The organism is Pseudarthrobacter sp. CCNWLW207 (genome assembly GCF_037203945.1).
In the GTDB taxonomy this organism is placed as follows: Bacteria; Actinomycetota; Actinomycetes; order Actinomycetales; family Micrococcaceae; genus Arthrobacter.
Window position 1 is genome coordinate 1 of record NZ_JBBCBS010000008.1, and the last position, 113304, is coordinate 113304.

103 protein-coding genes, 1 tRNA gene, 1 rRNA gene, 1 pseudogene and 2 riboswitches (1 of these 108 only partly in view) are annotated in these 113304 nt (G+C 65.8%); of the genes and pseudogenes, 54 read left to right on the forward strand and 52 right to left on the reverse strand.

Translation table 11 applies throughout. The annotated features are described in order from the left end of the window. From rrf to V9L17_RS14715, 5 genes are all read left to right on the forward strand, one after another. A 5S ribosomal RNA gene (gene rrf / locus V9L17_RS21325) occupies window positions 1-69 on the forward strand; the annotation flags it as partial. A gap of 444 nt (window positions 70-513) precedes the next feature. Continuing rightward, entirely contained in the window at window positions 514-801 is a 288-nt protein-coding gene (locus tag V9L17_RS14700) for an HU family DNA-binding protein (protein WP_056341443.1), read from the forward strand. A gap of 141 nt (window positions 802-942) precedes the next feature. Then, window positions 943-3039: a cytochrome c oxidase assembly protein gene (locus tag V9L17_RS14705; protein WP_337352106.1), complete on the forward strand. Its 2097-nt coding sequence runs from the start codon at window positions 943-945 to the stop codon at window positions 3037-3039. Then, on the forward strand, window positions 3039-5078 hold the full coding sequence (locus tag V9L17_RS14710; RefSeq protein WP_337351973.1) for an NHL domain-containing thioredoxin family protein: 2040 nt from the start codon (window positions 3039-3041) through the stop codon (window positions 5076-5078). Before V9L17_RS14705 ends, V9L17_RS14710 begins: the two co-directional genes overlap by 1 nt. A 187-nt stretch (window positions 5079-5265) precedes the next feature. Further along, window positions 5266-6147 (forward strand): DUF559 domain-containing protein, encoded by an 882-nt coding sequence (locus V9L17_RS14715; RefSeq protein WP_337351974.1) that lies wholly within the window; start codon window positions 5266-5268, stop codon window positions 6145-6147. A gap of 58 nt (window positions 6148-6205) precedes the next feature. On the opposite strand, the gene V9L17_RS14720 is transcribed toward V9L17_RS14715, so the two are convergent. From V9L17_RS14720 to V9L17_RS14735, 4 genes are all read right to left on the reverse strand, one after another. Further along, window positions 6206-7198, reverse strand: a complete 993-nt coding sequence (locus V9L17_RS14720; RefSeq protein WP_337351975.1) for a hypothetical protein — start codon at window positions 7196-7198, stop codon at window positions 6206-6208. A 131-nt stretch (window positions 7199-7329) separates the two neighbouring features. Next, complete coding sequence (locus V9L17_RS14725; protein ID WP_337351976.1) at window positions 7330-9093, reverse strand: helicase HerA-like domain-containing protein; 1764 nt, start codon at window positions 9091-9093, stop codon at window positions 7330-7332. Between the two features lie 4 nt (window positions 9094-9097). After that, window positions 9098-9622 carry a GNAT family N-acetyltransferase gene (locus V9L17_RS14730; RefSeq protein WP_337351977.1) on the reverse strand — a complete coding sequence of 175 codons (525 nt, stop codon included), beginning with the start codon at window positions 9620-9622 and terminating at the stop codon, window positions 9098-9100. Between the two features lie 2 nt (window positions 9623-9624). Next, entirely contained in the window at window positions 9625-11634 is a 2010-nt protein-coding gene (locus tag V9L17_RS14735) for an FAD/NAD(P)-binding protein (RefSeq protein WP_337351978.1), read from the reverse strand. A 296-nt stretch (window positions 11635-11930) separates the two neighbouring features. Here V9L17_RS14735 and V9L17_RS14740 point away from each other — a divergent pair, with 296 nt between their 5' ends. The 7 genes from V9L17_RS14740 to V9L17_RS14770 are packed head-to-tail and all read left to right on the forward strand — an operon-like array spanning window position 11931 to window position 19425. Continuing rightward, window positions 11931-12893 carry an amino acid ABC transporter permease gene (locus V9L17_RS14740; RefSeq protein WP_337351979.1) on the forward strand — a complete coding sequence of 321 codons (963 nt, stop codon included), beginning with the start codon at window positions 11931-11933 and terminating at the stop codon, window positions 12891-12893. Next, the gene (locus V9L17_RS14745) at window positions 12890-13735 is read left to right on the forward strand and encodes an amino acid ABC transporter ATP-binding protein (protein WP_337351980.1); all 846 of its coding nucleotides are present in this window, start codon (window positions 12890-12892) and stop codon (window positions 13733-13735) included. Before V9L17_RS14740 ends, V9L17_RS14745 begins: the two co-directional genes overlap by 4 nt. 13 nt (window positions 13736-13748) lie before the next feature. Continuing rightward, window positions 13749-14795 carry a transporter substrate-binding domain-containing protein gene (locus tag V9L17_RS14750; protein ID WP_337351981.1) on the forward strand — a complete coding sequence of 349 codons (1047 nt, stop codon included), beginning with the start codon at window positions 13749-13751 and terminating at the stop codon, window positions 14793-14795. Then, on the forward strand, window positions 14792-15913 hold the full coding sequence (locus V9L17_RS14755) for an LLM class flavin-dependent oxidoreductase (protein WP_337351982.1): 1122 nt from the start codon (window positions 14792-14794) through the stop codon (window positions 15911-15913). Before V9L17_RS14750 ends, V9L17_RS14755 begins: the two co-directional genes overlap by 4 nt. Beyond that, a complete protein-coding gene (locus V9L17_RS14760) occupies window positions 15897-16760 on the forward strand; it encodes a DUF1684 domain-containing protein (RefSeq protein ID WP_337351983.1) in 864 nt (287 codons plus the stop codon). The genes V9L17_RS14755 and V9L17_RS14760 overlap by 17 nt, the downstream gene beginning before the upstream one ends. After that, the gene (locus V9L17_RS14765) at window positions 16757-17992 is read left to right on the forward strand and encodes an LLM class flavin-dependent oxidoreductase (RefSeq protein WP_337351984.1); all 1236 of its coding nucleotides are present in this window, start codon (window positions 16757-16759) and stop codon (window positions 17990-17992) included. The genes V9L17_RS14760 and V9L17_RS14765 overlap by 4 nt, the downstream gene beginning before the upstream one ends. A gap of 11 nt (window positions 17993-18003) precedes the next feature. Further along, on the forward strand, window positions 18004-19425 hold the full coding sequence (locus V9L17_RS14770; protein WP_337351985.1) for an NtaA/DmoA family FMN-dependent monooxygenase: 1422 nt from the start codon (window positions 18004-18006) through the stop codon (window positions 19423-19425). Window positions 19426-19590: 165 nt separating this feature from the next. Here the strand turns inward: V9L17_RS14770 and V9L17_RS14775 are convergent, their stop codons facing one another. After that, window positions 19591-20574, reverse strand: coding sequence for an ABC transporter substrate-binding protein (locus V9L17_RS14775; protein WP_337351986.1), 984 nt, complete (start codon window positions 20572-20574; stop codon window positions 19591-19593). A gap of 353 nt (window positions 20575-20927) precedes the next feature. Here V9L17_RS14775 and V9L17_RS14780 point away from each other — a divergent pair, with 353 nt between their 5' ends. The 3 genes from V9L17_RS14780 (at window position 20928) to V9L17_RS14790 (ending at window position 27128) form a co-directional block, all read left to right on the forward strand. Then, a complete protein-coding gene (locus tag V9L17_RS14780) occupies window positions 20928-22967 on the forward strand; it encodes a PxKF domain-containing protein (RefSeq protein ID WP_337351987.1) in 2040 nt (679 codons plus the stop codon). 209 nt (window positions 22968-23176) lie between these two features. Then, window positions 23177-24166 (forward strand): LLM class flavin-dependent oxidoreductase, encoded by a 990-nt coding sequence (locus tag V9L17_RS14785; RefSeq protein ID WP_337351988.1) that lies wholly within the window; start codon window positions 23177-23179, stop codon window positions 24164-24166. Between the two features lie 322 nt (window positions 24167-24488). Then, a complete protein-coding gene (locus V9L17_RS14790) occupies window positions 24489-27128 on the forward strand; it encodes a trehalase-like domain-containing protein (protein WP_337351989.1) in 2640 nt (879 codons plus the stop codon). Between the two features lie 45 nt (window positions 27129-27173). On the opposite strand, the gene V9L17_RS14795 is transcribed toward V9L17_RS14790, so the two are convergent. The 4 genes from V9L17_RS14795 to V9L17_RS14810 form a co-directional block, all read right to left on the reverse strand. After that, window positions 27174-28319, reverse strand: coding sequence for an FAD-dependent oxidoreductase (locus V9L17_RS14795; RefSeq protein WP_337351990.1), 1146 nt, complete (start codon window positions 28317-28319; stop codon window positions 27174-27176). 37 nt (window positions 28320-28356) lie between these two features. Continuing rightward, complete coding sequence (locus V9L17_RS14800; protein ID WP_337351991.1) at window positions 28357-29283, reverse strand: AEC family transporter; 927 nt, start codon at window positions 29281-29283, stop codon at window positions 28357-28359. A 52-nt stretch (window positions 29284-29335) separates the two neighbouring features. Next, the gene (panD, locus tag V9L17_RS14805) at window positions 29336-29761 is read right to left on the reverse strand and encodes an aspartate 1-decarboxylase (RefSeq protein ID WP_337351992.1); all 426 of its coding nucleotides are present in this window, start codon (window positions 29759-29761) and stop codon (window positions 29336-29338) included. A 109-nt stretch (window positions 29762-29870) separates the two neighbouring features. Beyond that, window positions 29871-30785 carry a LysR substrate-binding domain-containing protein gene (locus V9L17_RS14810; RefSeq protein WP_337351993.1) on the reverse strand — a complete coding sequence of 305 codons (915 nt, stop codon included), beginning with the start codon at window positions 30783-30785 and terminating at the stop codon, window positions 29871-29873. Window positions 30786-30940: 155 nt separating this feature from the next. Between V9L17_RS14810 and V9L17_RS14815 the strand changes: the two genes are divergently transcribed. Further along, the gene (locus V9L17_RS14815) at window positions 30941-32404 is read left to right on the forward strand and encodes an amino acid permease (RefSeq protein ID WP_337351994.1); all 1464 of its coding nucleotides are present in this window, start codon (window positions 30941-30943) and stop codon (window positions 32402-32404) included. 219 nt (window positions 32405-32623) lie between these two features. Beyond that, window positions 32624-36118, forward strand: a complete 3495-nt coding sequence (locus V9L17_RS14820) for a bifunctional proline dehydrogenase/L-glutamate gamma-semialdehyde dehydrogenase (protein WP_337351995.1) — start codon at window positions 32624-32626, stop codon at window positions 36116-36118. 114 nt (window positions 36119-36232) lie between these two features. Here V9L17_RS14820 and V9L17_RS14825 read toward each other — a convergent pair whose 3' ends face one another. Continuing rightward, window positions 36233-36547 carry a hypothetical protein gene (locus tag V9L17_RS14825; protein ID WP_337347468.1) on the reverse strand — a complete coding sequence of 105 codons (315 nt, stop codon included), beginning with the start codon at window positions 36545-36547 and terminating at the stop codon, window positions 36233-36235. 175 nt (window positions 36548-36722) lie between these two features. Then, window positions 36723-37577, reverse strand: a complete 855-nt coding sequence (locus V9L17_RS14830; RefSeq protein WP_337351996.1) for a LysR substrate-binding domain-containing protein — start codon at window positions 37575-37577, stop codon at window positions 36723-36725. Between the two features lie 166 nt (window positions 37578-37743). Between V9L17_RS14830 and V9L17_RS14835 the strand changes: the two genes are divergently transcribed. Next, complete coding sequence (locus tag V9L17_RS14835; protein ID WP_337351997.1) at window positions 37744-39111, forward strand: MFS transporter; 1368 nt, start codon at window positions 37744-37746, stop codon at window positions 39109-39111. A 54-nt stretch (window positions 39112-39165) separates the two neighbouring features. Here V9L17_RS14835 and V9L17_RS14840 read toward each other — a convergent pair whose 3' ends face one another. Continuing rightward, window positions 39166-40320: a N(5)-(carboxyethyl)ornithine synthase gene (locus tag V9L17_RS14840; RefSeq protein ID WP_337351998.1), complete on the reverse strand. Its 1155-nt coding sequence runs from the start codon at window positions 40318-40320 to the stop codon at window positions 39166-39168. After that, window positions 40317-40457 (reverse strand): hypothetical protein, encoded by a 141-nt coding sequence (locus tag V9L17_RS14845; RefSeq protein ID WP_165478350.1) that lies wholly within the window; start codon window positions 40455-40457, stop codon window positions 40317-40319. The genes V9L17_RS14840 and V9L17_RS14845 overlap by 4 nt, the downstream gene beginning before the upstream one ends. A gap of 262 nt (window positions 40458-40719) precedes the next feature. On the opposite strand from V9L17_RS14845, the gene V9L17_RS14850 reads away from it, so the two are divergent. After that, window positions 40720-41097 carry a hypothetical protein gene (locus tag V9L17_RS14850; RefSeq protein ID WP_337351999.1) on the forward strand — a complete coding sequence of 126 codons (378 nt, stop codon included), beginning with the start codon at window positions 40720-40722 and terminating at the stop codon, window positions 41095-41097. 41 nt (window positions 41098-41138) lie between these two features. Here V9L17_RS14850 and V9L17_RS14855 read toward each other — a convergent pair. Next, window positions 41139-41212 (reverse strand) — tRNA-Gly (locus V9L17_RS14855). A gap of 241 nt (window positions 41213-41453) precedes the next feature. Here V9L17_RS14855 and V9L17_RS14860 point away from each other — a divergent pair. Then, window positions 41454-41897 carry an SRPBCC family protein gene (locus V9L17_RS14860; RefSeq protein WP_337352000.1) on the forward strand — a complete coding sequence of 148 codons (444 nt, stop codon included), beginning with the start codon at window positions 41454-41456 and terminating at the stop codon, window positions 41895-41897. Window positions 41898-42011: 114 nt separating this feature from the next. Beyond that, window positions 42012-42587, forward strand: coding sequence for a dCTP deaminase (gene dcd, locus V9L17_RS14865; protein WP_337352001.1), 576 nt, complete (start codon window positions 42012-42014; stop codon window positions 42585-42587). 82 nt (window positions 42588-42669) lie between these two features. On the opposite strand, the gene V9L17_RS14870 is transcribed toward dcd, so the two are convergent. The 3 genes from V9L17_RS14870 to V9L17_RS14880 form a co-directional block, all read right to left on the reverse strand. Further along, window positions 42670-43851 carry a cation:proton antiporter gene (locus V9L17_RS14870; protein ID WP_337352002.1) on the reverse strand — a complete coding sequence of 394 codons (1182 nt, stop codon included), beginning with the start codon at window positions 43849-43851 and terminating at the stop codon, window positions 42670-42672. A 5-nt stretch (window positions 43852-43856) separates the two neighbouring features. Continuing rightward, window positions 43857-44339, reverse strand: coding sequence for a cation:proton antiporter regulatory subunit (locus V9L17_RS14875; protein ID WP_337352003.1), 483 nt, complete (start codon window positions 44337-44339; stop codon window positions 43857-43859). A gap of 102 nt (window positions 44340-44441) precedes the next feature. Further along, window positions 44442-45845, reverse strand: coding sequence for an MFS transporter (locus V9L17_RS14880; protein WP_337352004.1), 1404 nt, complete (start codon window positions 45843-45845; stop codon window positions 44442-44444). Window positions 45846-46039: 194 nt separating this feature from the next. Here V9L17_RS14880 and V9L17_RS14885 point away from each other — a divergent pair, with 194 nt between their 5' ends. Genes V9L17_RS14885 through mnhG form a run of 6 tightly spaced genes read left to right on the forward strand, consistent with a single transcriptional unit; the run spans window position 46040 to window position 52453 of the window. Continuing rightward, window positions 46040-49045: a Na+/H+ antiporter subunit A gene (locus V9L17_RS14885; RefSeq protein WP_337352005.1), complete on the forward strand. Its 3006-nt coding sequence runs from the start codon at window positions 46040-46042 to the stop codon at window positions 49043-49045. Further along, entirely contained in the window at window positions 49042-49635 is a 594-nt protein-coding gene (locus tag V9L17_RS14890) for a Na(+)/H(+) antiporter subunit C (protein WP_337352006.1), read from the forward strand. The genes V9L17_RS14885 and V9L17_RS14890 overlap by 4 nt, the downstream gene beginning before the upstream one ends. Beyond that, window positions 49632-51236, forward strand: a complete 1605-nt coding sequence (locus V9L17_RS14895) for a Na+/H+ antiporter subunit D (protein ID WP_337352007.1) — start codon at window positions 49632-49634, stop codon at window positions 51234-51236. The genes V9L17_RS14890 and V9L17_RS14895 overlap by 4 nt, the downstream gene beginning before the upstream one ends. Continuing rightward, window positions 51233-51778 (forward strand): Na+/H+ antiporter subunit E, encoded by a 546-nt coding sequence (locus V9L17_RS14900; protein WP_337352008.1) that lies wholly within the window; start codon window positions 51233-51235, stop codon window positions 51776-51778. The genes V9L17_RS14895 and V9L17_RS14900 overlap by 4 nt, the downstream gene beginning before the upstream one ends. After that, the gene (locus V9L17_RS14905; RefSeq protein WP_337347454.1) at window positions 51775-52053 is read left to right on the forward strand and encodes a monovalent cation/H+ antiporter complex subunit F; all 279 of its coding nucleotides are present in this window, start codon (window positions 51775-51777) and stop codon (window positions 52051-52053) included. Before V9L17_RS14900 ends, V9L17_RS14905 begins: the two co-directional genes overlap by 4 nt. Then, window positions 52043-52453, forward strand: a complete 411-nt coding sequence (gene mnhG / locus V9L17_RS14910) for a monovalent cation/H(+) antiporter subunit G (protein WP_337352009.1) — start codon at window positions 52043-52045, stop codon at window positions 52451-52453. The genes V9L17_RS14905 and mnhG overlap by 11 nt, the downstream gene beginning before the upstream one ends. A gap of 23 nt (window positions 52454-52476) precedes the next feature. Here mnhG and V9L17_RS14915 read toward each other — a convergent pair whose 3' ends face one another. From V9L17_RS14915 to V9L17_RS14925, 3 genes are all read right to left on the reverse strand, one after another. Then, the gene (locus tag V9L17_RS14915) at window positions 52477-52740 is read right to left on the reverse strand and encodes a DUF4235 domain-containing protein (protein WP_337352010.1); all 264 of its coding nucleotides are present in this window, start codon (window positions 52738-52740) and stop codon (window positions 52477-52479) included. Between the two features lie 106 nt (window positions 52741-52846). Beyond that, window positions 52847-54988: a hypothetical protein gene (locus V9L17_RS14920; protein ID WP_337352011.1), complete on the reverse strand. Its 2142-nt coding sequence runs from the start codon at window positions 54986-54988 to the stop codon at window positions 52847-52849. A gap of 150 nt (window positions 54989-55138) precedes the next feature. Continuing rightward, a complete protein-coding gene (locus tag V9L17_RS14925; RefSeq protein ID WP_337347450.1) occupies window positions 55139-55681 on the reverse strand; it encodes a heme-degrading domain-containing protein in 543 nt (180 codons plus the stop codon). A gap of 73 nt (window positions 55682-55754) precedes the next feature. Next, window positions 55755-55897, forward strand: a riboswitch (TPP riboswitch). A gap of 64 nt (window positions 55898-55961) precedes the next feature. Between V9L17_RS14925 and V9L17_RS14930 the strand changes: the two genes are divergently transcribed. Genes V9L17_RS14930 through V9L17_RS14940 form a run of 3 tightly spaced genes read left to right on the forward strand, consistent with a single transcriptional unit; the run spans window position 55962 to window position 58917 of the window. After that, the gene (locus tag V9L17_RS14930) at window positions 55962-56582 is read left to right on the forward strand and encodes an ECF transporter S component (protein WP_337352012.1); all 621 of its coding nucleotides are present in this window, start codon (window positions 55962-55964) and stop codon (window positions 56580-56582) included. Beyond that, window positions 56582-58126: an ABC transporter ATP-binding protein gene (locus V9L17_RS14935; RefSeq protein ID WP_337352013.1), complete on the forward strand. Its 1545-nt coding sequence runs from the start codon at window positions 56582-56584 to the stop codon at window positions 58124-58126. Before V9L17_RS14930 ends, V9L17_RS14935 begins: the two co-directional genes overlap by 1 nt. Further along, the gene (locus V9L17_RS14940; protein ID WP_337352014.1) at window positions 58123-58917 is read left to right on the forward strand and encodes an energy-coupling factor transporter transmembrane component T family protein; all 795 of its coding nucleotides are present in this window, start codon (window positions 58123-58125) and stop codon (window positions 58915-58917) included. Before V9L17_RS14935 ends, V9L17_RS14940 begins: the two co-directional genes overlap by 4 nt. Window positions 58918-58971: 54 nt before the next feature. Here the strand turns inward: V9L17_RS14940 and V9L17_RS14945 are convergent, their stop codons facing one another. Then, complete coding sequence (locus V9L17_RS14945) at window positions 58972-59859, reverse strand: hypothetical protein (protein ID WP_337352015.1); 888 nt, start codon at window positions 59857-59859, stop codon at window positions 58972-58974. Window positions 59860-60036: 177 nt separating this feature from the next. Between V9L17_RS14945 and V9L17_RS14950 the strand changes: the two genes are divergently transcribed. After that, window positions 60037-61560, forward strand: coding sequence for a UDP-N-acetylglucosamine 1-carboxyvinyltransferase (locus V9L17_RS14950; RefSeq protein ID WP_337352016.1), 1524 nt, complete (start codon window positions 60037-60039; stop codon window positions 61558-61560). 100 nt (window positions 61561-61660) lie between these two features. Here V9L17_RS14950 and V9L17_RS14955 read toward each other — a convergent pair whose 3' ends face one another. Next, entirely contained in the window at window positions 61661-62476 is an 816-nt protein-coding gene (locus V9L17_RS14955) for an endonuclease domain-containing protein (protein ID WP_337352017.1), read from the reverse strand. Window positions 62477-62738: 262 nt separating this feature from the next. On the opposite strand from V9L17_RS14955, the gene V9L17_RS14960 reads away from it, so the two are divergent. Next, the gene (locus tag V9L17_RS14960; RefSeq protein WP_337352018.1) at window positions 62739-63968 is read left to right on the forward strand and encodes a glutamate--cysteine ligase 2; all 1230 of its coding nucleotides are present in this window, start codon (window positions 62739-62741) and stop codon (window positions 63966-63968) included. Here the strand turns inward: V9L17_RS14960 and V9L17_RS14965 are convergent. Continuing rightward, entirely contained in the window at window positions 63948-64610 is a 663-nt protein-coding gene (locus tag V9L17_RS14965) for a hypothetical protein (RefSeq protein WP_337352019.1), read from the reverse strand. The genes V9L17_RS14960 and V9L17_RS14965 overlap by 21 nt on opposite strands. Before the next feature lie 111 nt (window positions 64611-64721). Beyond that, complete coding sequence (locus tag V9L17_RS14970) at window positions 64722-65345, reverse strand: LysE/ArgO family amino acid transporter (RefSeq protein WP_337347442.1); 624 nt, start codon at window positions 65343-65345, stop codon at window positions 64722-64724. 69 nt (window positions 65346-65414) lie between these two features. Here V9L17_RS14970 and V9L17_RS14975 point away from each other — a divergent pair, with 69 nt between their 5' ends. The 5 genes and pseudogenes from V9L17_RS14975 (at window position 65415) to V9L17_RS14995 (ending at window position 68360) form a co-directional block, all read left to right on the forward strand. After that, window positions 65415-66317 (forward strand): LysR family transcriptional regulator ArgP, encoded by a 903-nt coding sequence (locus V9L17_RS14975; RefSeq protein WP_337352020.1) that lies wholly within the window; start codon window positions 65415-65417, stop codon window positions 66315-66317. A 66-nt stretch (window positions 66318-66383) separates the two neighbouring features. Beyond that, window positions 66384-66686 (forward strand): DUF1905 domain-containing protein, encoded by a 303-nt coding sequence (locus V9L17_RS14980; protein WP_337352021.1) that lies wholly within the window; start codon window positions 66384-66386, stop codon window positions 66684-66686. Window positions 66687-66734: 48 nt separating this feature from the next. Then, a pseudogene (locus V9L17_RS14985) lies at window positions 66735-66872 on the forward strand (RNA polymerase subunit sigma-70); the annotation flags it as partial. Window positions 66873-66964: 92 nt separating this feature from the next. Continuing rightward, window positions 66965-67330, forward strand: coding sequence for an RNA polymerase sigma factor (locus V9L17_RS14990; RefSeq protein WP_337352022.1), 366 nt, complete (start codon window positions 66965-66967; stop codon window positions 67328-67330). Further along, entirely contained in the window at window positions 67296-68360 is a 1065-nt protein-coding gene (locus V9L17_RS14995) for a CU044_5270 family protein (protein ID WP_337352023.1), read from the forward strand. Before V9L17_RS14990 ends, V9L17_RS14995 begins: the two co-directional genes overlap by 35 nt. A gap of 11 nt (window positions 68361-68371) precedes the next feature. Here the strand turns inward: V9L17_RS14995 and V9L17_RS15000 are convergent, their stop codons facing one another. From V9L17_RS15000 to V9L17_RS15010, 3 genes are read right to left on the reverse strand one after another with little or no spacing between them, the layout of a single operon-like run. Continuing rightward, window positions 68372-69580 carry an O-succinylhomoserine sulfhydrylase gene (locus tag V9L17_RS15000; protein WP_337347438.1) on the reverse strand — a complete coding sequence of 403 codons (1209 nt, stop codon included), beginning with the start codon at window positions 69578-69580 and terminating at the stop codon, window positions 68372-68374. Next, a complete protein-coding gene (locus V9L17_RS15005; RefSeq protein ID WP_337352024.1) occupies window positions 69581-69991 on the reverse strand; it encodes a rhodanese-like domain-containing protein in 411 nt (136 codons plus the stop codon). Further along, window positions 69988-70245: a DUF1737 domain-containing protein gene (locus tag V9L17_RS15010; protein ID WP_337347436.1), complete on the reverse strand. Its 258-nt coding sequence runs from the start codon at window positions 70243-70245 to the stop codon at window positions 69988-69990. The genes V9L17_RS15005 and V9L17_RS15010 overlap by 4 nt, the downstream gene beginning before the upstream one ends. A 13-nt stretch (window positions 70246-70258) precedes the next feature. Continuing rightward, window positions 70259-70372, reverse strand: a riboswitch (SAM riboswitch). 106 nt (window positions 70373-70478) lie between these two features. Here V9L17_RS15010 and V9L17_RS15015 point away from each other — a divergent pair. Beyond that, window positions 70479-70982 carry a hypothetical protein gene (locus tag V9L17_RS15015; RefSeq protein WP_337352025.1) on the forward strand — a complete coding sequence of 168 codons (504 nt, stop codon included), beginning with the start codon at window positions 70479-70481 and terminating at the stop codon, window positions 70980-70982. A 28-nt stretch (window positions 70983-71010) separates the two neighbouring features. Here the strand turns inward: V9L17_RS15015 and V9L17_RS15020 are convergent, their stop codons facing one another. From V9L17_RS15020 to V9L17_RS15030, 3 genes are all read right to left on the reverse strand, one after another. Beyond that, the gene (locus tag V9L17_RS15020; RefSeq protein ID WP_337352026.1) at window positions 71011-72237 is read right to left on the reverse strand and encodes an acetyl-CoA C-acyltransferase; all 1227 of its coding nucleotides are present in this window, start codon (window positions 72235-72237) and stop codon (window positions 71011-71013) included. 236 nt (window positions 72238-72473) lie between these two features. After that, window positions 72474-72722 carry a hypothetical protein gene (locus V9L17_RS15025; protein ID WP_337352027.1) on the reverse strand — a complete coding sequence of 83 codons (249 nt, stop codon included), beginning with the start codon at window positions 72720-72722 and terminating at the stop codon, window positions 72474-72476. A gap of 5 nt (window positions 72723-72727) precedes the next feature. Next, the gene (locus V9L17_RS15030) at window positions 72728-72982 is read right to left on the reverse strand and encodes a hypothetical protein (RefSeq protein WP_337347432.1); all 255 of its coding nucleotides are present in this window, start codon (window positions 72980-72982) and stop codon (window positions 72728-72730) included. A 290-nt stretch (window positions 72983-73272) separates the two neighbouring features. Here V9L17_RS15030 and V9L17_RS15035 point away from each other — a divergent pair, with 290 nt between their 5' ends. Continuing rightward, the gene (locus tag V9L17_RS15035; protein ID WP_337347431.1) at window positions 73273-73980 is read left to right on the forward strand and encodes a TetR/AcrR family transcriptional regulator C-terminal domain-containing protein; all 708 of its coding nucleotides are present in this window, start codon (window positions 73273-73275) and stop codon (window positions 73978-73980) included. A 38-nt stretch (window positions 73981-74018) separates the two neighbouring features. Here V9L17_RS15035 and V9L17_RS15040 read toward each other — a convergent pair whose 3' ends face one another. The 3 genes from V9L17_RS15040 to V9L17_RS15050 all read right to left on the reverse strand — a co-directional run bounded on the left by V9L17_RS15040 (window position 74019) and on the right by V9L17_RS15050 (window position 76827). Continuing rightward, complete coding sequence (locus V9L17_RS15040; RefSeq protein ID WP_337347430.1) at window positions 74019-74483, reverse strand: pyridoxamine 5'-phosphate oxidase family protein; 465 nt, start codon at window positions 74481-74483, stop codon at window positions 74019-74021. A 149-nt stretch (window positions 74484-74632) separates the two neighbouring features. Then, window positions 74633-75673: an NAD(P)-dependent alcohol dehydrogenase gene (locus tag V9L17_RS15045; protein WP_337352028.1), complete on the reverse strand. Its 1041-nt coding sequence runs from the start codon at window positions 75671-75673 to the stop codon at window positions 74633-74635. Between the two features lie 209 nt (window positions 75674-75882). Further along, the gene (locus V9L17_RS15050) at window positions 75883-76827 is read right to left on the reverse strand and encodes an aminodeoxychorismate lyase (protein WP_337352029.1); all 945 of its coding nucleotides are present in this window, start codon (window positions 76825-76827) and stop codon (window positions 75883-75885) included. A 94-nt stretch (window positions 76828-76921) separates the two neighbouring features. Here V9L17_RS15050 and cls point away from each other — a divergent pair, with 94 nt between their 5' ends. Then, window positions 76922-78397 (forward strand): cardiolipin synthase, encoded by a 1476-nt coding sequence (cls, locus tag V9L17_RS15055; protein ID WP_376046801.1) that lies wholly within the window; start codon window positions 76922-76924, stop codon window positions 78395-78397. A gap of 8 nt (window positions 78398-78405) precedes the next feature. On the opposite strand, the gene V9L17_RS15060 is transcribed toward cls, so the two are convergent. The 5 genes from V9L17_RS15060 to V9L17_RS15080 form a co-directional block, all read right to left on the reverse strand. Beyond that, entirely contained in the window at window positions 78406-80511 is a 2106-nt protein-coding gene (locus V9L17_RS15060; RefSeq protein ID WP_337352030.1) for a chorismate-binding protein, read from the reverse strand. Beyond that, entirely contained in the window at window positions 80508-81065 is a 558-nt protein-coding gene (locus V9L17_RS15065) for a low molecular weight protein-tyrosine-phosphatase (protein ID WP_337347426.1), read from the reverse strand. Before V9L17_RS15065 ends, V9L17_RS15060 begins: the two co-directional genes overlap by 4 nt. Before the next feature lie 136 nt (window positions 81066-81201). Continuing rightward, a complete protein-coding gene (locus V9L17_RS15070) occupies window positions 81202-81825 on the reverse strand; it encodes a LysE family transporter (RefSeq protein ID WP_337347425.1) in 624 nt (207 codons plus the stop codon). 109 nt (window positions 81826-81934) lie between these two features. Further along, window positions 81935-82753, reverse strand: a complete 819-nt coding sequence (locus V9L17_RS15075) for a methyltransferase domain-containing protein (RefSeq protein WP_337352031.1) — start codon at window positions 82751-82753, stop codon at window positions 81935-81937. Window positions 82754-82862: 109 nt separating this feature from the next. Further along, window positions 82863-83387 (reverse strand): MarR family winged helix-turn-helix transcriptional regulator, encoded by a 525-nt coding sequence (locus V9L17_RS15080; RefSeq protein WP_337352032.1) that lies wholly within the window; start codon window positions 83385-83387, stop codon window positions 82863-82865. A 211-nt stretch (window positions 83388-83598) separates the two neighbouring features. Here V9L17_RS15080 and V9L17_RS15085 point away from each other — a divergent pair, with 211 nt between their 5' ends. After that, the gene (locus tag V9L17_RS15085) at window positions 83599-85809 is read left to right on the forward strand and encodes an MMPL family transporter (protein ID WP_337352033.1); all 2211 of its coding nucleotides are present in this window, start codon (window positions 83599-83601) and stop codon (window positions 85807-85809) included. A 39-nt stretch (window positions 85810-85848) separates the two neighbouring features. Here V9L17_RS15085 and V9L17_RS15090 read toward each other — a convergent pair whose 3' ends face one another. Beyond that, the gene (locus V9L17_RS15090; RefSeq protein ID WP_337352034.1) at window positions 85849-86778 is read right to left on the reverse strand and encodes an NAD-dependent epimerase/dehydratase family protein; all 930 of its coding nucleotides are present in this window, start codon (window positions 86776-86778) and stop codon (window positions 85849-85851) included. A gap of 129 nt (window positions 86779-86907) precedes the next feature. Between V9L17_RS15090 and V9L17_RS15095 the strand changes: the two genes are divergently transcribed. From V9L17_RS15095 to V9L17_RS15125, 7 genes are all read left to right on the forward strand, one after another. Beyond that, a complete protein-coding gene (locus tag V9L17_RS15095) occupies window positions 86908-87639 on the forward strand; it encodes a TetR/AcrR family transcriptional regulator (protein ID WP_337352035.1) in 732 nt (243 codons plus the stop codon). A 122-nt stretch (window positions 87640-87761) separates the two neighbouring features. Further along, window positions 87762-87992, forward strand: coding sequence for a hypothetical protein (locus V9L17_RS15100; RefSeq protein ID WP_337347419.1), 231 nt, complete (start codon window positions 87762-87764; stop codon window positions 87990-87992). Between the two features lie 221 nt (window positions 87993-88213). Next, window positions 88214-90091, forward strand: coding sequence for a molecular chaperone DnaK (dnaK, locus tag V9L17_RS15105; RefSeq protein WP_337347418.1), 1878 nt, complete (start codon window positions 88214-88216; stop codon window positions 90089-90091). Between the two features lie 2 nt (window positions 90092-90093). Next, complete coding sequence (locus V9L17_RS15110) at window positions 90094-90801, forward strand: nucleotide exchange factor GrpE (RefSeq protein ID WP_337347417.1); 708 nt, start codon at window positions 90094-90096, stop codon at window positions 90799-90801. A gap of 97 nt (window positions 90802-90898) precedes the next feature. Continuing rightward, entirely contained in the window at window positions 90899-91870 is a 972-nt protein-coding gene (locus tag V9L17_RS15115) for a DnaJ C-terminal domain-containing protein (protein ID WP_337347416.1), read from the forward strand. 15 nt (window positions 91871-91885) lie between these two features. Continuing rightward, on the forward strand, window positions 91886-92311 hold the full coding sequence (locus V9L17_RS15120; RefSeq protein WP_337347415.1) for a heat shock protein transcriptional repressor HspR: 426 nt from the start codon (window positions 91886-91888) through the stop codon (window positions 92309-92311). A gap of 273 nt (window positions 92312-92584) precedes the next feature. Continuing rightward, window positions 92585-92956, forward strand: coding sequence for a hypothetical protein (locus V9L17_RS15125; protein WP_337352107.1), 372 nt, complete (start codon window positions 92585-92587; stop codon window positions 92954-92956). Between the two features lie 54 nt (window positions 92957-93010). Here the strand turns inward: V9L17_RS15125 and V9L17_RS15130 are convergent, their stop codons facing one another. The 6 genes from V9L17_RS15130 to V9L17_RS15155 are packed head-to-tail and all read right to left on the reverse strand — an operon-like array spanning window position 93011 to window position 99457. After that, window positions 93011-93826 (reverse strand): HpcH/HpaI aldolase family protein, encoded by an 816-nt coding sequence (locus tag V9L17_RS15130; RefSeq protein WP_337352036.1) that lies wholly within the window; start codon window positions 93824-93826, stop codon window positions 93011-93013. Further along, window positions 93811-94596 carry a 2-oxo-hept-4-ene-1,7-dioate hydratase gene (gene hpaH, locus V9L17_RS15135; RefSeq protein WP_337352037.1) on the reverse strand — a complete coding sequence of 262 codons (786 nt, stop codon included), beginning with the start codon at window positions 94594-94596 and terminating at the stop codon, window positions 93811-93813. Before hpaH ends, V9L17_RS15130 begins: the two co-directional genes overlap by 16 nt. A gap of 3 nt (window positions 94597-94599) precedes the next feature. After that, window positions 94600-95682: a 3,4-dihydroxyphenylacetate 2,3-dioxygenase gene (gene hpaD, locus V9L17_RS15140; protein WP_337352038.1), complete on the reverse strand. Its 1083-nt coding sequence runs from the start codon at window positions 95680-95682 to the stop codon at window positions 94600-94602. A 29-nt stretch (window positions 95683-95711) separates the two neighbouring features. After that, window positions 95712-97226, reverse strand: a complete 1515-nt coding sequence (gene hpaE / locus V9L17_RS15145; RefSeq protein WP_337352039.1) for a 5-carboxymethyl-2-hydroxymuconate semialdehyde dehydrogenase — start codon at window positions 97224-97226, stop codon at window positions 95712-95714. Between the two features lie 43 nt (window positions 97227-97269). Next, entirely contained in the window at window positions 97270-97962 is a 693-nt protein-coding gene (locus tag V9L17_RS15150) for a GntR family transcriptional regulator (RefSeq protein WP_337352040.1), read from the reverse strand. Continuing rightward, window positions 97955-99457, reverse strand: a complete 1503-nt coding sequence (locus V9L17_RS15155) for a fumarylacetoacetate hydrolase family protein (RefSeq protein ID WP_337352041.1) — start codon at window positions 99455-99457, stop codon at window positions 97955-97957. Before V9L17_RS15155 ends, V9L17_RS15150 begins: the two co-directional genes overlap by 8 nt. Before the next feature lie 224 nt (window positions 99458-99681). Here V9L17_RS15155 and V9L17_RS15160 point away from each other — a divergent pair, with 224 nt between their 5' ends. Then, window positions 99682-101613 carry an FAD-binding monooxygenase gene (locus V9L17_RS15160; RefSeq protein ID WP_337347408.1) on the forward strand — a complete coding sequence of 644 codons (1932 nt, stop codon included), beginning with the start codon at window positions 99682-99684 and terminating at the stop codon, window positions 101611-101613. Here V9L17_RS15160 and V9L17_RS15165 read toward each other — a convergent pair. The 5 genes from V9L17_RS15165 to V9L17_RS15185 form a co-directional block, all read right to left on the reverse strand. Further along, the gene (locus tag V9L17_RS15165) at window positions 101595-102452 is read right to left on the reverse strand and encodes a prephenate dehydratase (RefSeq protein WP_337352042.1); all 858 of its coding nucleotides are present in this window, start codon (window positions 102450-102452) and stop codon (window positions 101595-101597) included. The genes V9L17_RS15160 and V9L17_RS15165 overlap by 19 nt on opposite strands. A gap of 105 nt (window positions 102453-102557) precedes the next feature. Then, window positions 102558-104471 (reverse strand): alpha-amylase family glycosyl hydrolase, encoded by a 1914-nt coding sequence (locus V9L17_RS15170; protein ID WP_337352043.1) that lies wholly within the window; start codon window positions 104469-104471, stop codon window positions 102558-102560. A 54-nt stretch (window positions 104472-104525) separates the two neighbouring features. Then, window positions 104526-105245, reverse strand: coding sequence for a GntR family transcriptional regulator (locus tag V9L17_RS15175; protein WP_337352044.1), 720 nt, complete (start codon window positions 105243-105245; stop codon window positions 104526-104528). A 5-nt stretch (window positions 105246-105250) separates the two neighbouring features. Further along, window positions 105251-105775 (reverse strand): PTS sugar transporter subunit IIA, encoded by a 525-nt coding sequence (locus tag V9L17_RS15180; protein WP_337352045.1) that lies wholly within the window; start codon window positions 105773-105775, stop codon window positions 105251-105253. Continuing rightward, the gene (locus V9L17_RS15185; protein WP_337347403.1) at window positions 105772-106002 is read right to left on the reverse strand and encodes a PTS glucose/sucrose transporter subunit IIB; all 231 of its coding nucleotides are present in this window, start codon (window positions 106000-106002) and stop codon (window positions 105772-105774) included. The genes V9L17_RS15180 and V9L17_RS15185 overlap by 4 nt, the downstream gene beginning before the upstream one ends. A 186-nt stretch (window positions 106003-106188) precedes the next feature. Between V9L17_RS15185 and V9L17_RS15190 the strand changes: the two genes are divergently transcribed. Genes V9L17_RS15190 through nagB form a run of 3 tightly spaced genes read left to right on the forward strand, consistent with a single transcriptional unit; the run spans window position 106189 to window position 109580 of the window. Further along, on the forward strand, window positions 106189-107442 hold the full coding sequence (locus V9L17_RS15190) for a PTS transporter subunit EIIC (protein WP_337347402.1): 1254 nt from the start codon (window positions 106189-106191) through the stop codon (window positions 107440-107442). Continuing rightward, complete coding sequence (locus V9L17_RS15195; RefSeq protein WP_337352046.1) at window positions 107432-108787, forward strand: N-acetylglucosamine-6-phosphate deacetylase; 1356 nt, start codon at window positions 107432-107434, stop codon at window positions 108785-108787. Before V9L17_RS15190 ends, V9L17_RS15195 begins: the two co-directional genes overlap by 11 nt. After that, on the forward strand, window positions 108768-109580 hold the full coding sequence (gene nagB, locus V9L17_RS15200; protein ID WP_337352047.1) for a glucosamine-6-phosphate deaminase: 813 nt from the start codon (window positions 108768-108770) through the stop codon (window positions 109578-109580). The genes V9L17_RS15195 and nagB overlap by 20 nt, the downstream gene beginning before the upstream one ends. Before the next feature lie 37 nt (window positions 109581-109617). Here the strand turns inward: nagB and V9L17_RS15205 are convergent, their stop codons facing one another. Together V9L17_RS15205 and V9L17_RS15210 are read right to left on the reverse strand one after the other, a co-directional pair. Further along, on the reverse strand, window positions 109618-111027 hold the full coding sequence (locus V9L17_RS15205; protein WP_337347399.1) for an aldehyde dehydrogenase family protein: 1410 nt from the start codon (window positions 111025-111027) through the stop codon (window positions 109618-109620). 144 nt (window positions 111028-111171) lie between these two features. Next, entirely contained in the window at window positions 111172-111759 is a 588-nt protein-coding gene (locus V9L17_RS15210) for a TetR/AcrR family transcriptional regulator (protein WP_337352048.1), read from the reverse strand. Between the two features lie 181 nt (window positions 111760-111940). On the opposite strand from V9L17_RS15210, the gene V9L17_RS15215 reads away from it, so the two are divergent. Both V9L17_RS15215 and V9L17_RS15220 read left to right on the forward strand, forming a co-directional pair. Next, window positions 111941-112285 (forward strand): cupin domain-containing protein, encoded by a 345-nt coding sequence (locus V9L17_RS15215; RefSeq protein ID WP_337352049.1) that lies wholly within the window; start codon window positions 111941-111943, stop codon window positions 112283-112285. 10 nt (window positions 112286-112295) lie between these two features. After that, window positions 112296-113304: the 5' portion of a flavin monoamine oxidase family protein gene (locus V9L17_RS15220; RefSeq protein WP_337352050.1), read on the forward strand. It continues 308 nt past the right edge of the window; 1009 of the gene's 1317 nt are visible here — the first part of the coding sequence; its start codon is at window positions 112296-112298; the stop codon falls past the right edge of the window.

Consider the following 113304-nt stretch of genomic DNA (forward strand, 5'->3'; position numbering starts at 1 on the left):
GAAGCTAAGACCCACAGCGCCGATGGTACTGCACCCGGGAGGGTGTGGGAGAGTAGGTCACCGCCGGACAACCATTAGGCTCAGGCCCCGACAAACACGTCGGGGCCTGACCCATTTAACACACACCCCACCCTCTCCCACATCCTGCAGACTTTTGACCGGCCCTCCCTCACTTCCTGCACCCTTCCCGGGCGACAACCTGCACCCGTTCGGGCGACCCTCACCCACCCCCGCCGGAACCCGCCCAGACGCACCCACCCCGGGCGCCGCCGTCGTACCCCACCCACACCACACCGGGAGCATCCGGCAGAACCGCGCAACAACTGCGAGAGCGTCCGCTGTGGGCGCAATTCCCGCAAAAATCCCGTCAAATCTGGTGATTTGAGTCAAAAAGTCGCGGAAACACGCGGAATTTGCGGTCCTCGGCGGCCCAAGCTGGTAAGTTTTCGAACAGTGGCTTGTACGCATGCCGCGTGCAGGCTCCAGAAATCATGACCGTCCAGGAGGACATCAATGGCTAAGAACCGTAGTGAACTTGTTTCAGAGGTAGCAGGCAAGGCTGGCACCAGCCAGGCAGCCGTCAACTCCGTCCTCGACGCACTGTTCGAGGTTTTCGAGACCTCTGTCGCCGCGGGCGAGAAGATCACCATCCCGGGCTGGCTCGCCGTCGAGCGCACCGACCGTGCAGCACGCACCGGCCGCAACCCGCAGACCGGCGAGACCATCCAGATCGCAGCCGGCCACAGCGTCAAGCTGACCGCTGGTTCCAAGCTGAAGGCTGCAGTAGCCAAGAAGAAGTAATTTTCTTCAACAGCATCAGTGGAGCGGCAACCCTTTGGTTGCCGCTCCACCGCTTTAAGCCGATTCGCCGCCTCGGCACGTGTAGCGGACAATGGATAGGTGCCTTCCGCAGCAAAATCCCGTTCCGCCGCACCCCAGCCCATGCCCGGCAAGGGAGCGCCTGGACTGGCCGGTGCCTTGGGAATCTCGCGGCCGTGGCAGCTGGCCGGCCTGGCGGCACTGCTCCTGGGATTAACGGCAGCACTCCTCTTCTCCGGTGCGGCCGCTGCCCGTGAGGTCTCTGACCCGGGTGCGCTGGCCCGCTGGGGGCTTCCCATCAGCAAAGCCATCCACAACGTCTCCCTGGCAACGGTAGTGGGCGGCCTGATTTTCGCCGTCGGCATCCTGCCCCGGAGCGCGTCCCGGCGTTCCAAGGACAACGACGGCCCGGAACACCCGGCCTTTTCAAGGGCCTTGGCCGTGGCGGCTGCAGCCGGTGCAGCCTGGACCCTGTCAGCCATCGCGGTCCTGGTGCTCACGTACTCGGACGTCGCGGGCCAGGGCATCTCCGGGGACGCTGAATTTACCCAGGCACTGGTCTACTTCATGACGGACATTGAGACCGGCCGCGCCTGGCTCGCCGTCACCATCATCGCGGCGGTCGTCACCACGGCTCTGTTCGGTGTGCGGTCGCTCGGAGGCCTCGCACTCACGCTGGTCCTGGCGCTCATTGGCCTGGTGCCAGCTGCCCTGATCGGCCACTCGTCCAGTTCCTCCGACCACGAAGGCGCCATCAACTCCCTGGGCCTCCACCTCGTAGGCGTCAGTGCCTGGGTGGGCGGCATCATTCTGCTGGCCCTGCTTTCGGGAATCCTGACCGCCTCGAAGCCCGGCACTGCAGCGGACATTACCGAACCCACCCTTCGCCGGTTCTCGTCCCTCGCCGGCTTCGCCTTCGTCCTGGTCTTTGCCTCCGGTGTCATCAATGCCAGCATCCGCATCACCAGCTGGGCTGACCTCTTTGGCTCCGCCTACGGGCAGCTGATCCTCGCGAAGACCGCCGCCACACTGGTCCTGGGCGGCATCGGATTTATGCACCGCCAGTGGGTCATCCCGCAGCTAAGCCGCAAGGGATCCGCGTTCTCGTCCCGACGCGTACTCTGGCAGCTGGTGGTGGTGGAACTCCTCATCATGGGTGCCACGTCCGGCGTCGCCGTAGCGCTGAGCCGGTCCGCCCCGCCGCAGCCCACCACGTTCGCCCCCGATGCGTCCCCTGCCTTCATCCTCTCCGGTTACGAGCTGCCCCCGGAGCTGACCCCCGAGCGCTGGCTGACGGAATGGCGCCTGGACTGGCTGTGGATCGCTGTCGCGGTGTTCGGGCTGGTCTCCTACGCCCTCGGTGTTGCAAAGGTCCTGCGGCGCGGCGACAAATGGCAGTGGTTCCGAACGGTGAACTGGGTGCTCGGCCTGCTGGTGCTGACGTACATTACGTCCGGGCCTCCGGCGGTGTACGGCCGGGTCCTGTTCTCAGCACACATGGTGGACCACATGGCCCTGACCATGGTGGCGCCCATCTTCCTGGTGCTTGGCGCACCCGTGACGTTGGCCCTCCGGGCGCTCCCTGCCCGGAGGGACGGCTCCCGGGGTCTGCGCGAATGGCTTCTGGTGTTTGTGCACTCGAAGTTCTCGCAGCTCGTGACGCACCCTATCTTCGCGGCCGGCAACTTCGCTGGATCGATCGTCCTGTTCTACTACTCGGACGCATTCGGGTTCGCGATGCGCGAGCATGTTGGCCACGAACTGATGAACCTGCACTTTGCGCTCACCGGCTACATCTTCATCCTGAGCATGATCGGCACGGATCCGCTGCCCCGACGTGCACCGTATCCCATGAGGCTGGTGCTCCTCCTGGCCACCATGGGTTTCCACGCTTTCTTCGGCGTGGCCATCATGGGCGGGACCAACCTCCTGGCGGCTGACTACTTCGGCAACCTCGGCCGGGCCTGGGGACCATCGGCCCTCCTGGACCAGCAGACCGGAGGTGCGGTGGCGTGGGGCATCGGTGAAGTACCCACCCTGCTGGTGGCGATTGGCGTGGCCGTAATGTGGTCCCGGTCGGACGCGCGTGAAACCAAACGCGTGGACCGGGCAGCGGACAGGAATAACGACGCCGATCTGAGTGCTTACAACGATATGTTTGCCAAATTGGCCGAACGCGATGCCAAGCTGGCTGAACGCAACAAGCTGGAAGGACGCTGATGAGCGAAACCGTACGCACTCATGCCCGGGTCCGGGCCTCCGAACTGGTGGGCCGCAACTGGTTGAACACCGGCGGCAAATCGCTGGACCTTGAAGCCCTGCGCGGGAAGATTGTGCTCCTCGACTTCTGGACCTTCTGCTGCATCAACTGCCTCCACGTCCTCGACGAACTGAGGCCGCTGGAGGAGCAGTACTCCGACGTGCTGGTCACGGTCGGTGTGCACTCGCCCAAGTTCGAGCACGAAGCAGACCCCGTGGCCCTGGCGGCCGCTGTGGAGCGCTACGAGATCCACCACCCGGTCCTTGACGACCCCGAACTGGAAACCTGGAAGGCCTACACCGCGCGTGCCTGGCCCACCCTGGTTGTCATCGACCCCGAGGGCTACATCGTTGCCCACTTGTCCGGTGAAGGCCACGCCGACGGCCTCGCCGTGCTCATCCCCGAACTGATCGCCGATCATGAGGCTAAGGGCACCCTGCACCGCGGTTCCGGGCCGTACGTGGCGCCGGAACCGACGTCGGGCACGCTGCGGTTCCCAGGCAAGGCCCTGTTCCTGCCTGCCGGACGCGGAACAGCACCCAGCCCGGGACAGGATGCAGGAGCTTCCGACGGCGGGGCTTCCATTGATGCCGCAGCAACCCACGGTTCGTGGCTGGTAACCGACACCGGCCACCACCGCATTCTGGAGCTGGACACCGACTTCCACACGGTCCTGGCGACCTATGGTACCGGCACTAAGGGCCACGTTGACGGCCCTGCCGCCGCTGACCCAGCCGATCCTGACGCGGCCACCGCCCAGTTCAACGAGCCGCAAGGCCTGGTGCTGCTCCCGGAAGACGTGGCAGCGAAGGTGGGCTACGACGTCGTCATTGCCGACTCCGTCAACCACCGCCTCCGCGGGCTGTCGTTGCAGGACGGAAAGGCCACCACCCTCGTGGGCAACGGCATTCAACGGCTGCTGGAAACAGGCCCCGCCCGCGTTGACGAGGACGCCGCTGGGTTTACGGGCCGCCTCAGCGAGCACCCGCTGGAAGTCTCCCTGAGCTCCCCGTGGGACGTCGTCTGGTCGCGCAAGCTCAAGGCAGTAGTGATAGCCATGGCCGGAACGCACCAGATTTTCAGTTTTGATCCGCTGACTGGTGCCGTAGCCATCGCCGCCGGCAACGGCCTCGAAGGCCTGCTGGATGGCCAGGGCCACGAGGCCTGGTTTGCCCAGCCCTCTGGCCTCGCCGAGGACGCTGACGGCAACCTATGGGTGGCTGACTCTGAGACGTCGGCCCTGCGCAAACTGGTGATTGATGACGGCGGCACGATCACCGTCGAATCCGCCGTCGGCAAGGGCTTGTTCGACTTCGGCTTCCGTGATGGTGCCGCGTCCGAGGCCCGCCTGCAGCACCCGCTGGGTGTCACCGTCCTGCCGGACGGTTCGGTGGCCATCGCTGACACGTACAACGGCGCGGTGCGAAGGTACGACCCCGCGTCCAAGACTGTTTCCACATTGGCGCGCGGGCTGGCCGAACCCTCCGACGTCATCGTGGACCACACCCACGCGGCAGGCTCCGAACCGCTGCTCGTAGTGGTGGAGGCCAACAAGCACCAGCTCGTGTACGTGCCGATCCCCAAGGAAGCCCAGCAGGTGGATGAGGGTGCAGTGCAGACCCACCGGCCCAAGAGCCCGGTTGCGCCCGGCCTGCTGGAGCTCAAGGTCCGCTTTACCGCGCCCACCGGCCAGAAGCTCGATGACCGTTGGGGCGATCCCACCCAGATGAAGATCTCATCCACGCCGCCCGAGCTGATCGTGGCCGGCGGAGGAACCTCGGTGGGGCTGCTCCGGACTGTGGAGCTCTCCGCCGACGTCCCCGAGGGCATCCTGCACATTACGGCCCGCGCTGCGGCTTGCGACGGGCCAGAAACCGAGGACGGTGAGATCCCGGACCACGCCGCGTGCCACCTGTACCAGCAGGACTGGGGCATTCCGGTCCTGTTGCAGGACGACGGCGACACCGAGCTGGTCCTGGACCTGCGCGGCATGGACTGAGCGCCGCCGTCGTGACCTAAGTGCCGAACTGGCCCGGTTTTCGACCCGCGAGGGTGGGGAACCGGGCCAGTTTTGTCCTTGCTGCCGCCAAAACTGGGCCAGTTCGGGCGCTGGTCCGAGGCGTGGCTTATCCACATAGCCAGTTCCGGGACTGTCTGCAGGCCGGGAGGGCCGACATTGTGGCTTTATGGACCCCACGGAGATCCTCAGGTCGGCGGGCGGAGTGCTGCCGACGCGGGAAGTGCTGACTGCCGGTGCCACAGAAACCGGACTTCGTCGGGCGCTGCGGAGCGGCGAAGTGGTTCGCGTGCAGCGGGGGCTCCTGGCCCTTGCGGGCGCTGATCCGCAGCTCGTAGCCGCCGGGCGCGCTCGTGGTCTCCTCACGTGCGCGTCTGCCGCTCCAGCATTCGGCCTCTGGCAGCTCCGTCCTCCGGTGCGGCCTCACTACTGGCAGAGTAATGGCCGGAACCCTGTGGGCTGTGTCAGCCACCGTCTTCCACTGACACAGCAGCCCAGCCATGGGACGCTTGCAGCCCTTCCGGATGTCTTGCTGCATGCGCTGCTATGCCTGCCGGAACTCGAATCCCTGGTCATGGTGGAGTGTGCGTACAACCGGGGAGACATCGACCCTGCATTCCTGCTCCGCCACCTGACGGGCAATCGTTGCGGCAAGGCGCGGACCGTGGTGTCCAAGGTGGACCGCGGCGCAGATTCCCTCCTCGAGACGTTGGCCAGGGTGCTGTTCAGGGATGCCGGTTTTTCCACAGAGACCCAAGTATGGATCGACGGCATCGGGCGGGTGGACTTCCTGCTGGAGGGTTTCCTCATTGTGGAGATCGACGGACTTGCGTTCCATCTTGAGGCGCGGCAGTTCAAGAAGGACCGCCGCAGGGACAACTCGGCCACATTGCAGGGACTGCCTGTGCTCAGGTTCTTCTATGATGACGTCGTTCACGCACCGGAATCTGTCCTGGCGCAGGTGCGGGAGGTGCTTGCCCGTGGTTCGCTGCGGTGGCCCCAACCGAACCGGCCCAGTTATCAACGCAACCGCCACGAAGGCAGTTGGTGATGCAACGTGCAGCCTCCCAAAACTGGGCCAATGCGGCAGGGGTACTGACCAGCAGGGCTTAGTAGCTCAGCAGCGGCGTGACCTTGATGGTGTCGCCGGCGACGTCCAGGCGGGTGGTGAAGCTGAAGTCCACCTCTTCGTTGAGCGGGAAATTGGCGCCCGTGAAGGAATTCTGCTGGACCGCTTCCACGCGGGCCTTGCCGTCGAGCGGCGCCACCACCCAACGACCGCCGAAGGGCTCGATGGAAATCTCCGGGTACTCGGTGATGCTCCACTTGATGGTGCCGTCGTACACAGTGTTGTTGCTGGCGTAGTAGAAGGGACAGTCCGGCTGCAGTTTCTGCTGCTTCTGGGCCTCGGCGGCGCACGTGTCCAGGAACTCCTTGACCTTGGCCCCGACGTCCTCCTTCAGGTCCTCCGTGGCCTGGGTCAGCAGGTTCAGTGGAGCAACAGGGACGTTGTTGGCCGTGATCGTGGCCCGCGTGGGCGGGGCAGCGAAATATTCGCCGTTCAGGGATGCCTCATACTCGCCGGGGTAGAAGACGGCGAACGTGTTGCGGCCGTTGGGCATGTTGACCGGCACGCCGTTGACGGTGGCCTCGCTGGCGTTCACCACGGTGATGTCCACGGTAGGCAGCCGTGAGGGGACAAAGGCCCAGGTATTGAAGAAAAGCCACTCGGTGCCGGTTTTCTCCAGCATGAATTCGGTCCGCAGCCGGCTGCCGTCGATGGTGTATTCCATGGGCACCATGACCTGGTTGCGCGGCCGTTCTTCGGCTTCGCCGATCTTGACGTTGGCGAACCGCGAGGCCGCTGTCTGCAGGGCTGTACCGTCCAGCATGGCGGCGTTGGCCTGCGGGACAGTGGCCCGTAGCAGGCCCAATGCCTTGCCGCCGTCACCGCTGTGCAGCGCGTCCAGGTACTCGCGCACAGGCTGCTGCGGACTGGCCACAGTATCGTTCACGAGGTTCACCGCCACGATGGCTCCGGCCACGGCGAGCATGAGGCCCAACAGCCATCCGGCCGCGATCCTCACCAACGCTTGACTCATCTGCACGTCCCCCACGTTACCTGCAAGCCCGCCAATTCCGGGTGCCGGGGCACGCCTGCATGACGTGCACCGGCCGCTTTACCAGGGCCCGACGGCGGCACTCCAGTCCCTGGAACATCGTCAGTTTGGGCCTAGCGGCGGCGCCGGGACGACGTACCGAACACGCCTCGGAGCAGTTCCCGGCCGAGCTGGGTGCCCATGGAACGGACCATGCTCTTCAGCCCGCCGCCCAGCGCCCCGCCCAAGGCTCCGGCGAGGTCGCCCACCAGGTCGCCGCCTGCCGGGGCGGGCCGTTCCGGGGCACGCGGTGCCCGTGTCCGCGGGGCATGCGGGGCACTTGGGGACCGCCCGGAATCGCCGCTCTCCGGTGCGGGCGACGGTACCGGAGATGAGGCCGGGCGGCTGCTGGGCCGGCCCAGGATCTCTTCCTCGATCCTGCGGGCCTCGGCATCGACGTCGGCCTGGCTCCTGGGAGCTCCGGGCACAGGGAATCCGCCGGGCACAGGTGGTTCGCCCGGTGCCGCCGCTCCAGTGGGCGCCGCAGCCTTGCCCGTGAGCTTTTCATAGGCGGAGACGTTGTCCACCGAGGTTCCGTACTTGGCCAGCAGCGCGGAGCCGGCCACCGTGCTTTTGACCAGTTCGTCCGAGCTGGGGCCCATGACGGACTCGGGCGCGCGGAGCCGGGTGTGTGCCACCGGGGTGGGGGCGCCCTTCTCATTCATGACCGTGATGACGGCTTCGCCGATCCCCGCCGAAGTCAGCGTTTCCTCGAGGTCGTAATCGCTGACCGGGAAGGTGGACACGGTGGCTTTGAGCGCCTTGGCATCCTCCGGCGTAAAGGCGCGCAGGGCATGCTGGACACGGTTGGCCAGCTGGCCGAGGACGTCCGCCGGCACATCCTTGGGAGTCTGGGTCACGAAGAAGATGCCCACACCCTTGGACCGGATAAGCCGGACGGTGGTGGTGATGGCGTCCAGGAACGCCTTGGACGCGTCGTTGAACAGCAGGTGGGCTTCGTCCAGGAAGAACACCAGCTTGGGCTTGTCGAGATCCCCGGCCTCGGGCAGGTCCTCGAAGAGGTCGGCCAGCAGCCACATCAGGAACGTGGAGAACAGCATGGGCTTGGTCTGCAGCGTGGGCAGTTCCAGGCAGGTAATCACGCCGCGGCCGTCCGGCGCCGTACGGAGGAGTTCAGCGGTGTCGAACTCCGGTTCGCCGAAGAACCGTTCCAGCCCCTGCGCTTCCAGGTTCACCAGTTCCCGGAGGATGACCCCGGCCGTGGCCTTGGAGAGACCGCCCAGCTCGGCAAGTTCGTCCTTGCCCTCGGCCGATGTCAGGAACTGGATGACCGAGCGGAGGTCCTTCAGGTCGATAAGTTCCAGGTTGTTCTTGTCTGCGAAGTGGAATACGAGCTGCAGGCTGGACTCCTGGGTGTCGTTGAGCTCCATCACCCTGGACAACAGGATGGGGCCAAACGACGTGACGGTGGCGCGGACGGGCACGCCGTTGCCATCGCCGCCCAAGGCCAGGAATTCCACCGGGAACGTCTTCCCCGCCCACTCCTGGCCGATGCTCTCGGTCCGTGCGGCGAGCTTCTCGCTGCCGGCCGCGGCCGTGGCAAGGCCGGACAGGTCCCCCTTGATATCGGCAAGGAACACCGGGACCCCGGCGGTGGACAGCTGCTCTGCCATCATGTGCAGGGTGACGGTCTTGCCAGTGCCGGTGGCACCGGCCACAAGGCCATGCCGGTTCATCATGGCCAGCGGAAGCCGGACCTGGGCTTCCTTGTGGAGTTCGCCGTCGATGATGGCGGCACCGAGTTCGATGGTGGCACCTTCCAGGGCGTAGCCCTTCTGGATGGTGGCGAGCTTCTCTGCGGTGGTTTTGTTGGCCATGCCGCTAGCTTAGCGGCGGGCCCGGGAGATTCTTGGTGAACGCCAGGGACTTTATCGTCTCCGGATCCGCATGAACATCGAACTGCGGTTCGTACCCGGTGGCCAGGTACAGGTGCTTGGCTTCGGGTTGCCGGGGACCGGTAGTGAGGTAGATCCGCCGGTAGCCGCGGAGGGCCGCCAGCCGCTCCAGCTCGGTGAGGACCACTCGGGCGAGCCCCCGACGTCGGTGCCGGGAGTGCGTCCAGATGCGCTTAAATTCGGCGGTGTCCGCGTCGTACCGCCGGAAGGCGCCGCCGGCAATGGACTCGCCGTTCTCCTGGATCATCAGCAGCGCCCCTCCCGGGCCGGCGAATTCGGCTGCCGGGTAGCGGTTGAGTTCCTCGGCTGCCGCGCCGCGGCCGAAGAGATCGCCGTAACGGGAGTCGTATTCCACCGCGAGCTCATCCAGCAGCGGCCGCACCCGGGGATCGTGCATGGGAAGATTCAGCACAGTCAGCGCCGCGTGGTCGAGGGGCGTCTTTGTTTCCATTTTCAGGCCTTCCCGACGGCGGCTGGCTGGGTGGCAGTGTGGGACCCGGCAGTGCGGGCTAACCCTGCCCCGCTGGAAGGGTCAGCCGCATAAATCCCCGCCACTACGGCGAGGACGTCCCGGGCCAGGGCATCGTTTTCGCGGAACGGGGCGGCGTTGGTGCCCGGCCGGGCGAACGCTCCGGCGCCCCAGCCCGATGTGCCAGGACCGATGCCGAAGATCCGGTCCTGGGCCCGGCCCTCCGCGTCCACCAGCTGGTGATTCCCGGACACCAGCAGCTTGCCGGTGGAGTGGATGCCATCCGCGGTGAGGAGCTGCTGTTCGGTTCCCAGTCCGGCGTCGTGCATTGACTGGAGCGCCGGGTTCAGCGATCGGGCCACTGACGTCGCTGGAAGGCGCGCCTCGATGAAGGCCTTCGCCCGGACGGCAACGCTGGACTGGGCTGACGTTGCCACGAAGTCTCCGGTGGCCTCGTCCGTTCCCACTGAGATCTCCGGACCGAGGAAGTCCAGCAGCCCGGCGCGGTGGAGGGCCAGCATCTCCCGCAACCGGCGCGGGGGCGGACCGGAGTCCACAAAGCTGAAGAAGCCGTGCCACCAGCCGTGCACGGTTTGCTGCGAGCGGGCGTTGAGCCGCTCGGCCGGAACCAGCCGGCCGAGGTCCATGTACACCTTTAACAGCGCCACAAACAGGGCCATCGTCTCGGGGTGGTCGGGCCCGTCGCGGACGAGAAGATCGTGTTCGATGTACTTCGCCACCGCGTCCTGCACCTCGGAATGGCTCGGGAAGGACTGTCCGGCGAACGGCCGGTCCAGGCGCTCCAGGTCCAGGCGGAGGCTGCTGTCCTGGACTGAAGCGGCCACCAGTTCCTCGCGGGCTGTGCTGTACCAGTCGAGCGCAGCGAAGCGGCTGGAGAATTCAGCCCAGCTTGTGCTGACCTTTTCGGGGCTGCCCGTGAACAGCTCGCGGTAGTAGCCGTAGCCGGCTTCCTTGGCGATGAGCGGCCAGAGGTGGCTGCGGAAGTCCAGTTCCGTGTGGAGCTCCAGGAGAGCATCCACAGCGTCCCGAGTGAAGAACAGCAGGTCACCCGGGGCCTCCCCACGAAGGGCTGCGGACACCTTGGAATGGTAGGGCACACCGCGCCGCGACCCGGCCAGGAGCCTCGGTTCGCGGCCGGACGCAACGTACCGCAAACCGCCCTCGGCCGTTTCTTCAAACCGGCCGCCCCGCCCCTCCGTGAGGAGGACGAGCAGGTCAACGAACGCGAGCCCCATGCCGGCCACTATGACGTCCTGGCCCGGGGCAAGGGGTGAGTAGTCGACGTCGGCGGTGTAGCTGGGTGCCGCGTGGAAACCGCCGTGCCGGGCAGCGAAGCCGGACCAGGCCTCGGACGCGGCGTCGGGCCGCGAGTCCGTGTGGCCCAGTGCGGCGACCACGACGTCGGCACGCACCTCGCCACCGTTGGCCAGGCGCACCAGGTGCGCGCCGTCGTCGGACGCGGTGCTGGACGCGACGCCGGAGCGGGCTGACACGCGCTCAATGGCGACGGCGGTGGTGCGGTGGACGGTTACGTTACCGCCGAGTGCCGCGACCGCCCGGCGGAAAAACCACTCCAAGTACTGGCTCTGCAGCTGGCGGGTGGGAAACGTGGCACCGGTGAGGTTGCGCAGCTGCTCCCGGATGGTGCGGGGGAAGTCCGGAACGTCCGTGATGGACCCGTCGAGCACGCCGGCTGCCCACGCGGCGAGCCCGGGACCATCGGCGGCCGGGCCTTCGCAGGCCACTGAGGAGTCGGTGAACATCGTTACATCGGCGGCCGCCGAATTGAGCATGAGCCCCGGGTGCTGGTCATAGCGCCAGATACGGCCCGAGCCCGGCTCGTGCGGCTCCACCACATGGATGTCCAAAGGGCCGGCAAAAAGTGCGGGACGGTTCGCCGCCAGCCGCTCCAGCACGCCCGCAGCCCGCGGACCGCCGCCGATGAAGACAACGGAAGGGACGCTGGCTGGCATGGAGGCTCCTGACGGGACGGTGGTTGAGTGCCCATGCTAGGCAGCCTGGACGACGGCGGTCGACGTGCCGGTAACGCCCGTTAACTCCGCGTCACAGGCCGTCAAGGGACGCAAGAAACCGACTCATGACCCCGTGCGAAGCCCGGTGAACTTATGCAACTTGGCGCCTTGCTGCCCGTTTCCCGGCCGCCCTAGATTTGCAGCCAGCGGCCCGGAGCATCCCGGTCCTGCGACCAGGATTCCGAGCATAAGAACATCCCGAGCATAAGAACCCCAGTGAAGAAGCGAGGTGGCGCATGAGTTCAGCAGTAACCAAAGTGGCCCAGCCGGCAGAGTCAGAAGCAGCACGGCAGGCCACCGGACCGGCGCCCACCGAACCGGGGTCCACCGAACCGGCGCCCACAGGCGCGGAAACGACCGGCGCGGGAACGACGGGTCCGGGAACTGCCGGGCCAGGAGCGTCCGGTCCGGGAACCCCCGGCCACTCCGGCAGCAGCGGACCGCGTGGGCCTGCCATCGACTACTCCGGCTACCCGCTGGTGGCCGCGAAGCATCCGTGGCGCTGGGTTGGAACCGCTGCAGTGGCACTGGGCGTGGCCGCCGTGGCGTGGTCGCTGGCCACCAACCCGCGGTGGGAATGGGGAGTTGTGGCGCAGTGGTTCACCGCCCAGTCCGTCATCAACGGGCTCTTGGAGACGCTGAAGCTGACCGCCATTTCCGGCATCCTCGGATTTGTCCTGGGCTTCGTCCTCGCATTGATGCGGCTCTCCGCCTCACCGCTGCTGGTCTCGGTGTCCTGGACTTTCTCCTGGATCTTCCGCTCCACCCCGCTGCTGGTCCAGATGCTGCTCTGGTACAACCTGGGCTACCTCTACGAAAAAATCAGCCTTGGCATCCCCTTCACGGACGTCCGCTTCTTCGAGGTGCAGACCACCACGCGCGCCATCCTGCCCACGGCATTCAACGAGATCATCGGCCTTGTGAAAGGCACGTCGATCGTTTACGTCCTGGCCTACTCCGAGCTGTTCTACACCGTGCAGGTCATCTACAACCGCACCCAACAGGTTCTGCCGCTACTCCTGGTGGCCACCCTCTGGTATGTGGTGATCACCTCGGTCCTCAGCGTGTTCCAGTACTACATCGAGAGGCACTACTCCAAGGGTGCTGTCCGGACACTGCCGTTGACGCCCCTGCAGAAGGCCCGCAAATTCTTCGCCACCCATGCTGTGGCACCCAACCGTGCAAGGAGCCCGCGATGAGCACAGCCACCGCTACCCAGCCATCCTCTGACACGGCTACTGTCGCCCCCAACTCAGGGCCCACCCGCGGGCTCGTGGAAATCACCAAGGTCCGGAAGTCTTTCGGCTCCACCGAGGTCCTCAAAGGCATCACCCTCACGGTCGAACCGGGCGGTGTTGCCGTCATCGTGGGACCGTCGGGTTCCGGGAAGTCCACGCTGTTGCGCACCATCAACCACCTGGAAAAGGTCGACGGCGGCCACATCGCCATTGACGGGACGCTGGTGGGCTACGAGGTCCGGGGCAAGCGGCTGCACGAGCTGCGCGACAAGGACATCCTGAAGCAGCGCACTGAAATAGGCATGGTCTTCCAGAACTTCAACCTGTTCCCGCACCTGACCGCCTTGGAGAACGTGGCCGAGGCGCCAGTCGTTGCGCAGGGCCGCACCAAGGAAGAGGCGCGGCGCCGCGGCCTGGAACTCCTGGACCGCGTGGGCTTGAAGGACCGTGCCGGTGCCTACCCCCGGCAGCTGTCCGGCGGACAGCAGCAGCGCGTGGCCATCGCCCGCGCCCTGGCCCTTGATCCCAAAATCCTGCTCTTCGACGAGCCCACCTCCGCGCTGGACCCCGAACTGGTCAACGAAGTGCTGGACGTCATCCGCGGACTCGCCAAGTCCGGCACCACGCTGATCATCGTCACCCACGAGATGGGGTTCGCCCGCGACGTGGCCGACACCGTGGTGTTCATGGACGAGGGCCAGATCGTGGAACAGGGCAGCCCACGGGAAGTCTTCACCAACCCGCAGGAACCACGCACCCGGATCTTCTTCTCCAAAGTGCTCGAACCGGCTTTCAACATCTAAGGAACTCCACAAAATGGCCTTCTTCGCATCCCCCAAGCCCGGCGCAGGCCGCGCTCGCCTGCTGGCGGCACTGCCCGCCGTCGTCCTTCTGGGTACCGTGGCGTTGTCCGCCTGCTCCGACCCCGGCGCGTCCGCTTCCGGCACCTCCGGAGAAGCCCAGACGACGGCGGCACGCAACGGCGTGGTGTACAACACTTCCCCTGAACAGCAGCGAATCCGGGCAGACAAGGACGATGCGCTCGCAGCCAAGGTTCCGGAGCTGATCGGCAAGGACGGGAAGCTGACGGTCGCCACCACGGCCGGGTCCATTCCACTGTCCTTCCACGCCACCGACGACAAGACCGCCATCGGTTCGGAGCTGGACATCGCCCAGCTGGTGGCGGACAAGCTGGGGCTGGAACTCGACATCCAGGTGACGTCGTGGGAAAACTGGCCATTGAAGACCCAGTCCGGCGACTTCGAGGCTGTCTTCTCCAACGTTGGCGTCAACAAGGACCGCGTGAAGCTGTTCGACTTTGCCAGCTACCGGGCCGCCTACATGGGGTTCGAAGCCAAGAAATCCGCCACCTACGACATCAAGGGTGCGGACGACATCTCCGGCCTGAAGGTGTCTGTAGGTTCCGGGACCAACCAGGAGAAGATCCTGCTGGCCTGGAACAAGGAGCTTGAGGGCAAAGGCAAGGCGCCGGCCGTCCTGCAGTACTACTCCTCCGACGCCGACACCATCCTGGCGCTCTCCTCCGGCCGGACCGATCTGAACATCTCCCCATACCCGTCCACGGTGTACCGCGAAAACACGCGCGATGACCTCAAAGTGGTGGGCAAGGTCAACGCCGGCTGGCCGTCAGAGACCCTCGTGGCTGCCACGACGCTCCGCGGCAACGGCCTGGCTCCGGTGATTACGGACGCCCTCAACGCCGTTATCGAGGATGGCTCCTACGCGGAGGTGCTGGAACGCTGGGGCCTTTCCGAGGAAGCCCTGCCTGAATCCAAGACCATCACCGAGGAGAGCTTCGCCGCCGCCCAGCCCGCCGCAACCCAGCCTGGGGCAGCGAAGTGAAGTTCCAGGTCCTGGACATCATCCCGCACCTGAAGAATCCGCTCACCGGGGAGATTGTTTCGACGGCGGACCGGCTCAACCAAGTGGTGGAAACGGCCAGGCGGGCGGAGGACCTCGGCTACGACGGCTTCGCGGTGGGGGAGCGGCACGCCGGGGAGTTCATCTCCTCCTCGCCCGCCACGGTGCTCGCGGCGATCGCGGCCGTGACGGACCGGATCCGGCTGCAAAGCGGCGTCACCGTGCTGTCCGTGCTGCACCCTGTCCGGGTGGCCGAGGACTACGCCACCACCGACCAGCTGAGCCGCGGGCGGCTGGAACTGGTGATCGGCAAGGGCAACGAGGTGCTGCAGTATCCGCTCTTTGGCCTGGACCTCGCGGACCAATGGGACTTGCTGGCCGAAAAGTACGGGCTGCTGCGGAGGCTGTGGCGGGAAGAAAACGTGACCTGGTCCGGCCGCTTCCGGTCCGCGCTGACGGAGCCCACCACCACAACGCCCCGCCCGTTCGACGGCGCACCACGGATTTGGCACGGGTCTGCTACAACGCTGACCTCCGCTGCGCTGGCAGCGCAGTGGGGAGACCCCCTGTTCACCGCCAACGCCATCCAGTCGCGGGAAAACTACCAAGTGCTGATCCAGCACTACCGCGAGGAGTACGAACGCCACGGCCACCACCCGAGGCAGCAGTACGTTGGCTCGGGCAGCGGTGCCGGCGGAGTGTTCATTGCCGACACCACGCAGGAGGCCATCCGCCAGTTCGGACCGATCTACGAGGCGCTGACGGCAAACCGCAACGTGCCGGGCAACAACTCGCCGTTCCGCGATATCCAGCACGCCGTCGCCGAAGGCCCCGCACTGGTGGGCAGCCCGGAACAGGTCATCGACAAGATCCTCAGCTACCACTCGTTCTACGGTCACGACCTGCAGTCCATCTCGCTGCCCACCACACTGCCCTACGAGCAGCAGTTGGACATCCTGGAACGGTTTGCGCTGGAAGTGATTCCCGCCGTCCGGGCAGCTGCCCCCACCACCCTCTGGGAGGCCGCCGATCCCTACGGCAGCCGCCCGGCATCCGCCGACGTCAACGCCACCAGGAGCAACCATGCCTACGCACACTGAAAACGCATCCTTCACCGACGCCTGGAAAGAGTGGCACGCCGCCCACGAGCGGCACCGCGCCGACCCGCACGGCTTCCTGGCAGTCACGCACCTGCACTGGCTGGGCGGCTCCGCGACCCGGCTGGAAGGTGCCCCGGGCACCTGGAGCGTGGATAACGACGTCGTCCGCGTGGTTCTGGAGCCGGGCGAGACCCTGCAGCGGGAAGGCCAGGAACTGAACGGCGAGGACGGTGCGAGCCTGGTCCTGGGCCCCATCGCCGAGCGCGGCGGGATCAACCTGCGCTCAGGTGACTCGGTCATCGAGCTGGCCAAGCGGGGCGGGGAATACATCGTCCGGCCGCGGCACCCCCGCAACGCCCTGCTGGCGGACTACACCGGAACGCCCGCGTACCAGCCGGATCCCTCCTACGCGGTGACCGGAACGTTTGTGCCTTTCCCGGAGCCGCGACCCACGACGGTGGGCGCCGCCGTCGAAGGCATTCAGCACGTCTATGAGGCGCCGGGCGAGATCCGCTTCAGCCTTGCCGGCGAGGACCTGACGCTGACGGCCTTCAACGGCCACGCCCCCGGAACGCTGTCCGTGCTGTTCACCGACGCCACGTCCGGCAAGACGACGTACGCCGCCAACCGATCCCTGGCCGTGGGCCAACCCGGGCCGGACGGGACAGTGCTCCTGGACTTCAACCGTGCCGTGAACCTGCCCTGCGCCTACACGGACCTGGCCACATGCCCGCTGCCGCCCGCCGAAAACCGGCTCGCGGTTGCCATTGAGGCTGGCGAACAGACGCCGTTTGAACGCTCGGGCACGCGCGAACTGGGCGCCAGCGAGCTGCAGGGCGCCAAGTGAGCGGCGCCCAGGGCCGCGGGAAAGGGCTGCTGCTGCTAGAGCTCGACGGCGACGGCGGGCACCCGGCGGCCTGGCGGAAGTCCGGCTCGTCCCCGGCATCGGTGCTTGGGCCGAAGCATCTGCGCGAGCACGTCCTGGCCGTGGAATCGGCCGGGTTCCACGCCGCCACATTCCGGGACGGCGGAGCTAAAACCGGAATATCCGTTAACGGAAACGGCCGGCTGAACGCCCTGCAGCAGGCCGCCTTCGTTGCGCCGATCACGCGGTCAATCGCGCTGGTCCCGGAGGTGGACACGGTTTACACCGAGCCATTCCACATCTCCACCCAGCTGGCCAGCCTGGACTACGTGTCCCGGGGCCGCGCAGGCTGGCTGGCAGCGGCCAGCTCCTCCGAGGAGGAATCAGCCGCCCAGGCCGCGGCCGTGGGCCGTGAAACAGCGGACCCGGAACGGCGTACCCGCGAGGCCGCGGCATCCATCGAGGTAGGCCGCCGGCTGTGGGACACCTGGGAGGACGACGCCGTCATCCGGGACGTGGCCACCGGCCGCTACCTCGACGTGGATCGGCTCCACTACGCCGACTTCCAGGGCCAGGACTACTCCGTCAAGGGCCCCTCCATCATCCCGCGGCCGCCGCAGGGCCAGCTTCCCGTGCTGGCTTCCGCCGGGCTCTTGGATTCCGACGCTATCGCGGCCGGCGCTGCAGATGCGCTCCTGGTGTCCGCGCCGACGCCGGAGCTGCTGGCTGGCGAACTGCGGGAGGCTGCGGCCGGATTCGAAGACGCGGGAGGCGCCGGTGCCCCTGCCCTCATCGCCGAACTCGACGTGATCCTGGACGCCCGCGGCCAGTCCGCTGCCGGGAGGCTGGCTGACCTGGACAAGCACGCCGTCTGGGAAAGCCCGAGGGCACGGTTTGTTGGATCGGCCGCCGAACTGGTTGAAGTGCTGGCCGGGCTGCTGGCGGTGGCCGCCGGAGTCCGCCTGCATCCAGCAGTCCTGGGCACGGACGTGGAAGAACTCGGGCAACTGGTCCTTCCGGAGCTTCGCCGCCGCGGGTTGCTCGCACCGGTGGCGCCTGACGCCACCTTCCGCGACCTGCTCGGCCTGTCCCGCCCGGTGAGCCGGTATGCCGCAGCGAGTGCCGCCGTCGTACCTTCCGGCGCCAGCCCCGGAACCGGCGCCAGCCCCGGAAGCGGCGCCAGCCCCATAACCCGCGCAACCGCCGGAAACTGAGGAGAGAACACATGACTGATACCAAGATCGACGGCGGATTCCGGCCGTCCGGGCAGCTGCAATTGGGCGTCTTCTTCCAGGGCGTGAACTCCGGAACAGTCTGGAAGGCGGAGGAATCCGGGTCGCAGTCTGATTTCGAATCATTCCGGCGCATCGCCCAGACGGCGGAGCGCGGGCTGTTCGCGGCGTTCTTCCTGGGTGAAGGCCTGCGCCTGCGGGAGCATCTGGGACGTCCCCACGCCCTGGACGTTGCAGGCCGTCCTGACGCGCAGGCCATGCTGGCGGCACTGGCGTCCGTGACCTCGAACATCGGACTCGTGGCCACGCAGAACACCACCTACAACGATCCGGCGGACCTCGCCCACCGGCTGTCCACCCTGGACCTGCTGTCCGGCGGGCGGGCTGCATGGAACGTGGTGACCACTGACAACGCCTGGACGGGTGCCAACTTCCGCCGCGGCGGCTACCTTGACCACGCTGAGAGGTACGTCCACGCGGAAGCGTTCGTGGAGACGGCGAAGCGGATCTGGGATGCCTGGGACGACAACGCGATCGCGGCCTCCGGGGCCGCGGAATCCTGGGTTTCGCCGGAGTCCATCCGCCGGGTCCGGCATGAAGGCAGGCACTACACCGTTGATGTACTGCCGAAGCTGCCCCGCAGCGCACAGTACCGGCCAGTTCTGTTCCAGGCAGGCGATTCACCGGAGGGGCGGGACTTCGCCGCGCGCCAGGCGGACGTGATTTTCTCAGCCCACCCGAAGTTCGAGGCAGCATTGGACTTCCGTCGCGACATCGTGGCCCGCTCCCTCAAGGCAGGCCGTGGCGCCAACGATGTGAAGATCATGCCGGCCAGCGAGTTCATCCTCGCCGCTACGCCGCAGGAAGCCAAGGACAAAAAGGCCTGGGTCCGGAGCCTGCAGATCGGACCCCAGCAGGCCCTCGCCTACCTGGAACAGTTCTGGGGACGCGAACTCCAAGGCTACGATCCGGACGGCCCGCTGCCCGAGATCGACCCGGTGGTGGAGGAAACCTCGGAGACCCGGGGGAGCGGCTTCCACGGGGCGAAGGCGCGCCAGCTGGCCGACCAGTGGCGGGCCGAAGCGAAGGAGAAGGGGCTCAGCATCCGGCAGTTTGTGTCGAGCAAGACCAGCCGAGTGGACGCCACGTTCAACGGCTCCTATGCCGAGGTGGCGGACCGGCTGGTGGATTACGCCCGGACCGGTGCGGTGGACGGCTTCAACATCTCGCCGTGGCTCATCCCCACCGGCCTGGACGACATCGTCAACCACCTTGTCCCGGAACTCCAGGAACGTGGCATCTACCCCACCGATTATGCGGGCACGACACTGCGGGAGAACCTTGGCTTGGCTGCCCCGGTCCGTCCCGAGGCGGGCGTTGCCGGCAAAGTTGGTGCAGGCGCAGGCCATGCGTGACCAGGACGGCTCAGCAGCCGAGGACGACGGCGGCGCACTGGTCCGCCTGCAGCTGACGGTCTGGGAGCAGCTGCTTTAGCATGAGGCCCACGCCGGCTGGCTTCCCTGGCCGAGCACAAGAATCCCCGCCGGACAGTGTCCGGCGGGGATTCTTCGTCGGCGGGCCTACTTCTTGGGAAGGCCCGCCGGGTTCAGTTCGGACTTCTGGATGGCCTCTGATGACAGGCCCCAGCGGTCCAGGATTTCGGCGTAGCTGCCGTCTTCGATCAGTTGGTTCAGGGCTGCCTGGGCGGCGACGGCGAGGCCGTTGCCCTTCTGGGTGGTGAAGGCGATTTCGGCTGTCAGCGGCCAGCCGCCGTTGAGCGTGCCCACCTCTTTGGTCTTGCCGTCCTTGGCCGCCTTGTAGGCAGCTGCGGCATTCGGGCCGAACGTCAGGTCCGCGCGCCCGGACTGCAGCGCCAGCGTGGAGGCGGAGTCGTCGTCGTAATACTGGAACTCGACCGGCGCGAGGCCCTTGGCCTTGTTCTCTTCGTCCCAGCGCACCAGGATTGCCTCCTGGTTGGTGCCTGAGCCGACGATGATGCGCTTGCCGGCAACGTCTTTGGCTTCCTTGATGTCGCCGATGGACGAGTCAGTCTTGGCATAGAAGCCGAGCAGGTCGTTGCGGTAGGTGGCGAAGTCGAACTTTTCCTTGCGCGCCTCCGTGACAGTGACGTTGGAGAGGACTGCCTCGTACTTCCCGGATTCAACGCCCAGGGGCCAGTCGGCCCACGCCACCGGAAGTACCTCGACGGCCAGGCCCAAAGTCTCGCCGACCGCGTAGGCGATGTCCACCTCGCTGCCGATGAGCGTCTTGTTGTCCGTTGCGAACAGGCTTAGTGGGGCTGTGCCGCCGGTGGTGACCACGGTGAGTTTGCCGTCTGCCTTGATGGCGTCGGGGACCAGCGCGGCGGCTTCGGCGTCCGCGCTCACTTTGACGCGGTTTTGCTCCGGGGCCAGGTTGAACGTCTTGCCGGCCGCGGTCACCGTAGAGCCCGACGACGGTGCTGACGCCGCCGTTGCGCCCGGGTCCGAGCAGGCGGCCAGCGCCAGAAGTGTGGTGATTGCAACTGCTGCACCGGCAGCCTGCCTTGCCTTGAGTGTTGCCATGTTTACCCCTAGAAAATTGCTTGCTTGCAGAACGGATCGTTGTTCTTGGCTGCAACTATCCGGCAGTCCCAGCGAGGGAATCAAAGCTTCCGAAACCCGGAGATACAGGGCGTAACTGCAGTTAATCGGGCGTATGGTGCGGTCATATTCAGGGGCTTTCGCAGTACTCACAGCCTGTGTTTTGGCGGCGTCGCCCGGGCAAACCAAGTAGCGCGCCAAAACGGGCCCCCGGAAAACGAGTACTCGTCCCCGAAAGACGGGTGTGGATTACGCGTGTGCTCGCCGGGGGGTGATCCCTACGGTGGGACTACGGTGCGATCGGAACGGCTGCACCGCGGATGAGGGAGGCCATCATGAAGTATTCAGAAGTAATCCAGGACACGGGGCCTGGCAAGATTTTGCTCCGCCGCGCCGGCTTTAGGACAGCGGCCGCGGTTGCAGCAGGAAGCCTTCTTCTCGCGAGTGCGGGGGTGGTTTATGCGGACACGATCAACAACACCCTTGATACGACCGTTGATTCAGTTGCGGAGGTTATGCCCCTCAACGTTGGCGGGGCCAACGGAACCACGCTGCTGGCCCTAACCCCCACGAACGGTGACGGAAAGAACGGCTGTAACCTCACAGGATCGACCGTCCTCACCCTAAATATCGTTTCGAGCAATACTGCAGTGGCGACCATCGCTACGCCGCAAGTGTCTTTCACAGCCTGCAGCGATACGCCGACGGTACGTGTGCAGCCCGTTGCGGTAGGTTCAGCCACAGTGACCGCGACTGTCGCCTCCAACACCTCGGGGGGCACCTTTAACCTCGTTGCTGTTCCGTTCCGAGTAGAGGTGGCCCCTCCGGCCAACACAGCACCTGTCCTGTCGATCAGCGGGGTTACCCCGGGCGCCTCTTATGCGAAGGGGACTGTTCCCGCTGGGGTCTGTCACGTGACGGATACCGAAGACGGCAACAGCTCCTTCCCCGCAACCCCCAGCGCGATCACAGGCGATGACGCTGCCACCGGGATCGGGTCCCAGACGGCCAGCTGCAGCTACACCGACGGTGGCGGCCTGACGGCCACAAGTTCCGTGACCTACAGCATCGTCGATGCCACGGCACCGGTGATCAGCTACACCCTCAGCCCTGCCGCGGCGGACGGGCTGGCGGGCTGGTACAGGAACTCTGTCCAGCTGACCTGGACCGTCACCGAGCCGGACTCACCCAGCACGCTCCAGCTCGTCGGCTGCGATGACACTCTGGTCTCCACCGACCAGCTGCCCAACGACTACTCCTGCTCAGCCACCAGCGGTGGCGGCAGCGCCGGTCCGGCCACCGTGTCCCTCAAGAGGGATGGGACCGCCCCCACCGTCAGCTACGCCGACGCCACAGGCACCCTGGGCAACAACGACTGGTACGTCTCGGACGTCGTCGCCCGGTTCACCGCTACGGACGCAACGTCCGGCCCGGCCTCGGCCTTCCAGACGGTGACCTCCAGCGGCGAAGGCTCAGCCGTAGCCGTCCAGAGCCCTGAATTCGCGGACGTAGCGGGCAACACCACCGCCGCCGGCGCCGCGAGCCAGTCGTTCAAGATCGACAAGACGGCACCGGATGTTTCCTACACCGGAGCCGCTCCCGCGCCCAACTCCAACGGTTGGTACAAGAACGACGTCGAAGCTACTTTCACGGCAACGGACACGGTGTCCGGGCCGTTGGAGGCAATCAAGAAGGTAACGTCCTCCGGTGAGGGCGAAGCCGTCGAGGTGGCAAGCCCTGCGTTCGAAGACCTCGCCGGCAACGTTCGGGAGGCTGGCGTGGCAACAGCCAGCTTCAAGATCGACAAGACAGCTCCGACGGTGAATTTCAGCTCGCTGCTGGCCGACAGCTACTACGGTTCCACTCCGGCAGCCCCGGGCTGCGTCGCATCCGACAGCCTTTCCGGGCTTGCCGGAAGCTGCACAGTCAGCGGCTACGAAACCACAGTAGGCACGCACACCTTGACTGCCACCGCCACTGACAACGCAGGCAACACCACCACGATCACCGATGACTACGAGGTCAAGGCCTGGACCCTGAAGGGCTTCTACCAGCCCATCGACATGAACGGTGTGTTGAACACAGTCAAGGGCGGCAGCACCGTACCGGCCAAGTTCGAAGTGTTCGCCGGCGCAACTGAGCTCACCGATCCAAGCCAGATGTCGTTCTCGATGGCGAAGATCTCGTGCTCCCCGATTGTCCCTACCGACGAAATTGAAACGACTGCAACCGGCAACACGTCACTCCGTTACGATGCGACGGCGGGCCAGTTCATCTACAACTGGAAGACTCCGACGGGCGCCGGCACTTGCTACCGGCTCACGATGAAGGCGTCCGACGGCAGCACCATGAGTGCCAACTTCAAGCTGAAGTAGGAACCAGCCAACAGCAGGGCCCGGCCGCGAGGCCGGGCCCTGCTGTGCGCCCCCGGTCGGCGTGCATTCCGAGCCGCCCGCACAAACGGTGTGGGCCACCCCACCGCAGCCAGCAGAAATAACGCAGGCGCCGCCGTCGTTGTCCACAGTGTGCCCGCCGCAACCCGGCCGGCCCACCCTACGCAACGCATTGAAAGGCCGGCACCGACGTGACTCTTCCCCTCTCCATTCTTGACCTGGCAACCATCGGAAGGGGCCAGAGCGCGGCGGAGAGTTTCGCGGGCAGCGTCGCCATGGCCCAGCGGGCAGAGGAACTCGGCTACCGGCGTATCTGGTACGCCGAGCACCACAACATGTCCTCCATCGCCTCTTCAGCTACGAGCGTGCTGATCGCCCACGTGGCCGCGCATACCCACACGATCAGGCTGGGCGCCGGCGGCATCATGCTGCCCAACCACTCTCCGCTGACCATCGCCGAGCAGTTCGGCACCCTGGAGACGCTGCACCCCGGCCGGATCGACCTTGGCCTGGGCCGAGCCCCCGGCAGCGACCAGAACACCATGCGCGCACTGCGCCGGGACCCGATGTCCGCCGACAGCTTCCCGCAGGACGTCCTGGAACTGCAGGGCTACCTCACCGGCCCCACCCGGATCCAGGGAGTGGAGGCCACCCCGGGCAAGGGGACGAATGTGCCGCTGTACATCCTCGGTTCCTCGCTGTTCGGCGCTCGGCTGGCCGCCCAGCTGGGCCTCCCGTACGCTTTCGCCTCGCACTTTGCGCCCAACGCCCTGCAGGACGCCGTTGCCGTTTACCGCCGTGAATTCAAGCCCTCAGCCCAGCTTGACGCACCCCACGTGATCGCCGGGGTGAACGTCATCGCAGCGGAATCCGCGGCCGAAGCGCAGGCAATGCTGCAGGCCACCAAGCGTGCCCGCGTGTCCCTGTTCTTCGGCGGTGGACGCGAGTTCACGGACGACGAAGCTGACATGATCCTGGACTCACCGCAGGGCCAGCATGTGTCCCAAATGATGACGTACTCCGCCGTCGGAACCCCGGACGCGGTGATCGAATACCTGGATGAGTTCGGTAAGCACGCGGACGCCGATGAACTGATCGTCGCGCACCAGAGCACCGGGACCGAGGCCCGGATCCGCTCCGTGGAGCTGCTGGCTCAGGCCGCCGGCCTGGCACGGGTCTAGCCTCCCCGGCCTGCTCGCTCCGAATGCGTCACGCCCAGCTCGCCTTCGGTAAAGCACGACGGCGGGTTCCCCGGAATCACGCAGGGGAACCCGCCGTCGGGCGCTAAAAGCCTGCCGGGCGTGACGCCAATCCTTTACCCACTTGCGCGACGTTTACACACTTGCAACCAGCGGGACTCTCGGGCGAAACCGCGCGGGCGGAGAATATGAATTGCCCCCTTCGGAATTCCATCCGGAATTCCGGGGAGGGGCACCACCCGGAAGTCCGCAAGGTAATCCAGCGGCTGCTTTTCCGGGCCGGGTTCCGCCGAAGGGGTTCCGCATGCCTACTCCGTTAAACCAGAGTGTGGCTGATTCTGCGCTGCTGACCAGGTCACTTCCGCTCGGCCTGCTCCGGGCGTTCGTCCAGTCGGACGCGGCGGACGAAGGCTTCACCCCCAGCCTGCTGGCGGAACTCAAGGTCCTGGCCCGCGTTCCAGGGCTGCTGGTGGCCTGCAACTACGGCGGAACGCTGTGCGACGCCGAGGGCATTTCCACTGAGACGCTGCCGCTGGGGAGCGCCGCAATCGCGCTCCGCGCCCTGGCCGCGCTGCCCAACACCCATGCCGCCGTCATCTCCGGCCGTTCGCTCCGCGACCTCGCCGCAGTGTCCCGGCTGCCCGCGGAAGTGCACCTGATCGGCTCACATGGTGCCGAGACTGACATGGGGTTCGCCCACGTCCAAAGCCTTGCCACCGAAGCCACCCTTCAAAAGGTCAGCGTCGCCTTGTCCGAGGCCGTGGGCTTCCAGAAAGGCATTTGGATCGAACGGAAGCCCGTGGCGGTCTCCGTGCACACCCGCCCCGCCGCGCCGGACGTCGTGAAGACTGTAACGGAGACGGCGCGGGAGATCGCCAGGGCTCACGGGATGTTCTTCATCATCGACGGCTCAGTGCTGGACCTCTCGATAGTGGAACCCTCCAAGGCCGAAGCCCTGGAAACCCTCAGGTCCCGGCTGGGAGCCAGCGCAGCGTTGTACGCCGGGGACGCCTACAGCGATGAGCTGGCGATTGCCACGCTCCGAGGCCCGGACATGGGCTTGCGTGTTGGCCCGGGGGAGACCCGCGCGGCGCACCGGCTGCGGGATCCTGAGTCCTTTGCCCGGGTGCTGGCCATCCTGTTCGAACTGCGGCGTGCCTGGCTCTTCGGCGAGGACGCCGTGGGACTCGAGCGGCACTCAATGATCGGCAACGGAGCCTCCACCGCCTTGCTCACCCCGGATGCCAAGATCTGCTGGATGAGCCACCCTCTGCCGGATTCAGGGTCGCTGTTCGCCCACATCCTGGGCGGGGACGCCGCCGGCCACTTCTCCGTGGAACCGTTGAAAACATCGCAGGTGCTGGGGCAGCGCTACGTGGACAGCACCATGATCGTCGAAACCCGGTGGGCCGACGTCACCGTGACGGACTACCTGGAACCGGCACCGGAGGGCATTACCAGCCTGGTCCGCGTGCTGTCCGGAACCGGGGCGGCGAAGATCGTGTTCGCACCGCGGCCGGACTACGCCAACGCGCCGTTCAGCATGGAGGCCCGCGGCGATGAGCTGCATGTCGTGGGCACGTCGGATCCGATATTCCTTTTTGCCCCCGGCGTCAGCTTCACTATCACCTCGGACGGCCGTCACGGCACCGCCACTGCGACGGTCAACCTGCAGGACGGGCCCGTGGTCCTTAACCTGCGCTGTGGGGACACCGAGCCTGCGGCGGAGCACCCCGGCGGGGAGAATGACCGGCGTGCCTGGGTGGCGCTGCACTCCCGCCAGTGGGTGCAGGACCTGGAACTGCCTTCAGTGAAGCCGTCGCTGGTCCGTCGCTCAGCACTGGTACTCCGTGCACTAGTGCACGAGCCCACCGGCGCCGTGCTGGCCGCGCCCACCACTTCCCTGCCCGAAGGGATCGGTGGGACGAGGAACTGGGACTACCGGTACTGCTGGCTGCGGGACGGGTCAATGACGGTGAACGCCCTCGTGGACCTTGGCTCCACGGCGGAGGCGGAAGGATTCCTCAGCTGGCTTGGCCGGATCCTCGAACATGCGCCCGGCCCGGAATGGCTGCATCCGCTGTACTCCGTCACGGGGGCGCCGCTTTCCACGGAGGCCGTCATTGACAGCCTTCCCGGGTACGCCGGGTCCCGCCCCGTCCGGATCGGAAATGCCGCAGACCACCAGGTCCAACTGGATGTTTTTGGCCCCATTGCCGAGCTCATCCACGCACTCAGCGAACGCACCGGGGTGCTCCGGGACGAGCACTGGGAACTGATGGTGCAGATGGCCGCCGCCGTGCTGGCCCGTTGGCATGAGCCTGACCACGGCATCTGGGAAGCCCGCAGGCCGCCGCGCCACCACGTCTACACGAAAGTGATGTGCTGGGTGGCGCTGGACCGGGCGCTCCGCACGGCCGCGCGGCACGGCAGGGCACCGGAACCGTCGTGGGAGCCCACGGCGCAAACCATCCGTGAGGAGGTCCTGCGCGAGGGCTGGGACGACTCCGCAAAGTCCTACACTGTGGCCTACGACAGCCCTGACCTCGATGCTGCCGTCCTGCACATCGGGCTCTCCGGCATGCTGGACGTCAGGGACCAGCGCTTCCTGGACACCGTCACGGCGGTGGAACGCGAACTCCGCGTCGGGCCTACCGTCTTCCGGTACAGGTACGACGACGGCCTGCCGGGCTTGGAGGGCGGGTTCCACATCTGCACTACCTGGCTCATCGAGGCTTACGTGGCTGTGGGCAGGATCGAGGAGGCCTGGGACCTTTTCGACCAGCTTGTGAACCTGTTTGGGCCCACCGGATTGCTGCCGGAAGAGTACGATCCCGGTACGGAGACCCACCTCGGAAACCACCCGCAGGCGTACTCGCACTTGGGCTTCATCCGCTGCGCCCGGCTGCTGGACCAGCATCAGGCAGGCGCCCGGGTTCCGTAGCACCTCTGTTCCGCGGGGGCGGCGCGGGGGCTTGGAGGCGCGCAGCTAACGGGCTGCGGAGAAGATCTTTGGCGCAGGCCGCGTGCCCGTGGCCAGGTCCGCGAGGATCCGCCCCACTACGGGCGTGAACTTGAAGCCGTGCCCGGAGAAGCCGGCACCGATGACTAAGGGCCCGATCCGGTCAAGGACGAAGTCCTCATCCGGGGTGGTGGTGTACGTGCAGCTGATGGCTTCGAGGGAATCGGCGTCCGCTCCGGGCAGCCAGGTCCGGGCGTAGTCCTGAAGAGCCGCCAGCTGGACGGGTTCGGGCAGGAAATTCCGCCGGTCCGGATCCACCTCCGGGCCAACACCGTGCCAGCCCGCCTTGATGCCCTCGCCTGGCGTCTGCATCCCGTAGACGGACGAGTACCAGTTCTTGTAGGCCGGGCTGGTTCCGGGCAGGTGGTTGAACCCCGGCCACACCGCGCCCTCATCGGCTACGCGGAAATGCGCCGGCTGTTCCTGCGTGACCCTGAGCCGGGGCATCCGCAGCTTTCCGCTTCCGGCGGCGCCGGCCAGGAGCTTCTCCGTCCAGCCTCCCGCCGTCACCACAGCCTGGGCAGCGGTCACCACTTCGATGCCTCCTGACGAGCCGGGGCCGGGCTCCAAGGTGAGCCGGACGCCGTCGTCCATGATTTCCAGCCCGACCACCTTGGTGTGGTGCCGGATGTCCGCTCCGCGGGCAGCGGCGAGCCGCTGGAAGGCGGGGAGCGCTGCCTCAGGGTTCAGCTGGCCGCCGTCGGGCATGTAGAGGACCTGCTGGTCGAACCGGATGCCGCGCCACCGTCCGGCCGCCTCCTCGGGACTGAGGAACTCGGCCTGGATACCCGCCTGGGTGAGTGCTGCCTGCACGTGGGGGAGCAGAGGATCAGGGCCGTGGTTGACGATGCCTGTGCGGGTGAGGAGTTTTTCGCCGGTTTCCTGCTCCAGCTCGTCCCAGAGCGCCAGGCCTTCGGCGAGCATGGCCACATAGTCCGGCCGGTAGTAGCCGGGGTTTAGGTTGCGGGTGGTGCCGTGCGAAGCGCCGATGCGGTGACCGGGCCCGAATTGTTCCAGCAGCGTGACCTGCCGGCCTCGGCGGGCCAACGCCCAAGCGGCGGCCGAGCCCATGGCTCCTCCGCCGATCACCACGGTATCCAGGATTGTTCCCATCTGTTCCTCCTCAGGTACGGGTCAGGCCAGGTTCGGGTCAGGCCAGCAGCAGCGCTACGCCGATCATGGCAGGCACCGCCACCACCGTTGTCAGGAGCACGGTGTCCTTGGCGACGGTCAGGCCGGTCTTGTATCGGCTGGCGGCCACAAACACGTTCTGTGCCGTGGGTAGCGCAGAAGTTACCACCACTGCGAAGAGGGCGTGCCCTTCCATTCCGAGTGCAAAATGCGCGAAAACGTAGGCGATGGCCGGCTGGATCACCAGCTTGAAGAGGCTGGCCAGAAGCGTGTCCACGCGGCGGCCAGCGGACGCCTGCAGCGGGCGGCTGCCGTTCAGGCTCATGCCGAACGCGATCAGCATGGCAGGAATTGCCGCACCGCCGATCAGGTGGATCGGTTCCATGACCAAGGGGGGAACCTGCAAGCCGGTCCCGGCTACCAGCAGGCCAAGTCCGGAGCCCACAATCATCGGATTCCTCAGGATCATCACCACGAATCCCAGAGGTGTAGTGCGGTGGCTGCTCGTGCTGGAGTCCAAAATCATCAGGAACAGCGGTGTGAAGAAGGCCAGCTGGAAGATCAGCAGCGGCGCCACGTAGCTGGCGTCGCCAAGGACATAGACCGCGATGGGAATGCCAAGGTTCGCGGAGTTCGCCAGCGAAGCGGCCATCGAGGACATCAGCGCCTCCGGCAGGGCACGCTTGAGCAGGAACTTGGTGATGGCAAAGAAGATCGCGGCCGTGGCGAAAGCCGCCACGGCGGTCACCAGCAGGGGGGCCGCGAACACTTCCTGCAGCTTGGCCTTGCTGAGGGTTTCGAACAGCAGCGCGGGGCTGGCCACAAAGAATGTCAGGCCGCTGAGGACCTGGCGTGCGTTCTCGCCGAGGATCTTCTTCCGGCCCACAAACCAGCCCACCAGGATGATGGACCAGACAACAAAAAAGCCCGCGAGTACGCCTAACAAGGATTGGCTCCTAAGGCGCAGCGCCAGTCCGGGCTAAATCTCACGCTCCTGGTTAGAGGACAGCGTTATTGAGGGCGAAAGGGGGGCGCATCAGTCCCGGGGTGTGGCCCTCGGCGGGGTCGTTTCCGATCTGGACAACCTTGTTGTCCTGATCCACATGGACAACCTTCGGGTTGTAGGCTTTCGCTTCTTCCGTGGTCATCTGGGCGTAGGTGATGAGGATGACGATGTCGTTCTCATGCATCAGGTGCGCGGCCGCCCCGTTGATGCCAATGACCCCTGAGCCGCGTTCGCCGGCGATGGTATAGGTCTCCAGGCGTGCGCCGTTGGTGACGTCCACAATGGCAACAAGCTCGCCGGGCAGGATGTCGGCAGCGTCCAGCAGGTCCAGGTCAACGGTGACCGAACCTACATAGTGCAGGTCAGCGTGCGTGACGGTGGCCCGATGGATTTTGGACTTGAACATTGTGCGATTCATAACCCGATCAGTCTAGCGTCGGGGTACGGATCGCGCAGTGACGCAGGAAACACTGGCGACCTGGGCGTCATGGAGCCCCGCCCGTGGCGGGAATATGCCCGGAAACCCTTTAGTCGCCGTCGTGATTCCGCACCGACTCCGCGGTAATGGCCAGTGTCTCGCGGGCTGCGAGGATGGCGGGACGCTTGGCGCTGGAGCGGCGCACCGAGGTGAAGATGGTGCGGTGCGGGTTACCGGGCAGGTCCAGCAGCTGGGCTGTGGTGCCCCGGCCGGTCCAGACAAGGTCCGGCATGAGGGCAACGGCATTCCCGGATTCGATGAGCCGGATCTGGGCCTGAAGGTCGGCGGTCTCATAGCGAACATCGGGCTCGAAGCCGGCACTGCGGCACGCCTGCTCAGCCCAGTGCCGCGATGCCGCGCCGCGCGGCTCCATCACCCAGGCGAGTCCCGCCGTGTCCTCTATCGAGGTGATCCGGGGCCGGCCCGGGGCCTCGGGTGGGACGGCGAGCCGGATCGCATCGGTGGTGAGCTTGATGCGGTCCAGCTCCGTGTATCTTGGTGCGGCGTGGCCTGGATACTGCTCGGCGATCACCAGGTCGAAATCCCGGGCCCACGTCTCGTGCAATGCCGTTTCGGGCTCCCGCTGGATCATTTCGATCCGTACCTCCGGGTACGCGGTGGACATCCTTGAGAGGGTTTCCGGCATCAGCGCCAGGGCCGCGGACTGGAACACGGCGATGCGAACAGTGCCGGTGACGGTTGTGAGGGAGGCTGCCAGGTCCGCTTCGGCCTGCTCCAGCGTCTCAAGGAGCTGCGCCGTGTGGGCCACCAGGACTTCGGCCTGTGGCGTGAGCTGGACGCGGCGGCCGGTCTTGCGGAGCAGTTCGACCCCGGCCTCCTTTTCCAGCAAAGCCAGCTGCTGGGAGACCGACGACGGGCTGTACTGAAGTGCCTCGGCCACCTCGGCCAACGTGCCCCTGATCTTCAATTCGCGGAGCAGCCTGAGGCGGCGGACATCGAGCATGGGAGATTCCTTGTTGAATCTAATGAATACTGATTAGAAGTAGTCACTTTATCTAACGCAACCACGCTTGCATACTGTTGTAGCTGAGTTACCCCCGTCACAGCTGGCACTTTAGGCGCCGCGATGGGGCCGCACCCCCAACCCAGGAGTTCCTGATGAGCACCAAAGATATGACCCAGTCGGTCATGAGGCGCAAGCCCCTCGACGACATTGAAGAAGAAAACAAACACAGCGGCCTGTTCAAGTCCCTCGGGCTATGGCAGCTCACGGCCATCGGCGTCGGCGGCATTATCGGCGTCGGTATTTTCTCGCTTGCCGGCTTGGTTGCGGCAGGCAGTGAAGAAAACCCGGGTGTGGGGCCTGCGGTTCTTATCTCGTTCCTTATCGCCGGCCTGGCGTCCGCGGCGGCAGCCCTGTCCTACGCGGAATTCGCCGGCATGATCCCCCGGGCCGGGTCGGCCTACACCTACGGTTATGTTGCGCTGGGCGAGGTGATTGGCTGGTTCATCGGCTGGGACCTGCTGCTCGAATACATCGCGATCGTGGCAGTCGTTGCCATCGGCATTTCCGGGTACCTGGAAGCCTTCCTGTCCGGCATCGGCATCCATCTGCCTGTCTGGATGACCTCGACGGCGGACGAGGGCAAGGGCGGCATCATCAACATCCCGGCCATCCTGGTCTGCCTCCTCGTCACCTGGATCCTGTCCCGCGGTACCAAGGCCTTTGGCCGGTTTGAACTCGTGGCGGTCGCCATCAAGGTCGTCCTGATTCTCTTCATCATTGGCTTGGGCGTCTTCTACATCGACACCAACAACTACAACCCGTTTATGCCCAGCGGATTCGGCCCGGTCCTTGCCGGCTCAGCTACCGTGTTCTTCGCGGTGTTCGGATACGACGCCATGAGCACCGCGGCGGAAGAGGCCAAGGACGGCAAGAAGCACATGCCCAAGGCCATCGTCCTGTCCCTGATCATCGCCATGCTGCTCTACGTCGCGGCCACCCTGGTCCTGACTGGAATGCAGAACTACAAGGACATCGATCCCGCTGCTGGCTTTGCCTCTGCCTTCACCAGCGTGGGCCTGCCCGTCATCGCCACCATCATTTCTGTCTTCGCGGTCCTGTCCATCCTTACCGTGATGCTGACGTTCCTCCTGGGTGTCACCCGCGTTTGGTTCTCCATGAGCCGCGACGGCCTGCTCCCCGGCTGGTTCGCCGGGACGGACAAGCACGGAACCCCGCAGCGGGTTACCTGGATCGCTGGAATCTCCTCGGCCTTGCTGGCGGGCGTATTCCCGATCAAGGCGGTCGCCGACCTCACCAACATCGGTATCCTGGCCGCTTTCGTCGTGGTCTGCCTGGCAGTGATCGTCTTCCGTTACAAGAAGCCTGACGCACCCCGTACGTTCCGCCTGCCCCTGATGCCCTTCATCCCGGCATTCGGTGTCCTCGCCTCCACCCTGCTCATCTGGCAGCTGCCGGCTGACACCAAGTGGCGGTTCCTCGTCTGGCTCATCATCGGCCTGGCCATCTACTTCTTCTACGGCAAGAAGCACTCGCTGATGAACCCCAACAGCCCGCGCCACCAGGAGCTCGAGGAGCTCCACCGCCCCGTCGGCTAACCCACCCGGGCACCATCCCTCGTTGCTCTATCACCTAGGGTCCCCAAGTACATGTTTTGGGAGCCAATGGTGATAGAGCAACGTGTGTTTAAGGCGTAAAAAAGAGTTGGCTTTCCTAATCGGTATTGCTTAGAAAACATCGCTTTATCTTATGTGACTGCGGGCTCATACTGATGAATAAGACCAGTTCGGAACCCAAAGAAAGAACGAGTACCAGCCATGACCAACATTGCTATGGAGCCCGGCGTGAACCCCGGATCCGCGCCCCGCACAGCTGACGTTGACGTGCCCCAGGCGCGTGCCCTCGCGGCCGAAACCATCGGGCTGGTGCGCCGCTGGCTGACGGAGGCTTCGAAGGTTCCCGTGGATGCCTCGGCCCAGCAGCTCGCCGGTGTCCTCAAGGATCCCAACGGCCTGGAGTTCACCGTTGGTTTCGTGGATGGCGTGGTTCGGCCCGAAGACCTGACCGTCGCCGCCCGCAATCTCGCCGCCCTCGCACCCAAGGTCCCGTCCTTCCTGCCCTGGTATATGCGCCGCGCTGTCCAGCTCGGCGGCGCCATGGCCCCGGTCCTGCCGCAGGTTGTCATCCCCATTGCCCGGCGCGTGCTCCGCGAAATGGTGGGCCACCTGATCGTTGACGCCACCGATGCCAAGCTGGGCCCGGCCATTGCCAAGATCCGCAAGGACGGGATCAAGCTCAACGTCAACCTCCTGGGCGAAGCCGTCCTGGGTGAACACGAGGCCTCCCGCCGGCTTGAGGGAACCCACACTCTCCTGGCCCGCCCGGACGTGGACTACGTCTCCATCAAGGTCTCCTCCACCGTGGCACCGCACTCGCCGTGGGCATTCGATGAGGCTGTGGAGCACGTTGTCGAAAAACTGACCCCGCTCTTCAGCCGTGCCGCGTCCTTCCAGAAGGCCAAGTTCATCAACCTGGACATGGAGGAGTACAAGGACCTGGACATGACCATTGCGGTCTTCACCAGGATCCTGGACAAGCCGGAGTTCAAGCACCTCGAGGCCGGGATCGTGCTGCAGGCCTACCTCCCGGACGCGCTTTCGGCCATGATCCGCCTCCAGGACTGGGCCGCCGAGCGCCGCGCCAACGGCGGCGCCGCCATCAAGGTCCGCGTGGTCAAGGGCGCCAACCTGCCCATGGAACAGGTGGAATCCTCGCTTCATGACTGGCCGCTGGCCACCTGGAGCACCAAGCAGGATTCGGACACCAATTACAAGCGCGTCATCAACTACTCGCTGCACCCGGACCGGATCAACAACGTCCGGATCGGCGTGGCCGGCCACAACCTGTTCGACATCGCGTTTGCCTGGCTGCTCGCCAAGCAGCGCGGCGTGGAATCGGGGATTGAGTTCGAGATGCTGCTGGGCATGGCGCAGGGTCAGGCCGAAGCGGTCAAGCAGGACGTCGGCTCCCTCCTGCTCTACACCCCCGTGGTGCACCCGGCCGAGTTCGACGTCGCTATCGCTTACCTGATCCGCCGCCTCGAAGAGGGCGCCAGCCAGGATAACTTCATGTCCGCTGTCTTCGAGCTGAGTGAAAACGAAGTGCTCTTCGAGCGCGAGAAGCAGCGCTTCCTCGCCTCCCTGGACAAGCTCGACGACGCCATCCCGCCAGCCAGCCGGCAGCAGAACCGCAGCCTCCCGCCGCAGCCCCTGCCGCACGATTCATTCAAGGACACCCCGGACACGGACCCGTCACTGCCGGCCAACCGTGACTGGGGCCGGGCCATCCTGCAGCGCGTCCCGTCCTCCACCCTGGGCAACGCCGCTGTAGAGGCCGCCACCATTACGGACGCGGACACCCTCAACAAGGTCATCGGCACCGCCGTCGAAAAGGGCAAGGCTTGGGGCGCCCTCTCCGGCGACGAGCGGGCCGAGATCCTCCACCGCGCCGGCGACGTCCTCGAGGCCCGCCGCGCCGACCTGCTCGAGGTCATGGCGTCCGAAACGGGCAAGACCATCGATCAGGGCGACCCCGAGGTCAGCGAAGCCGTGGACTTTGCCCACTACTACGCCGAGTCCGCGCGCAGGCTGGAAAAGGTCGACGGCGCCACGTTCGTTCCAGCCAAGCTCACCGTCGTCACTCCGCCGTGGAACTTCCCGGTGGCCATCCCGGCAGGCTCCACCCTTGCGGCACTCGCCGCCGGCTCCGCCGTCGTCATCAAGCCTGCCAAGCAGGCCCGCCGCAGCGGTGCCGTGATGATCGAAGCACTGTGGGAAGCCGGCGTCCCCAAGGACGTGCTGACCATGGTCCAGCTCGGCGAGCGTGAGCTCGGTCAGCAGCTGATCTCCCATCCCGCCGTGGACAGGGTGATCCTCACCGGCGGCTATGAGACCGCCGAGCTGTTCCGTTCCTTCCGCAAGGACCTGCCGCTCCTGGCCGAGACGAGCGGCAAGAACGCCATCATCGTCACCCCCAGTGCGGACCTGGACCTGGCCGCCAAGGACGTTGCGTACTCAGCGTTCGGCCACGCGGGCCAGAAGTGCTCCGCAGCGTCACTGGTGATCCTGGTGGGCTCGGTGGCCAAGTCCAAGCGGTTCCACAACCAGCTGATCGACGCCGTCACCTCCCTGAAGGTTGGTTACCCGGAAGATCCCACCAGCCAGATGGGCCCGATCATTGAGCCCGCCAATGGCAAGCTCCTTAACGCCCTGACCACCCTGGGCGATGGCGAAACCTGGGCGGTGGAGCCGAAGAAGCTGGATGGCACGGGCCGGCTGTGGAGCCCGGGCGTTCGCCACGGTGTCCGGCGCGGATCCTACTTCCACCTCACCGAATTCTTCGGACCGGTCCTCGGCGTGATGACGGCTGAGACGCTGGAGGAAGCCATCTCCATGCAGAACCAGATCGAGTACGGCCTCACCGCCGGGCTGCACTCTCTCAACCCTGACGAGCTCGGGATTTGGCTGGAGTCCATCCAGGCCGGAAACCTGTACGTCAACCGCGGCATCACCGGTGCCATCGTGCAGCGCCAGCCGTTCGGCGGCTGGAAGAAGTCTGCTGTGGGTGCGGGCACGAAGGCTGGCGGACCCAACTACCTGGTCGGCCTCGGCGACTGGGTGAGCGCCGAAGCCTCCTCCACGGCAGCTGTCACCAACGCCGCTGTCCGCCGGATCAGGAACGCGGCAGCCGGTGCCCTGCAGCCTGCCGAGCTTGAGGCGCTTGAACGTTCCCTGGCCTCCGACGCCCAGGCCTGGGCTGATGAGTTCGGCACCGCCAAGGACGTTTCCGGCCTGAGCGCGGAGCGGAACATCTTCCGCTATCGTGCGCTGCCGGTCACCGTACGGCTCTCAGAAGGTGCGCCGCTGGCGGACCTGGCGCGGACCGTGGCGGCCGGCGTCCTGGCAAACTCGGCACTGACTGTGTCCACCGCCGTCGAACTTCCGGTTCAGCTCCGCTCGGTACTCACCGGCCTGGATATCACCGTCACAGTGGAGTCCGACGCCGGCTGGCTGGCAACAGCTAGCCGGCTCGCGGCTGCGGGCAAGCTGTCCGGTGCACGGATCCGCCTGATCGGCGGTGACGCCACCGCCCTGGCGGAAGCCACCAACGGACGTCCAGACCTGGCGATCTACCCCCACCCGGTCACGGAGGCCGGACGGGTAGAGCTGCTGCCGTTCCTGCACGAGCAGGCCATCAGCATCACGGCCCACCGTTTCGGCACGCCGAACCATCTCTCGGATGCCCTGATCTGACGCCGAAGACCCCTGCGCAAGCGAACGGCCCGGCGGCCACCTTCGGGTGGCCGCCGGGCCGTTTTGTTCTAGTAGTAGTGGAATCGGCAGCGCCCAGCGCGCCGTGGGAGCAAGTTAACCCAGGTACCAGCCCGGGGGAGCCCACGATGCAGGAACGCTGTGAGCGGAGAAATCCTCGCAACGGGTGCAGGTGTAGGCGACTTCGCCCAGGGTCCTGACCACCCCGTCACGCCGGTAAACCGGAGGAATGTACGACTCAAGATAGATGAATTCGTCGGTTCCGCACTTGTCACAGGTGGGCTTTCCGACGTATTCGGACTCCGTGGTGGCCATCCCGCCACCGAAATGGGAATGGTGCGTGACCAGTGGCCGGGTGGTATGCGGATGCGGATGCGCTGAGTGGAAATGGGAGTTACTGGCTGTCTTCATTGGCTGCCTATCCCGAGCGCGACCGGCCCATGGGTTGCAGGCGCGCGCTCGTTTTGTCAAAACCGGCCTCTGCTTGACCCATGGGAATCCAGCATAGGCGATGCGGGCTTGCGCATCAATGGTTTTGGCGAAGCCGGTGCCCCAAGCAACGGGCCGCGGGGCGTGCCCGGAGGCTCTAGGCCGACTTCTTGAGGGTCCTGCCCACGATGGCTTGGGTCAGGGCGTCGATGACTTCGGCGTTGGCCAGCGGGTTGCGGATCAGGGTGAAATCGACGTCCCCGACCGGCGGGAGGTCGAAGCGCCGGGTGATGATTTTCAGGTCTTCCGGGACCAGCGAAGACGGCATCACCGCGACGCCGATGCCGGCTCGGACCGCCGCCAAAACGCCGCTGATTTGCCGGGTGGTGCACGTGATACGCCAGGTCCGGCCATGGGATTCCAGGGCGTCGATGGCGAGTTTCCTGCTGAGGCTGGGGGAGGGGTAGGCGATGAGCGGCACCGGATTTCCGGGCTCCAGCGACGTCTGGTCCAGCCCCACCCAGGAGAAGGAATCGTGCTGCACCACTGTGCCGTCCTTGGCTCCGGCCACCCACTTCACGAACACCAGGTCCAGCTGGCCGGCATTGAGCTTCTTGTAGAGCTGGTCGCTCTGCCCGACGGTGAGCTCGAGGTTGATCTGCGGATAGATCTGGCGAAATTCCCGCAGGATCCGGGGCAGCCCGGTGATGGCGAGGTCGTCCGCGGTGCCGAAGCGCAGCCGCCCGCGCATGGCGGAGCCGGAGAAGTAGCGCGAGGCGGCATCATGGGCGGACAGAATGGTGCGGGCGAACCCGGCCATGGCATCGCCGTTGTCTGTCAGCCGGACATCGCGGGTGTCCCGCGTGATCAGGACCCGCTTGGCGGCCGCTTCAAGCTTGCGCACGTGCTGGCTGACGGTGGGCTGGGCTAACCCCAGCCGTTCAGCGGCCTTGGTGAAACTCAGTGTCTCCGCGACGGCGAGGAACGAGCGGAGCTGGGCGGGTTCGAACACGGAGGGCTCCTTTTGGTCTCTGGTGCGTGGGCCGGCCGAGGCAGGCCCGAGCAGCAGTATTACGTTGCGCAATGCGAGTTATAGACGCAATAACCCTACATAATCATGGCCGGTCAGCCTAGCGTTAAGGGCATCCCAGCCCGCCCGCTTACTTGAGGACACCCCTGTGGCACCCCCACCGCCATCGTCGGCAACCGTCAGCCAGCCCGTCATCGACTCCGGCAGTTCCGAAACCCAGCCCATCGCCGTCGTCAGCGAACGGCTCCCCTGGAAACACACATTCATCTCCCTCAGGGTCCCCAACTTCCGCATCTTTGCCATCGGCCACTTTGTGGCGGTGATTGCGATCTGGATGCAGCGGATTGCCCAGGACTGGATGGTCCTGGAGCTGTCCGGTTCAGTGACTGCGGTGGGCATCACCGTGGCGTTGCAGTTTATGCCCTCGCTCATCCTGGGTCCATGGGGCGGCATGATGGCGGACCGGTTTGCCAAACGGAAGATCCTCATTGTCTGTCAATGCCTGGCCGCCGTCTTGGCGACGGCACTCGCTGTCCTCGCCCTCACTGGCGCAGTGCAGGTCTGGCACGTCTACGTCATTGCCCTGGTGCTGGGCCTGGTTACGGTGCTGGACCAGCCCGCGCGGCAGGTCTTCGTCAACGAACTGGTGGGGCCCAGGTACCTGCGCAATGCCATCAGCGTCAACTCCACCACGTTCCAGTTGGGCGGCCTGATCGGCCCGGCGCTCGCGGGCCTGATGCTGACCGCAGTCGGCGCCGGCTGGGCCTTCGCCGCAAATGCCTTGGCCTGCTGCTCCACGGTGGCCATGCTGCTGCTCCTACGGAAGGACCAGCTGTTCGTCAGCACCCCGGCCCCCAAGAAGAAGGGCATGCTGCGTGAAGGGCTGCGATACGCGCTGAGCAAACCCACCATTTACTGGCCGTGGCTGATGGCCGGGTTCATCGCCGTCTTCGCCATGAGCCTGCCGGTGCTGCTCGCAGCCTTTGCCGATCACGTGTTCGACGTCGGCGCCGGCGGCTACGGCCTGCTGAACGCCTTGGTCGCGCTGGGTGCCCTGTGCGGCGCCATCGCGTCAACCCGCCGCCGCCAGTTGCGGCTTCGCTCGGTAGTGTTTTGCGCCGGAATGTACGGCCTCATGCTGTGCCTGGCTGCGCTGGCGCCGTCGATGGTTTGGTTCAGCGTGGTGATGGTGTTGTCCGGTTTCTGGTGCCTGATGTTCCTGACCGGATCCAACCAGCTGGTCCAGGTCAGCTCGAACATGGGTATCCGCGGCCGGGTCATGAGCCTGTACATCATGGTGCTGATTGGCGGCCAGGCGATCGGCGGTCCCATGCTCGGCTGGATTGCCGAACACGCAGACCCGCACATAGCTCTGCTGGTGTCGGGCGGCGTACCGGCAATCGCCGCGTTGACCGTCGGGGTTGTCCTTGCCCGCAAGGGGGCGCTGAAACTTCGGGTAGACCTGAAGGATCGGCGCCACCCCGTGCGGATCGTCAGCCGTCCGTCGCCGGCTTAAGAAGCCAGCGGCGGCAGCGTAGTTCGCCTGCGGCTGCTAAAACCTGTCCGGGACCTAAGCAGGCAGGTGAGGGTACTCCGCCTGGCGCTGCTGGAACTCCAGGACGTCCTTGTTCAGGACCACGCCGTCGCGGATTTCGATGGCCCGGGAAATTGTTTCGTTCCCGTCCCACTCCTCCGGACCGCCGATGACCGTCTCCAGGAAAGGCAGCACGGCCTGGCTGATCTCCCAGCTGGACGAATTCCAGAGGTAGGAGGGGCTGTGGTCCACCGCGTAGTAGTTGATGTGATTCCCGATGGTGAACATCGGTTCCGCGAACGTGGTGGACCGCGCCCAGCTGAAGCCCATGCCCTCGTCGCAGGACACGTCGACAATCAGGCTTCCAGGGCTGAACGCCTCCAGGTCCTCTGTCCGAAGGTAGGTGAGTGGATTGTTGGGATCCTGCAGCGTGCAGTTGACCACGATGTCGCTCTCGGCCAGGAACGGAGCCAGTGGAACCCGGCCACGCTCGGTGATGACCTGGCTCAGGAAGGGGGCCTCGTCGTCGTGATCAAACTGCACGATGTTGACCGAGTGGATCGGGGCGCCAACCGCGGCAACACCGCGGTTGGTCAGCACCTGGACGTCATGGATGCCGTGGGCATTCAGCGCGGTCACCGCACCGCGGGCAGTGGCCCCAAAACCGATCACGACGGCGCTGAGGCGCCGTCCGTAATCGCCGGTCGAACCGGTCAGCGAAAGGGCGTGAAGGACTGAGCAGTACCCCGCAAGCTCATTGTTCTTATGGAACACGTGCAGGCCAAAGCCGCCGTCGCTGGCCCAGTGGTTCATTGCCTCAAAAGCGATCAGCGTGAGCTTCTTATCGATGGCCAGCTGGGTAATGGCGCGGTCCTGGACGCAGTGCGGCCAGCCCCAAAGGACCTGGCCATCGCGCAGTTCGGCCAGGTCCGCCGGCTGCGGCTTGGGCAGAAGTACGACGTCGGCCTCCGCCAGCAGCGCTTCCTTGGTGGCCATTTTCCCCACGAGGGTGGAGAGGTGGTCATCCGAGATGCCGAAGCGCTCGCCGTAGCCCTGCTCCAGGATCATGCGCTTACGCACTTCGGGGGCAATCCGCTCGAAATGCAGGGGATGGATGGGGACGCGGCGCTCGTCGGGTTTCCGTGTGGATGCCAGGACGCCCAGGCTCAGCTGGGTTTTATGGCCACTCACTTCTTTTTGGCGGCCTTGCTGGACGTGATATCCAGGGAGCTGGCCGGCGCTGCGGCTGCCCGCTTGTCGGCACGCTTTTCCTTGATGGACTTGCCGGCTTTTTTGGATGCTGCTTGACGCGGGGACTTGTCAGCCATGTTTGCTCCTGTAGCGGAACCGAAGAGGTTCCTGACTTCTGACGATACACGGCAGCACCTAACGGGCCCCGGTGTGCGGACGGCAGGCAACACCCAGGCATCGGCCCGACAGGTTGCTCTGACAAGTGCTCCGACAGGTTGATCCGACAGGTTGCTCCGACAGATTGCGCGGCGGTCATTGCGTCCGAGGGTTCCCAATGTGAAAATGACGCTCTGGGTACTGGGAAGGGCAGGCCCGCTTAATCATCACGGGAACAGCACCATGGGAACCATCGAGATCCACAACACCGTCCTTATTCCCTGCAGCCGGCCGGAAGTTTACGCTTTCTGCGTCGACCCGCAGGCGCGCGCGGCAGTGCCGGGGCAGGAGGATCAACTGCCGCGTTTCGAGGACCTGGTGACGGACCGGTCCTGGACAGAGATTCTGGAGAGCCGGACCGAAACGATTACGCGTTCCTATGTGGTGTATCCGGTGGCCGACAGCACGCGCATGACGGTCACCGCACACTACGATCCCAAGGGACTCGGGCGGGTGTTTTCCGGAGCGAAGGAGGGCGCGTACCGGAAACAGGAGACGGCCCGGCTGGCTGCGCTCAAGAAGGCTTTGGAGCGCCAGGTGAGGCTGGGGAGAAAAGGCTAGTCCCGGCGTCGTCCACACCAAGTATGTGCGAATCCCTGAAGTGGAGCGGCTGACGGGAATCGAACCCGCGTATCAAGCTTGGGAAGCTAGCGCTCTACCATTGAGCTACAGCCGCATGTGCCCCCGATTTGGGCGGGGCAGAACTTAGCTTAGCGCAGTTGCGCGGCCCCGCTGTCAACGACGCCCGCGATCCGGCCCGTGTCTGCAGGGCAGCCGGCGTCATCCAGTAACTCTTCAATAACGTACCCGTCCGTAGCTAGGTTCGCGGCGAAACGTCTGACTACTCTGAACCGGATAGCTGCGGTGTCATGGGGGAGGCGGGCTATTGAAAGTCAGACGTCGAACAAAGGATTCCCATGGCCTTCGCAGAGCACGAGGTACTCATCCGTCGTGACGCGATGGCCGTTTACACTTTCCTGGTTGACGGGTTGAACCTTCCGCAGTGGCGGGACGGGATCCGCAACATCGACCTCGCCGCAGGGGCAGCCGGTACCAAGGGCGCCGTGTACCAGCAGACCCTGGCCGGCAGGTCCGGACGGCCCGTTGCCGGAGACTTCGAAATCACCCAGGCCCGGCCGGGTGCCGAAATACAATTCCAGGTCATCGCCGGACCGGCCAGGCCCTCCGGCGGCTATTACCTCAGCACTGAGCCGGACGGAACCAGGGTCAGGTTTGCCCTCGAGTTCCAGCCCAAGGGGATCAAAGGCCTCCTGAACACCATGGTCCAGCGGACCATGAAGGCCGAGGTGGCCCAGTTGGAGCGGCTCAAGCACGTCCTGGAACTCCAGCCGGCCACTTAGTCCGCGTTTCGGCGGCGGGTCCGTTCCGCCGTCGGGCATTCCAAGGCGTCACAGCCTGAAGCTTTCCCGCCCGCGGGCAGCAGTGGGCACCGCGCATGCGGTATTTTGGGAGGCGTGCTGATCTCTGACCGCGATATTCGTGCCGAAATAGACTCCCAACGGATTGTCCTTGAACCGTACGATGCGGTGATGGTCCAGCCGTCCTCGGTGGATGTACGCATTGACCGGTTTTTTCGGCTCTTCGACAACCACAAATACGCGCACATCGATCCCGCAGAAGAGCAGCCGGAGCTGACCCGCCTGGTGGAGGTCGAGGACGGCGAGCCGTTCATCCTGCACCCGGGGGAGTTCGTGCTCGGCTCAACCTACGAGACTGTGACCCTGCCAGATGACATTGCGGCACGCCTTGAAGGCAAGTCCTCACTGGGCCGCCTCGGCCTGCTCACCCACTCCACCGCCGGTTTCATTGACCCCGGATTCTCCGGGCACGTGACTCTGGAACTGTCCAACATGGCAACGCTGCCCATCAAGCTGTGGCCCGGCATGAAGATTGGCCAGTTGTGCTTCTTCCGGCTGACGTCCGCCGCGGAATTCCCGTATGGCTCCGGTGAGTACGGCAACCGGTACCAGGGCCAGCGTGGCCCGACCGCCAGCCGCAGCCACCTGAACTTCCACCGCACCCGGATCTAGCCCCGCATCGAGGGGTGAGATCTCGGCGCTTTCCCGCCTCTTAAGCGCCGAGATCTCACCCCTCGGCGCGGGCGTCGGCGGCCTAAGCCTGTGCGGGCACCCGGGCCGGGCGGCCAAAGGCCTTGACCGCCGGCTCCACGTAGCGGGCGGCCAGCGGCCCGATGATGGCCATCAGAAGGACGTAAGCGGTAGCCAAGGCGGCCAGTTCGTCAGGGACAACTCCGGAGGCAACGGCCAGGCCGGCGATGACAATGGAGAACTCGCCGCGGGCAATGAGGGCCGCACCCGCACGGAAGCGGCCGGGGCGGGCGATTCCTGCCCGCTTGGCAGCCCAGATTCCGGTGATCATTTTCGTGACTGCGGTGATGACGGCCAGGACCAGGGCCCAGCCAAGGACCGGCGGAATGGATGTCGGATCAGTGTTCAGCCCGAAGGCCACAAAGAAAATCGCTGCGAACAGGTCGCGCAGCGGTTCAAGGATACGGGTGGCACTGTGGGCCGTGGCACCCGATATAGCGATGCCGAGCATAAACGCCCCCACCGCCGCTGAGACCTGCATGGCGGATGCAACACCGGCAACCAGCAACGCCGCACCCAGCAGGTTCAGGAGGAATACTTCGGAGTTTTCGCTGTGGACGGCTTGGGACACGCGATGGCCGTGCCGCAGGGCCACCATCAGGACTACGGTGACCACTGCCAGCGAAATTCCCACCGTGGTCAGCCCGCCGAGGAAACTGACCCCGGCCAGGGTGGCGGTGAGGATGGGCAGGTAGATGGCCATGGCGAGGTCTTCGAACACCAGGATCGACAGCACCACTGGCGTCTCGCGGTTACCGATCCGGCCGAGGTCCGTGATCACCTTGGCGGCGATCCCGGACGAGGAAATATACGTGACACCGCCCATCACCATCGCACCCACCGACCCCCAGCCCAGTAGCAGGGCCAGTGCGGCGCCTGGAACGAAATTCAGGACCAGGTCAAGGACACCGGCCTGCCAGGACCTGCGCAGACCGGTGAAAAGCTCGGCAGCCGTATATTCCAATCCGAGCATAAGCAGCAGCAGAATGACGCCGATTTCACCCGAGAGGTGGGCGAATTCCTGGATGCCTTCGAGCTTCATTACGCCACCGGCACCGAAGGCGAGACCGCCCACAAGGTACAGCGGGATGGGGGACATTCCGATCCGTCCGGCCAGCCTGGCCAACAGGCCAAGGCAGAACACAACGGCCCCCAGTTCAATGAGGGTCAGGGCCAGCGGGTCCATGTCGGCTATCCGTTGCGGAGGATCTCGGCGGCGTCGTCGAGGCCTTCTTGCGTACCGACGGCGATGAGCAGATCACCCGAGTGAAGTACGACGTCGGGACCCGGCGACGGGAGCACCTCGCCTTCACGCATGATCGCCACGATGGAGACACCACAGCGCGTGCGGATGCACGCTTTGCCCATCGGCTGGTTCTGGAACGGCGAGTCCGGAGCGATGGAGAACTGCCTCGTGACGATGCCAGGGACATCCCTGTGCTCTTCCGTGAGCTTCATGGCCAGGTGCTGTCCGCCCAGGAGGTTGCCCAGGGTGGCTGCTTCATCCCCGGTGAGGGGAATGGACGCCTGGCACGTGTCGGGGTCATCCCAGGTGGAGACGATCAGCTCCGTCTGGCCTTCCCGCAGCTCCACGACGCCAATGCGGCGCCCTGAAGCAGTCATAAAATCCTTCCGCCGGCCAAGGCCGGGGAGGTCCGTCTCATCCACGTTCATAGCTCCAGCCTAATCCGCGGGCGGCTCTTTGGGGCGTGCGCCGCCCAAGTCGCGGCCGCGGGCGCCCAAGTGTTCGTTCGCGCCGGGTTAAAGGGCGCGGCCCTAGGCGGCGGGGACGACGGCGATGGGGGCCTTGTCCGGCGACTTGACCGGCAGCAGGACCAGCAGGCCGGCGAGCAGTACCACCATGATGCCCAGGATGCCCCAGCGCTGCGCCTCACCCGGTGCCACCAGGGGCGTGGCCAGCGCGATGCAGAGCGTGAACAGCGAAGGCGCGAGGAAACTGACGGCGCGGCCGGTGGTGGCATACAGGCCAAAGAGCTCCCCGGACTCGCCGTGGGGTGCGAGCCGGGCAAGGTAGGCCCGCGAGGAGGACTGGGCCGGGCCGACGAAGAGGCAGAGGAACAGCCCAAAGACCCAGAAAGTGGTGCTGCCCGCCCACTGCATGCCAAAGAAGACATAGTCTCCGTTGCCGAGCACCAGGATGGCGGTCCCGGCGATCAGCAGCCCCACCAGGGAACCGATGATGACGGCTTTTGGCCCCACTCGGTCATCGAGGAAGCCGCCAATGACGGCACCGACAGCCGCCACGACGTTGCCGAAGATGGCGAAGAAGATGACTTGGGAGAGTTCAAAGCCGAAGGTTCCGGCGGCGATGATCCCGCCGAAGGTAAACACCGCGGCCAGGCCGTCACGGAAGACCGCGCTGGCCAGCAGGAAATAGATGGTGTGCGGGCTGGTGGCGTAGATGGCCTTGATCCGGCGGACCAGCAGGTTGTAGGAGGCCAGGAAACCCAGGGACTTGGCCTGCCTGGGCCGCGGGAGTTCCGGAACGGCGAACAGGACCGGCAGCGCGAAGACGAAGAACCACAGGGCGGAGAACACGGCAACCAGGCGGATGTTGAGGCTGTCCTGGGTGGACGCCCCGAACCAGTCGAAGCTCGGCTGGACGAACAGTTGCAGGACAACAAGGAGGGCAACGATGCCGCCGAGGTAGCCGCTGGCCCAGCCGAAGCCGCTCACCTTTCCGATGTTCCTCGGGGTGGAGACCTGCGCGAGCATGGCGTTGTAGTTGACGCCGGCAAACTCGAAGAACACGTTTCCCAGTGCAATGAGGGACACGCCAAGCAACAGGAACTCCGGCCTCGGGAACACAAAGAAGCACAGTGCCGTCAGGATGGCGACGGCGGCCGTGTTGACTCCCAGCCACAGCTTCCGGCGTCCGCCTGCGTCCGAACGCTGCCCGGTCACCGGGGCGAGCACGGCGATGGCGAAGCCGGCTATGGCCAGCGCACCGCCCAGGACCGCCGAGGCCTGGTCCTCGCCGCCGAAGGCGTTGGAGGTCAGGTACACGGTGAAGACGAACGTGGTCATCAAGGCATTGAAGGCGGCCGATCCCCAGTCCCAGGCGGCCCAGGCGAGGACGCGGCCCTTGCTGGTCGCCTTGTTTCCTGCTTCGAGTTCCGATGGCGGCTGCATGGCCTCAGGAGCGCTGGCGGTGTTCATAGGCTGAATCGTATCCGCCCGTGGCGAACAACCGGTGGACGATAACCCGGACAGCCGCCGAATCCTTCCACCCGGTCAACCCCGTGCGGCAGGAGTGCCTGTTGCACCTTGATAAACTGTGGGCACTGAAATCTTACGAATGACCGCCTGCTCTTACTTTTGACAATCGAATCCCTGACGTTGCGGAGATACCAGTGATCACAGTCCTTGCCGTGCACTTTGCGGTGGCTGCTGTGGCGCCGTTTCTGTTCAGGGCCTGGGGGCGGAACGCGTTTTATGCGCTGGCTGCAATCCCGGCGGCGTCATTCTTCTGGCTGTTGCTGCAGCACGGGGCCGTCTACTCGAACTCCGGCCCGGTTGACGAGGTATTCCCTTGGATTCCGGGCCTCAAGCTGGAGTTCGCCTTCCGGATGGACGCCCTTGCCTGGGTGATGTCGCTCCTGGTGCTGGGGGTCGGTGCCCTGGTGCTGGTCTACTGTGCGCGGTACTTCAAGAAAAAAGACCAGGACCTTGGCGGTTTCGGCGCCCAACTCCTGGCCTTCGCCGGAGCCATGTTCGGCCTGGTGGTGGCGGACGACCTCCTCCTGCTGTTCATCTTCTGGGAACTCACCACCATCCTGTCCTACCTGCTGATTGGATTCGCCCGCACGCGGCTTGCCGCCCGCCGCTCCGCGCTGCAGGCACTGATGGTCACCACCGCCGGCGGTCTCGCCATGCTGGTGGGTCTGATCATGCTCGGCTACAGCGCGGGCACGTACCGGATCTCAGCAATCCTGGCGCAGTCTCCCGAGCTGGTAGCCGGGCCAACCGGCTCAGCGGTGGGTGCCGCCGTCGTCCTCATCCTGGTGGGTGCCATCACCAAATCCGCGCTGGTCCCCTTCCACTTCTGGCTTCCCGGTGCCATGGCTGCCCCCACGCCCGTCAGCGCCTACCTGCACGCCGCGGCGATGGTCAAAGCCGGCATCTACCTCGTGGCACGGCTGGCGCCCGGCTTCGCGGAAACCCCCTATTGGCAGCCGGTTGTCCTAGGGCTCGGGCTGGCCACCATGCTGGTGGGCGGGTACCGGGCGCTCCGCCAGACCGATATCAAGCTGATCCTTGCGTACGGCACCGTCAGCCAGCTGGGCTTCCTGACCATGGTGGTGGGCCTTGGCACCCCCGACGCCGCGCTGGCCGGACTTGCGATGCTGCTCGCTCACGGGCTGTTCAAGGCCACTCTGTTCCTGGTGGTAGGTATCATCGACCACCAGTCCGGGACCCGCGACGTCCGGAAGCTGTCCGGCGTCTTCACCTCGTCCCGGGCCCTCGGGATCGTGGCCGGCATCGGCGCCGCGTCCATGGCCGGCGTCCCGCTGCTCGCCGGGTTCGTGGCCAAGGAATCGGTCCTGGAAGCCTTCGTCCACCACGCGCAGAGCGGTCCGTGGGGCTTGGTGGTGCTCGCGGGCATCGTCCTGGGTTCCATCCTGACCTTCGCCTACAGCGCCCGTTTCATGTGGGGCGCCTTTGCCGCCAAGCCCGGAGTTGACCGGACCCCGTTCAAGGCCGTCCGGCCATCCTTCCTCGCCGCTCCTGCCCTCCTGAGCCTCCTGACCATCGTCTACGGCCTGTGGCCGGCACCGGTGGATGCGTGGATCCAGCCGTACGCCGCGCTGTTTGCCTCCACCGCGCCCGACGCCGGGACCCCAGCCGAGCAGGCAGGGCACCTTGCGCTGTGGCATGGCATGACCCCAGCCCTGGGTTTGACGGCTGTCACGTTCGCGCTGGGCCTGGCGATGTACTTTGGCCATACCCTGGTGGCGCGGGTGCAGGACCGCGTGCCGGGCTGGATCGACGCCGACCGCGCCTACCAGTACACCATCGGCGCGCTGGACGACACCGCTGTCTGGATCACCGGCCGCACCCAGCGTGGTTCGCTCTACTTCTACTTGGCGGTCATCCTTTCCGTGGCCTGCGTCCTGCCGCTCGTCGCCATGCTGGCCTCCAACAAGCCGCTTCCGGACAACCTCTATTTCATCGATCCCAATTCGCCGCTGCAGCTGGTGGCGGCCGCGGGCATCGTGATCGGCGCCCTCGCGGCCGTCAAGGCAAACAAGCGGTTCCTTGCGGTGTTGATGGTCTCGGTGACGGGCTACGGCATTGCCCTGATGTTCGCCCTGCAGGGTGCCCCGGACCTGGCACTCACCCAGATGCTGGTGGAAACCATCATTTTGGTGGCCTTTGTCCTTGCCATGCGCAGCCTGCCGGCAGAGCTCCGGGACCGCACCGGCGGCAAATACCGGGTGGTGCGCGTCATCATCGGGCTGGGCTTCGGCGTCACGATGATTTTTGCCGCCATCTACGCCATGGGCGCCCGGATCGCCACGCCGGTTTCGCTGGAATTCCCCCGCCTCGCCTACGAGGGCGGCGGCGGGCTGAACATCGTCAACGTGACGTTGGTGGACATCCGCGTCTGGGATACGTTTGGCGAAATTTCGGTCCTTGCCCTCGCCGCCACCGGTGTGGCCAGCCTGATCTTCGTCCGCAGCCGCGGAGACCGCATCCTGATGTCCGCCGATGTTGCCGAGGGCACCGTGGGCAGGCACCCCGGCGTCGATCCTGGCTCCCGTGACGCCGCCGCGCTGGCCATCAGCAGGAAGTTCGCCGCGTCCACCCGGGACGCCTGGATTGTGGCCGGCAGGACGCTGGCCCCGGAACGGCGTTCGATCATTTTCGAAGTGGTCACCAGGCTGATTTTCCACTCCATGATCATCTTCTCCCTGTACCTGCTGCTGGCGGGGCACAACCTGCCCGGCGGCGGTTTCGCCGGTGGACTCACCGCCGGCCTGGCGCTGACCATCCGCTACCTGGCCGGTGGCCGTTTTGAACTGCGGGAAGCCACCCCTATCAGCGCCGGGACCCTCCTGGGCATCGGACTTGCGACTGCTGCCGCCTCAGGCGTGGTGCCGCTCCTGCTAGGCGGCCAGGTCTTCCAGACGGCCATCATCGAACTGTGGCTGCCCGTTTTCGGCGACATCAAGTTCGTCACCTCCACTATCTTCGACATCGGCGTCTACATCGTGGTGGTGGGCCTGGTGCTGGACGTGCTGCGCAGCCTGGGCGCCGAGATCGATGAAAACGTCGAAACTCAAGCGACGGCCCCGGCCGAGGAACAGGAACCACTGGGCGTCCCTGCCGAAACCACAGCGAGGGGCCAGTCATGAGCGTCAACCTGACCCTCTTGGCCGTGATGGGGGCACTCTACGCCTGCGGGATCTACCTCCTCCTGGAACGCAGCCTGACCCGCGTCCTGCTGGGCCTGATGCTCCTCGCCAATGCCACGAATTTACTGATCCTCGCCACTGGCGGATACGCAGGTCTCGCGCCGTTGTACGCCAAGGACACGCCCGCGCAGGACTACAACGACCCCCTTCCGCAGGCGCTCATCCTTACGTCCATCGTCATCTCCTTCGCGGTGACGGCTTTTATGTTGGGCATCATCTACCGCACCTGGGTCCTGGCCCGGCAGGATGAGATCCAGGACGACGTCGAAGACCTCCGCGTCGCCGAGACGCCCAGCTTCGACGCCGAGGACGACGCCGAGATCCCCATGGAGACCTCCGAGTTTCCCCTGACCATGGTCGGCGGCGACGGCCGTTCGGTGTCTGACCAGGCCTTGACCCGGGCCGGCGGGGAATCGGCCGGGAGCACCATCGCGGCCGGTGCCAAGAGGATTGATGCCATCGACGCCGCGGCCGAAGAGCAGCCAGGCTCCCAAAACGTCACCCCAGGCCCCGAAGGAGGTGTGAAGTGAACATCGCAAGCTTTGCCCCGCTCGCCGTCGTACTTCCCATCCTTGGCGCCGCCCTGACCTTTGTGCTGATCCGGCACTCACGGGCCCAGCGGACCGTGAGCATCGCACTGCTTTCCCTCACCCTCGCGCTTGAGTGCCTCCTCCTCGCCTCCGTCTGGGAAGGCGGTACCGCCGCGGTGAACATCGGCGGCTGGCTGCCGCCCTGGGGCATCGTGATGGTGGTGGACCAGTTCTCCTCCCTGATGCTGGTGGTTTCGTCGGCCGTGAGCCTCGCGGTGCTCGTGTACGCCACCGGGCAGGGCATGGCCGACGGCGACCACGACGCCCCCGTCTCGATCTTTCACCCGACCTACCTGATCCTGGTGGCCGGTGTGTCCAACGCCTTCCTGTCCGGTGACCTCTTCAACCTGTATGTGGGGTTCGAGATCCTGCTGACGGCAAGCTACGTCCTGATGACGCTGGGCGGCACCGGCCCCCGGATCCGTGCGGGCGTCACCTACGTGGTGGTGTCCGTGGTCTCCTCGGTGCTGTTCCTGATCTCCATCGCCATGGTTTACGGAGCCACCGGAACGGTGAACATGGCCGATCTCGCGATCAAGCTCGCAGACCTGGACCAAGGCACCAAAACCCTCCTGCACGTGATGCTGCTGGTGGCATTCGGCATCAAGGCGGCCGTGTTCCCACTGTCCTTCTGGCTGCCTGACTCCTACCCCACCGCCCCGGCGCCGGTCACTGCAGTGTTCGCTGGCCTGCTCACCAAGGTGGGCGTCTACGCGATGGTCCGCACCGAGACACTCCTGTTCCCCGGCGACTCCCTCAACACACCACTTATGGTGGCGGCGTTGCTCACCATGGTGGTGGGCATCCTCGGCGCCCTGGCGCAAAGCGACATCAAACGTCTGTTGTCCTTCACCCTGGTCAGCCATATCGGCTACATGGTATTCGGCCTGGCCATGTCCTCAGTGGCCGGGCTGGGCGCGGCCGTGTTCTACGTGGCCCACCACATCACCATTCAGACCAGCCTCTTCCTGGTCACCGGCCTCATCGAACGCCGCGGCGGCAGCTCCTCCATTGACCGGCTGGCCGGGCTGGCCAAACTGTCGCCCCTGCTGGCACTGCTGTTCTTTATCCCGGCCATGAACCTGGCGGGGATACCGCCGTTCTCCGGATTCCTGGGGAAGGTTGGCCTCATGCAGGCCGGCATCGAGCTCGGCACGCCGTTGGCGTACACCCTGGTGATAGGAGGCGTGCTCACCAGCCTGCTGACCCTGCTGGCCGTCGCCAGGGTATGGAACCGCGCCTTCTGGCGCAAACCGTCCGACGCCGAGCACCCCGACCCCGTGCTCCTCGCCCCGCGCGAGACCTCCGATACCGGGCGCCGGGGAGGCCGCAACAACGTCACACTGCTGCCGCGCACCATGGTGGGCTCCACCTTTGGACTGGTGCTGCTGGGCGTCTCGCTCACGGTCTTTGCCGGTCCGCTGTTCAAGGTCTCGGACCAGGCCGCCGCTGACATGCTGGACAGGTCCTCCTACATCCAGGCTGTCCTGGGCGAAGAAACGGCGGTTCCCCTCATCCTGAGCTCCGGAGGCGGCAAGTGAGCCGCCGGCGGATCTCCCTGCGCCAGGAGCTCCCGCTCCTGGTTTGGCTGGTCATCGTCTGGGGCGCGCTCTGGCAGGACTTCAGCCCGGGCAACCTCCTCTTCGGGGCCCTCCTCGCTGTGGCCGTGGCCCGGATGTTCTACCTTCCCCCAGTGGAACTGAGCGGCCGCTTTAATGTCCTCCACGCAGTTCCCTTCGCGCTGATGTTCTTGGGGAAGGTGATGGCCGCGAGCTTCCAGGTGATGTACCTGGCGGCCGTCCGAGGCCCTTCGGTGCGGAACGCCGTCGTCGCCGTTCCGCTACGGAGCCATGAGGACCTGATGGTGACCGCCACCGGGCACGTCATCTCCCTGATTCCCGGATCCCTGGTGGTGGAGGTGGACCGCTCCACGTCCACGCTTTACCTCCACTGCCTGAACATCGGCACTCCGGAAGAGGTGGAAAGTCTCCGCCGGGAAGTCCGGGACATCGAAGCCGGGCTCATTCGGATCATGGGAAGCCAGGAAGAACTGGACGCAATCAGAGCGGAGGCTGCAGCATGATGGAGATCGTCCTGGCCGTCACGGCAGTCATCCTTTCGCTGGCGGCCGCCGGAGCCATCATCAGGATCGCGCGGGGGCCTTCGCTGCTGGACCGGGTGTTGGCCTCGGACGTGCTGCTGGCCATCCTCGGTGCGGCCTTATGCATCGACATGGCCGTGAACCGGCACCTGAACAACCTCATGCTGCTGGTGGCGTTGTCCATCATTGGGTTTATCGGTTCGGTGACCGTGGCCCGCTTCGTGGCAGACCGGCGGGAGCAGCCCCATGAGTCCTGAGCCCGCCGTGCTGGACATCGTCATTGACTCCGTGTCCGCCGTTTTCATGATCGTGGGCGCGCTGATGTCCTTGGCCGCCGCAGTGGGCCTGCTGCGGTTCCCTGATCTCCTGAGCCGGATGCACGCCGCCACCAAACCCCAGGTCCTGGGCCTGTTCTTGCTGCTGGCGTCCATCGGCCTGCAGTTGCGCACCTGGTGGGTGTGGCCGGTGCTGCTGGTGGCCTGGATCTTCCAGCTGCTGACCGTGCCCGTGTCTGCGCACATGGTGGGCCGGGCCGGTTACCGGACCAAGCACCTGCACCGCGAGCTGCTCAGCTCCGACGAGCTCGAGGCCGTGGTGCAGAAAGCCGCCGCCAAAGCTTCCCGGGAGGATGCTTCCGACGGCGGCCGGCCGGACTGATCGCAGCCCGGCTTTTCCTGCGCCTAGACGATGTCCTGGCTCTTGGCGAAGCGCGTGATGGCCCGCTGCGTGCCGCGGTTGGCGAGGACCTGGATGACGGCGCTGACAGAGGCGGACACCAGCGCGAAGGTCAACGCGGTCCGCAGCGTGGTGGGGACATCGTCCTTGCCGCCCTTTGGTGGCTTCTTGCCGGTGGTCTTTTCCCAGATCGCGTCAACGGCCTTGGTGCCGGCGAACCCGGCAAGCAGGCTGATGCCCGTGCCCAGCAGCTTGATGAAGAAGTTCATTCCCGTGCTCCTTGCGTCGTGAATTCAGGACTTCTCCTAGCCTAGCGTCATCGGCCAGCGTGACAGCCCGCCTGCCGGGCCCGCCTGAAGCCCCTCCGGCGGTTCGCTACGGAGCCGGCACCAGGCCCTCCCAGGCCACGGTCCAGCTTGCCGGGAAGCCCGGGGCGTGCCGGTCCGGGCCGCCGTCCCACCCCGCCGCCATCAGGGCGACGGCGGCCAGGAGTCCGCCGTTTCCTGGCAGGTAGAGGGGAAGGGAATCTGTCTGCCGGTTGTGTCCGTTCGGCAGGACCGTGTTTTTCCCGGCCCCTTGCAGGAGGGCGTCGACGGCGGTTTCCGGGTCCTCCAGCCGTGCGGCGGTCATGGCCATCACGGGGTAGTCCCAGCCCCAGGTGCTGTCCCAGTCCCAGGTGGCCAGCACGTCGGCGAGCGTGGCGCGCATGATCTCCGGGTCGATCAGGCCTGTCTGCGGCAGCACGCCCAGTGCGCACAGCATGGACGGATGGTCCGTGCGGATAGTGAAGGGTTCGACGTCGATCGCGGCGTAGACGCCGTTGACGGTCCGCGGGCGGACCATGCCGTCCGCAACGGCCTGCCAGTCCGGGCGGTCGGGAAGGCCCAGGCGTTCACGCCAGGTGTTGGCGGTGCGGAGCGCCCATTGCCAGTACGCCAGCTCGAACGTGGGGTTGGTGACCGTCCCGCGGATGGCTTCATAACTTTCCTGGGCGGGGATCAGCGGAGGCCCAAGCTCAAAGCCACGTGCCGTGGGGTGCGCGAAGCTTGCCATGAACTCGGCGGTTTCGAACACAATCTCCGAAAATTCCTCCAGCAATGTCCGCGAGGGCACCGCCCGGTACGCCAGCTCGGCCAGGTGGATGGGGTGCGGCTGCTGCCAGATCAGGAAGGTGCCGATCGGGCTGGGGCTTTCCCGCCCGTCCGGTCCCACCTGCTTGGGCCAGCGGACGCCGTCGAACCCTTGGGCTTTGGCCGTCTGCCGCGCAGACTCGAGGATGGTTTGGTACCAGCGGAGGCTGGGGAGCAGCAGTTCCGTGCGGTTCCAGTGGGCGAAATGCGCGGCGTGCCACCAGTGCATCTCCAGGTGGAAGCGGCCCCGCCAGGAGTTGCACACCAGCCCGGTCTCCTGTGGTGGCAGGGATCCGGCGCAGTTGATCGCCGTGAGGTACTGGGACAGGACGATCCTGCGCTCAAGTTCAGCCGCCCGCGGGTCGGGTGTGCCATGGAGTTCGACGGCGCCGCCGGACTGCCAGAACTTCCGCCAGTGGTCGCGGGAGGCCTGGGCGACGGCGGTTCCAGTCCCAGTCGAGGGTGCGCCGCCAGAGCTGCGCAGGATGCATTCGCCCTGCCCGGTGCTGGTGAACTGGACGGCCAGGTCAAGGACGTCCTGGCCGGCGTCGGCGCCAAGCAGCAGGTTATGGGCCCCCGACTGGTCCAGCCGGAGGTTCCTCCCGGACACCGTCACCTGGTACCCCGATCCGTCCAGGTCGCGGTCCACCGTCCAGTGCTGGAGGCCGTCCGCTCCGCCCGTTGGTTCCGCCAAGGTAGTGGTGTGGTCCGCGGGACGGTTCCAGTCCGCGGCGTCATGCCACGCCTCGGACCCGTAGGGGAAGGCGAACGTGACCACCAGCCCGTGCTGGAGGGCCGCGGACTCCACGATCAGGCCGATCTGGTCCCGGTCCGGATGGCAGGCCGTGATGACCTTGACGGGATGGCCCCGGAGGCTGAACGTGCTGGTGACCGTCCCGGTCCAGAGGTCCAGGGTCTGGACGGGGTCGACGACGTCTGCCCCGGTGAGCGGCCGAGGCGCCCCGGCCCCGGCCCGATCCGTCCACGCGAACCCGATCCGGCCCAGGTCCAGGCGGTGCGGGTTCGCCCGCAGCCAGGTCTCGGCGCGGGACGCCTTAGTCTCCCGGCCTTCCACGATGTCGCCCACCATGTCCAGGTAAGGGACCGGGCCCCGCGCGGAATCGTACAGAACCGTGGAACTGGCCAGGCTGTACTCCTCGGACGCGGGGATGGAGTGCCAGCCCCATTGGGACTGCGAGCCGAGCAGCGTGCCGGGCGGCCCTCCTACGGGGTACTCGGCCGGGAGGCTCTGGAGCCCGGTGAGGTCTACCGTGAAGCAGAACTCGCCGTTGCCCACGGAAACCGGGCTGCGGGGATCAAGGCTCCGCTGCTCCACGTTGTGCCGGCGGACCAGGGCTTGACGGTCGATGGTGTGCTGGCTGCTCAAATGCCCGCCCTCCTGAAGGCTGCCGGATTTGACGGCGGCTTCCACGGCTGCGCCAGTGAGAAAACGCTTACCGGATCGACTTCATCCTCGTGTCGTCAGGGGGAGCGTGTCAACTTCGGGAGTGTCAGGAAGCCCAGCCCAGGGGCACGCTTACTCGGCCCGCATGGACCCCAGGATTTCGCGCAGGGCCTCCACCACGAGGTCGTGGTCCTGCTGCTGAGGCAGCCCGGAAACGGTGACAGTGGCTACAGCACCCACCCCGGCCACGTACACCGGGAAGGAGCCGCCGTGTGGCGCGTAGGTGGACTCGTCGAACCAGCCGTGGTCCTCGATCCGGCCGCCGTGCAGCCTGCCGCGGAGTCCCACCAGCAATGACGGGATCTCATACCGGGCGGCGGTACGCTGCTTGGCCCGGATCCAGTGCTCGTTGTCCGGGGTGGCGCCATCCAAGGCCACGTGGAAGAGCACTTGTTCGCCCTTGGTAATGTCGATCGCGATGGGAAGCCGCCGCGTCTTCCCCAGCTCCACCAGGAGCAACCCCAGATTGAGGGAATCGTCCTTGGTGAAATGCGGAAACTGCAGCTCGGTGATCTCGGCCTCGATCCGGTCAATCAGGGCCTCGAGCAGGCCTGATGGCTGGGGCAGCCTTGAGTCGGGATTGAACGCAGTCACAGTCGGGTTGTTGGCAGTCATGGCCCACAATCTACCGCCCCAGCGGTGTAAACTGGACCACGCCCATCAGGGCAGAATATTCAAAGACCAGCTTTATTAACGACAGGGGAGCGCCGCCGTCGGGCATCACTGGCATTGCCAGGGAACCGCAGGTGGGCGCTGAGAGTGCGGGACAGCCGCAGACCCTCGAACCTGATCCGGTTAGTACCGGCGCAAGGGAGTCGAGTTCTCGAAGTGTGCGGTAACCGGCGGCAAGCCGACCGCCGGAACACTTTCCCCTCCTGTTCCTCAGGAGGATCACATGAGCACTGCAGCAATCAAAAAGACCGGCTACACCTGGCGCATCGTTGACATCGTGGTGGCCGCCCTCATCGCCATCGCCGGCGGCGTGATCTTCTGGGCGTGGTCCCAGGGCGCCGCCGCGGTTTCGCCGCCCATGAACGCCGTCTACCCGCCGCTGACCGGCCTCATCGCCGGCGGCTGGATGATCCCCGCCGTGCTGGGCATGCTGATCATCCGCAAGCCGGGCGCCGCGCTCTTCTGCGAAACGGTGGCCGCCATGGGTGAACTGATCATGGGCTCGCCGTACGGCGCCTCCGTGCTGTTTTCCGGCTTCGTCCAGGGCCTGGGTGCCGAGATCATCTTCGCCATCTTCGTCTACAAGAAGTTCAACCTGCCCGTCGCCCTGCTGGCCGGCGCTGCGGCCGGGCTGTTCTGCGGCCTGAACGACTCCTTCGCCCCCTGGGGCTGGAACATCGCCTACGCCGCCGGTGACAAGCTCGCGTACATCGTATTTACCGCCATCTCGGGCGCGATCATCGCCGGCGCGCTGTCCTGGATCGCCACGCGCGGCCTGGCCAGGACCGGTGTGCTGAGCTCCTTCGCGTCCCGCAAGGCTGCGTCGGAGCCCGCCTTCTCCTAATGCCCGCAGCCTACGACGACGGCACAGCCGCTGCGATGCGGCCCGCCGCCGTCACTGCCCGCGGTTGGGGGTGGCGGCACGCCGGCCGGTCCCGGCCTGCGGTCCACGCCCTGGACCTGGACATCAAGCCCGGGGAGCGTGTGCTCCTGCTGGGCCCGTCAGGGGCGGGCAAATCCACGCTGCTCCACGCCCTCGCGGGGGTGCTGGGGGATATGAACGACGACGGCGAAGCGGGCGATTCCGACGAATCCGGTTCGCTGCGGATCGACGGCGCGTCCCCCCGTGAGCGGCGCGGCCGCGCCGGGCTGGTGCAGCAGGATCCCGAAACGCAGGTGGTCCTCTCCCGGCTCGGCGACGACGTCGCCTTCGGCGCCGAGAACCTCGCCGTGCCGCGCGATGCGATCTGGGCGCGCGTGCACGAGGCGCTTGACGACGTCGGGCTCTCCCACCTGCCGCTGGACCACCCGACGTCGGCCCTTTCCGGCGGGCAGAAGCAGCGCCTGGCGCTCGCCGGCATCCTGGCCATGCGGCCCGGGCTGATCCTCTTGGACGAGCCCACGGCCAACCTGGACCCCACCGGGGTCCTCGAGGTCCGCGACGCCGTCGGACGCTGCCTGGACAAGACCGGGGCCACGCTGGTTGTGGTGGAGCACCGCGTGTCCGTCTGGAAGGACCTCGTGGACAGGATCGTGGTGCTGCAGCCAGGCTCCGCAACCGATCCCGCAGTGCTGCTGGACGGGCCGCCGGACCAGGTCCTCGCCGAGGCGAGGGACATGCTGATTGCTGCCGGTGTGTGGGTCCCCGGCTTTGTTCCGGCCACGCGGAACCGGACTTCCGGCGGCTCCGGGGACCTGTTGCTGGCGGCCGAGGACCTTGCCGTTTCGCGGGAGCGGCCTCGCCGCCGCCGCTTCAAAGCGATCCCTCCGGTTCCGGTCCAGCAGGGCATCTCGGCGCAAGTTCGCGCCGGGCAGGCGCTCACCATCACAGGTCCGAACGGTGCGGGAAAATCCACATTCGCGCTGACCCTGGCCGGCCTGCTGGCACCCGTAGGGGGAAACGTTTCGGCCACCGTGGACCTGAGCCAGGGCGCAGGCATCGACCCCTACAAATGGAAGGCGGACCAGCTGATCGCCCGCATCGGAACCGTCTTCCAGGAGCCAGAGCACCAGTTTGTCACGGGCAATGTCCTGGACGAGCTGATGTTCGGCCCCAGGCATCTTGGCCACGGCGAGGAACGGGTGGATGAGCTCCTCCAGCGGCTTCGGCTGACCGAACTCGTGGACGCCAACCCCTACACGCTCTCCGGCGGTGAGAAGCGCCGGCTGTCCGTGGCCACGGTGCTCGCCGCCCACCCGCAGGTGCTGGTCCTGGACGAGCCAACCTTCGGCCAGGACGCCAACACCTGGGCCGAGCTCGCGTCCTTCCTCTCCGAACTGCTCGACGCCGGCACCGCCGTGGTATCCGTAACGCACGATGCCGAATTCAGCACGGCCCTGGGCGGCGCCGAGCTCCGGCTGGGCACCACCGAAGCGGTGGCCCCATGAGGCAGGAACTGACCCTGCGGGGGAACCAAGCACTGCTGACCCGCGCCAATCCGCTGAGCAAGTTCGCCGCCGTCGTCTTCATGACCGTGGTGCTGGCGCTGTCCATCGACTGGGTCTCCGCCTCCGTGGCGCTCTTCTGCGAACTGCTGCTCTTCCCGCTCGCAGGACTGACCCTGACGTTGCTGTGGCAGCGCGGCTGGCCGCTGATCCTGGCGGCCGCCGTGGGTGGCTGGAGCACCTCGATTTTGGCTCCGGACAGCGGAAGGGTACTGCTCGACGTCGGCATCTGGTCCATGAGCGAAGGCTCCCTGGAGCTGGGGCTGGGCTTTATGCTCCGCGGCTTGGCGATCGCGTTGCCGGCCGTCCTCCTCATGAGCTGCACCGATCCCACCGACCTCGCCGATGCGCTGGCCCAGAAGGCCCGGCTGTCGCACCGGTTCGTGCTGGGGACGCTCGCGGCCATGCGGCTTGTTGGCCTGATGGCCGAGGAGTGGCAGACCATTGGGATGGCCCGCCGCGCCCGCGGCGTTGGCTCGCGCGGCAACCCGGCGCAACGGATGAAAGCCACCCTGGGCCAGAGTTTCGGCCTCCTGGTCCAGGCCATCCGCAGGGCGTCACGGCTCGCGGTCACCATGGAGGCGCGTGGCTTCGGCGGCGGGGACCGGACTTGGGCACGTGAATCCACCTACAGCAGGCTCGACGTGTGGGTCCTGGCAGGCGGGGCCCTGATGGCTACAGCGGCCGTGGCCGCCGCCGTGTTTGCCGGCACGTGGAGTTTCGTCGGCGGCTAGTCCTGGAGAGAACGTATGGCGTTCATCGGGAAGTAGCCGCCGTCAGCGCGACGCTCAGATGCAGGAGTGGTTGTAGTCGAATTCCCCGGACACGAACTGGGTGAGTGCGACCTTGCCGCCGGCGGTGAGCGGGGCATCCGAGCAGATCGCCTTGGCCCCTGTTGCGGTGCGGGCACCTGCCAGCCAGCTGGGCAGGGTGTAAAGGCTGCTGGAGTTGCTGACAGTGCCTACGATCTGTCCCCATTGGTACCCGCTGGAGTAGATGCCGACGTCGGCGCCGATGCCGTGGAAGAAATCGGTCATACCCTCGAGGACTGCGCGGTTCCAGTTCCTGTTGCCCGACCATGAGTTGCCGGTTTCGACGTCGAGCCACCATACATACTCCGAGGGCTTGCTGATGCCGCGGAGGTACGCGTCGTCGTAGGCCTTGGCATAGCCGTACATGTAAGAGCAGGCTTCGGTAACCTCCGGATCGTCAGTGCTGTTCCTTGCGCAGTCACCGTACGGATTGTGGACCGGCTTTGCGGCGGGGTAGTCATTGCTGGTGGGCCACCACGAGCCTGTCAGCCCGGGATTGGCTGTATTGACGTAGAGCGCAACGGTTGGCTGGGCGGTGGGGTTTTCTGCGCGGTCCCCGTTGGCGTCGATGGCGTTCGCCCACTTCAACTGCTCCGCGAGGCAAGGGTTCGTTGCGTTGGCACGGCCGTTGTTGACCCCGACAATGGCGAAGGCCGCGCCCCTGGGGAGTTGTTTGTTGCACTGTGGCCAGGAGACGTCGTTGCCCAGCAGCGATGGGCTGCCTTCGCCGGGGGATTGCACTGCGGCAACCGGGGGCGCGAACACCATGCCAAACACCAGGGCCAGGCCGAGTGCCAGGGCGCAAGGCATCAGCCTCAGCGCACCCGTTGAGGTGGGTAACGTTCCCGGCACAGCTCTGTGCATGGGACCTCCGTCCTAGCCCGGCGGGCAGGTCTTTTCAGTCTCCTCTTCCCCAGCGACGCGGGTCAAGGGCGCCGCGGGTAGCCAAGGCTATCGCATGAGGTGGGTTCTTTACGATCCTGACCTTCCAACTGAGAGTGTGTGCGTGGCAAAATAGCTCATTTATGATATTTTTTTCATATGACTCAGGAAACTGCTGAACACGTTGCCGCAACGCTCCGGGAGGCCCGCAGCCAGAAAGGCTGGACCCAGGGACAGCTGGCCGCCGAGCTTGGAACCAGCCAAAGTGCCGTCGCACGGATGGAACAGGGGAAACAGAACCTGAGCCTGAAAATGATCCAGCGGCTGGAGGCCATTTTCGGTCTCAGCATTGTCAAAGTGGGCACATCCCAGATGACGCATCTGCGGGTCGAGGGTGCCCGCACGCTGTCCGGGTCGGTGGACGTGAACAGCAGCAAGAACGCCGGCGTCGCGCTGCTCTGTGCCAGCCTCATCAACCGCGGCACCACGGTCCTGCGCCGCCTGGCCCGGATTGAGGAAGTCAATCGAATCGTCGAGGTCCTGAGCAGCATCGGCGTCGAGTGCACCTGGCTCAACGACACCGACCTCCAGCTTCGCCGCCCCGCCGCCCTGGACCTGGCGGCCATGGATGTGGAAGCGGCACGCCGCACGCGGAGCGTCATTATGCTGCTCGGCCCGCTCCTGGACGAGGCCGGGGAATACCGCCTTCCGTACGCCGGCGGCTGTGATCTGGGCACCCGCACAGTGGAGCCGCACATGCAGGCGTTGCGCCAGTTTGGGCTTTCGGTGGAGGCCACCGCTGGTTTCTACACGGTCCAGGCGCCGGAAGAGGACACCCTCGACCGCTCCTTCGTGCTGACTGAGCGCGGTGACACGGTCACCGAGAACGCGATCATGGCAGCGGCCCACCGCCGCGGCACTACCGTGATCCGGAACGCAAGCCCCAACTACATGGTCCAGGACCTCTGCTTCTACCTGCAGATGCTGGGAGTGAGCATCGACGGCGTGGGCACCACCACCTTGAAGATCACCGGGCAGCCGCACATCGACGTCGACATTGAATATTTCCCGTCCGAGGATCCCATCGAGGCGATGAGCCTGATCACGGCCGGCATCGTCACCAACTCGGAGGTGACCATCCGCCGCGTCCCCATCGAGTTCATGGAAATTGAGCTGGCAACGCTGGGGCAGATGGGCCAGAAGCTGGAGGTTTCCGGAGAGTACATGGCCCGCAATGGCCGAACCCGCCTGGTGGATGTCACAACCAAGCCGTCCGAGCTGCGGGCGCCCGAGGACAAAATCCACCCCATGCCGTTCCCCGGGCTGAACATCGATAACCTGCCGTTCTTTGCGGTGATCGCGGCCAACGCCGAAGGCCAAACCATGATCCACGACTGGGTTTACGAGAACCGGGCCATCTACCTCACGGAGCTGAACCGGTTGGGTGCCCAAGTGCAGCTCCTGGACCCGCACCGGATCTACGTCACGGGGCCCACACGTTGGCGCGCGGCGGAGGTGGGCTGCCCGCCGGCACTCCGCCCGGCCGCTTGCCTGCTGCTGGCCATGCTGGCGGCCCGCGGCGTCTCCGAGCTGCGGAACATCTACGTGATCGAGCGCGGCTATGAGGACCTGGCCGAGCGGTTGAATACCATCGGGGCGAAAATCGAATACTTCCAGGACTGATTGTGAACGATTCTGCTCCATCATTCGGGGCGCCTGTCCGTTAGGCTGCGGAATCCCGGGGTTGCGGGCCCGCGCAGACGAAATGATGGGGCAGGATGCGTCACCCGCGGGGACGCCCGCGTTCCAGCACAGCGCGGATTTCCTTCAGGACCGTCTCCGGACTGTTCCAGATCTGCTCCGGAGCGTAGCTCAGGACAGAGTAGCCCTGGACCTGGGCGACGTTGGACCGGGACATATCCTTGCGCCAGGCCGCGCGTGAACTGTGGAACTGGAAGCCATTGATTTCGACAATCAGCCAACCGTCGATCAGGATGTCCACGCGCCCTACACCTGGTATCTGGACCTGCCTGCGGAACGCTAGCCCTGCCGATTCGAAAAGAAGTCTGGCACTGATCTCCGGCACCGACTCGGACAAGCCGTCTGCCTTCGCCAAACGCTTCCGCGCTGTTCCGAAATACTTGGCTGTCAGTTCGGATTCGAGGAGTGCGCGGTGAATCCCGTGCTGTTGCATGGCGGACTGCGCGATTGCCACAGCGTCGACTTCCGGGAGGCAGGTCAACGCGTGGATGACCGTGTCTTCCGGGCTGGCGATGGGCAGGCGCTGGTGTTGTTCGAAGCGGAGGCGGCCGTGCCTGGGGCGGCACCTGCTACGCCTGTGTCGGCTGGCCAGGTGCAGCCCGCCGGGCCTGTCTTTGAGCCATAGCCCGTAGTAGGACGCGCTTGAGGCGCAAGTCAGGAGCGAATCGTCGATGATTGCCTGCCTGAATTCGGGGTTCGCATCCGGTAGTGCCCAGACCCCTTTTCTGGGCTGGATGGCTCCGGCCGTTCCCAGGCTCCGCACGTCGCGGGCTGAGTACCCTTCCCGCCGCAGCGTGCCAACCCGCGCCACGCCGCCCAGGGATTTCAAAAAGTCCAAAGGATCCATGGATCGAGCTAGCCACGGTTTTGCCCGCGCCTGGCCGGTGGAGCGTCGCTATGTGGACAACCCCAACTGTGGAGGAGCTGTCCCCCCGGGGATTTTGCACCATCATTCGCGGGACCAGGACAACGCGCCCGGCCTTCAGGGCCCTCGTTGTCCCAAAGCAGGAATGATAGAGCAGAATGCGTCGAATAGTTCGCGGTTCGTCATGATCGGCCCCAACCCCGCCAAGCGTGCGGCGTTGAAGCAGAATAGAGGCATGCGAACATTCGGCGTCGAGGAAGAGCTCCTGATCGTTGATCCGGACACAGGGGCGCCCCTTGCTCTGGCGGATGCCCTGTTGTCCGGCCGGCGGCTCGCGGCCGACGACGCGCCGGAGAATCCGCATGCACTGGAGACCCAAGACAAGACCGTATACGACGACGACGAGCTGGGCCTGAGCGCCGAGCTCAAGCTTGAGCAGATCGAGACCCAGACGCGGCCGTGCCTTCAGTACTCCGAACTGCTGCCGCAGATCCGGGCGGGGCGGCTGCTGGCCGATCAGGCCGCGCTCAAGAATGGCGCCAGGGTTGCCGCGCTGGCCACGTCGCCGCTCGGCTCCACCACCCACACCACCCCGGACCCGCGGTATGCACGCATGCTGGAACGGTACGGCCTGACCGCGCAGGAGCAGCTGACGTGCGGCTTCCACGTCCATACGTTCATCGAATCACCCGATGAGGGCGTAGCCGTGCTGGACCGGATCCGGGACAAGCTGGCCGTCCTCACCGCCTTGAGTGCCAACTCGCCCTTCTGGAATGGGATGCCTACAGGATTTGAGAGCTACCGGACGCAGGCCTGGAACCGGTGGCCCACGTCCGGTCCCGCGGGCATTTACGGCACGTACTCCGCGTACCGGCGAGTGGTGACGCGCCTGTTGGACAGTGGCGTGATGCTGGACGAGGGCATGCTCTACTTTGATGCCCGCCTGTCCCGGAACCACCCCACTGTGGAGGTCCGCGTGGCCGACGTCTGCCTGCGCGCGGAGGACGCCGCCCTGATCGCGGTACTGGTGCGGGCCATGGTTGAATCGGCCAGCAGGGAATGGCGCGACGGCGTCGAGCCGGCGCCGGTCCCCACCGTCCTTCTCCGGATGGCCGCGTGGCAGGCAAGCAGCAGCGGATTGGGTGGTGAACTGCTGGATTTCGGTACGTTCAGGCCTGCCCCCGCCGTCGATGTGGTGCGATCCCTGGTGGATTACCTCGCGCCGGTCCTCCAGGAACAAGGGGAGCTGTCCCTGGCCCGGCAGGGCGTTGAGGACATCATTGCCCGCGGTACCGGGTCGGCTGAACAGCGTAGGGTCTGGGACTCGGTGCTGGAAAAATCACCGCCCGACGACGGCGGGTTGGCTGCGGTAGTCTCCTACGCCGTGGGCATCACAATGCGCGGAACGTCCGGGCTGCCCGAGGTCGATGCTGCCCCCGAACTGCTAAGGGTGCGCCAGTCCTAGGCTCCCGGCGTCCGCTGTGTCCGCATTGTCCGCAACCGGGACTGCGGGTTCTTCATAACGCATAAGCTGGGCGCCCACCGCGGCCTCCACCAGGTAGAAAACAAACGGCGGGATGTCCTTTGTCCCTGCCAGGATGGCGCCGAAGGCGGGAGCACTCGCCGCCGCCGTGATGCCGGTCCAGGGTTTCAACGGCGACAGCAGGAGGCCTGCACCCAAGGCGGCCAGCGCGCCGATGTGGAGGCCGGAGTAGGTCAGGAACGGCCAGCTGGGACCTCTCCGGTACGCGAACTTCTCCAAATCCGATGCCCGGTCCGCAAGGGCAACAACGAACAGGGGTGCGCCCGCGACGAGGGCGGCCGCTGCACCGGTGGCGAGGGTCTTCGCGGGGCCGGATCTGAGGGCCTGGGCGAATCGGACGAAGCCGATGGGCACCGCTGCGGTCCCTGCGGCGGCGAGGAACTGCCCGGCGATCCAGGGCCCCCGGCTGCGCTGCAGCATGGCCAGCCGCGCTGCCGGGTCCTGGGTGGCGTGCACCATTCCCACGAAGGAAATGCCCACGCCCCAACAGCAGCTGGCCGCAACGATGACTGTTCCGGCCTTCTGATACGGCCTGTTGCCCCGCAGTGCCTGCTTCCCGTGCATGGCTGCCTCCCGGTCCGGCGGATGCGATGGCCCAGCTCAGCGCGTAGTGACCATGAAGCTACGCCGACGTGCCGCCGTGGTCAACAGGGTTAAGGCCAGCGGGGCCCGCCATCATGCACCGATCGCCAGTCGCACGCCCAAGCCCAGCATCACGACGGCGATCAGGCCGTCGAGGACGCGCCAGGAGGACGGGCGAGCAAAGAACGGGCGCAGGACCCGGGCGCCGAACCCCAGCGCGCTGAACCACGCAATGCTGGCGACGATGGCACCGGCCCCAAACCACCAGCGCAGATCCTGGGCCTGCTGGTTGGCCACCGAACCGAGCAGCAGGACGGTATCCAGGTAGACGTGCGGGTTGAGCCAGGTCAGGGCCAGGACCGTGGAGATGGCCGCCCCGGCGCTGAGGGCCGGATGTTGTCCCGAAGCTGTGAGCGCGCCGGGGCGGATCGCCCTGCGGGCGGCCATGGCACCGTATCCCAGCAGGAAAATGGCGCCGGCGTAGCGCGCCACGTCCACTACTACCGGGTTAGCGTGAATGAGTGCCCCGATCCCGGCGATCCCAGCGGCGATGAGCAGCGCGTCGGAGACACTGCAGACCAGCACGACGGCGGCTACGTGCTCACCCCGGATGCCCTGCCGGAGGACAAACGCGTTTTGGCTGCCGATAGCCACGATGAGGGCAAGCCCGGTGCCGAAGCCGAGCACGATGGGGGCCAGAAGTGCAGTCAGATCCATGTCATCCAACGTACGGCGGACCATATGATTACTCCAGCTAAACATTTTTACGTGTCCTAAGGATTGCTAATGAGAACCTTTCAGCTGGAACAGCTCCGGACGTTTGCCGCGGTGGTGGAGGAAGGAACGCTGGAGGCCGCAGCCAGGATCCTGGTTGTCACGCCCTCGGCAGTTTCCCAGCGGCTCAAGGCAATGGAGGATGCGGCCGGGCAGATCCTGTTCCAGCGGACCAATCCCGTGCGGCCCACCCCGGCAGGGGAAGCGGTTCTTCGGTTCGCCCGGCAGGTCCGTCAACTGGAGTGGGATGCGTCGCGGGAGCTCGGCGAGAGCAGCGACAGGCCGGGCACGCCCATTCCCCTGGTGGTGAACGCAGATTCGCTGTCCACGTGGTTCCTGCCCGCGCTCGCAGGCCTTCCACCGGAGCTCGGCGCATTTTTTGAAATCCACAGGGAAGACGAACAGCATTCCACGCAGCTACTGCGCGCCGGGACGGTGATGGCCGCTGTGACCGCTAGTCCGGACCCGGTGCAGGGCTGCAGCGTGGCACTGCTGGGAGCCTTGAGATACCGCGCGGTCGCCAGTCCCGGCTATGTCCGGCGATGGTGGCCGGACGGCCCTGACCTCAGGGCCGGCAGCCTTGCCCCGGTGGTGGACTTTGACCGCAAGGACGACCTGCAGGAGGGGTTCTTTCGCAACCTGACCGGAACGGAACTGAACGCACCGCGGCACTATGTGCCGACGTCGGCAGAGTTCGCGCAGGCAATCCGCCTGGGATTGGGGTGGGGGCTGTTGCCGGAGCAGCAGTGCCTGGCCGACATTCGGGGCGCCGCACTCATCGAACTGGCCCCGGAGCACCCTGTCGATGTGGCCTTGTATTGGCAGCGGTGGAAGATCGACTCCCCGGTGCTCAACCAGCTCTCCGACGCAGTCCGGGAGACGGCGTTCCGGCAACTCCGCCAACCCGGGGCCTGACCAGCCGCATCCGCCGTGCCCACAACAGCTGATGCATTGGGAAAGGTGCCATGCCATACTCAGGCCGTGACGTCGTCGTACTCGTTCCGTGCCGAATTGTGGCTCTATCCGGGAGAAGGCGGATGGCACTTCCTCACCCTCCCGGAGGTCATTGCCGACGACCTCCGCGAGGAAGCGGCTCCGCTCCGGAAGGGCTTCGGCTCGGTCAAAGTCACAGCCGAAATTTCCGGCCACACGTGGCAAACCTCAGTCTTCCCGGACGGCAAGTCCGGCTCCTACCTGCTGCCGGTGAAGAAAGCGATCAGGACTGCGGCCCGCATCAGCGCAGGGGACACAGTAGCTGTTAACCTCGAAATCCAGCCCGGGTAGGAAAGTGAGCTCCGTGAACCCTTTTGCGGCCAGCGGGCAATACATAGTGTGAGCACAGACAACGACATCATCAGGCGGTCCCGGGACAGCCCCGAAGTTTTCGGGGAGTTGTACGACAGATACGCCTCAGTTATCTACAGATACGCCGCCAGACGGGCCGGTGATTTCGCCGCCGACGACGTCACATCCGAGACCTTTCTGGTCGCCTGGGAACAGCTTGAAACCTACGATCTGGACCGGGAGGTGCCCGGCCGTGGCTTTTCGGGATCGCCACAAACTTGCTCCGGCGGCACCACCGCGCCGAATCCAAGATTCTCAGAACCGCAGGAAAAGCGGCTCTCCGTGAAGCCGTCGCCGACGATTCGGACCGGATTGCCGCCCAAGTGGACGCCGTTGTGGCGACCGCTGGCATCGCTCGCAGCCTGAAAGCTATGGCGGCCATAGACAGGGAAACGCTGCTGCTCTACGCCTGGGCGGACCTGACCTACGAGGGTATCGCCTTGGCCATGGACGTACCGGTGGGAACCGTGAGGTCCCGTCTGAACCGTGCCCGACGAACACTGCGAACCCGGCTCAACCTCGAAATTATTGATGAAACGGAGAACGACCATGAACGATTTACAGCTGCTCCGCGAAATGCGTAGCGACGTCGGCTCCGTCCCGCCGGCCACGTTGGCACGCGGACGCAACAGACTCATGTCCAAGATCAGTTCCGACTCCGGCCCCGAGGCAACGGCCACAACGTACGCCCCGGCCAACGTTCGCCCGATCCGCTTCCGGCGCCGTGTCCTGATCGCTTCGGCAGCTGCAGCGCTGCTCGTGGGGGGAATCGTCGTGGCAGATGTAGTCAGGCCCAGTGGTCCGGGAGCAACCGCCGAAGCAGCCGAGGTCCTGAACAACGCCGCGGCAGCAACCATCCAGACCTCCGACCCGGAAGTGGGACCCGGCCAGTACCTGAAGATCGAGACCACAGCGGTATACGCCGCCGGAGTCGCTTTGGGGGACCCCGGAGCAGGCGGCCGTTCGGTGGAGTGGCTGGACAAATCTTCGGACCAGCTTTATGTCCCAGCCGACCATGCCTCCGAATGGATCTGGAACCGCGAAGCCCGCATCCCAAGGACGTTCTTCAGCGAGGAAGCTAAAGCAGAGGCCACCAAATACCAGCAATCCCAGTCTGAAAACCCCCACGGCGCGGGAGAACTGCTCCGGGCACCGGGAGGTAACTTCTACGGAGTACCGCGGCTGCTGTTCGCCGGCTTGCCCCTGGAGGAAGGCGTGAAGAATCTGCCCCGCGACCCCCAGGCACTCCTGGACACCATTCGACAGCGAGGCAAACAAGGCAGGCCGGAAGCCGAAACGCTGGAAAGCATCGCCGCCGCCCTGCAGACCGGAGTCGTCCCGGCGGACCTTCGCGCTGCACTGTACAAAGCGGCCGCGCTCATTCCCGGAGTCACCGTCGTAGACAAGGAGGCGAACCTAGACGGCAAGGTAGGCACAGCGATCGGGATCGAGCATCCGGACAGGGAAACGCGGACGGACATCATCATTGATCCCGACACAGGGCTGCTGATCGGAGAACGAGTGGTCACGCTGACAGCTGGCGAGACCTTCCCAGCCGGAACAGCGACCGCTTGGACCTCGGTTGAGACCTCAGTGGTCAATTCCGCCCCGTAAGCAGGCGCCGATCAAATCTGCTTGAGCGCCTGTTCCAGGTCGCGGATGAGGTCGTCCGCGTCCTCAAGGCCCACGGACAGCCGCACCACGCCGTCGCTGAGGCCGATGGCGGCGCGGCCTTCGGGACCCATGGCACGGTGGGTGGTGGTGGCCGGGTGCGTGATGAGGGACTTGGCATCGCCCAGGTTGTTGGAGATGTCGATGATCCGCAGCGCGTCCAGCAGCGCAAAGGCGGCGTCCTTGCCGGAGCGGCCGTCCGTCGTCGCGAGCTCCAGGGTGAGGACGGTCCCGCCGGCCTTCATCTGCTTGGCCGCGAGCTCGTACTGCGGGTGCGATTTCAGCATGGGGTACTTGACCCAGCTGACGGCAGGCTGCTGTTCGAGCCATTCGGCCAGCCGCAGTGCCGTGGCTGAGGAGTGGTTCACGCGCAGGGCCATGGTTTCCAAGCCCTTGGTTAGTACCCAGGCGTTGAAGGCGGACAGCGACGGGCCGGTGTGCCGCATGAGCTGCTTGACCGGCCCGTCGATGAATTCCTTGGTGCCCAGGATGGCGCCGCCCATGACCCGGCCCTGGCCGTCGATGTGCTTGGTGCCCGAGTACACAATCACGTCCGCGCCGAGCTGGCCGCAGCGCTGCAGCAGGGGTGTGGCAAAGACGTTGTCGACGACGACGGTAGCGCCGGCGGCGTGCGCCAGTTCGCTGACCGCTGCGATGTCCACGATTTCCTGCATCGGGTTGGACGGCGATTCGAAGAACACTGCCGTGGTGGGCTCCGACAGGGCCGCGCGCCACTGCTCCAGGTCCGGTCCGTCGACGAACACCGTCTCAACACCCCAGCGGGGCAGGATCTCGTTCAGGATCACAAAGCAGGAGCCGAACAGTGAGCGGGCTGCCACTACGCGGTCGCCAGCGGCCAGCAGGGCACCCAGGGCGGTGAACACGGCGGACATTCCCGACGCCGTTGCGAAGCACGCCTCAGTGCCTTCGAGCAGGCGGAGCCGTTCCTGGAAGGTGGCCACGGACGGGTTGCCGTAGCGGGAGTAGACAAAGCGCTCGTCCTCGCCGGTGAAGGCGCGCTCCGCTGCGGCGGCGGACTCGTAGACGAATCCGGAGTTCAGGAACACCGGTTCGGTGGTCTCCTGGAAGTTGGTGCGGTCCAGCCCGCCGCGGACGGCCTGGGTGTCAGGGCTCCAGCCGGCGGCATCTTCGTTGAAGGTCACTTAGTTCTTTCCCAGGTTGGTTGGCAGGCCGCGGTTCTTCCAGCCGTTGACGGTGCGCTCGCCGTAGCGGTCCGGTTCGCCTTCGAAGCCCTCCAGGACGTTGTAGGAGGTGAAGCCGGCTTGGGTTGCGGCGATGGCAGCGGAGATGGAGCGCTGGCCTGAGCGGCAGATGAACAGGAGTTCGGTGCCGGTGTCCTCCGGCGCCTGCTGCCTCAGGTCGGTGAGGAACTCGGGGTTGGGAATGCCGCCGGGGAACGTCCACTGGATGAACAGGGGGTCGTTGTCGGTTGCCTTGGTGTCAGGGATGCCGATGTGCGCCCACTCACCCTCGGTGCGGACATCCACCAGGATGGCGCCCTGCTCCAGCTTGGTCCAGGCTTCCTGCGGGGTGAGGTCTCCGGCGTAGCTCACGCGTGGCCCTCGCCTTCGAACTCAAGGTCTTCCACAGCGGTGGCGACGGCGGCGTCCGCACTGGCGATGGCGGCCGGGAGGATGAGTGCCTGCGCCACAATCACCTGGCCGCCGTTGGACGTGGCAGCCGGGCTGCCATGCAGGACATAGCCTTCGGCCAGGGCGGTGGAAATCCGCTCACAGAAATTACGGTCGTCCGGGCCTGTGATGAGCCGGTACGACAGTTTTTCTTCAGGGGCAGGTGCGTCAGACACGACGGATCTCCTTCTCTCACGCTTGCAACTCGAATGTCGATATGCCGAGTATTCACCTGAGGCACCCCGCCGCGAAAGGGAGGGTTGCCGACCGGCCAGTCAGGGCTTGGCGCCGGTTCTCATTACTCCTCAAAAACGTAACACTTGGCCCGCCTGGCCGCACCGCCGCCGTCGTCATGTTCCGTAACCAACACGTGCTTCCGCGGCCGTCACCCGGACGGGACAATCAGTCCATGGGGAAATCTGGGCGGGGACTGGCTGTATTCGCGCGTTTGAGGACTGCCGCTGCATTCCTCGTACTGGCCACGGTGGCCACGGGGTTGAGTGGTTGCCGGGACGTCTTCGCGCCGCCGCCCTGCATGCCGCCCGCGTACACAGTCACGCCGTCGGAAGCCAAACCCGGTGAGCAGGTTACGGTCAGCGCGCAGGACACCAACTGCGATGCGCGCTACGGGCAGAACGCGCAGGTCCAGGTGACGGTGCGGGACGCCTTTGGATCGCTGATGCTGGAGGAACTCGCACCCATGAGCGACGACGGCGCGTTTACTTTCGTGTTCACCGTCCCGCCGGGCGCGGCTCCCGGCAAGGCGGCAGTGGGGGCGCACCCGTACAACCTGGATTGGTGCGACGACACCGGGGTTAACAACCGGGCCAGCGCGGGGACCGGGACGCTTGTCCTGGTCTCGTGTGCCGAGCGCCTGGTGCCGTTGCTAATACTGGCGGGTACCGGGGCCTGAGCAGCGGCGACGCCCGTGGGGACGGGCGTCAGGCCCTGAGGATGAGGGCCTCGCCCTGGCCGCCGCCGCCGCACAACGCCACGACGCCGATGCCGCCGCCCCGCCGTTTCAGCGCCAGGGCCTGGTGCAGGACCAGCCGTGCCCCCGAGGCGCCGACCGGGTGGCCCAGCGCGATCGCCCCGCCGTCGGCGTTGATCTTCTCCGCAGAAATGCCAAGGTCCTGGGCTGACTGGATGATCACCGAGGCGAACGCTTCGTTGATTTCCACCAAGTCCAGGTCCTCCACCGAAATCCCTTCTGCGCGGAGTGCTTTTTCGATGGCGCGGGACGGCTGCGAATGCAATGAGCCGTCCGGCCCGGCTGTCTGCCCGTGGGCGCCGATCTCGGCAATCCAGGTGAGCCCCGCCCGTTCGGCGGCCGCCTTGCTGGCCACCACGACGGCGGCCGCGCCGTCGGAGAGGGGAGAGGCGGAACCTGCGGTGATGGTGGCTGAGTCGGCCGTGGAGAAGGCGGGCTTAAGCGCCGCCAGGGCCTCCGCCGTCGTGCCCGGCCGGATCCCCTCATCGGCATCGACGGTGACGGCAGGGCCGCGGCGCTGCGGGATATCCAGGGGAACGATCTCTTCGGCGAGCAGTCCTGCATTCCGCGCTGCTTCGGCCCTCTGGTGGGAGCGGGCGGCAACTTCGTCCTGCTCCCCGCGGCTGATTCCGCGCTCGGCATTGCCGGCATCGGTGGCGGCGCCCTGCAGGATTCCGGAGATGGGATCCTGGAGGGCGTCGTGGTTCAGGGAATCCAACAGCGGGGTATCGCCGATGGCCACGCCGGTACGCAGGCGGGGCAGCAGGTGCGGGGCGTTGGTCATGGATTCCTGGCCGGCGGCCACGACGAAATCAGCCTCCCCGGCGCGGATCATCCGTGCCGCGTCGATCACGGCGGTCAGCCCGGAGAGGCAGAGTTTGTTGATGGTGACCGTGGGGACATCCCAGCCGATGCCTGCCCCCAGGCTTGCCTGCCGGGCCGGTCCCTGGCCGGCTCCTGCCTGGATGACCTGCCCCACGATTACCGCATGTACCTGCCCCGGCGCCACACCTGCGCGTTCCAGCGCATGGCGGATCGCATGTGCGCCCAGTTCGCTGGAGGAGAGGGAAGACAGGCTGCCGCGGAAACGGCCGAAAGGGGTGCGGGCACCTCCGAGGATGACGGCAGTGCGGTCCTCGTGGGCCGGGAAAGTGTTGGCCGTGGCGTCGTTGACCATGATGCTGCCTTTCGGTGGAGGCGAGGCTCGGGGCGACGTCTATGCGCGCCCGCGGTGCATTTTCCTCAAGCATGTCACGGGCGGTGCCGGTGCGGGAATGGAACGCAGGAAGGGCCGGGTGGTCCCCGGCCCTTCCAGTGCTGCCAGCCAGCCGGTCGCCTGCGCCCGCTTCTTCGGGACCGCAGGATCTAGGCGGGATGGACGTTGTCAGGTGGCTGTTTCGGCGGTGAGGCTGTTCACGTCGCAGCCAGGTGTGATGCCCTCGCCAGCACGGCGGCCATGAGCTCAGAGGTGGTTGCCAGGACGCGGGAGCCCCGGCACTGCGAGCAGCTGACGGCGGCCGCCAAAGTGTTCTTGCGCGCATCGAGAACCACCACCGAGTCCACCGCCAGGTAGGAATCGGTGTCACAGTCTGCGCGCCACGGCCGCCCGCCCCGTGGCTGGAAAGAATCCCGTGGCAGGTAAGTGCAGAAGGGTTTCTCCATGGGGCCTAGACCAGGCCGGGATAACTGGTCAGGATGTAATCAGCTGCTGCCGGGCCCTTCATGCGCAAGCCGTTTTGGTCGGGGTTGATCCGGCGGGACATGGCAGCCCAGAAAGTGGTTTCGGCGCGGGGGGTCTGCTGGTTGAGGAAACACCAGCTGGTGTAAAGGCCATACAGGGGATCGCGGGCAAGGGTGACATCAGGTTCACCGACGCACGTTGTAGCTTCGCGGAGGAATTTGTCGAACTGCGAATGTGCCATGATCGGCTTCTCTTTCGCCAGGTGCAGTTGGTGCCGCCGTTCGGCTACAGCAGCGCGAACCTCAACGCCGTGCACGTGGGCATTCAGGGGTATTCGTGTGCCAGGACGGAGTCCGGACTGGCTAAGAGTTTGATTTGGCTGGCCTGTCCAGCCAGCAACGCGGTCCCTTGTCTGAAACCCGCGCCTACATTTTGCTCTACAACGTAGACTTTACGCGTAGACTACGTATTAGGCAAGCGTCTTTATTTTTACTATCCCAGCCGACGCTACAACGCACAGGATGGAATCCCATGCCCTCCCCGAAGAGTCCGGAGAATGAAATGGCGAGCCCCAAGCCGCGCCTGAGCAGGGAACTGGTGCTCTCCGCGGCCTTGGAACTCGTGGATTCCGAGGGCCTCGACTCGCTGACGATGCGCCGCTTGGGGCAGGTGCTGGAACGCGATCCAATGAGCCTCTACCGCTACGCAGAGAACCGCGCCGCCCTGCTGGACGGGGTGTCCGAGATGGTCCTCAATGAGCTCGCCATCTTCCCGGCCGATCCCGACTGGAAGGCGCAGCTGCGCCGCATTGCCCACGACCTGCGGCTCCTGGCACTCCGCCACCCAAACGTTATTCCCCTGCTGGTGACACGGCCGCTCTCCACGCCCCTGGGCCTGCGGCCGTTGGGTACCGTGCGGCCATTGGAGCAGATCCTGGGCTTGCTGATCGACGCCGGGTTCACGCCCACGGATGCCTTGCACGTGTACCGGGCGTACTACGGCTTCCTCTACGGCCACATCCTCAACGAGCTCCAGGAGTTCATCGTGGACCCGGAGGAAAACGAAGCCCTCCTACGGCTGGGGCTGCACCGCTTGCCGGCCAAGGACTTCCCCCGGCTCCGGGCATTGGCGCCGGTCTTGGCTGATTACGACGGCGAGGCGGAACTCGACCAGGGGATCACCATTCTGCTGTCCGGGCTGGAGACGCAACTTTCCCGGGCAATCGCCGCAACACCATGAGCTTGCGGCGCCAATGAACTCGGCAGCGCGCCGTCGTACTACTCGAATGAAGCGCGACGGCGGTCGGACAGCCTTGTGTTCCAGACGTCCGGTTTGTTGACCTTGAAACGGCGCCCGGTCAGGGCGCGCGGCGTGAGCCGTACGTAGTGGTTCTTCGCGCCAGGGTGCCAGGGCTCCAGGTTGAGGTTGTCCACGGCGGCCTTGTCTTCCGGGTCCTCGATCACTTCAATGTCGCCGCGGGCCACCACGCTCCAGGCTGTTTCTGTGTGCGGGTCATAACCATCACATTCCAGCGCTGCCGGCTTCTCCGTCAGCGCTGCCCAAAGCTTGGTAACTCCGGAGGTCCGGAACACGAGGCTCCGGCGGTCCAGCACGAAATTCACCGGAAAGATCTCAGGATGGTCGTCCACGATGACGGCGATCCGCCCCAGGGTCTCATCGGCCAGCAGTTCCCAGCACTCGTCGAACGTCAATTTGTCATCAGGCACTTCGGTGGAGGTCATGGACCACACCCTACGGCTCCTGCGGCCGGTCCAAAAGGGGGTTGTGCCCGCCCGGTTGGGAGCTGCGCCCCGCTTCCGGCAGCGGCCGGTTCCGCGGGCGCGGCGGGGGAACCTGCAAAACGACGCAGGCTCCCCGCCGCATCCGAGGGTTAGAGCGTTGAGGTGTCGATGACGAACCGGTAGCGCACGTCGGACGCCAGCACGCGTTCGTAGGCGTCGTTGATCTTGCTCGCCGGGATGACCTCGATCTCGGCGCCGAGGTTGTGTTCGGCGCAGAAGTCGAGCATTTCCTGGGTCTCGCGGATGCCGCCGATCGCTGACCCGGCGAAGGAGCGCCGTCCCAGGATCAGTGAGAAGACGTTGACCGGGAGCGGCTCGGCCGGAGCGCCCACGTTCACCAGGGCGCCGTCGAGGGTCAGCAGCTGCAGGTAGGCGCTGATGTCGATCGGTGCGCTGACGGTGTTGATGATCAGGTCGAACGTGTTGGCCAGGTCCGTGAACGTGGTTTCGTCGCTTGTGGCGTAGTAGTGGTCCGCGCCGAGCCTCAGCCCGTCCTCCTGCTTTTTCAGCGACTGGGAGAGCACCGTGACCTCCGCGCCCATGGCATGCGCGAGTTTGACGGCCATGTGGCCGAGGCCGCCAAGGCCGACGACGGCGACCTTCTTACCGGGGCCCGCGCCCCAGTGCCGCAGCGGGGAGTACGTAGTGATGCCCGCGCACAGCAGGGGAGCGGCGGCGTCGAGCTCGATCCCTTCCGGGATGGTGACCACGAAGTCCTCGGTCACCACCACGTGCGTGGAGTAGCCGCCCTGGGTGATGGTGCCGTCGCGGTCCACGGCGCCGTACGTGCCGGTCATGCCGTTGAGGCAGTACTGCTCCTCACCCTTTTGGCAGTTGACGCATTCGCGGCAGGAGTTGACCATGCAGCCCACGCCCACCCGATCGCCCACGGCGTGCTTGGTGACGGCGGAACCGACCTCCGTGACGATGCCGGCGATTTCATGGCCGGGCGCCAGCGGGTACTGCTGGGGTCCCCAGTCGCCGCGGACGGTGTGGATATCTGAGTGGCAGATGCCGGCAAACTTAATCTCGATCAGGACGTCATGGGCGCCGACATCGCGGCGTTCGATGGTGGTGGGAATGAGGTCGCCCGTTGCGGACGTGGCAGCGTAAGCATTAGCGGTAAGCATTGTTCTCCGTAAGTTGGGTATGGGATCGCTTCGTTGGGTGGAAGATATCGCTACTTAATCAGCAAACCCTCTGGCGCAGCTGGGTGGAAGGCCCTGCTGGTACAGGTACTGGCAGAGCCTCCCACGGGAACACGGGGCAGCCCTCGCCTAAAAGAGTGCGCGGCCGTCCCGGCAGGCAGGCAGGCACGCAGACGGGCACGCAGGCAGGCCTATTGGATCCCGGCGAACAGCTCGCTCAGTTCGGCCGTCAGTTGCTTCTGGACGGCTGGCGTTCCAATTTCCTTGCCGTCAATGTGGTTCACGGGAGCAAGCAGCCGGATGCTGGAAATGAGCCAGACGGCATCGGCATCCAGGAGGTCCTGCGGCTCCAAGGGGCCGTAGCCAAGTTCCCACCCCGCGGCTTTGGCGGCGGTGAAGAGCGCACCCTGGGATGTCCCGGCAAGAATGCCGCTGTCCAGTTGCGGCGTGATGAGCCTCTTGACGGTGCGGCTGCCTGCGGCACCGCTGTCGTCGGACGTTTCCACGTGCGCGAGCAGCACGGTGGAAGTGGGACCCTCCAGGACGCGTCCGTCGGAGGACGTGAAGATGACGTCGTCGGCGCCCAGTTTGTGGGCATGCCGCAACGCCGCCATGTTCACCGCGTAGGACAGGGTTTTGGCGCCCATCAGCAGCCATGGCGCGCGTTCGGCAACGCCACTGTCATAACCGCGGTCCAGCAGGATGACGTCGATTCCGGTTTCGCGCTGGCGGCGGCTGGCGGCGCCTACGGGGGACACCTGGACCCAGCATGTGGGAGTGGCGGCGCCCTCCACTCCGCGCGTCACCACCAGCTTCACCACGAGTTCGTCCTCCGCCGGTGAGGATGCGGGATGCTGGGTCCGGTGTTCCTCCACGGCTGTTCCGATGGCCGCGCGCCATTGGTCCTGGCCTGGAATCACCAGGTCCAGTGCCTCCGCCGAACCTTCCAGCCGGTTCAAATGCGCTTGGAGCTTCCGCACTGCTCCGCCCACGGCCAGCATGGTCTCGAAAACACCGTCACCGCGCGTTGCCCCCTGATCAGTGGCCATCAGTTGGGGCTGTGAGGCGTCGGCCAGCCGGCCGGCAGGGAACTCGGAATCCAGGAAAACGAGCACCACGGAAGCAGGAGAAGTCATGGCTCCAGCTTAGTCCGGCTGCCCGCGGCTAAGCTGTGGTCATCGCCCTGGCCGGAACCCGTCCGGAGGGCGCACACAGTCCGGGGGTTCTGAAGTGTTGTGGCCGTTTTCCCTTGCCGGCACCGTGCCGGGTTGGCTGACCCTGCTGCTGGCCGCCGCCGACCTGGTGATCCGGGTGGCGGCCCTGGGCATCATCCCCGGCAACCGGCGTCCCACCACCGCCATGGCCTGGCTGCTTGTCATCTTCTTTGTCCCCTTCGTGGGACTGGTCCTGTTCCTGCTGTTCGGCAACTTCAAGCTCTCCAGCCGCCGCCGCGAACAGCAGGAGACCGTCAACGCCAGGGTGCGTTCGGGCATCTCCGCGCTCGCCGACGTCGAAAGTGAATACCCGGGACCGGAATGGGTCACCTCCGCCGGAGAGCTGAACCGCAGGCTGGGCTCCCTTCCCATGGTGGACGGCAACTCGGTGGACCTCATTCCCGGCTATCCGGACTCGATCCTGGCCATGACCGAGGCGGTGAGCAAAGCCAAAAAGTTCATCAACGCCGAGTTCTACATCATGAGCACGGACCACATCACCGATGACCTGCTCACCGCGATGGAAGAAGCTGCTGAGCGGGGCGTTGAAGTCCGGGTGCTTTTCGACCACATCGGCACCCTGCGGATCAAGGGCTACCGCAAGCTGCTCAAACGGCTTCGGGCAGGAAAAATCCAGTGGAAGCGCATGCTCCCGCTGTTGCCCATCCACGGCCAGTGGCGCCGGCCGGATCTGCGCAACCACCGCAAGATCATGGTGATCGACGGCGAACTCGCCTTCACTGGCTCGCAGAACCTGATCGAGCCCTCCTACAACAACCCCAAGCACCGCAAGGCGGGCCGCGAATGGGTGGAGCTGATGGCCTGCCTGCGCGGTCCCATCGTCACCACGCTCAACGTGGTCTTTGCCACCGACTGGCTCAGCGAGACCGACGAGTCCCTGGAACACCAGCTGCAGCTTCCGGCCAACCCGGCTCCCGGAAACGTCACCGCACAGGTGGTTCCCAGCGGGCCGGGGTTCATCACCGAAAACAACCTGCGGCTGTTCACCACGCTGATCTACTCCGCCCAGCACCGGATCTCCATCTGCAGCCCCTACTTCGTGCCCGACGACTCGCTGCTTTACGCCATCACGACGGCGGCGCAGCGGGGCGTGGATGTGGAACTGTTCGTCTCCGAGAAGGGGGACCAGTTCCTGGTGCACCACGCGCAGCAGTCCTACTATGAGGCGTTGCTGGAAGCTGGAGTGAAGATCTACCTCTACAGGGCTCCATTTGTGCTCCACGCCAAGCACTTCACGATCGACGACGAAGTGGCGGTCCTGGGCTCGAGCAACATGGACATGCGTTCGTTCTCGCTGAACATGGAAGTGTCGGTGATGCTCCTGGGCGCGGAAATCGTCAATGAGATGCGCGCGGTGGAGGACACCTACCGCGACATCTCCCATGAGCTCAGGCTCGAGGACTGGCTGAACCGGCCGCTCGCCGCCCGCTACATCGATAACGTGGCCAGGCTGACCGCAACTGTCCAGTAACCCCAGGTTCAGGAATCGGGGAAGTCGGCGCCCAGCGCGGACAGCACACCGAAGGCCTTAACCCGGATTTCGTCGTACTCCTCGTCCGGAACGGAGTCCGAGGTGATGGCACCGCCGACGCCGAGAGTCAGTTCCGCCGTCGCCGCATCACCGCTGCCGTCCCCGGCGGCGGAATTGATCACCAAGGTGCGGATGGCAACGGCCAGGTCCGTGGCGCCGTTCAGCGAAAAGTAGCCGATGGCCCCGGAATACAGGCCCCGCGGCCCCTGCTCCAACCGGTCGAGGATGGCCATGGTGCTGATCTTCGGGGCCCCGGTCATCGACCCCGCCGGGAAGCACGCCGCCACCGCTTCGGCCCGCGGCGATCCAGGCAGCAGCTGGGCGTCGATAGTGCTGACCATTTGGTGCACGGTGGCGTAGCTTTCGATCGCGCACAGCCTGCTGACCGTGACGGACCCGGGTTCGGCGAAGTGACTAAGGTCGTTCCGCAGCAGGTCCACGATCATGATGTTCTCTGCCCGGTCCTTGAGTGAAGTTTCCAGGTCGCGGCGCAGCTGCGCGTCCCGCGCGGGATCTGATGCCCGGCGGCGGGTGCCCTTGATCGGCTCGGCCCGCATGCCGCCGTCGGAAGCTATCTTCAGGAACCGTTCCGGCGACGTGCTGGCCACGGTCAACCCGCCAAACCGCAGGTAGCTGGCGAATGGGGCGGGGTTCCTGCGGCGCAGGGCCAGGTAGGTGGCCCAGGGCGCAGCCTCAGCCGCAGGCACCTGTGCCGTGAGCGTGGTGGTGAGGCAGACCTCGTAGGAGTTTCCTTCCCCGATCTCGTGCTGGGCGGCCGCAATTTTGTGTTTGTAGTCGAGTTCGGTGTCGCGGCTGCTGAATACCGGTGGACGGACGACGGCGTTGCTGCCGCCTGCGCGGTCCGTCATCCCGGCGTCGTCGCGGGCTGCTTCCGGCGCTGCTGCCGGAGCCGCCGTGGACACGGCGGCGCGTGCCGATGCGAGCCAGCTGCCTGCATCCGATGATTCGAGGGCGAGCAGCCAAACTGTGCCCTCGGCGTGGTCCAGGACAACAGCCCTTCCGGCGAAGATCAGGGCGGCATCCGGGGTTGGAGCGGCAACATCCGTGCCGCCCGTCTCGCGCTTGAGTTCGTAGCCCAGGCATCCCAGCCAGCCGAGCGCAAAGTCACCGGGATAATCGTCCGGGGTGCGGACCGCCCGGCGGCCCCAAACCGTGTCCAGCCAGCGGAAGAACGGGCCCGGCACGCGTGCGGTGGCGCTGCCTGCGGCGATGAGGCTCTCGCCTGACCGGTGCGTGACCACCTGGCCGAACATGCCGCCGTCGTCCGCCAGGATACTGAAGCGGCTGCGCTCCGCTGCCGGGGAAGGCCCAAACGGCGGGGCGGACGGGGCGTTCGAGGAGTCCAGCCATACCGCGTTGCGCGAGCTGCCGTACAAGTCCGCGAACAGCGCGGCCGCGTCTGGCCGGCAGTCCAGCCGTTCCGTACGGAGCCTCAGGCCGCGCCTTGCGGACAGTTCGGGGACCAGCACGGTTGCCAGCGAGGGGAGGTAGGGCAGGAGCTGCAGGACATCGGTGGGCGCGGAGCCGTCTGCCTCGTTCAGGACGCGGATGTCTGCGTGGGCCGGGACGTCGTCGCCGGCAAGCCAGGCGTCTTCCTGGGCCGCCCATTGATCCCAGTACGGCTCGTACGTTCCTCCGTCACGGTCCAGCGCCCGGGTCCGGCGGACATCGTCCGGCGAATCAGCCCAGACAACGGCGTCCAGCATGAGGCGGGCTTCGGCTGCCGCGGAGCCGACTCCCTCGATGATGACGATCTCGGCGGGCAGCGTGACCCGGATGTCGCCGTCGTAATGTTTTTCCCAGTCCCAGCTTGTCCACGTGGCGCGGTCGCCGCGGCTCAGGGGGGTGAGGACCGTGGAGACATAGCGCTCGATACCGGCTGCGAGGCCGTTCCAGCCGGGGTAGATGTCCTCCAGGTGGAAGAGCGAGACCTTGTGGTGGTTCCGGAGCCGCGCGGCCAGTTCGATGGCTAGTGTGGTTTTCCCTGCGCCGGATCGCCCGTCGACGGCGATGATCACAGGTGCGGGGGTCATGAAATAGAGCGTACCTGCTGCTCCTGCTGCCTGCTCCGGTCGCGGCTCCGGATGACGGACCGGACGTGCTCAATGATCCCCGGCAGTGCGGTCTGGATCTGGTGCCACACGACGTCGAAGTCAGCCTGGCCGCCGTACCAGGGGTCCTCGATGCCCTGGTCCAGCAGGTCTTTGCTGGCTACTTTCGGATCGAAGCTGCGCAGCATCCGCACTTTATCCATGGATTCCTGGTCCGGAGCGTTTTCGCGCAGCCAGGCGTAGTGGTCGATGTCCAGGGCGAGGATCAGGTCCCGTTCGCCGAACCAGCCGGCCTGCCACTCGCGGGCAATGTGCCGGTCGGAGGTGAGCTTCGTGGCTGCGAGCCGGCGGGCTGCCCTCGGATCGATGGGGCGCCCGGCCTCATAGCCTGTGGTCCCTGCAGAGTCCACCGTCACCTCGCCGTCAAGCCCGGACGCTTCAAGCGCCGCAGCCAGCATCAGCTCGGCCATGGGGGACCGGCAAATGTTCCCGGTGCAGACGGCAATGATCCGGTATGGGCTCGACGATGAGTTCATGGTGCTAAGCATGCGGGATACCGCCGCTCTTGGCTAGCCGGTTTTCGGCATGTTTCACGGATTCGTAAAGAGAATTGCATAAATGGTCACGATGCGGTTGCAGTGTGCTTCTTTTGAACCACGATCAAGCGGTTGGTCAGTGGATCAGGGCGAGGAGAATGCCGACGGCCACGAACAAAATGCCAAAGATCCGGTTGAGGATCTGCTGTCCGCGGGCGGTATGGGTAAATCGCTGGAAGGACTTGGCAGCAGTGGCGAAGAAGAACCACATGACGAGGATGTCAATGACTACGACGGTGGCCGTCAACACCAGATACTGCGGGAGCAGCGGCTGTTCGGGCCGGATGAACTGCGGCATGAATGCAAGGAAAAAGACGATGGCCTTGGGGTTCAGCAGGTTGACCCACAGACCGCGCCGGAACATGGACCCCGCGGGCTCGTTCCGGAGCGACTCGGCAGCCTCCTGGTCGGGTTGGGGTTTGCTCAGGAACTGGCGGATGCCCAGGTACACCAGGTAGGCCGCTCCGGCGTAGCGGATCACGTTGAAGGCGACGGGGGAACTCGCCACCAGGACGCCCACTCCGAGTGCAACCACCATCACGTGGATGACCAGGGCTGCCTGCTGGCCCAGGATCCCCCAGATGGAACGGCGGAACCCTGACGTCAGGGAGTTGCTCATGGTGTTGATCGCACCGGCTCCCGGTGTGAAGCTGACCAGGACGCCGGCACCCGCGAGGGCGAGCCAAAGGGAGAATTGCACCTCCCAAGTTTAGTGCCGGTTCAGCACAGGGCTGTCACGGGCTGTCTTGGCGGCTCGTGGTGGCCGGAACAGGTTAAGCGCCGCATGCGGACAACGACAGCCCATGGTCCTACGCCCGGGCGATCACCTCGCCGTTCGGGATCAGGAACCAGCCGTCGTCGGTGGATCCCCAGCGGTGCCAGCCCGCCGAAATCCTGGCCAGGTCCGCGGCATTGGCAAATCCATACTCCAACGCCTGTTCCGCGAACGCTGAATGCAGCACGCGCTCGCCCCACACGCGGGCCTGCCACCTTCGCTGCTGCCCAGTGGCGTAGAGCCAGTTGCTGCTGGTGGGCGCAACATCGGTGAAACCGGCGGACTGTGCCCACGAAACCAGCCGGCGCCCGGCGTCGGGCTCGGCCCCGTTGCGGCGGGCGATGCGTTGGTACAGCTCCATCCATTCGTCCAGTTCCGGGAAGGCGGGGTACCAGCTCATGCCGTGGAAGTCGGCGTCGCGCACTGCCACGATCCCGCCCGGCTTGGAGACCCGGCGCATTTCGCGCAGGGCCTCCACGGGGTCGGTGAGGTGCTGCAGCACCTGGTGGGCGTGAACGACGTCGAACGTCTCGTCCTCGAAATCGAGGTCGTAGATGTTCCCGGCCAGGAACTCCACATTTGCCACCCCGCGTTCAGCGGCCAGCGCCGAAGCCTGGGTGATGATGTCCGGTGCCCGGTCCAGGCCAGTGACCTTTCCCGGTGCCACCAGGTCTGCGAAGTCGCAGGTGATGCTCCCGGGGCCGCAGCCTACGTCGAGTACTGAAGTTCCGGGGGTGAGGTGCGGAAGGACAAAGGCCGCTGAATTTTCCGCCGTCCTGGACGCATGGGCGCGGACCACCGACTCGTGGTGGCCGTGGGTGTACACGTCGTCTTCAGGCTGCTGCGCACTCATAACCAAACGCTACCGCCGCGGTAGCTCGAATGGGAGGAACCGCCGTCGTGCCTTCACCCAACTAAGTAGCAGCAGATGTCGTTATGAGGGCTCAAAACGACATCTGCTGCTACTTAGTTGGGTGAGGCGGGGGAGACTGGGCCGGGCCGCCGTTGGACGCTTCCTGGCGGGCTGCGATAGTGGCCTCCACCATCGCGGTCATAAAACGGGTCACGAGCTCCAGCTCTTCGGGCGAGAACTCGGCCATGGCCGTGCCCATGTGGCGCGAGAGCGGCATGAACATGGCTCCGCCGTCCTGGAACGCCTTGGGCGTCATGCGGAGCTGGACCTGCCGCCGGTCTGAGCCGAGCCGTTCCCGGACGACGTGTCCGGACTGGTCCAGCCGGTCGATCAGCGCGGTGGTTGCCGGTGAACTCAGGTTGAGTTCCTTGCGGAGAATGCCGGGGGTGACCACGGTGCCCTTGGCAGTGTGGCGCATGATGACGGCGAGGGCATTGAGGTCCGTGCGGTGCATGTCGTTCCGTCCGCCCGCCGTATCCACATAGCGGTTGGCCTCGAGGGTGAAGTCCTGAAGCAGGCGAACCAGCGACTGGGGGCCTGCGTTTGTGGGGCGCTGGAATGCTTCGTCTGCCATGTTCCGCCTCCTTCGCTCGCCGCTTGATGCCCTGACGGATATTACTGCAGCGCAGCCCGATGAGCGGAGTCCGCCGGAGAACTGCTCCAGGGCAGTATTTCCCCATGGCTATGTCTCCAGCCTTATATCTCCAGTGCTATATCTCTCCATGGTGGAGATACTCTATGATGGAATCAATTGTACTCTTCCGTCCCCCAGCCCAGAAGGAATCATGAAATCCAGTCCCCAACACAGCGCGCGGGTCCCGTTCTGGCTGCGCTGGCTCATCCCGGTGCTGCTGGTGCTCACGTGGCTGGCCATCGCCGGGGTGGGCGGCCCCACGTTCGGCCGGCTCGACGAAGTCTCCTCGAATGACCAGGCCTCCTTCCTTCCTGCCGGCGCCGAGGCCACCGCCGCGCAGGACTGGCAGGCGAAGTTCCGCGACTCGGACGAGATCCCGGCGGTCATCGTCATTGAGAACGGCGCCGCCATCAGCCCCGCAGAACTTGGCCAGCTGGCGTCCCTGAAGGCCGGGCTGGAGGAGTTGGCGCTGGGGAGTGCCGTGATCGGGCCCATCCCGTCGGAGGATGGCGAGGCCGTGCAGTTCATCGCCCCGATCGGGTCCTCCGACGAGGTCAAGGAATCGGTTCTGGAGCTGCGGGACTTCCTCGCGGACGCCGCGCCTGTGGGCATGCAGACTTTCGTCACGGGGCCCGCTGGGTTGACCGCCGACCTGGTCAGTGCTTTCGCGGGCATTGACGGAATCCTCCTGCTGGTGGCACTGGGGGCTGTCTTTGTCATCCTGCTGATCGTCTACCGTTCGCTCCTCCTCCCTGTCGCGGTGCTGCTGACCTCCGTCTTCGCCCTGTGCGCCGCCATCCTGCTGGTGTTTGGCATGGCAAAGCTCGGCTGGATCCAGCTCAACGGCCAAAGCCAGGGCATCCTGTCCATCCTGGTGATCGGCGCCGCCACCGATTACGCCCTGCTCTACGTGGCACGTTTCCGGGAAGCGCTGACCCACACCACCAACAGGACTGCCGCCGTCCTGACCGCTTGGAAAGCGTCCTTCGAACCGATCCTGGCCTCCGGCGCCACAGTGATCATCGCACTGCTCTGCCTGCTCTTCTCGGACCTGAATTCCAACAAGGCACTTGGCCCCGTGGCCGCGGCTGGCATTCTCTGCTCACTCTTCGCCGCCCTGACCCTGCTGCCTGCAATCATGGCCCTCCTGGGCAGGGCCGCATTCTGGCCGTTCCGTCCCAAGCTGGTCCCGGCCGGCGAGCGCGAGCCTGACCTGGTCACCGGCTTGGAGGGGCAGAAGGGTATTTGGCGGGCCGCCGGTTCGCTGGTGGCGCGGCGCCCACGGACGGTCTGGATCGCGTCAGTCATGCTGCTGCTTGTGGCTTCGGCCGGAGTGCTGCAGCTGAAGGCCAACGGCGTGCCCCAAACGGACGTCATCCTGTCAGCCTCCAACGCGGTGGACGGCCAGGACGCGCTGGCGCGCCATTTCGACGCCGGCAGCGGCAGCCCCGCCGTCGTGGTGGCGGACGAAGGCAGAGCTGACGAGGTGCTGGAGAAGGTGAAGGCAGCCGACGGCGTGGGGGATGCCTACCTCCTGGCTGAAGGAAGCGTGCCGATCATTTCCGGCCAGCAAGGTGTCCCGGGCACTCCCAGCGAGCCGGACGTCCGCGAAGGGAAAGTGCTGATCAACGCCACGCTCAACTTCGCCGCCGATTCCATCGAGGCCGAGGAGGCCGTCAAGGTATTGCGCGAGGACGTGAAAACGGTCGACGACGGCGCCCTGGTTGGCGGCGTGACGGCCACGGCCCTGGACACCAACACCACCGCCCAGCGCGACCTCGTGATCATCATCCCCATCGTGCTGGTGGTCATCCTGTTCATCCTGATGCTGCTGCTCCGCTCGGTACTGGCGCCGGTCCTGCTGGTGCTCTCCGTCGTCCTGTCGTACGGAGCCGCGATGGGCGTGTCGGCCCTGGTGTTCAATAACCTGCTGGGCTTCCCGGGCGCCGACGCCACCGTGCCGCTGTTCGGCTTTGTGTTCCTGGTGGCTCTGGGCGTGGACTACAACATCTTCCTGATGAGCCGCGTGCGGGAGGAGTCCCTCAAGCACGGGACCAGGCCGGGCATCCTGCGCGGGCTTGGCGTGACCGGAGGAGTGATCACCTCGGCGGGTGTGGTGCTCGCTGCAACGTTTGCTGCCCTGGGGGTCATTCCCATCATGTTCCTCGTGCAATTGGCGTTCATTGTGGCCTTCGGCGTCCTCCTGGACACGGTCCTGGTGCGCTCGCTGTTGGTTCCGGCGCTGGCGTACGACATCGGTCCACGCATCTGGTGGCCGTCCAGGCTGGGGAAGCCGGAACTGGACGCGGCCGGCCTGCGTGGCAGTGACGCCCTGGAGCCCGAGGGCGCCGGTCGCCGCTAGGACTGCAGGGGCGCGTTGCGGCCGGCCCGGCTTGGGACTTCACCTCTGCGCGCGCCACCAGGCCACCGTGGCCGCGGCTGCCTCCGGAAGTGGCGTGGGGCGAAGGCCCAGGGCCGTTTGGCTCGGCGTCGAATCCATCACGAACGGCTTCTCGAACTGGTAGAGCATCTCGGCGAGTTCGCGGACATCCTTCGAGAAGGCCCCGAGAGCACGGAGCGCCCAGCCCGGCACCGCCACCATCTTCGGTGATTCCACTCCGCCGGCCTCGGTGAAGGCCGTCGCCAGTTGCCGCTGAGTGACTGCCGGCAAGGTGGGGGCGTGCCATACCTGGTTCCAGAGCAAAGGCGTCTGCGCGGCATGGATCATCGCCGCGGCCAGGTCCGGGACGTAGGTGAACGAATGGGGCTGGCTGGTGCTCCCGATCACCCAAATCCTCTTGCCCGCCAGGACGGCGGGGACCATTCGCTCGCCGGCGTGGGAGGTCCTGACGCGCGGTCCGAAAAAGTCGCCGGCCACTACGCTGACGGTGTTCGTTGGTGAGGCATCCCGCGCCTTCAACAGTTGCGTCCGCACGCCTCGCTTGCCGCCTTGGGCGGTCCGCGGACCTGCCTCGGTCATCGGGTGCCCGGGTTCGGAGTACGAGTACAGGCTTTCGGGAAAGACGACGACGGCGCCCGCCTCGCCTGCCGCCGCAAGCACCGTTTGCTCGGCCCGGGGCAGTTCGGCTTGCCACGCGTCAACGGTGTAAGCAGAGCCGTGAACGCAATGAAAGACGGCGACGGCACCCGCAAAGGCGCCCTGCACCTGTGCGGCATCCTGGACATCTGCCTTGACGCGCTCCACGAGGGGATGCTCAGGTCCGGTGCCCGAGCGGGTAAGGATCCTGACCTTCTTCCCCTGCTCGGCGAGCTGTTCAGTCACGGTCCAGCCTACGGGGCCGGCTCCGGTGACAACGTAGACATTGCTCATGACTTCTCCTTCAAGGAATGGGCTTTGAGAGCACTGCTCTCGTATAAGCCTGCATCCACTCGATACGCCTTGTCAAGAGCGGTGCTCTCATTTGTTGACAGTGCTCTGCCTTGTGCGATGCTTGGATCCATGAGTGACGCTGCAGCAGAGATGCAAACCATGCCCAGGACGCCGCGGGAACGCGCGCGGGCCCAGACTGTTGCGGACATTGTCCGGCTGGGCAGGGAGCATCTGGCCAGCCATGGTGCGGCAGCACTGTCCCTGCGCGCCGTCGCCAGGGACCTGGGCGTGGTCTCCTCTGCCGTCTACCGCTACGTGGCCAACCGCGACGAACTCCTCACCCTCCTGCTGGTGGATGCCTACGATGAACTTGGCGACGCCGTCGATATGGCGGTGGAAGCGGTGTCCCCGCGGGACCATGCCGGGCGCTTCAAGGCCCTGGGCCGGGCCGTCCGGGACTGGGCGTTGCGTGAGCCGGCCCGCTACGGGCTGCTGTTCGGCAGTCCGGTGCCCGGTTACCAGGCACCGGCCGGGCGAACCACCACGCCTGGAACCCGCGTGGTTTACAGCCTGATCGGCATTCTCGACGCCGCCTACCGCGCGGGTGGGCTGATGACGGCGGCGCCCACCGCCGTCGTGCCTTCCGCTTTGTCTCCTGACATGGAAGCCATCCGAAACGAACTGGGGCTTGCCGTCCCGGAGGGGCTGCTGGCGAACGGTGCCCTCGTGTGGACGTCACTCTTTGGAACGGTGAGCTTCGAGGTTTTTGGCCAGTACGGAGCGGACACCTTCAGTGCACGTGATGAACTCTTTGAGCATCATCTGGCCGTGCTGGCGAAGCTGGTGGGGCTCGAAGCCTGAGGTGGCTGCGCCTCCGGCGGGCGCCGGTGCCGCCAAAAAACCACCCCTGTTTTGCCGGCGGGCCGCTGGGTAGACTCCAAAATGCGGCCGCCTGGACGCGGAACTCAAAGGAGAGGTGCGCCATGACCGAGAACCAGGAAATCCCCGGGGAGGAGTCCCGGAAAGGTAGTTCAGCCCCGGGGATGGAGGGCGAGGGCGGGCAGTACGCGGAGGGGGACTATGGGGACGTTGGCAGCGTGGAAGCCCCTGCCGACGACCCGGCGGATGCCATTCGCGAGGAGCTTATCGATGGCCAGGTCAACACCACGGACGAGGAGCGGGGTCCCCTGCACGGCGATCCGAACTCTCGGTAGGCCTCCTCAAGGTTCTCCTACAGCGAAACGGTGAGCCGCCGCCGTCGGGCTTAATGCTTGCAAAGACGCGGAAAACGCGGCTCTGTGCCTGCAGCCGCATCCACAGTTGAGCGTACTTCGCTCAAGTTGGATTGACATCGGTAGCCCCCTGAGTAAAGTTGAGTGTAGAACGCTCAATCCTGGGGCGCCAGCAAGTTTCCAAGGAAAGAAGGAAGCAACACATGTCACGTGCAGTAGGTATCGACCTCGGAACCACCAACTCCGTCGTCTCCGTTCTCGAAGGTGGCGAGCCCACCGTTATTGCCAACGCCGAGGGTGGCCGCACCACGCCGTCGGTCGTTGCATTCTCCAAGTCCGGCGAAGTCCTGGTTGGCGAAATCGCCAAGCGCCAGGCCGTCAACAACATCGACCGCACCATCACCTCCGTCAAGCGCCACATGGGCACTGACTGGAGCGTCGCCATTGACGACAAGAAGTACACCCCGCAGGAAATCTCCGCGCGTATCCTCATGAAGCTGAAGAACGACGCCGAGGCCTACCTGGGTGAAAAGGTCACCGACGCAGTGGTCACCGTTCCCGCGTACTTCAACGACGCCGAACGCCAGGCCACCAAGGAAGCCGGCGAGATTGCCGGCCTGAACGTCCTGCGCATCGTCAACGAGCCCACCGCTGCAGCACTCGCCTACGGCCTGGACAAGGGCAAGGAAGACGAACTCATCCTGGTCTTCGACCTCGGTGGCGGTACGTTCGACGTCTCCCTGCTCGAAGTTGGCAAGGACGAAGACAACTTCTCCACCATCCAGGTCCGCTCCACCGCCGGCGACAACCGCCTCGGCGGCGACGACTGGGACCAGCGCGTCGTGGACTACCTGCTGAACCAGCTCAAGGTCAAGGGCATCGACCTCTCCAAGGACAAGATCGCCCTCCAGCGCCTTCGTGAGGCATCCGAGCAGGCCAAGAAGGAACTCTCCTCCTCCACCAGCACCAACGTCTCGCTCCAGTACCTGTCCGTCACCCCCGACGGCCCGGTCCACCTGGACGAGCAGCTGACCCGCGCCAAGTTCCAGGACCTCACCAAGGACCTGCTGGAACGCACCAAGAAGCCGTTCCACGATGTCATCAAGGAAGCCGGCATCAAGCTCTCCGACATCAACCACATCGTGCTCGTTGGTGGCTCCACCCGTATGCCCGCCGTCTACGACCTCGTCAAGGAACTCGCCGGCGGCAAGGAACCCAACAAGGGCGTCAACCCGGATGAGGTTGTGGCCGTTGGCGCAGCACTCCAGGCCGGCGTGCTGAAGGGCGAGCGCAAGGACGTCCTGCTGATCGACGTCACCCCGCTGTCCCTCGGCATCGAAACCAAGGGTGGCGTGATGACGCACCTGATCGAGCGCAACACCGCCATCCCCACCAAGCGGTCCGAGACCTTCACCACCGCTGACGACAACCAGCCGTCCGTGGCGATCCAGGTCTTCCAGGGCGAGCGCGAATTCACCCGCGACAACAAGCCGCTGGGCACGTTCGAGCTGACCGGCATCGCGCCGGCTCCGCGCGGTGTCCCGCAGGTTGAGGTCACCTTCGACATCGACGCCAACGGCATCGTCCACGTCTCCGCGAAGGACAAGGGCACCGGCAAGGAACAGTCCATGACCATCACGGGCGGTTCCAGCCTCTCCAAGGAAGACATCGACCGCATGGTCAAGGACGCCGAGGAGCACGCAGCCGAGGACAAGGCCCGCCGCGAGGCGACCGACACCCGCAACACGGCTGAGCAGCTGGCCTACTCCGTGGACAAGCTGATCGCCGACAACGCCGACAAGCTGCCTGAAGAGGTCAAGACCGAGGTCCAGGCCGACGTCGACGCCCTCAAGAAGGCCCTCGAAGGCACGGATGACGCCGCCGTGAAGACCGCGTTCGAGAAGCTGCAGGCTTCCCAGACGAAGCTCGGCGAGGCCATCTACGCCCAGGCCGGTTCCCCCGACGGCGCCACCGGTGCCGCAGGTGCCGAAGGCGCAACGGGCGCCCCTGCCGGTGATAAGGCTGCGGATGAAGACATCGTCGACGCCGAGATTGTCGACGAAGACGAAGCGAAGAAGTAGCCATGCCGCACCACGGTAACGAGGAAGAGCACAACTCTTCATCAGGCCACGACCGCAGCGCGGGGCAGAACGGCAACGGCCACCAGGAGCCGGTCATCCGGGACAACCGCAAGGTTGACCCGGTGACCGGGCAGGCCCGGCACCCGGAAGGGGAAGCAGCCGCCAAGGCTGGTTCCCCGGCCGCCGAGCCGGCGGACACCGACGGCGACGCCCTGGCCCAGGCCGAGGAAATCCTCAACGGCGTTGAGGTGCCTGCCGAGGAATCCGTGGCCCAGGGCGTTCCGGGGGGCTCTTCAGCTGAAGCGGCTGAGCTGAAGAACGACCTCCTCCGCCTCCAGGCTGAGTACGTCAACTACCGCAAGCGCGTCGAACGCGACCGCGCCGTGGCAGGGGAGATGGCCGTCATCGGCGTCCTGAACTCCCTGTTGCCGGTGCTGGACGACGTCGATGCTGCCCGCCAGCATGGTGACCTGGCCGACGGCCCGTTCGCCGCGATCGCCACCAAGCTGGAGAACGCGCTGAAGACGTACGGCCTGGTCCGCATCGATGAGACCGGAGTGGAGTTCGATCCCACGATCCACGAGGCCCTCATCCAGCAGCCGGGCGATGACATCGAGGTTGACACCGTCAGCCAGGTGCTCCGCTCCGGCTACAAGTCAGGCGAACGCGTCCTCCGCGCAGCGCAGGTTATTGTGGCAGTCCCTGCGTAGCATTAGCCCCATATCGAGATGACAGTTCGCGGCAGTGATTCGACAGAACATTGGCGCGAACTGTCATCTCGGCACAGATTTTTGAAAGGAAACGCCATTGGCTAGCCAGGATTGGGTGGACAAGGACTTTTACGCGATCCTTGGTATCGCCAAGGACGCTTCCGACGCCGACATCAAGAAGGCCTACCGGAAACTTGCCCGCCAGCACCACCCGGACACCAACTCGGGGGACTCTGCGTCGGAGAAGAAGTTCAAGGACATCTCCGAGGCCTATTCGGTGCTCTCGGATCCGGACGAGCGCCAGCAGTACGACGCCATCCGTGCGATGGGCGGCGGGGCCAGGTTCGCCCCGGGCGGCGCCGGCGCGGCCAATGGTGGCTTCGAGGACATGTTCGGTGGACTGTTCACCGGCAACGCGGGACGCCACGCCGGCGGGTTCAGTACCTCCGGCGGTATTCCGCCCGAGTTCGCTGACCTGTTCGGCGGTGGCTTCGGTGGCCAGCCCGGCTTCCAGCGCCCGCCAGCCAAGGGCGCCGACCGCACCGCCACCACCAGCATCTCCTTTGCCGGGTCCATCCGCGGCACGACCATCGGCCTGCGGGAACCCAGCGGCGAAGTCATTGACGTCCGCGTTCCCGCCGGTATCAAGGACGGCCAGAAAGTCCGCGTCCGCGGGAAGGGCCAGCCCGGCCCGGCCGGCAACGGCGACCTCATGGTGACCGTCTCGGTCAGGCCCCACGATTTCTACACGCGCGACGGCGACAACCTCCGCATCCACGTACCGGTCACCTTCCCTGAAGCTGCCCTGGGCGCCGACATTGAGGTTCCCACCATCGACGGCGAAAAGGTGAAGGTCCGCGTTCCGGCCGGTACCCCGTCCGGCCGCACCCTCCGGGTCAAGGGCCGGGGCGTGAAGACGTCCAAGGCTACTGGCGACCTCCTGGTGACCATCGACGTCGCGGTTCCCAAGAACCTGAACAAAGAGGCGGAGGCCGCGGTGAAGGCGTTCGCCGAAGCCACGGCTGACGCCGATGTCCGGCAGGGCCTGGCCGCCAAGGCCCGGCTCTAGCGGCGGAGCGAAGCCGTGGACATCAATGCTGACCAGCCGATCTTCGTGATCTCGGTGGCGGCCGAACTTGCGGACATGCACCCGCAGACGCTGCGGCAGTACGACCGGCTCGGGATCGTTTCACCCAGCAGGGCTCCAGGTAAGTCGCGCCGCTATTCGCAGCGGGACGTCAACATGCTCCGCGAGGTCCAGCGGCTCTCGCACGAAGGGGTCTCGCTCGAAGGCATCAAGCGGATCCTTGAACTTGAGAACCAGGTGGCCGCACTGCAGCGCAGGGTGACCGAACTGACCGAGGAACTGGGCCGCCGTCGTGATCCCCTGGACTCAAGGATCTTCGCGGCCGGCGCGGCCGGCGACGTAGTGAGCCTCGCCCGTGGCCAGCGCCCCCGTGCAAGGTCGCAGGCCGTGGTGGTTTGGCGGCCGCGCGCCTTGGGCAACTAATTCCTCCTGGCGAACGCTGAAACAGCCCAGCTTTGAAGCCCTGGCGCACAGCAACCCCCTGTGGTTTGCGGGCAAGCAGACCAAAACTGGGCTGTTTCAGCAGCGACAAGCCTCCGGGCGAGTAATTCCGGGCGAGGGTCAGCGATCAATTCGAGTACCCACTACTCGTGACGGGGTGCGTGCCACTGGCTTGAATGGAACCTGCAGCTGAGTCTCACAGCGCGGTTTCAAGCCTTCTGGGGGTGCATTCGAGTGTTCGGTTCCTCATTCATCATGTTCGCCGGGTCAGTGCCGGGGCAGATCCTGCTGGCCATCGGGCAGGTGGTAGTGGTGGTTTGCGTCTGCTTCGACATGGTGCGGGAGATGTCTGTACCGAGGTCGCACCGACGCTATGTTGCCTCCACAGTCTTCAGGACGCTGGCCATTCCGTCGATTGTTTCCACGGGGTCGGGCGTCCTGATCGGTGCTGTGACCTGGTCCTGGATGGACGTGGTGATGTCCATGTTCGTGATGGTGATGATCATTTTCCGGCTCCACCACGACACCGACGAGGACAACTGGTGGAAGGGCAAGGGCAAGAAGCTCGCCCGCTGGGCCCGCCGCCAGTTCAGCTCCCGCACGGCGGCGGCCCCCGCGATGGGCTAGGGGATCGTGAACGTCAAACGTGCCGCCGTCGGACGCCTCCACCCAGCAGGGTGACTAATAGCTGATGGGGGAGCCGCCGTCGGCTGGCTTGATGAACTCGGCGGCGAGTGCTTCGGAGCCGCGGGCCAGGATGGCGACGTCGGCGCCCACCAGGACAAAGGAGGCCCCGGCCGCCAGGTAGCTGCGCGCGATGGCGGGGTTGAAGGCGTTGACGCCGGCCGGTTTCCCGGCAGCCTGGGCGGCGGCGAGGCAGTGTTCGACGGCGGCACGGACGTCCGGGTGTTCCTGCTGTCCCAGCACCCCCATGGAGGCGGCGAGGTCCGAGGGCCCGAGGAAGATGGCGTCCACGCCCTCCACGGCGAGGATCTTCTCCACGGCGGCGACGGCAGCGGTGGATTCGATCTGGACGGTGACGCTGATGGTTTCGGACGCTCTGGCGAGGTAGTCCGGAATTCGGTTCCAGCGGGCGGCGCGGGCGAGGGCTGAACCTACGCCGCGGACTCCGTGGGGCGGGTAGCGGGTGGCGGCCACCCCTGCCTCGGCCTCGGCGACGGAGTTGACCATGGGGATGAGCAGGTTCTGCACGCCCAGGTCCAGGTACTGCTTGATCAGGACGGTGTCATTGACGGGCGGCCGGACCATCACCTGCACCGGATAGCCGTGGACGGCCTGGAGCTGGGCGAGGATGGATTCGAGGCCGTTGGGGCTGTGTTCGGCGTCCACCAGGAGCCAGTCCAGGCCGGACCCGGCGCAGAGTTCGGCGATCAGCGGACTGCCGGAGCACACCCACATGCCGGCCAGCGGGCGGCCCGCTTCACCTTTTTGATTCCGCAAAGCATCGCGGAAGGTGTCTTCTACTCGAAGCGGCATGTGATGCTCCCCAGGGGTCCGTAGTCGGCGTGCACGGTATCGCCTTTGTACACCCACAGCGGGCGGGTAAAGGAGCCGGCGAGGATGATGTCGCCGGCTTTCATGCCGTCTCCGTGGGCTGCGATCTTGTTGGCCAGCCAGTGCACCCCGTTGGCGGGGTGGTCCAGGACGCCGGCGGCGACGCCGGTCTCTTCCACGGTCTGGTTTTTGTACAGGATGGCCGAGACCCAGCGGAGGTCAACGGCGTCGGGTTTGACCGGGTTGCCGCCGATCACCATGGCCCCCATCGCGGCGTTGTCCGCTATGGTGTCCACGATGGTCCGGCCCTCCATTTCGATCCGGGAGTCCAGGATCTCGAGGGCCGGAACCACGTAGTCGGTGGCGTTCAGGACGTCGAAGATGGTGCAGCCGGGGCCCTTGAGCGCATCCTTCAGGACAAAGGCGAGCTCCACCTCCACGCGCGGGTGCGTGTACTTATCCCACTGCACGGAGCAGCCGGTTTCGAGCACCATGTCGTCAAAGATCGCGCCGTAGTCCGGTTCGGTGATGCCGGTGGCGGCCTGCATGGCCTTGGACGTGAGGCCGATCTTCCGGCCCACGAGCGACCGTCCGGCCTCCTCGTTCCGCCGCCGCCAGAACTGCTGCACGGCATAGGAGTCCTCCACCGTCATCTCCGGGTAGCGGGCGGTCAGCCGGGGCACCGGAGTCCGGGAACGCCCGGCTTCGACCAGTTCGTCGGCGATGGCTTCGATCGTCTTCGCGTCCAGCATGTCCTAGACCTGCGCCCCGAGCTTGAACCCTTCGACGTCTCCGGAGGCGTCGTCCTTGCGGGTGTAGGAGAAGCCGTCGGCGCCCACGGTGACGGCCATTTCGGACTTTTCCTCGCGGACGACGACGGGCTGGGGGTTGCCGTCGAGGTCCAGGACCAAGGAAGCCTCGGTGTACCAGGACGGGACCACGGGGTTGCCCCACCAGTCGCGGCGCTGGTTGTCGTGGACGTCCCAGGTGATGACGGGGTTGTCGGGGTCGCCGGTGTAGTAGTCCTGGGTGTAGATCTCGATGCGGTGGCCGTCCGGGTCCAGGATGTAGAGGTAGAAGGCGTTGGAAACGCCGTGCCGGCCGGGGCCGCGTTCGATCCGGTCGCTGACGCGCAGGGCGCCCATCTTGTCGCAGATCTGGATGATGTTGTGCTTTTCGTGCGTGGCGAACGCGACGTGGTGCATGCGCGGGCCGTTGCCTCCGGTGAGGGCGGTGTCGTGGACGGTCTGCTTGCGGTGCATCCACGCCGCGTAGGTGACGCCGTCGGAATCCTGGATGTCCTCCGAGACCCGGAAGCCGAGGTCTTCAAGGTATTTGCGGCCGCGGGGGACGTCCGGGGTGACCTGGTTGAAGTGGTCCAGGCGGACCAGTTCCCCGGCGGAGTAGAGGTCGTAGCGCTGGGTGAGGCGCTCCACGTGCTCCACGTCGTAGAAGAACTCGTAGGGGAAGCCCAGCGGGTCCTCGACGCGGACGGAATCGCCGATGCCCTTGGTGAAGCCCTCCTTGCGGCGCTCCACCCGGCAGCCCAACTCGCGGTAGTAGGCCTCTGCGGCGTCCACCTCGGCGGGGGACTTCACCCGGTAGGCAAAGGCGGCGACGGCGGCGATGGGTCCCTTGCGGAGCACCAGGTTGTGGTGGATGAACTCTTCGAGGGAGCGCAGGTAGATCGCGTTCTCGTCTTCCTCGGTCACGTGCAGGCCCAGGAGGTCCACGTAGAACTCGCGGGATTTGGCGAGGTCGGTGACCACGATTTCCATGTAGGCGCAGCGGACAATATCCGGAGCCGGGACCGTGGGGGTGGGAACGAAGTTCGTCATGATGGTCTCTCTTCTTTGAAAGGGGTGGCTCAGGCGCCGAATTTGGGCGTGTGGACGGAGCCGAGCGTGATGTGCACGGCCTGCTGGTCGGTGTAGAAGTCGATGGAGCGGTAGCCGCCCTCGTGGCCGAGGCCCGAGGCCTTGACGCCGCCGAACGGGGTGCGGAGGTCGCGAACGTTGTGGCTGTTCAGCCACACCATCCCGGCTTCCACGTTCTGGGAGAAGTTGTGCGCGCGGGTCAGGTTTTGGGTCCAGATATAGGCCGCCAGGCCGTATTTGGTGTTGTTCGCCAGAGCCAGCGCCTCGTCGTCGTTCTCGAAAGGCGTGATGGCCACGACGGGGCCGAAGATCTCCTCCTGGAAGATCCGCGCGTCAGGGGCGACGTCGGCGAACACCGTGGGGGCGATGTAGTTTCCCTCGGGCAGGTGGTCCGGGCGGCCGCCGCCGGCGAGGAGCCGGCCTTCGGACTTGCCGATCTCCACGTAGGAGGCCACCTTCTCGTAGTGCTCCGGGTGGACCAAGGCACCTACCTGGGTTTTGGGATCGTGGGGATCGCCCACCACGATGTTCTTGGCCCGGGCCGCGTACTTCTCGCAGAATTCGTCGTAGATAGCGCGTTCGACGAGGATCCGGGAGCCCGCGGTGCAGCGTTCACCGTTGAGGGAGAACACCCCGAACAAGGCGGAGTCGATCGCGGCGTCCAGGTCGGCGTCGGCGAACACCACGCACGGTGACTTGCCGCCGAGCTCCATGGACAGGCCCTTAAGGTTCGCAGCGGCGTTGCGGAAGATCGTCTGGCCCGTAGTGGTCTCGCCAGTGAAGGAGATCAGCGGGACGTCCGGGTGCTTGACCAGCGCGTCGCCGGCTTCCTCGCCGAGGCCGTTGACCAGGTTGAACACGCCGTCCGGCAGGCCGGCATCCTTGAAGATCGCGGCCCACAGCGAAGCCGAAAGGGGGGTGAACTCGGCGGGTTTGAGGACCACGGTGTTGCCGGTGGCCAGGGCCGGGGCGAGCTTCCAGGACTCCAGCATGAACGGGGTGTTCCACGGCGTGATGAGGCCAGCGACGCCGATCGGCTTGCGGTTCACGTAGTTGATCTGGGAGCCGGGGACCTTCATGGCGTCGTCGAACTGGGCCACGATCAGGTCCGCGAAGAACCGGAAGTTCTCGGCTGCACGGAGGGCCTGGCCCTTGGCCTGGGTGATGGGAAGGCCGGTATCGAACGTTTCCAGTTCAGCAAGGCGCTCTTCCTGGGCTTCGACGGCGTCCGCGATCCTGTTCAGGATCCGGGCGCGTTCGCGGGGCTTCATCTTCGGCCACGGGCCGTTGGTGAACGCTTCGCGGGCGGCGGCGACAGCGAGGTCGATGTCTTCTTTCTGGCCCGCCGCGGCAGTGGCGTAGTTGGTGTTGGACACCGGATCCAGGACATCGAAGGTCTTCCCGCCCACGGAGTCAACGAACTGGCCGTTGATGTAGTGCTGGATGTGGCGGGGGAGTTCTTGCGGGATGTAGTGGGTCTTGGTTTCCGGGGCAGTGAACGTCATTGTTGTTTCCTTACTGCTGTGCGGTCTGTTAGCCGGGGAGGGGTCAGAGGTTTTTGGCCTGGGCCAGGTAGGCGTCCAGGGTGGCGGAGCGGTGGAGCCGGGCCGCTTTTTCGATGGTGTCGGCGTCGGCGCCGGTCTCGATGAGCCGGAGCAGCGCCTCGTGTTCGTCCACGGAGTTGTGTGCCCGGCCGGGCACAAAACGGAATACGGAGGACCGAAGCGAGGCGAGCCGGTTCCAGCCTCGGTGGACCAGGTCCAGGATGTGGGGGTTGGGGCAGTGTTCGAACAGGACGCTGTGGAAGTCCTGGTTGAGCCGTGTAAAACGGATCGGGTCAAAGTGCTGGAGGCATTCGCGCATTTCCTCGTTCACCGCACGGGCCCGGGCGATGTCCGCCGCTCCGATGAGCGGGGCGGACAGCGCTGTGGCGGCGCCCTCCACGATGCTCAGGGTCTGCATGGTGTAGAGGTACTCGGTGGGGTCGATCCCGGAAACGGTGGCGCCGACGTTCCGTTCGAACTTCACCAGGCCTTCGGCTTCGAGCCGGCGGATGGCTTCGCGGACCGGGACCACGCTGACGCCGAGGTCCTCGGCGATCTTGGCAAGGACCAGCCGGTACCCGGGGGTGTACGTGCCCTCCACAATCCGGGTCTTGACGGCCTGGTAGGCCTGCTCGGACTTGCTGCCGACAGTCCCGTTCCCGGACGAAGTGCCCGCTGCGGTGGCTATTTCAGTCATCGGCTTTATCCGTGTCCCATTGCTCGTACTTGGCCCGCCATTCAGTGTTCAGCGGGTAGAGGCCATCCACGCTGTGGCCCTGCTGGACCATTTCGGCGATGAACGTCTCTTCGCGTTCCTGGACGATGGAGTCGTCCGCCAGTTCCTCGGCGAGGGCCGGCGGGATCACCAGGATGCCGTCGGAATCGGCCACGATGATGTCGCCGGGCTGGACGGTGGTGCCGCCACAGGCGATGGTGATGTCGGTGTCCCACGGGATGTGCCGCCGGCCCAGCACGGCGGGGTGGGGGTTGGAGTAGTAGGTGGGCATGTCCATGGCCGCGACAGCGGAGAAGTCGCGGACGCCGCCATCGGTGATGATGGCCGCGGCTCCGCGGACCTGGGCTCGGAGGGCCAGGATGTCGCCGATGGTGCCGGTGCCTTTCTCCCCGCGGGCCTCCATGACCAGGATCTCGCCCGGGTTGACGGAGTCGATGGCCTTTTTCTGGGCGTTGAAGCCGCCGCCGTGGGTCTTGAACAGGTCCTCACGGTTGGGCACGTAGCGCAGGGTCCGGGCCAGGCCTACGATCCGCTTCTCCGGCCGGGTGGAGGTCAGGCCGTCGATGCTGACGTTGTTGAGGCCCCGCTTGCGCAACTGCGAAGACAGGGTGGCGGTGCAGACGCTTTCCAGTTTGGCCTTCAGCTCCGGGGAGAGGACAGGTCCGACGGCGGCAGTTCCGTCTGCCGGAAGGCCCGCCGCTTCCCGCGAACCGTACGCTTCCTCCCGCTGTACGTCATCGGTCTTGGGCCGGGCACCAAAGTCCGCAAACGCCGTCGTTCCTTCCGCCACCCGAGTGACCAGCCGGCCGCTGGTGACGGCGCCGGCGCTGACTTCAACAGTGCTGACTTCAACCTCGACGACGTCGCCCGGCTGGGCGACGGAAGCCCCGGCCGGGGTGCCGGTGAGGATGATGTCGCCCTCTTCAAGGGTGAGCAGCTGGGACAGGTCGGCAACCAGCCGGGCGAAGGGGAAAAGGAGGTCTTCGGTGGTGTCGTCCTGGACGAGTTCGCCGTTGTGCCAGGTGCGGATGCGGAGGCCGGCGGGGTTCACCGAGTCTGCCGCGATCAGGCCCGGGCCCACGGGAGTGAAGCCGTCGCCGCCCTTGGACCGCAGGTTGGAGCCCTTGTCCGCGTAGCGGAGGTCGTAGACGCCGAGGTCGTTGCTGGCCGTCACCCATTCGACGTGGCTCCAGGCGTCCTCCAGCCCGACCCGGCGGGCGGGCTTTCCGATGACCAGGGCGATCTCGCCTTCATAGCCGAGGAGTTCGCAGCCGGCGGGGCGCTCCACGATGGAGGGGGTTTGTTCTGAGCCGGTGGCCAGGGACGACGGCGGCTTCAGGAAGTAGGAGGGTTGTTCCGGCGTGCGGCCGCGCTGGGCTGCCCGGCTGGGGTAGTTGATATGCACCGCGATGACCTTGCGGGCCGCGGCCAGGAGGTGGTCGGTGACCTGGTCCAAGAGCTACTCCTCATCGAGTACGAAATCGTATACGAATCACTATGGACCCGGACCGCCGCATCCGTCAACACCTTCCCTTCGCCCGGTATTGGCACTTGTCGGGCGCCTCAAACGTGGCGTAGAGTTCTGGATCACAGGATCACTTTTCTATTATCGAACGTAAAATTCTATTATCGAACATCTGATCGGCGACATACAGCCACACAACGAAGTGAGGACATCCCGTGCAGTTCCACCACCACGGCTACGTATCCGGTGACCCGCGGGTCCAGCCGGCCGCCGGCGTCGGCATTGACCGTCCCGCCGAACTTCCCGACGAAATCGACGTGCTCATCGTCGGCTCCGGGCCTGCCGGCATGCTGGCCGCCGCGCAACTTTCCCAGTTCTCCGGCGTCACCACGCGCATCGTGGAGCGTCGGGCCGGCAGGCTCGCCATCGGCCAGGCCGACGGCATCCAGGCCCGCAGCGTGGAGACCTTCCAGGCCTTCGGTTTCGCCGAGCGCATCACCGCCGAGGCCTACCGCATCACGGAGATGGCGTTCTGGAAGCCGGACCCCGCAGATCATTCGCGCATTGTCCGCGCCGCCCGGGCGGTCGACGACGAAACGGGCATCAGCGAGTTCCCGCACCTGATCGTGAACCAGGCCCGCGTGCTGGACTATTTCGCCGAGTTCATGGCCAACTCCCCCACCCGTATGACCCCCGACTACGGCTACGAGTTCCGCAACCTCACGGTCACGGGGGAGGGCGACTACCCCGTCACCGTGACGCTCCTGCACACCTCCGGGCCGAACGAGGGCAAGGAGCGCACTGTCCGCGCCAAGTACGTGGTCGGTGCCGACGGAGCGCGGAGCAAAGTGCGGGAATCGATCGGGTGCCACCTCGCCGGTGACCAGGCCAACCACGCCTGGGGCGTCATGGACGTCCTCGCCGTCACCGACTTCCCAGACATCCGCACCAAGTGCGCCATCCAGTCCGGCTCAGGCGGCAGCATCCTGCTGATCCCGCGCGAAGGCGGCCACCTCTTCCGCATGTACGTGGACCTTGGCGAGGTTGATCCGAACAACCATGGCGCAGTCCGGAGCACCACCATTGAACAGATCATTGCCAAGGCGAATGCGATCCTGCATCCGTACACGCTGGACGTCCGAAACGTGGCTTGGCACAGCGTCTACGAGGTGGGCCACCGCCTGACGGACAGGTTCGACGACGTCCTCCCGGACGAGCGCGGCAGCCGCACCCCGCGCGTGTTCATCACCGGCGACGCCTGCCACACGCACAGCGCCAAGGCCGGCCAGGGCATGAACGTCTCCATGCAGGACGGCTTCAACCTTGGCTGGAAACTGGGGCACGTCCTTGAGGGCCGCAGCCCGGAAAGCCTGCTGGACACCTACTCCGCGGAGCGCCAGGTGGTGGCGAAGAACCTCATCGACTTCGACAAGGAGTGGTCCACGCTGATGGCGAAGAAGCCTGAAGAGTTCGAGGACCCCACGGAGTTGGAGAACTTCTACGTCAGCACGGCCGAGTTCCCTGCGGGCTTCATGACGCAGTACGCACCCTCCATGCTGGTCGCGGAGCCGAAGCACCAGGACCTCGCCACCGGCTTTACCATCGGCAAACGCTTCAAGTCCGCGCCGGTGGTGCGGGTCTGCGACACCAACCCGATGCACCTGGGCCACCATGCCACGGCGGACGGGCGGTGGCGAATCTATGTCTTCGCCGACTCGGCAGCTCCGGAATCGGGACAGCCCGGAACAGAACAGCACGGCGCTCCGTCGCCCACCGCGGACTTTGCCGAGTGGATCGCGAACGCGCCCGACTCACCGCTGGCCGCCACGCCGTCGGGCGCTGACCGCGACGCGTGGTTCGACGTAAAGGTGATTTACCAGCAGCCGCACACGGAGATCGATATCAACGCTGTTCCGGCGGTGTTCAAGCCGACAGTGGGTCCTTTCCGGCTCACCTACCTCGAGAAGGTCTTCGGCACCGACCCCAACGCCGACATTTTCGAGCTCCGCGGCCTGGACCGCGGCGGAGTTGTGGTGGTAGTGCGGCCGGACCAGTACGTAGCCAACGTGCTTCCCCTGACGGCAACGGCGGAACTCGCCGACTTCTTCGCGCCGCTGCTGAAGCGGCGTCAGGCGGCCGCGGCCTGAACCGCCCGGTACTCGGCGGCCGCGTAGACGCCAAGGATCCGCACTTCCGTGGTGAAGAAGTCCAGTTCCTCCAGGGCCAGGCTGAGCGGCAGGTCTTCGGGGTGGCCTTCCACATCGGCCATGAACATCGTGGCGGAGAATTCGTTGCCCACCATGTAGCTCTCGAGCCGGGTCATGTTCACGGCGTTGGTGGCGAAGCCGCCCAATGCCTTGTAGAGGGCTGAGGGGACGTTCCGCACGCGGAAAACAAAGCTGGTTATTGCCGGTCCGGGCAACTCATCCCGGGCCGGCAATTCCTTTTCGCGGGCCAGGATCACAAACCGGGTGGTGTTGGATGGGTCGTCCTCCACCCGGGAGGCGAGCACTTCCAGACCGTACAGCTCCGCTGCGAGCGGCGGTGCGAGGGACAGCTTAGTGGGGTCGTTCCATTCCCGGACTTCCCGGGCGGAGCCGGCGGTGTCGCCGGCAATGACCGGGCGAAGGCCGGCGTCGCGGATCAAACGGCGGCACTGGCCCAGGGCGTGGATGTGGCTGTGGACCTCGGTGGCGGCCTCAATGGTGCTGCCGGGTATCCCCATCAGGTCGAAGTGGATGGCCAGGAAGTACTCGCCCACGATCTGCAGCCCGGAATGCGGGAGCAGCGTGTGGATGTCGGCCACCCGGCCGGCGATCGAGTTCTCGATGGGGATCATGGCCAGGTCTGCGGCGCCACTGGACACTTCTTCGAAGACATCCTCGAAGCTGGCGCAGGGGACGCTTTCCAGCTCGGGGAACATTTGTTTGCACGCGATATTGGAGTTGGCGCCGGGCTCACCCTGGTACGCAATCTTCTGGGCCATGATCCGTATGGTGTCATGCACCGCGCCCACCCGCCCAACTGGGTAGCAGCAGATGTCGTTTTGAGCGCTGAAAACGACATCTGCTGCTACCTAGTTGGGGAAGGGCTACGCGGCCGGGGAGACGCGCAGCCAGAGGTACTGGTGCGGGGCCAGCGTGACGCCATCGGCCAGGCTGAGCGCAGCACCCGTAAGAAGTTCGACGGCGGCACCAGAGAACCCGGAGAACGTCACCGCCGGAAGCTGCTGCGGTCCGTCGCCGAAGTTCGCGAGGACAAGAATGGTGCCGGCGTCGCCAGGGCGTTGGTAGCCCAGGACTCCCGGGGCGTTGGTGTGGAAATCGATGAGCCGCGTGCCAGCCAGCTCAGGCGTCCCTGCGCGTACCTCGATCATTTGCCGCAGCCCGGCGAAGATGGCGCCTTCCGGGGTGGCGGGGTCGTGGCGCCGGGCGTACCGCTCCGCCGGATAGTGCGGCCGATGCACCCAACGGCTGTCAGCCTCGTGGCCGTCTTCCATGGCGTACTGGTAGTCATTGAGCTGCCCCACCTCGTCGCCGAGGTAAAGGAGCGGGATGCCCCCGGTGCTGAACGCGACCGAGTGGGCCAACAGGATCCTTCCCACTGCGTGGTCCGGATCGTCCTCCAAGCCGCAGAGGGAAGCCGTGGTTCCGGAGATGCGGCAGTCACCGGTACGGGGGTTGTCCTGGAACGGCACGCCCTGGGCGAAGCTGCCGGGGTGCCGGTTGACGTAAAAGGCGTTGAGGAACCGGCGGTGGTCAAAGCCGTTGATCCCCAGCTCTGCGGCGTCCTCGTCGGCGAACGTCCAGCCGATGTCGTCATGGCTGCGGACATAATTCACCCAGGACGTGCCGTCAGGAATGTTGTGGCGCCGCTCGAGCGCCTGCTGCAACAGCGAGACGTTGCGGGTCGCCAGCGACTCCCAAATCAGTGCCATCTGCAGCGGGTTATAGGAAAGCTGGCACTCGGCCGGATCGATGTAGAGCGCAACCTCGTCCGGGTGCACAATCGCCTCGGACTTGAACAGCAACGACGGCGCCGCGAGCCGGCACACGGCGTTGAAGGCACGCAGCAGCAGGTGTGCTTCGGGCAGGTTCTCACACGGGGTCCCGAGCTGCTTCCAGATGAAGGCAACGGCGTCCATGCGGAGGATATCCACGCCCTGGTTGGCCAGGAACAGCATTTCCCCGGCCATGGCGCGGAACACGGCCGGGTTGGCGTAGTTCAAGTCCCATTGGTAGGTGTGGAAGGTGGCCCAGACCCACCGTCCGTCAGGCAGCGGGACAAAGGAGCCGGGGTGGTCGTCCGGAAAGATTTCCCGGACGGTCTGCTCAAACGCATCCGGCATGGTGCGGTCCGGATAGATCCAGAAGTAGTCGCTGTATTCGGGGTCCCCTTCGGCGGCGCGGCGGGCCCAGTGGTGCTCGTTGGACGTGTGGTTGAAGATGAAGTCCACCACCAGGGAGATGCCATTCTCGCGGAGCTCCGACGCCAGTGCCCGCAACTGCTCCATGGTGCCCAGCTTGGGGTTGACCTCCCGGTAGCTGGAAACGGCATACCCGCCGTCGGAGAACGGCTCCGGTGCCAGGAACAGCGGCATCAGGTGCAGGTAGGTCAGGCCCAGCTCCTTGAAGTACGGGATCCGGTCGCGGATGCCGTCCAGGCTGTCGGCGTACCTGTCCACATAGCAGACGCCGCCGAGCATCCGGTTGGACTGGAACCAGCCGCTGTTTCCTTCGCGCTCGGCGTCCAGCGCTTTGAGGTCCGCAGAACGTTCCTGCCACGAGCGGGCACACTGCAGGACGAGGGCGCCTAACTGGTCTTGCCAGTCAGGCCGTGTCCCATACAGCGAACGGAACAGCCCGCACAGATCAGGGAAGTGAACGTCCAGCCGCCGAGCAAACTCCTGCCAGTGAGGATCGGCGCGCTGAATGCCGTCATCGGCCCCCAAAACGCTGTGGACGTGCTGCTTGGCGGCTTCTTCCAGATCGACGGTTTCATGCATGAAAGCCAACCTACCAGCGGCGGCTGCAGCCACCCCAACCGGGCGGATCCGCTGTCAGCCCAGCGCCAGGCGCATGGATACCTGGTAACGGTCCGAGCGGTATGTCGAGATGGAGTACTCAATGGGCGTGCCGGGCTCGTCGGTTCCCGTGAAGGACCGCCGCTTGAACAGCAGGACGGGTGACCCCGGCCCGATATCCAGCAGGGCAGCCGTTTCCTCCGACGCCGCGGCGGCCTCCACCGTCTGTTCTGCCTGTTGGACTGGATGTCCTGCGGCGGCCAAAGCCCGGTAGAGGGAGCCGGTCAGGTCCGAGGAGAGCAGGTCCGGCACCAGCCGCGGGGGCAGCCAGGATTCGTCCACGCTGACCGGTGCTCCGTTGGCCAGGCGAAGCCGCCGGACCCGGTAGGCAGGCTCTTCCGGAGCCAGCCCCAGATGCTCGGCGGCCGCCGCGGGCGGCATCGCAGTGGACACGTTGATGACCCGGGTGCTGGGCTCAAAGCCGGCTGCCCGCATGTCTTCGTTGAACGAGGCCAGATGCAGGGTGGACCGCACCAGCCCATGGGAGACGAAGGTGCCTTTCCCCTTGATCCGGACCAGGGCGCCGTCCTGGACCAGGTCCGAGATGGCCCGCCGGACCGTGATCCTCGAGACCCCGAACTGCTCCTCCAGTTGGCGCTCACCCAGCAGGGCATCGCCGGGCCGCAGAGTGCTGGACACCAGGTCCTGGAGTTGCCTTCTGACCCAGACGTGTTTCAGTTCCCCTGCTGTATCCATGACTCCTATTTTCCGGGAAGGTCGAACAGGTGCGCGCCCGCTTCCACCCGGCCACCGGTGGCAGGGGGTTCGATGGCATCCGCGGCACTGTCCAGGATCACCACGGGACTGCACATGCTGAGATCCTTGGACCGGACCAGGGCCACGTCCACGGTGATCATGGGATCGCCGGCGCGGACCTGGTCGCCCTTCTGGGCGATCACCGTAAAGCCTTCGCCCTTCAGTCCCACGGTGTCGATGCCGACGTGGACCAAAACGGCAGGGCCGGAGGCGTGCTGGACGATGTAGGCGTGCGGCATGACCTTGACCACCTTGCCGTCCAGCGGTGCGACGGCGGTGACCACGCCGGCGTCGTCGTCGGGGATCACGGCGGCGCCGCCGCCCACCAGACCCTTGGCGAACACCGGGTCCGGCACTTCACTGAGCGGGATGAGCCGGCCGGGCAGGGGGGATGCGACGCTGATGGCGGGTGCTTCCGTCGCTGCTTCCGGGGTGTTCACGTCAGGGCTGCCCACTTCTGCCGTGCTCACATCAGGTCCTGGATGTCTTCGGCCAGGCTCTCGGCTTCGGGGCCCACAACTACCTGGACCACCGTGCCGGACATCATGACGCCGTGGGCGCCGGCGGCCTTGAGGGCAGCCTCGTCCACGCGGCCTGCGTCCACCACTTCGGTACGCAGGCGGGTGATGCACCCTTCGATCTCTTCGACGTTTTCTGCGCCGCCAAGGGCGGCGAGGATGATTTCAGCTTTGGACATGTCCACTCCCGGTGTTGGTAAGCGGTGAAAGGCGGCGGTTCCAGAAGCCAATTTGAAGCTTGAGGTTGACAACTGAGGCCGGCGCCCTTCACAGTGATGGTTGTCACTGGTTATAACCAGTTAGCAAGACTCTACTGAAACAAGCATCCCCGCACAAGCACCACCTTCTTCGAGACGAGGAACATCATGACCACGGAAAATCCCACAGCGGGCGCGCCGGCGCCGGGCAAGACCAAGGGCAGCGGCAAGGCCCTGCAGAACATGCAGCGCTTCGGCCGCAGCCTGATGCTGCCCATCGCTGCCCTCCCCGCGGCCGCACTCCTGCTGCGCCTGGGTCAGGACGACCTTCTGGGCAGGTTCGAATCCCTGACCACGGTCGCGCAGGTCATCGGCGCCGCCGGCGGTGCCCTGTTCGAGAACCTGCCGCTGCTCTTCGCCGTCGGCATCTCCTTTGGTTTCGCCAAGAAAGGTGACGGATCCACGGCCCTCGCCGCCGTCGTCGGATACCTGGTCCTGACCAACGTCTTCAAGGTGATGGCACCGCTCGTGCTGGGTGCCGCGCCCGAGGGCGGCAAGGATCCGGTCATCAACTACGGCGTGCTGGCCGGCATCGTGATGGGCCTGACGACGGCGTTGCTTTGGCAGCGCTTCCACCGCACCACCCTGCCGGACTGGCTGGGCTTCTTCGCCGGCCGCCGGCTGGTGCCCATCCTGACGTCCTTCGCCGCGATCGTCATCGGCGTGGTGATGGCCTTGATCTACCCGTACTTCAACACCGGCCTCACCGCCGTGGGCAACACCGTGGCTGACAACACCGTGGTGGGCAGCGGCGTCTACGGCACCCTGAACCGGCTGCTGATCCCGCTGGGCCTGCACCACATCCTGAACTCCATCGTGTGGTTCATCATCGGCGACTACAACGGCGCCCACGGTGACCTGAACCGGTTCTTCGCCGGCGACCCGACTGCCGGCGTCTTTATGACCGGCTTCTTCCCCATCATGATGTTTGCCCTGCCCGCCGCCGCCCTGGCCATCTGGCAGGAAGCCAAGCCGTCACAGCGGAAGATCGTGGGCGGCGTGATGCTCTCCACCGGCCTCACCGCGTTCCTCACCGGCATCACCGAACCGCTCGAGTTCTCGTTTATGTTCGTGGCCTGGCCGCTGTACATCGTCCACGCCTTCCTGACCGGAACGTCCATGATGCTGGTCAACTTCCTGGGAATCCACCACGGATTCGGGTTCTCCGCCGGGGCCATCGACTACGTCCTCAACTTTGGCATCGCGCAAAATCCGCTGTGGCTGATCCCCATTGGGTTGGTCTACGCCGCCATCTACTACGTGGTGTTCCGCTTTGTGATCCGCCGCTGGAACCTGCGCACCATGGGCCGCGAAGACGAAACCGACGAGAACGGCTCCATGGCCAAAGCCGATGCAAGCTGATTTTTCGTCGGCCATAAGCTCGGACGGCTCCGGCGGCTCCGGCGGCGGGGTGGGGCTGCGGGGCCGCCTCGTCACCGGCCTCCCCGGGGATCCCGTGATTGACGACGGCACTGTGGTGATGGCCGGCGGGACCATCCAGTGGTGCGGCCCGACGTCGGACCTGCCGGAAACTTTCGACGCCGACATCCGGCAGGTGCCGCTGATCCTGCCCGGGCTCGTGGATGTGCACTGCCACGGTGCCGTGGGGCACACGTTCTCCGCGGACGTTGAGGGGGCCCGGCTGGCCGCGGCCCATCACGCCGCGGAAGGCTCGACGTCGGTCCTTGCCTCGCTCGTGTCGGCGCCGTCCAGCGTGCTGCTGGAACAAATTGCGGTGCTGCGGGACCTCGTGCAGGACGGCACCCTGGCCGGCCTGCACCTGGAAGGGCCGTTCATCACCAAGAGCATGTGCGGGGCACAGGACCCCGCGGCGATTATCGACGGCGACCCGGCTCTCCTGAAGCAATGGCTGGAGGCGGGGCGTGGGACGGTACGGTCTCTGACCCTCGCCCCGGAGACCCCTCATTTTCATGAGTTGGTGCGGCTCTGCCGTGACTACGGCGTGGTGCCCTCGCTGGGCCACACCAATGCCACCGCGGCGCAGACCCGGGAAGTCCTATCGGGTGTTGCCGGCGGTGGGCTCGGTAGAGGGGCTCGTCCTGCGGCTGATGCTGGCGCTGGCGCCGGCCAGGCAGGCCCGTGGTCAGCCACGCACCTGTTCAACCGGATGCCGCCGCTGGGCCACCGGGCGGCCGGGCCGGTCGCGGTGATGCTGCAGGCTGCCGAACAGTCGCCCGGGCAGATGGTGCTGGAGCTTATTGCCGACGGCGTGCACCTGGACCCGGAAATCGTGCGGATGGTCTTCGGCCTGGTGGGGCCCCGCTCGATTGCCCTCATCACGGACGCGATGGCCGCGGCGGGTATGTCCGACGGGCACTACACCCTCGGCAGCCTGGACGTGCTTGTCCAGGACCGGGTGGCACGGCTGTTGCCGGCGCAAGGGGCAGTTGCTGCCGACGAGGAGGAGCCCGGAGCGATCGCGGGAGCCACGAGCTTCCTGCTGGAAAACGTCCGCCGTTGCGTTGAATGGGGGATCCCGCTCGCAGACGCGGTGGCCGCCGCGACGTCCACTCCGGCCCGGCTGATGGGCCTCGACAGCCCAGGCGCCCGTCAGGTGGGAGCCATCGCCGCGGGATACCGGGCCGACGTCCTGGCAGCCACCGACGAACTTGAACTCGTGCAGGCCTATCGGGCAGGCACACCACAAACGCAGGAAAGGAATGACCGTGCAGATAGTTCTGTGTGAGTCCACGGACCACGTAGGAGCCCGGGCGGCAGACATCATCGAGGCGAGGGTCCGGCAGGGTCCGGCCGTCCTGGGACTGGCCACCGGGGGCTCGCCGAGTTCCACGTACCAGGAGCTGATCCGGCGGCACCGCGAGGAACGGCTCAGCTTCAGCCAGGTCACCGGCTTCACGCTGGATGAATATGCCGGGCTGCCGAAGGACCACGAACAGTCGTACTGCACCACCATCCGCCGGGAGTTCGTTGACCACGTGGACTTGCCCCTTGAACGGTTGTTCACCCCGCAGGGGGACGCCGCGGACCTGGTGGCCGAGGCCGAGCGCTACGACGCGGCGATCGCCACCGCCGGCGGAGTGGACATCCAGATCCTGGGCATCGGGGCCAACGGCCACATCGGGTTCAACGAGCCGACGTCGTCCCTTGCCTCACGGACCCGGGTGAAGACCCTGGCGGGGGCCACCCGGGCCGACAACGCGCGGTTCTTCCCCGACGGCGACGTGCCGCGGCTGTGCCTCACCCAGGGTTTGGGAACCATCCGTGAGGCGAAACTGGCGGTTCTGGTGGCGATGGGAGAGAACAAGGCCGCCGCCGTCCAGGCAATGGTGGAGGGCCCGGTCAGCGCCAACTGCCCGGCGTCGGTGCTGCAGCTTCACCGCAGGGCAGTGATCCTCCTGGACCCCGCGGCCGCGTCCCGGCTCTCCATGCTCGAGTACTACCGCGAAGCCCAGGAGTTCAACGACCATCTCGGCCAGACGCCCACCAGGCCGTGGATGCAGGAACCGGCGCTGCATTAGGGCTGCCGCATTAAGGAACTGAGCTGGATTTTTCGGGTCAGCCGTTGATGGCCTGGGGGATACCGAGGGCTTTGAGGCCCTCGACGCCGAATTCCAGGCCGTAGCCGGACTGCTTGGCTCCGCCGAAGGGGACGCGGGGGTCCACGGCGCCGTGTTTGTTGATCCAGACGGTGCCGGCTTCGAGGCGGGCAGCGACCTTGCGCGCTTCGGCGAGGTTGGGGGACCAGACGGAGGCGCCGAGCCCGACGTCGAGCCCGTTGGCCATGGCCACCACCTCGTCCACGGTGCTGTAGCGGATGATCGGCAGGGCCGGGCCGAACTGCTCCTCGGCCACCAGGGGGTTGTTGTTGTCGATGTCGGCCACGAGGGTAGTGGGGTAGAAGTGGCCGGGCTGGTCCTTCTCGGGGTTTCCGCCGAGCAGGATCCGGGCGCCGGAGTCGCGGGCGGCTTCCACGAGGGCGGCCACGACGTCGTACTGGGCCCGGTTTTGCAGCGGGCCCAGGACGTTGTTTTCGTCCAGTCCGACTCCCATGGGCATGGCGGCAGCGACCTTGGTGAGTTCGTCGCAGACGGCGTCGTAGATGTCGTCGTGGACGTAGAGGCGCTTGAGCGCGGCGCAGGTCTGGCCGGTGTTGATGAAGGCGCCCCAGAACAGGCCTTCGGCGATGGTGGCGGGGTCGGCGTCGGGCAGGACGATGCCGGCGTCGTTGCCGCCGAGTTCGAGGGTGAGCCGCTTGATGGTGTCGGCTGAGGATTTGATGATCTGCCGGCCGGCGGAGGTGGAGCCGGTGAACATGATCTTCCCGACGGCGGGGTGTTCTGCCAGGCGGGCGCCTACCTCGCGGTCGCCGGAGACGGCGTTGAGCAGGCCTTCGGGAAGTTCTTCGTTGATGACCTTGATCAGTGCCAGGACGGACAACGGGGTCATCTCGGAGGGTTTGACCACCACGGAGTTGCCCATCCGCAGGGCGGGGGCGATCTGCCAGACGGTGATCATCATGGGCCAGTTCCACGGGCCGATGGCGCCGACGACGCCGATGGGCCGGTAATGCAGTTCGGCATGCGTTTCGCCGTCGTCCACCACAGTTTCGGGTTTCAGGGGGATGGTGGCGGCGGCCCGGAGCCAGGCGGCGCAGGCGCCCACTTCGAACCGTGCGTTGGGACCATTGAGGGGTTTGCCCTGCTCGCGGGAGAGCAGCCGGGCGAGTTCCTCGGCGGAGCGTTCGACGGCGTCGGCGGCTTTGAGGAGCGCGGCGGACCGGGCGTCGTGGCCCAGCGCAGCCCAAGCCGGCTGGGCTGCCCTGGCGGCGGCAACGGCATTCTCAAGGTCTGCAATGGTGTGGACCGGGGCGTGGCCGACGACGGTGCCGGTGGCAGGGTCAATGATGGTCCGGGTATCGCCGGACTCCGGGGTGATCGAGGCCAGCAGGGCGTCGTAAGTTTCCATGGGTTACTCCACTTCGAGTAGGCAATGCGCACTGGCCTGCGTGGCCTGGGGCTATGCCTCGAGTCTGCCCTGCCGCCCTCGGGCCGTCTTGTGTATCCGCGAACGGCGGTTGACGCGAGGCGAACAGATGCCCCGGGGGTCCTGTCAGTGTTGCGGACCGGTCCGCAGGAGCAGCACTTCGTGGACCTCATCGAGGGACGCCGCGATGAGGGCCCGGTCCACTCCTGCCAGGTATTGGAGTACGAGGCCGTCAAGGGCCGCAAACAGCGTGCGTGCCACCACCTGCACGTTTTCGGTCACCCCGGAGGCCCTGAGTCCGTCGGCCAGAGCGCTGACGTAGTTCTGGTACAGGCCCGTGACCGCTTGAGCCAGCTCGGGCCGCCGCCGGGACTCGAGGATCATCTCGTATTGGAAGACCTGCAGCTCAGGCTCGGCCAGCAGCAGCTCCAGGAGCGAATCCGTGAAGGAATGGCCCGCGGCTGCGGCTTCCCGCAGCTGGGAGGCGTTGATGGACTGGTCGGCCGCCCAGTCCAGGGCCGCAGCGATCAGGGCATCGCGGGAGCCGAAGTGGTGGGCCACCAGTGTGTTGTTCACGCCAGCGGCTTCCGCCACCGATCGGTACGTGAGCCCACGTAGCCCCTTGGCCGCCACCACGCCGATCGCGGCCCTGAGGAGGGCTTCCTTGCCGGTCCCGTACTTGGACGGTGCGGCGGGAGCGGCTGGCGTTTTCATATGCCGAGTCTAGCCAGTGCTGCCAGCTTCCCGGCAGCGCCTCTTGACTTAAACTAAGCAACTGCTTAGATTCATCTAAGTGGTGACGCGGGTCACTTCGTTGGCGTTCCGCACCACTGCCTCACCCCGAACCCCTCACCCGCCCGGCTCAGCCGCCGGTGCCCCTCACCCAGGAGCCAACGTGTCAGAAACCCCTGCTTTCAGTACTTCCTCAGCCCTTGACGCGAACAAGAATGAACCCTTCGAACTCGGTCAGGTCCAATGGGTCCGCCGCTTTGGCGAGGGCGACCGCCCCGCCCTCGCCTGCGGATATTGGCACGTCACCCCGCTGGAGGCGCCGGAGCCTTTTGACCTCCTGATCGACGCCGACGAGACGATTTCAATCGTGGAAGGGCACCTCCGGATCGAGGTGGAGGGCGGCGACACGTATGACCTCACCGCCGGCGGCGCAGCCTCCTTCAACAAGGGCGCCCGGACAAGGTGGGAAGTGATGGCGCCCACCGTCGAATTCTTTGTCTACTCCTAAGGGGCCGGCAATGGACAACGAACTGCACGACGTTATGGTGGTCGGGGCCGGCTTCGCGGGTCTCACAGCAGCACGCGAGCTCAGCAGGCTGGGCCTGTCCGTCCGCATCGTGGAGGCCCGCGAGCGCATTGGGGGACGGACCTGGCTGGACCGCCGGCTGGGGCGCGACCTGGAAATCGGCGGCACCTGGGTGCACTGGACCCAGCCCTACGTCTGGGCCGAACTGAAGCGCTACGGCCTGGACACGACGCCCAGCCCCGAGCCGGAGCGCGCGATCTGGTGGGCAGACGGCCGCCGCCACGAGGGCAGCCCGGACGAGTTGCTCGGGCTCATCGGCGGAATGAACGGGGAGTTTGCCCAGGACTCCCGGAAGTATTTCCCGGAGCCTTTCCGCCCACTGTCCCGCGACGACTTCAAAGCCATCGACCACGTGTCCGTCCAGGACCGCATCCGGGAGCAGTTCCCCGCCGGTACGCAGCGCGACCTCCTGGAATCCTTTTGGGCCCTGAACTTCAACGGTCCGCTGGAAAACGCGGCGCTGACCCAGGCCCTCCGCTGGGTTGCCCTGACCAATGGCGACTGGGCCGTGAACTTCGAGGCCTGCGCCACCTACAAAGTCGTGGGCGGCACCGCAGCGCTGGCCGCGGCGATCCTCGCGGACTCAGGTGCCGGCGTCGAACATGGTTTCACGGTGGACCGCATCCACGACGTCGGCACCTCCGTGAGCGTCTACAGCACCGACGGGCGGAGCGTCAGTGCGCGGACGGCAATAGTCACCGTGCCCCTGCACGCGATGCACGCGGTGAGCTTCGAGCCGCCCCTGTCCGCAGCCAAGAACGAAGGACTCAGCCTCGGCCAGGTGTCCAAGGGGGCCAAGGTCTGGATCAGGCTGAAGGGAAACCACCCGCCGTTTGTTGCCCTTGGCGGCGCCGACTGGCCCCTGAATTTCTTCCAGGCTGAATACGGTATCGACGGCGACACCATCGTGGTGGGATTCGGTCCGGACGCCGCAAACATCG

Bases quoted from the DNA above. Each gene is read 5' to 3' on its own strand.
- V9L17_RS14775 (WP_337351986.1), bottom strand. From the start codon at position 20,574: ATGGCAACACTCAAGGCAAGGCAGGCTGCCGGTGCAGCAGTTGCAATC.
- V9L17_RS15130 (WP_337352036.1), bottom strand. From the start codon at position 93,826: ATGCCGCTTCGAGTAGAAGACACCTTCCGCGATGCTTTGCGGAATCAA.
- V9L17_RS14710 (WP_337351973.1), top strand. From the start codon at position 3,039: ATGAGCGAAACCGTACGCACTCATGCCCGGGTCCGGGCCTCCGAACTG.
- V9L17_RS14815 (WP_337351994.1), top strand. From the start codon at position 30,941: ATGAGCACCAAAGATATGACCCAGTCGGTCATGAGGCGCAAGCCCCTC.
- V9L17_RS14950 (WP_337352016.1), top strand. From the start codon at position 60,037: ATGACTCAGGAAACTGCTGAACACGTTGCCGCAACGCTCCGGGAGGCC.
- V9L17_RS15100 (WP_337347419.1), top strand. From the start codon at position 87,762: ATGACCGAGAACCAGGAAATCCCCGGGGAGGAGTCCCGGAAAGGTAGT.
- V9L17_RS15075 (WP_337352031.1), bottom strand. From the start codon at position 82,753: ATGAGTGCGCAGCAGCCTGAAGACGACGTGTACACCCACGGCCACCAC.
- V9L17_RS14850 (WP_337351999.1), top strand. From the start codon at position 40,720: ATGGGAACCATCGAGATCCACAACACCGTCCTTATTCCCTGCAGCCGG.
- V9L17_RS15030 (WP_337347432.1), bottom strand. From the start codon at position 72,982: ATGGCACATTCGCAGTTCGACAAATTCCTCCGCGAAGCTACAACGTGC.
- V9L17_RS15170 (WP_337352043.1), bottom strand. From the start codon at position 104,471: ATGCATGAAACCGTCGATCTGGAAGAAGCCGCCAAGCAGCACGTCCAC.
- V9L17_RS15175 (WP_337352044.1), bottom strand. From the start codon at position 105,245: ATGGATACAGCAGGGGAACTGAAACACGTCTGGGTCAGAAGGCAACTC.
- V9L17_RS15090 (WP_337352034.1), bottom strand. From the start codon at position 86,778: ATGAGCAATGTCTACGTTGTCACCGGAGCCGGCCCCGTAGGCTGGACC.
- V9L17_RS14720 (WP_337351975.1), bottom strand. From the start codon at position 7,198: ATGAGTCAAGCGTTGGTGAGGATCGCGGCCGGATGGCTGTTGGGCCTC.
- V9L17_RS14880 (WP_337352004.1), bottom strand. From the start codon at position 45,845: ATGAACACCGCCAGCGCTCCTGAGGCCATGCAGCCGCCATCGGAACTC.
- V9L17_RS14745 (WP_337351980.1), top strand. From the start codon at position 12,890: ATGAGCACAGCCACCGCTACCCAGCCATCCTCTGACACGGCTACTGTC.
- V9L17_RS14735 (WP_337351978.1), bottom strand. From the start codon at position 11,634: ATGCCAGCCAGCGTCCCTTCCGTTGTCTTCATCGGCGGCGGTCCGCGG.
- V9L17_RS15185 (WP_337347403.1), bottom strand. From the start codon at position 106,002: ATGTCCAAAGCTGAAATCATCCTCGCCGCCCTTGGCGGCGCAGAAAAC.
- V9L17_RS14725 (WP_337351976.1), bottom strand. From the start codon at position 9,093: ATGGCCAACAAAACCACCGCAGAGAAGCTCGCCACCATCCAGAAGGGC.
- V9L17_RS14845 (WP_165478350.1), bottom strand. From the start codon at position 40,457: ATGGCTGACAAGTCCCCGCGTCAAGCAGCATCCAAAAAAGCCGGCAAG.
- panD (WP_337351992.1), bottom strand. From the start codon at position 29,761: ATGAATCGCACAATGTTCAAGTCCAAAATCCATCGGGCCACCGTCACG.
- V9L17_RS15040 (WP_337347430.1), bottom strand. From the start codon at position 74,483: ATGACCTCCACCGAAGTGCCTGATGACAAATTGACGTTCGACGAGTGC.
- V9L17_RS14965 (WP_337352019.1), bottom strand. From the start codon at position 64,610: ATGCACGGGAAGCAGGCACTGCGGGGCAACAGGCCGTATCAGAAGGCC.
- dnaK (WP_337347418.1), top strand. From the start codon at position 88,214: ATGTCACGTGCAGTAGGTATCGACCTCGGAACCACCAACTCCGTCGTC.
- V9L17_RS15210 (WP_337352048.1), bottom strand. From the start codon at position 111,759: ATGAAAACGCCAGCCGCTCCCGCCGCACCGTCCAAGTACGGGACCGGC.
- V9L17_RS14740 (WP_337351979.1), top strand. From the start codon at position 11,931: ATGAGTTCAGCAGTAACCAAAGTGGCCCAGCCGGCAGAGTCAGAAGCA.
- V9L17_RS15025 (WP_337352027.1), bottom strand. From the start codon at position 72,722: ATGGAGAAACCCTTCTGCACTTACCTGCCACGGGATTCTTTCCAGCCA.
- V9L17_RS14750 (WP_337351981.1), top strand. From the start codon at position 13,749: ATGGCCTTCTTCGCATCCCCCAAGCCCGGCGCAGGCCGCGCTCGCCTG.
- V9L17_RS14730 (WP_337351977.1), bottom strand. From the start codon at position 9,622: ATGGAAACAAAGACGCCCCTCGACCACGCGGCGCTGACTGTGCTGAAT.
- mnhG (WP_337352009.1), top strand. From the start codon at position 52,043: ATGAGTCCTGAGCCCGCCGTGCTGGACATCGTCATTGACTCCGTGTCC.
- V9L17_RS14705 (WP_337352106.1), top strand. From the start codon at position 943: ATGCCCGGCAAGGGAGCGCCTGGACTGGCCGGTGCCTTGGGAATCTCG.
- V9L17_RS14935 (WP_337352013.1), top strand. From the start codon at position 56,582: ATGCCCGCAGCCTACGACGACGGCACAGCCGCTGCGATGCGGCCCGCC.
- V9L17_RS14810 (WP_337351993.1), bottom strand. From the start codon at position 30,785: ATGCTCGATGTCCGCCGCCTCAGGCTGCTCCGCGAATTGAAGATCAGG.
- V9L17_RS14905 (WP_337347454.1), top strand. From the start codon at position 51,775: ATGATGGAGATCGTCCTGGCCGTCACGGCAGTCATCCTTTCGCTGGCG.
- hpaE (WP_337352039.1), bottom strand. From the start codon at position 97,226: ATGACGTTCACTGCCCCGGAAACCAAGACCCACTACATCCCGCAAGAA.
- V9L17_RS14940 (WP_337352014.1), top strand. From the start codon at position 58,123: ATGAGGCAGGAACTGACCCTGCGGGGGAACCAAGCACTGCTGACCCGC.
- V9L17_RS14860 (WP_337352000.1), top strand. From the start codon at position 41,454: ATGGCCTTCGCAGAGCACGAGGTACTCATCCGTCGTGACGCGATGGCC.
- V9L17_RS14960 (WP_337352018.1), top strand. From the start codon at position 62,739: ATGCGAACATTCGGCGTCGAGGAAGAGCTCCTGATCGTTGATCCGGAC.
- V9L17_RS14915 (WP_337352010.1), bottom strand. From the start codon at position 52,740: ATGAACTTCTTCATCAAGCTGCTGGGCACGGGCATCAGCCTGCTTGCC.
- V9L17_RS14995 (WP_337352023.1), top strand. From the start codon at position 67,296: ATGAACGATTTACAGCTGCTCCGCGAAATGCGTAGCGACGTCGGCTCC.
- V9L17_RS14945 (WP_337352015.1), bottom strand. From the start codon at position 59,859: ATGCACAGAGCTGTGCCGGGAACGTTACCCACCTCAACGGGTGCGCTG.
- V9L17_RS14770 (WP_337351985.1), top strand. From the start codon at position 18,004: ATGACTGATACCAAGATCGACGGCGGATTCCGGCCGTCCGGGCAGCTG.
- V9L17_RS14890 (WP_337352006.1), top strand. From the start codon at position 49,042: ATGAGCGTCAACCTGACCCTCTTGGCCGTGATGGGGGCACTCTACGCC.
- V9L17_RS15045 (WP_337352028.1), bottom strand. From the start codon at position 75,673: ATGCTTACCGCTAATGCTTACGCTGCCACGTCCGCAACGGGCGACCTC.
- V9L17_RS15205 (WP_337347399.1), bottom strand. From the start codon at position 111,027: ATGGAAACTTACGACGCCCTGCTGGCCTCGATCACCCCGGAGTCCGGC.
- V9L17_RS15060 (WP_337352030.1), bottom strand. From the start codon at position 80,511: ATGACCCCCGCACCTGTGATCATCGCCGTCGACGGGCGATCCGGCGCA.
- V9L17_RS14875 (WP_337352003.1), bottom strand. From the start codon at position 44,339: ATGAACGTGGATGAGACGGACCTCCCCGGCCTTGGCCGGCGGAAGGAT.
- V9L17_RS14975 (WP_337352020.1), top strand. From the start codon at position 65,415: ATGAGAACCTTTCAGCTGGAACAGCTCCGGACGTTTGCCGCGGTGGTG.
- V9L17_RS14795 (WP_337351990.1), bottom strand. From the start codon at position 28,319: ATGGGAACAATCCTGGATACCGTGGTGATCGGCGGAGGAGCCATGGGC.
- V9L17_RS14970 (WP_337347442.1), bottom strand. From the start codon at position 65,345: ATGGATCTGACTGCACTTCTGGCCCCCATCGTGCTCGGCTTCGGCACC.
- hpaD (WP_337352038.1), bottom strand. From the start codon at position 95,682: ATGACGAACTTCGTTCCCACCCCCACGGTCCCGGCTCCGGATATTGTC.
- V9L17_RS15050 (WP_337352029.1), bottom strand. From the start codon at position 76,827: ATGACTTCTCCTGCTTCCGTGGTGCTCGTTTTCCTGGATTCCGAGTTC.
- V9L17_RS15080 (WP_337352032.1), bottom strand. From the start codon at position 83,387: ATGGCAGACGAAGCATTCCAGCGCCCCACAAACGCAGGCCCCCAGTCG.
- V9L17_RS15190 (WP_337347402.1), top strand. From the start codon at position 106,189: ATGACCACGGAAAATCCCACAGCGGGCGCGCCGGCGCCGGGCAAGACC.
- V9L17_RS15125 (WP_337352107.1), top strand. From the start codon at position 92,585: ATGTTCGCCGGGTCAGTGCCGGGGCAGATCCTGCTGGCCATCGGGCAG.
- V9L17_RS15095 (WP_337352035.1), top strand. From the start codon at position 86,908: ATGAGTGACGCTGCAGCAGAGATGCAAACCATGCCCAGGACGCCGCGG.
- V9L17_RS15065 (WP_337347426.1), bottom strand. From the start codon at position 81,065: ATGAACTCATCGTCGAGCCCATACCGGATCATTGCCGTCTGCACCGGG.
- V9L17_RS14870 (WP_337352002.1), bottom strand. From the start codon at position 43,851: ATGGACCCGCTGGCCCTGACCCTCATTGAACTGGGGGCCGTTGTGTTC.
- V9L17_RS14825 (WP_337347468.1), bottom strand. From the start codon at position 36,547: ATGAAGACAGCCAGTAACTCCCATTTCCACTCAGCGCATCCGCATCCG.
- V9L17_RS15020 (WP_337352026.1), bottom strand. From the start codon at position 72,237: ATGGTCAACGACGCCACGGCCAACACTTTCCCGGCCCACGAGGACCGC.
- V9L17_RS15150 (WP_337352040.1), bottom strand. From the start codon at position 97,962: ATGACTGAAATAGCCACCGCAGCGGGCACTTCGTCCGGGAACGGGACT.
- V9L17_RS15165 (WP_337352042.1), bottom strand. From the start codon at position 102,452: ATGGCCCAGAAGATTGCGTACCAGGGTGAGCCCGGCGCCAACTCCAAT.
- V9L17_RS15035 (WP_337347431.1), top strand. From the start codon at position 73,273: ATGCCCTCCCCGAAGAGTCCGGAGAATGAAATGGCGAGCCCCAAGCCG.
- V9L17_RS14760 (WP_337351983.1), top strand. From the start codon at position 15,897: ATGCCTACGCACACTGAAAACGCATCCTTCACCGACGCCTGGAAAGAG.
- V9L17_RS15110 (WP_337347417.1), top strand. From the start codon at position 90,094: ATGCCGCACCACGGTAACGAGGAAGAGCACAACTCTTCATCAGGCCAC.
- V9L17_RS15195 (WP_337352046.1), top strand. From the start codon at position 107,432: ATGCAAGCTGATTTTTCGTCGGCCATAAGCTCGGACGGCTCCGGCGGC.
- V9L17_RS14790 (WP_337351989.1), top strand. From the start codon at position 24,489: ATGCCTACTCCGTTAAACCAGAGTGTGGCTGATTCTGCGCTGCTGACC.
- V9L17_RS14780 (WP_337351987.1), top strand. From the start codon at position 20,928: ATGAAGTATTCAGAAGTAATCCAGGACACGGGGCCTGGCAAGATTTTG.
- V9L17_RS14715 (WP_337351974.1), top strand. From the start codon at position 5,266: ATGGACCCCACGGAGATCCTCAGGTCGGCGGGCGGAGTGCTGCCGACG.
- hpaH (WP_337352037.1), bottom strand. From the start codon at position 94,596: ATGCTGGACGCGAAGACGATCGAAGCCATCGCCGACGAACTGGTCGAA.
- V9L17_RS15085 (WP_337352033.1), top strand. From the start codon at position 83,599: ATGAAATCCAGTCCCCAACACAGCGCGCGGGTCCCGTTCTGGCTGCGC.
- V9L17_RS14930 (WP_337352012.1), top strand. From the start codon at position 55,962: ATGAGCACTGCAGCAATCAAAAAGACCGGCTACACCTGGCGCATCGTT.
- V9L17_RS14925 (WP_337347450.1), bottom strand. From the start codon at position 55,681: ATGACTGCCAACAACCCGACTGTGACTGCGTTCAATCCCGACTCAAGG.
- V9L17_RS14820 (WP_337351995.1), top strand. From the start codon at position 32,624: ATGACCAACATTGCTATGGAGCCCGGCGTGAACCCCGGATCCGCGCCC.
- V9L17_RS15015 (WP_337352025.1), top strand. From the start codon at position 70,479: ATGGGGAAATCTGGGCGGGGACTGGCTGTATTCGCGCGTTTGAGGACT.
- V9L17_RS14700 (WP_056341443.1), top strand. From the start codon at position 514: ATGGCTAAGAACCGTAGTGAACTTGTTTCAGAGGTAGCAGGCAAGGCT.